Origin of the sequence: Pseudomonas sp. SWRI68 (genome assembly GCF_014269165.1) — a bacterium.
Classification (GTDB): Bacteria; Pseudomonadota; Gammaproteobacteria; order Pseudomonadales; family Pseudomonadaceae; genus Aquipseudomonas; species Aquipseudomonas capeferrum.
Genome location: NZ_JABWRU010000003.1, coordinates 339,401 through 442,501, shown reverse-complemented (window position 1 = coordinate 442,501; position 103,101 = coordinate 339,401). Strand labels below are relative to the sequence as shown.

92 protein-coding genes are annotated in these 103,101 nt (G+C 62.6%); 55 read left to right on the top strand and 37 right to left on the bottom strand.

Annotated features, from left to right (window positions below; translation table 11 throughout):
- Positions 1 to 406: 406 nt before the first annotated feature.
- A complete protein-coding gene (locus HU770_RS08180; protein ID WP_186656884.1) occupies positions 407 to 1,303 on the top strand; it encodes a formate/nitrite transporter family protein in 897 nt (298 codons plus the stop codon).
- Positions 1,304 to 1,306: 3 nt separating this feature from the next.
- Here the strand turns inward: HU770_RS08180 and HU770_RS08175 are convergent, their stop codons facing one another.
- Positions 1,307 to 2,401: an MBL fold metallo-hydrolase gene (locus HU770_RS08175; RefSeq protein WP_186663461.1), complete on the bottom strand. Its 1,095-nt coding sequence runs from the start codon at positions 2,399 to 2,401 to the stop codon at positions 1,307 to 1,309.
- A gap of 130 nt (positions 2,402 to 2,531) precedes the next feature.
- Between HU770_RS08175 and HU770_RS08170 the strand changes: the two genes are divergently transcribed.
- Positions 2,532 to 3,605 carry a diguanylate cyclase gene (locus HU770_RS08170; protein ID WP_186663464.1) on the top strand — a complete coding sequence of 358 codons (1,074 nt, stop codon included), beginning with the start codon at positions 2,532 to 2,534 and terminating at the stop codon, positions 3,603 to 3,605.
- Between the two features lie 56 nt (positions 3,606 to 3,661).
- Positions 3,662 to 6,250 (top strand): EAL domain-containing protein, encoded by a 2,589-nt coding sequence (locus tag HU770_RS08165; RefSeq protein ID WP_186663460.1) that lies wholly within the window; start codon positions 3,662 to 3,664, stop codon positions 6,248 to 6,250.
- Positions 6,251 to 6,294: 44 nt separating this feature from the next.
- Here the strand turns inward: HU770_RS08165 and HU770_RS08160 are convergent, their stop codons facing one another.
- On the bottom strand, positions 6,295 to 6,615 hold the full coding sequence (locus HU770_RS08160) for a DUF2025 family protein (protein WP_033702613.1): 321 nt from the start codon (positions 6,613 to 6,615) through the stop codon (positions 6,295 to 6,297).
- Between the two features lie 183 nt (positions 6,616 to 6,798).
- Here HU770_RS08160 and HU770_RS08155 point away from each other — a divergent pair, with 183 nt between their 5' ends.
- Complete coding sequence (locus tag HU770_RS08155; protein WP_033702614.1) at positions 6,799 to 8,013, top strand: GAF domain-containing sensor histidine kinase; 1,215 nt, start codon at positions 6,799 to 6,801, stop codon at positions 8,011 to 8,013.
- Positions 8,014 to 8,047: 34 nt separating this feature from the next.
- Here HU770_RS08155 and HU770_RS08150 read toward each other — a convergent pair whose 3' ends face one another.
- From HU770_RS08150 to HU770_RS08125, 7 genes are all read right to left on the bottom strand, one after another.
- Positions 8,048 to 8,917, bottom strand: a complete 870-nt coding sequence (locus HU770_RS08150) for an HlyD family secretion protein (RefSeq protein ID WP_186656876.1) — start codon at positions 8,915 to 8,917, stop codon at positions 8,048 to 8,050.
- Between the two features lie 35 nt (positions 8,918 to 8,952).
- Positions 8,953 to 9,159 carry a DUF1656 domain-containing protein gene (locus HU770_RS08145; protein ID WP_047583681.1) on the bottom strand — a complete coding sequence of 69 codons (207 nt, stop codon included), beginning with the start codon at positions 9,157 to 9,159 and terminating at the stop codon, positions 8,953 to 8,955.
- Complete coding sequence (locus HU770_RS08140; RefSeq protein WP_186663459.1) at positions 9,146 to 11,134, bottom strand: FUSC family protein; 1,989 nt, start codon at positions 11,132 to 11,134, stop codon at positions 9,146 to 9,148. Before HU770_RS08140 ends, HU770_RS08145 begins: the two co-directional genes overlap by 14 nt.
- Before the next feature lie 181 nt (positions 11,135 to 11,315).
- Positions 11,316 to 11,432, bottom strand: a complete 117-nt coding sequence (ccoM, locus tag HU770_RS27320) for a cytochrome c oxidase subunit CcoM (RefSeq protein WP_003254862.1) — start codon at positions 11,430 to 11,432, stop codon at positions 11,316 to 11,318.
- A 135-nt stretch (positions 11,433 to 11,567) separates the two neighbouring features.
- Positions 11,568 to 11,729, bottom strand: coding sequence for a hypothetical protein (locus HU770_RS08135; RefSeq protein WP_077068735.1), 162 nt, complete (start codon positions 11,727 to 11,729; stop codon positions 11,568 to 11,570).
- A gap of 67 nt (positions 11,730 to 11,796) precedes the next feature.
- A complete protein-coding gene (locus HU770_RS08130; RefSeq protein ID WP_186663458.1) occupies positions 11,797 to 12,126 on the bottom strand; it encodes an aspartate-semialdehyde dehydrogenase in 330 nt (109 codons plus the stop codon).
- 61 nt (positions 12,127 to 12,187) lie between these two features.
- A complete protein-coding gene (locus HU770_RS08125) occupies positions 12,188 to 12,883 on the bottom strand; it encodes a hypothetical protein (protein ID WP_186663457.1) in 696 nt (231 codons plus the stop codon).
- 151 nt (positions 12,884 to 13,034) lie between these two features.
- Between HU770_RS08125 and rapA the strand changes: the two genes are divergently transcribed.
- Both rapA and HU770_RS08115 read left to right on the top strand, forming a co-directional pair.
- Positions 13,035 to 15,881, top strand: a complete 2,847-nt coding sequence (gene rapA, locus HU770_RS08120) for an RNA polymerase-associated protein RapA (protein ID WP_186656868.1) — start codon at positions 13,035 to 13,037, stop codon at positions 15,879 to 15,881.
- Positions 15,882 to 16,105: 224 nt separating this feature from the next.
- Positions 16,106 to 18,370: an EAL domain-containing protein gene (locus HU770_RS08115; RefSeq protein WP_186663456.1), complete on the top strand. Its 2,265-nt coding sequence runs from the start codon at positions 16,106 to 16,108 to the stop codon at positions 18,368 to 18,370.
- Here the strand turns inward: HU770_RS08115 and HU770_RS08110 are convergent.
- The gene (locus tag HU770_RS08110) at positions 18,270 to 19,157 is read right to left on the bottom strand and encodes an NAD(P)-dependent oxidoreductase (RefSeq protein ID WP_077068736.1); all 888 of its coding nucleotides are present in this window, start codon (positions 19,155 to 19,157) and stop codon (positions 18,270 to 18,272) included. The genes HU770_RS08115 and HU770_RS08110 overlap by 101 nt on opposite strands.
- 169 nt (positions 19,158 to 19,326) lie before the next feature.
- Complete coding sequence (locus HU770_RS08105) at positions 19,327 to 19,632, bottom strand: DUF2288 domain-containing protein (RefSeq protein WP_033702624.1); 306 nt, start codon at positions 19,630 to 19,632, stop codon at positions 19,327 to 19,329.
- Between the two features lie 360 nt (positions 19,633 to 19,992).
- Between HU770_RS08105 and HU770_RS08100 the strand changes: the two genes are divergently transcribed.
- The 8 genes from HU770_RS08100 (at position 19,993) to nhaA (ending at position 28,882) form a co-directional block, all read left to right on the top strand.
- The gene (locus HU770_RS08100; protein WP_012313074.1) at positions 19,993 to 21,108 is read left to right on the top strand and encodes a branched-chain amino acid ABC transporter substrate-binding protein; all 1,116 of its coding nucleotides are present in this window, start codon (positions 19,993 to 19,995) and stop codon (positions 21,106 to 21,108) included.
- 185 nt (positions 21,109 to 21,293) lie between these two features.
- A complete protein-coding gene (livH, locus tag HU770_RS08095) occupies positions 21,294 to 22,217 on the top strand; it encodes a high-affinity branched-chain amino acid ABC transporter permease LivH (protein WP_008097482.1) in 924 nt (307 codons plus the stop codon).
- Positions 22,214 to 23,470: a high-affinity branched-chain amino acid ABC transporter permease LivM gene (locus HU770_RS08090; RefSeq protein ID WP_033702627.1), complete on the top strand. Its 1,257-nt coding sequence runs from the start codon at positions 22,214 to 22,216 to the stop codon at positions 23,468 to 23,470. Before livH ends, HU770_RS08090 begins: the two co-directional genes overlap by 4 nt.
- Entirely contained in the window at positions 23,467 to 24,234 is a 768-nt protein-coding gene (gene livG, locus HU770_RS08085) for a high-affinity branched-chain amino acid ABC transporter ATP-binding protein LivG (protein WP_033702628.1), read from the top strand. Before HU770_RS08090 ends, livG begins: the two co-directional genes overlap by 4 nt.
- Entirely contained in the window at positions 24,235 to 24,936 is a 702-nt protein-coding gene (locus HU770_RS08080; protein ID WP_033702629.1) for an ABC transporter ATP-binding protein, read from the top strand.
- Positions 24,937 to 25,072: 136 nt separating this feature from the next.
- Complete coding sequence (locus tag HU770_RS08075) at positions 25,073 to 25,747, top strand: hypothetical protein (RefSeq protein WP_186663455.1); 675 nt, start codon at positions 25,073 to 25,075, stop codon at positions 25,745 to 25,747.
- A 103-nt stretch (positions 25,748 to 25,850) separates the two neighbouring features.
- On the top strand, positions 25,851 to 27,458 hold the full coding sequence (locus HU770_RS08070; protein WP_033702631.1) for an NAD(P)/FAD-dependent oxidoreductase: 1,608 nt from the start codon (positions 25,851 to 25,853) through the stop codon (positions 27,456 to 27,458).
- A 248-nt stretch (positions 27,459 to 27,706) separates the two neighbouring features.
- Positions 27,707 to 28,882, top strand: a complete 1,176-nt coding sequence (gene nhaA, locus HU770_RS08065; protein WP_186656864.1) for a Na+/H+ antiporter NhaA — start codon at positions 27,707 to 27,709, stop codon at positions 28,880 to 28,882.
- A gap of 80 nt (positions 28,883 to 28,962) precedes the next feature.
- Here the strand turns inward: nhaA and HU770_RS08060 are convergent, their stop codons facing one another.
- Positions 28,963 to 29,427, bottom strand: coding sequence for a glycine zipper 2TM domain-containing protein (locus HU770_RS08060; RefSeq protein WP_033702633.1), 465 nt, complete (start codon positions 29,425 to 29,427; stop codon positions 28,963 to 28,965).
- 150 nt (positions 29,428 to 29,577) lie between these two features.
- Here HU770_RS08060 and HU770_RS08055 point away from each other — a divergent pair, with 150 nt between their 5' ends.
- On the top strand, positions 29,578 to 29,811 hold the full coding sequence (locus HU770_RS08055) for a hypothetical protein (RefSeq protein ID WP_033702634.1): 234 nt from the start codon (positions 29,578 to 29,580) through the stop codon (positions 29,809 to 29,811).
- A gap of 38 nt (positions 29,812 to 29,849) precedes the next feature.
- On the opposite strand, the gene pdxH is transcribed toward HU770_RS08055, so the two are convergent.
- The 5 genes from pdxH to dinG form a co-directional block, all read right to left on the bottom strand.
- Positions 29,850 to 30,497: a pyridoxamine 5'-phosphate oxidase gene (gene pdxH / locus HU770_RS08050; protein ID WP_033702635.1), complete on the bottom strand. Its 648-nt coding sequence runs from the start codon at positions 30,495 to 30,497 to the stop codon at positions 29,850 to 29,852.
- Positions 30,498 to 30,516: 19 nt separating this feature from the next.
- Positions 30,517 to 31,506 (bottom strand): OmpA family protein, encoded by a 990-nt coding sequence (locus tag HU770_RS08045; RefSeq protein ID WP_186663454.1) that lies wholly within the window; start codon positions 31,504 to 31,506, stop codon positions 30,517 to 30,519.
- Positions 31,507 to 31,604: 98 nt separating this feature from the next.
- Positions 31,605 to 32,750: a serine hydrolase domain-containing protein gene (locus HU770_RS08040; RefSeq protein WP_186656859.1), complete on the bottom strand. Its 1,146-nt coding sequence runs from the start codon at positions 32,748 to 32,750 to the stop codon at positions 31,605 to 31,607.
- Positions 32,751 to 32,870: 120 nt separating this feature from the next.
- The gene (locus HU770_RS08035) at positions 32,871 to 35,108 is read right to left on the bottom strand and encodes a beta-galactosidase (RefSeq protein ID WP_186656856.1); all 2,238 of its coding nucleotides are present in this window, start codon (positions 35,106 to 35,108) and stop codon (positions 32,871 to 32,873) included.
- 81 nt (positions 35,109 to 35,189) lie between these two features.
- Positions 35,190 to 37,334, bottom strand: coding sequence for an ATP-dependent DNA helicase DinG (dinG, locus tag HU770_RS08030; protein ID WP_033702639.1), 2,145 nt, complete (start codon positions 37,332 to 37,334; stop codon positions 35,190 to 35,192).
- A gap of 98 nt (positions 37,335 to 37,432) precedes the next feature.
- Between dinG and HU770_RS08025 the strand changes: the two genes are divergently transcribed.
- Positions 37,433 to 37,897 (top strand): CopD family protein, encoded by a 465-nt coding sequence (locus HU770_RS08025; RefSeq protein WP_033702640.1) that lies wholly within the window; start codon positions 37,433 to 37,435, stop codon positions 37,895 to 37,897.
- 36 nt (positions 37,898 to 37,933) lie between these two features.
- Here the strand turns inward: HU770_RS08025 and HU770_RS08020 are convergent, their stop codons facing one another.
- The 3 genes from HU770_RS08020 to HU770_RS08010 all read right to left on the bottom strand — a co-directional run bounded on the left by HU770_RS08020 (position 37,934) and on the right by HU770_RS08010 (position 39,810).
- Positions 37,934 to 38,692 (bottom strand): collagen-like protein, encoded by a 759-nt coding sequence (locus tag HU770_RS08020; protein WP_186656853.1) that lies wholly within the window; start codon positions 38,690 to 38,692, stop codon positions 37,934 to 37,936.
- Positions 38,685 to 38,960, bottom strand: coding sequence for a DUF1145 domain-containing protein (locus tag HU770_RS08015; RefSeq protein WP_033702642.1), 276 nt, complete (start codon positions 38,958 to 38,960; stop codon positions 38,685 to 38,687). The genes HU770_RS08020 and HU770_RS08015 overlap by 8 nt, the downstream gene beginning before the upstream one ends.
- Positions 38,961 to 39,117: 157 nt before the next feature.
- The gene (locus HU770_RS08010) at positions 39,118 to 39,810 is read right to left on the bottom strand and encodes an OmpA family protein (protein WP_033702643.1); all 693 of its coding nucleotides are present in this window, start codon (positions 39,808 to 39,810) and stop codon (positions 39,118 to 39,120) included.
- Positions 39,811 to 39,970: 160 nt separating this feature from the next.
- Here HU770_RS08010 and HU770_RS08005 point away from each other — a divergent pair, with 160 nt between their 5' ends.
- The 11 genes from HU770_RS08005 to pdeM all read left to right on the top strand — a co-directional run bounded on the left by HU770_RS08005 (position 39,971) and on the right by pdeM (position 51,874).
- A complete protein-coding gene (locus HU770_RS08005) occupies positions 39,971 to 40,465 on the top strand; it encodes a DUF6231 family protein (RefSeq protein WP_033702644.1) in 495 nt (164 codons plus the stop codon).
- A 2-nt stretch (positions 40,466 to 40,467) separates the two neighbouring features.
- Positions 40,468 to 40,944, top strand: coding sequence for a YchJ family protein (locus HU770_RS08000; protein ID WP_186656851.1), 477 nt, complete (start codon positions 40,468 to 40,470; stop codon positions 40,942 to 40,944).
- A gap of 2 nt (positions 40,945 to 40,946) precedes the next feature.
- Positions 40,947 to 41,423, top strand: coding sequence for an LEA type 2 family protein (locus tag HU770_RS07995; protein WP_033702988.1), 477 nt, complete (start codon positions 40,947 to 40,949; stop codon positions 41,421 to 41,423).
- A 7-nt stretch (positions 41,424 to 41,430) separates the two neighbouring features.
- Positions 41,431 to 41,634 carry an SEC-C metal-binding domain-containing protein gene (locus HU770_RS07990; protein ID WP_033702646.1) on the top strand — a complete coding sequence of 68 codons (204 nt, stop codon included), beginning with the start codon at positions 41,431 to 41,433 and terminating at the stop codon, positions 41,632 to 41,634.
- Between the two features lie 209 nt (positions 41,635 to 41,843).
- The gene (locus HU770_RS07985; protein WP_186663453.1) at positions 41,844 to 44,285 is read left to right on the top strand and encodes a penicillin acylase family protein; all 2,442 of its coding nucleotides are present in this window, start codon (positions 41,844 to 41,846) and stop codon (positions 44,283 to 44,285) included.
- A gap of 104 nt (positions 44,286 to 44,389) precedes the next feature.
- On the top strand, positions 44,390 to 44,731 hold the full coding sequence (locus tag HU770_RS07980) for a hypothetical protein (RefSeq protein WP_186663452.1): 342 nt from the start codon (positions 44,390 to 44,392) through the stop codon (positions 44,729 to 44,731).
- A gap of 100 nt (positions 44,732 to 44,831) precedes the next feature.
- Entirely contained in the window at positions 44,832 to 45,848 is a 1,017-nt protein-coding gene (locus HU770_RS07975) for a ligase-associated DNA damage response exonuclease (RefSeq protein ID WP_156311283.1), read from the top strand.
- Positions 45,845 to 47,503 carry an ATP-dependent DNA ligase gene (locus tag HU770_RS07970; protein ID WP_186663451.1) on the top strand — a complete coding sequence of 553 codons (1,659 nt, stop codon included), beginning with the start codon at positions 45,845 to 45,847 and terminating at the stop codon, positions 47,501 to 47,503. Before HU770_RS07975 ends, HU770_RS07970 begins: the two co-directional genes overlap by 4 nt.
- An 83-nt stretch (positions 47,504 to 47,586) precedes the next feature.
- A complete protein-coding gene (locus HU770_RS07965) occupies positions 47,587 to 48,702 on the top strand; it encodes a succinylglutamate desuccinylase/aspartoacylase family protein (RefSeq protein WP_186656840.1) in 1,116 nt (371 codons plus the stop codon).
- A 68-nt stretch (positions 48,703 to 48,770) separates the two neighbouring features.
- Positions 48,771 to 51,224, top strand: a complete 2,454-nt coding sequence (locus HU770_RS07960) for a ligase-associated DNA damage response DEXH box helicase (RefSeq protein WP_186663450.1) — start codon at positions 48,771 to 48,773, stop codon at positions 51,222 to 51,224.
- A complete protein-coding gene (gene pdeM / locus HU770_RS07955; protein WP_186663449.1) occupies positions 51,221 to 51,874 on the top strand; it encodes a ligase-associated DNA damage response endonuclease PdeM in 654 nt (217 codons plus the stop codon). Before HU770_RS07960 ends, pdeM begins: the two co-directional genes overlap by 4 nt.
- Positions 51,875 to 51,884: 10 nt before the next feature.
- Here the strand turns inward: pdeM and HU770_RS07950 are convergent, their stop codons facing one another.
- Positions 51,885 to 52,109: a hypothetical protein gene (locus HU770_RS07950; RefSeq protein ID WP_033702655.1), complete on the bottom strand. Its 225-nt coding sequence runs from the start codon at positions 52,107 to 52,109 to the stop codon at positions 51,885 to 51,887.
- A gap of 94 nt (positions 52,110 to 52,203) precedes the next feature.
- Entirely contained in the window at positions 52,204 to 52,770 is a 567-nt protein-coding gene (dcd, locus tag HU770_RS07945; protein WP_012313046.1) for a dCTP deaminase, read from the bottom strand.
- Positions 52,771 to 53,108: 338 nt separating this feature from the next.
- Between dcd and HU770_RS07940 the strand changes: the two genes are divergently transcribed.
- On the top strand, positions 53,109 to 53,318 hold the full coding sequence (locus HU770_RS07940; protein ID WP_012273869.1) for a cold-shock protein: 210 nt from the start codon (positions 53,109 to 53,111) through the stop codon (positions 53,316 to 53,318).
- A gap of 131 nt (positions 53,319 to 53,449) precedes the next feature.
- On the opposite strand, the gene apbC is transcribed toward HU770_RS07940, so the two are convergent.
- Positions 53,450 to 54,544 carry an iron-sulfur cluster carrier protein ApbC gene (apbC, locus tag HU770_RS07935; RefSeq protein WP_186663448.1) on the bottom strand — a complete coding sequence of 365 codons (1,095 nt, stop codon included), beginning with the start codon at positions 54,542 to 54,544 and terminating at the stop codon, positions 53,450 to 53,452.
- 158 nt (positions 54,545 to 54,702) lie between these two features.
- On the opposite strand from apbC, the gene metG reads away from it, so the two are divergent.
- The 7 genes from metG (at position 54,703) to HU770_RS07900 (ending at position 60,389) form a co-directional block, all read left to right on the top strand.
- Entirely contained in the window at positions 54,703 to 56,748 is a 2,046-nt protein-coding gene (metG, locus tag HU770_RS07930; protein WP_186663447.1) for a methionine--tRNA ligase, read from the top strand.
- A gap of 87 nt (positions 56,749 to 56,835) precedes the next feature.
- Positions 56,836 to 57,384, top strand: a complete 549-nt coding sequence (locus HU770_RS07925) for an Rnf-Nqr domain containing protein (protein ID WP_186663446.1) — start codon at positions 56,836 to 56,838, stop codon at positions 57,382 to 57,384.
- Entirely contained in the window at positions 57,381 to 58,349 is a 969-nt protein-coding gene (locus tag HU770_RS07920) for an RnfABCDGE type electron transport complex subunit D (protein ID WP_238347463.1), read from the top strand. The genes HU770_RS07925 and HU770_RS07920 overlap by 4 nt, the downstream gene beginning before the upstream one ends.
- Positions 58,346 to 58,948 (top strand): RnfABCDGE type electron transport complex subunit G, encoded by a 603-nt coding sequence (locus HU770_RS07915; RefSeq protein WP_186663445.1) that lies wholly within the window; start codon positions 58,346 to 58,348, stop codon positions 58,946 to 58,948. Before HU770_RS07920 ends, HU770_RS07915 begins: the two co-directional genes overlap by 4 nt.
- The gene (locus HU770_RS07910; protein ID WP_186663444.1) at positions 58,941 to 59,465 is read left to right on the top strand and encodes an Rnf-Nqr domain containing protein; all 525 of its coding nucleotides are present in this window, start codon (positions 58,941 to 58,943) and stop codon (positions 59,463 to 59,465) included. Before HU770_RS07915 ends, HU770_RS07910 begins: the two co-directional genes overlap by 8 nt.
- A 4-nt stretch (positions 59,466 to 59,469) precedes the next feature.
- Positions 59,470 to 60,108, top strand: a complete 639-nt coding sequence (nth, locus tag HU770_RS07905) for an endonuclease III (protein WP_033702661.1) — start codon at positions 59,470 to 59,472, stop codon at positions 60,106 to 60,108.
- 104 nt (positions 60,109 to 60,212) lie between these two features.
- On the top strand, positions 60,213 to 60,389 hold the full coding sequence (locus HU770_RS07900) for a hypothetical protein (RefSeq protein ID WP_033702662.1): 177 nt from the start codon (positions 60,213 to 60,215) through the stop codon (positions 60,387 to 60,389).
- Positions 60,390 to 60,434: 45 nt separating this feature from the next.
- Here the strand turns inward: HU770_RS07900 and HU770_RS07895 are convergent, their stop codons facing one another.
- Positions 60,435 to 61,061 carry a response regulator transcription factor gene (locus HU770_RS07895; protein ID WP_033702663.1) on the bottom strand — a complete coding sequence of 209 codons (627 nt, stop codon included), beginning with the start codon at positions 61,059 to 61,061 and terminating at the stop codon, positions 60,435 to 60,437.
- Between the two features lie 369 nt (positions 61,062 to 61,430).
- On the opposite strand from HU770_RS07895, the gene HU770_RS07890 reads away from it, so the two are divergent.
- Positions 61,431 to 61,874, top strand: coding sequence for a hypothetical protein (locus tag HU770_RS07890; RefSeq protein WP_186656777.1), 444 nt, complete (start codon positions 61,431 to 61,433; stop codon positions 61,872 to 61,874).
- 69 nt (positions 61,875 to 61,943) lie between these two features.
- On the opposite strand, the gene HU770_RS07885 is transcribed toward HU770_RS07890, so the two are convergent.
- Together HU770_RS07885 and HU770_RS07880 are read right to left on the bottom strand one after the other, a co-directional pair.
- Positions 61,944 to 63,161, bottom strand: a complete 1,218-nt coding sequence (locus HU770_RS07885) for an argininosuccinate synthase (RefSeq protein WP_033702665.1) — start codon at positions 63,159 to 63,161, stop codon at positions 61,944 to 61,946.
- A 169-nt stretch (positions 63,162 to 63,330) separates the two neighbouring features.
- Positions 63,331 to 64,296, bottom strand: a complete 966-nt coding sequence (locus HU770_RS07880) for an OmpA family protein (RefSeq protein ID WP_186663443.1) — start codon at positions 64,294 to 64,296, stop codon at positions 63,331 to 63,333.
- A gap of 130 nt (positions 64,297 to 64,426) precedes the next feature.
- Between HU770_RS07880 and pyrC the strand changes: the two genes are divergently transcribed.
- Both pyrC and rnt read left to right on the top strand, forming a co-directional pair.
- On the top strand, positions 64,427 to 65,473 hold the full coding sequence (gene pyrC / locus HU770_RS07875; protein ID WP_186656773.1) for a dihydroorotase: 1,047 nt from the start codon (positions 64,427 to 64,429) through the stop codon (positions 65,471 to 65,473).
- A complete protein-coding gene (rnt, locus tag HU770_RS07870; RefSeq protein WP_033702668.1) occupies positions 65,470 to 66,144 on the top strand; it encodes a ribonuclease T in 675 nt (224 codons plus the stop codon). The genes pyrC and rnt overlap by 4 nt, the downstream gene beginning before the upstream one ends.
- Before the next feature lie 128 nt (positions 66,145 to 66,272).
- Here the strand turns inward: rnt and HU770_RS07865 are convergent, their stop codons facing one another.
- Positions 66,273 to 66,875: a peroxiredoxin C gene (locus HU770_RS07865; RefSeq protein WP_033702669.1), complete on the bottom strand. Its 603-nt coding sequence runs from the start codon at positions 66,873 to 66,875 to the stop codon at positions 66,273 to 66,275.
- 213 nt (positions 66,876 to 67,088) lie between these two features.
- Between HU770_RS07865 and HU770_RS07860 the strand changes: the two genes are divergently transcribed.
- Complete coding sequence (locus HU770_RS07860; RefSeq protein ID WP_095064234.1) at positions 67,089 to 67,307, top strand: bacterioferritin-associated ferredoxin; 219 nt, start codon at positions 67,089 to 67,091, stop codon at positions 67,305 to 67,307.
- 201 nt (positions 67,308 to 67,508) lie between these two features.
- On the top strand, positions 67,509 to 67,982 hold the full coding sequence (bfr, locus tag HU770_RS07855; protein ID WP_186656768.1) for a bacterioferritin: 474 nt from the start codon (positions 67,509 to 67,511) through the stop codon (positions 67,980 to 67,982).
- 56 nt (positions 67,983 to 68,038) lie between these two features.
- Here bfr and grxD read toward each other — a convergent pair whose 3' ends face one another.
- On the bottom strand, positions 68,039 to 68,374 hold the full coding sequence (gene grxD, locus HU770_RS07850; RefSeq protein ID WP_033702671.1) for a Grx4 family monothiol glutaredoxin: 336 nt from the start codon (positions 68,372 to 68,374) through the stop codon (positions 68,039 to 68,041).
- Between the two features lie 91 nt (positions 68,375 to 68,465).
- The gene (locus tag HU770_RS07845) at positions 68,466 to 70,574 is read right to left on the bottom strand and encodes a molybdopterin oxidoreductase family protein (RefSeq protein ID WP_186663442.1); all 2,109 of its coding nucleotides are present in this window, start codon (positions 70,572 to 70,574) and stop codon (positions 68,466 to 68,468) included.
- Between the two features lie 364 nt (positions 70,575 to 70,938).
- Between HU770_RS07845 and argF the strand changes: the two genes are divergently transcribed.
- Entirely contained in the window at positions 70,939 to 71,859 is a 921-nt protein-coding gene (gene argF, locus HU770_RS07840) for an ornithine carbamoyltransferase (RefSeq protein ID WP_033702673.1), read from the top strand.
- The gene (locus HU770_RS07835) at positions 71,856 to 72,965 is read left to right on the top strand and encodes an ABC transporter ATP-binding protein (RefSeq protein ID WP_033702674.1); all 1,110 of its coding nucleotides are present in this window, start codon (positions 71,856 to 71,858) and stop codon (positions 72,963 to 72,965) included. The genes argF and HU770_RS07835 overlap by 4 nt, the downstream gene beginning before the upstream one ends.
- 41 nt (positions 72,966 to 73,006) lie before the next feature.
- Here HU770_RS07835 and ybaK read toward each other — a convergent pair whose 3' ends face one another.
- A complete protein-coding gene (gene ybaK, locus HU770_RS07830) occupies positions 73,007 to 73,477 on the bottom strand; it encodes a Cys-tRNA(Pro) deacylase (RefSeq protein WP_033702675.1) in 471 nt (156 codons plus the stop codon).
- 302 nt (positions 73,478 to 73,779) lie between these two features.
- On the opposite strand from ybaK, the gene HU770_RS07825 reads away from it, so the two are divergent.
- The 4 genes from HU770_RS07825 to glpD all read left to right on the top strand — a co-directional run bounded on the left by HU770_RS07825 (position 73,780) and on the right by glpD (position 78,924).
- Positions 73,780 to 74,631, top strand: a complete 852-nt coding sequence (locus tag HU770_RS07825) for an MIP/aquaporin family protein (RefSeq protein ID WP_186663441.1) — start codon at positions 73,780 to 73,782, stop codon at positions 74,629 to 74,631.
- 51 nt (positions 74,632 to 74,682) lie between these two features.
- Positions 74,683 to 76,182, top strand: a complete 1,500-nt coding sequence (glpK, locus tag HU770_RS07820) for a glycerol kinase GlpK (RefSeq protein ID WP_186663440.1) — start codon at positions 74,683 to 74,685, stop codon at positions 76,180 to 76,182.
- Between the two features lie 129 nt (positions 76,183 to 76,311).
- Complete coding sequence (gene glpR / locus HU770_RS07815) at positions 76,312 to 77,067, top strand: DNA-binding transcriptional repressor GlpR (protein ID WP_033702678.1); 756 nt, start codon at positions 76,312 to 76,314, stop codon at positions 77,065 to 77,067.
- Positions 77,068 to 77,394: 327 nt separating this feature from the next.
- Positions 77,395 to 78,924 carry a glycerol-3-phosphate dehydrogenase gene (glpD, locus tag HU770_RS07810; protein WP_047583643.1) on the top strand — a complete coding sequence of 510 codons (1,530 nt, stop codon included), beginning with the start codon at positions 77,395 to 77,397 and terminating at the stop codon, positions 78,922 to 78,924.
- Positions 78,925 to 78,959: 35 nt separating this feature from the next.
- On the opposite strand, the gene HU770_RS27350 is transcribed toward glpD, so the two are convergent.
- Complete coding sequence (locus HU770_RS27350; protein ID WP_186663439.1) at positions 78,960 to 83,087, bottom strand: NEL-type E3 ubiquitin ligase domain-containing protein; 4,128 nt, start codon at positions 83,085 to 83,087, stop codon at positions 78,960 to 78,962.
- Between the two features lie 319 nt (positions 83,088 to 83,406).
- Here HU770_RS27350 and HU770_RS07800 point away from each other — a divergent pair, with 319 nt between their 5' ends.
- The 6 genes from HU770_RS07800 (at position 83,407) to HU770_RS07775 (ending at position 89,913) form a co-directional block, all read left to right on the top strand.
- Complete coding sequence (locus tag HU770_RS07800) at positions 83,407 to 84,324, top strand: glutamate/aspartate ABC transporter substrate-binding protein (RefSeq protein WP_033702990.1); 918 nt, start codon at positions 83,407 to 83,409, stop codon at positions 84,322 to 84,324.
- A gap of 142 nt (positions 84,325 to 84,466) precedes the next feature.
- Complete coding sequence (locus HU770_RS07795) at positions 84,467 to 85,213, top strand: amino acid ABC transporter permease (RefSeq protein ID WP_186663438.1); 747 nt, start codon at positions 84,467 to 84,469, stop codon at positions 85,211 to 85,213.
- Positions 85,214 to 85,885, top strand: a complete 672-nt coding sequence (locus HU770_RS07790) for an ABC transporter permease subunit (RefSeq protein WP_033702682.1) — start codon at positions 85,214 to 85,216, stop codon at positions 85,883 to 85,885.
- The gene (locus HU770_RS07785; protein ID WP_047583640.1) at positions 85,882 to 86,616 is read left to right on the top strand and encodes an amino acid ABC transporter ATP-binding protein; all 735 of its coding nucleotides are present in this window, start codon (positions 85,882 to 85,884) and stop codon (positions 86,614 to 86,616) included. Before HU770_RS07790 ends, HU770_RS07785 begins: the two co-directional genes overlap by 4 nt.
- Positions 86,617 to 86,683: 67 nt before the next feature.
- Positions 86,684 to 88,588 (top strand): ATP-binding protein, encoded by a 1,905-nt coding sequence (locus tag HU770_RS07780; RefSeq protein WP_156310215.1) that lies wholly within the window; start codon positions 86,684 to 86,686, stop codon positions 88,586 to 88,588.
- Positions 88,585 to 89,913, top strand: a complete 1,329-nt coding sequence (locus HU770_RS07775) for a sigma-54 dependent transcriptional regulator (protein ID WP_186663437.1) — start codon at positions 88,585 to 88,587, stop codon at positions 89,911 to 89,913. The genes HU770_RS07780 and HU770_RS07775 overlap by 4 nt, the downstream gene beginning before the upstream one ends.
- Before the next feature lie 37 nt (positions 89,914 to 89,950).
- Here the strand turns inward: HU770_RS07775 and HU770_RS07770 are convergent, their stop codons facing one another.
- A complete protein-coding gene (locus HU770_RS07770) occupies positions 89,951 to 90,946 on the bottom strand; it encodes an alpha/beta hydrolase (protein WP_186663436.1) in 996 nt (331 codons plus the stop codon).
- Between the two features lie 207 nt (positions 90,947 to 91,153).
- Here HU770_RS07770 and metR point away from each other — a divergent pair, with 207 nt between their 5' ends.
- Positions 91,154 to 92,071: a transcriptional regulator MetR gene (gene metR, locus HU770_RS07765; RefSeq protein WP_033702687.1), complete on the top strand. Its 918-nt coding sequence runs from the start codon at positions 91,154 to 91,156 to the stop codon at positions 92,069 to 92,071.
- Here the strand turns inward: metR and HU770_RS07760 are convergent.
- The gene (locus HU770_RS07760) at positions 92,055 to 92,468 is read right to left on the bottom strand and encodes an NUDIX domain-containing protein (RefSeq protein ID WP_186656693.1); all 414 of its coding nucleotides are present in this window, start codon (positions 92,466 to 92,468) and stop codon (positions 92,055 to 92,057) included. The genes metR and HU770_RS07760 overlap by 17 nt on opposite strands.
- Positions 92,469 to 92,597: 129 nt before the next feature.
- Here HU770_RS07760 and HU770_RS07755 point away from each other — a divergent pair, with 129 nt between their 5' ends.
- Positions 92,598 to 96,881, top strand: a complete 4,284-nt coding sequence (locus tag HU770_RS07755) for a DEAD/DEAH box helicase (RefSeq protein WP_186663435.1) — start codon at positions 92,598 to 92,600, stop codon at positions 96,879 to 96,881.
- A gap of 126 nt (positions 96,882 to 97,007) precedes the next feature.
- Positions 97,008 to 98,618, top strand: a complete 1,611-nt coding sequence (locus HU770_RS07750) for an FMN-binding glutamate synthase family protein (protein ID WP_033702690.1) — start codon at positions 97,008 to 97,010, stop codon at positions 98,616 to 98,618.
- 13 nt (positions 98,619 to 98,631) lie between these two features.
- Here HU770_RS07750 and HU770_RS07745 read toward each other — a convergent pair whose 3' ends face one another.
- The 4 genes from HU770_RS07745 to HU770_RS07730 form a co-directional block, all read right to left on the bottom strand.
- Positions 98,632 to 100,143, bottom strand: a complete 1,512-nt coding sequence (locus HU770_RS07745) for a glycosyltransferase family 39 protein (RefSeq protein WP_186663434.1) — start codon at positions 100,141 to 100,143, stop codon at positions 98,632 to 98,634.
- Complete coding sequence (locus HU770_RS07740) at positions 100,143 to 101,105, bottom strand: glycosyltransferase family 2 protein (RefSeq protein WP_186656681.1); 963 nt, start codon at positions 101,103 to 101,105, stop codon at positions 100,143 to 100,145. Before HU770_RS07740 ends, HU770_RS07745 begins: the two co-directional genes overlap by 1 nt.
- Positions 101,090 to 101,473, bottom strand: a complete 384-nt coding sequence (locus HU770_RS07735; protein WP_186656888.1) for a GtrA family protein — start codon at positions 101,471 to 101,473, stop codon at positions 101,090 to 101,092. Before HU770_RS07735 ends, HU770_RS07740 begins: the two co-directional genes overlap by 16 nt.
- A gap of 146 nt (positions 101,474 to 101,619) precedes the next feature.
- Positions 101,620 to 103,038 (bottom strand): amino acid permease, encoded by a 1,419-nt coding sequence (locus tag HU770_RS07730; RefSeq protein ID WP_033702692.1) that lies wholly within the window; start codon positions 103,036 to 103,038, stop codon positions 101,620 to 101,622.
- Positions 103,039 to 103,101 lie beyond the last annotated feature (63 nt).

The following is a 103,101-nucleotide window of genomic DNA, read 5'->3' as shown; positions in this document are numbered from 1 at the left end:
TGACTATGTGATTTCTCGCATGGTCACTTGTGATGCTGATAATCTTTGTGACTATCAGTCCATACTCACAAGCACCCACACGAATTGCTTGATTCAATTTGTTAAAGAGCGGTTGGTTAAGAGCTTTTCGTCTCAACCGAGGGGCGCATTCTACGCTTTCCTCATTTGCTGTCAAGCGTTTATTTTGAAGTTTTTTTTACTGCTGCTTTCTTTCGAAAGCGTTTAACTTCAACAACTTACCGCTTACCCCGAAGCGTTCATCGCTGCGAGGAGGCGAATAATACGCGCTTTGAAATCAGAGTCAACACCTTGAGCTGAAAAAACTTTCCAATCGCGGTTTACCCCGCCCGCAACTAATTAAGGCGCAACCGATCTGTAGATAAACACACCACGGAGCGTGGCAATCATGAGCGATGCGCAAAGCGAGAAAACGCCTGGCCTGTCGGCGGATGAAGAGCAGGAAGTAAGCCATAACCAGCCGCCACGGGCAGCGGTGCTGCACGAAATCATTCGCGCCCAAGGCGACCAGGAACTGGAACGCACCCTCGCAGCACTGTGGTGGTCGGCGTTGGCTGCAGGGTTGTCCATGGGGCTTTCGCTCATGGCCATGGGGTTGTTCTATGCCCGCCTGCCGGAAGGCGACAGCGCCCAGGTAATCGCAAGCATCGGCTACAGTGCGGGCTTCCTTGCGGTAATCCTCGCCCGCCAGCAACTGTTCACCGAGAACACGCTGACCGCGGTGCTGCCGGTGATGACCACGCCCACGCTGGCCAACCTCGGCCGCCTGCTGCGCCTATGGAGCGTAGTACTGCTCGGCAACCTGGCGGGTACCTTGCTGGTGGCCTGGGTCATGCTGGAGCTGCCGATCTTCGACAGCAAGACCGACGTGGCCTTCCTCGAGGTCGGCCGCAAGGTAATGAAGAACGACATCAGCCAGATGTTCGCCAAAGGCATCGTCTCGGGCTGGATGATCGCAACCATGGTCTGGATGATTCCGTCGATGGAGCACGCCAAGATCTGGATCATCCTGATGATCACGTACTTCATGGCCTTGGGTGACTTCACCCATATCGTCGTCGGCTCGGTCGAGGTGTCCTACCTGGTCTGGGCCGGTGAAGAGACCTGGCGCAGCTTCTTGATGGAGTTCGCCCTGCCGACCTTGGCCGGCAACATCATTGGTGGCAGCTTCATCTTTGCGCTGATCAGCCATGCGCAGGTACGCAGTGACAGCGGCAAGCCGCCTTCGCGGCTGCTGGACGACCAGGCGCCGCCCTCCCCGCGTCGGCAAGAGGCGGGGAAATGACCCTTAGCGCACCGCCACTGCACGCTCGGCCGTCCGCCTGCGCTCTTGCGCAGGCCTTGGTTGCCACCAATTCTGCCCGGCATGGGGCGAGTCCAGGCTGACCCGCTCGCCCATTTGCGGCGTGCTTAGCCGCACCTGCGCTTGCGCACTCAGCGCCAGAATGCGCTCGAACGGCTCCTGCCAGCCATGGATGGACAAGTCGAACGTGCCGTTGTGAATCGGCAGCAACCAGCGCCCGCGCAGGTCCAGGTGTGCCTGCAGGCTCTGTTCTGGCTGCATGTGCACGTTCGGCCACGCGACGTTATAGGCCCCGGTTTCGATCAGGGTCAGGTCGAAAGGCCCGAAGCGCTCGCCAACTTGCCTGAAGCCATCGAAGTACCCGGTATCACCGCTGAAGAACACCTTCAGCTGTTCATCAATGATCACCCACGACGCCCACAAGGTCTGATTGCTGTCGAACAGACCACGCCCAGAAAAATGCTGCGCCGGGGTCGCGACGAAACGCACGCCGTCGACCTCGGTCTCCTGCCACCAATCCAACTGACGTACCTTGTCAGGCTCAACGCCCCATTCGATCAACCGGTCACCCACGCCAAGCGGGGCCAGGAAAAGCCCGGTACGCGGAGCAAGCCGACGAATCGCCTGCTCGTCCAGGTGGTCGAAGTGATCATGGGACAGAATTACCGCAGCCAACGGCGGCAACTCGTCCAGCCCAAGTGGTGGGGCATGAAAACGTTGCGGCCCTGCCCATTGCACCGGGGAGGCGCGCTTGGCGAATACCGGGTCGGTGATGAAGAAGCGACCCCGCAGCTTGAGCAATATCGTGGAATGGCCCAAGCGCCAGAGGCTGTGATCAGGTGCGTCGAGCACCTGCTGCCGGGTCATGGGCTGCACGGCGATGGGGTTGGCAGGGCGGGTTTCGGGGGGTTTGCGCAAGAACAGGTACTTGAGGCCAATGCGCAGCTTCTTCATCACGCCGTCCTGCGGCAGGCGTGCCTGGTTGTGGAACCGTCCGTCCCAGTGTGGCGCCGGCTCACCGGCAGCGTTAGCGGTGGGGACCATGAGCAGCAGCACTCCGAGCAACAGGAAAGCCTTCATATTACCCCACAGTGATCGCATCAACCGTGAATTGGCTTGTAAGGTCATTTTTCATAGATGAAACACTGTTCAACAATATTCACGCGAGTTATGCGATAAACGGCGCCTTGGCAGAAGAATGATAACCATGATGGACAAACGCAGCGGCAAGGGACTTACTTTCGTCAAGCGCATCTACCTGCCGCGCATCATCGGTATGGGCATCGGTCTGTTCAGTGTAATGGCAGCGGTGGCGCCGCTGTCGCCGCCCATGTGGGCCTGGCTGCTGTTACTGTTCAATGGCCTTTTCTGGCCACATGCCGCCTACCTCTGGGCAATCCGCTCGGCAACGCCTTACCAGGCAGAGCAACGCAACTTGCTGCTGGACTCGCTGATGGGCGGCTTCTGGACTGCCACCATGCAGTTCAACCCACTGCCCAGCGTCACCGTTCTGTCGATGATGACCATGAACAACGTCGCCGCAGGTGGCAAGCGCCTGCTCGTACGCGGTGTACTGGCACAGCTCGCCGGTATGCTCGGGGCCACGCTGGTGTTCGGCCCCGGTCTACAACTCAATGCCACACCACTGCAGGTTTACGCGTGCCTGCCAATGTTGACGCTCTACCCCTTGGCCCTTGGCTGGGTCTGCTACCAACTGGCAATCAAGCTGGCCGAGCACAAACGCCGCCTCAGTGCGCTGAGCCTTACCGACAGCTTGACCGGCTTGCTCAACCACGGGGCCTGGAAAGACCTGTTGCAGGTCAGGTTCCAGACCTGCCAGCAACAACAGCAGCATGCGGTGATCGCCCTCATCGACATCGACCACTTCAAGACCATCAACGACACCTTTGGCCACGTGGTCGGCGATTGCGTACTACGCCAGATGAGCGAAGAGCTCAAACGCAACCTGCGTGATGTCGACCAGGCCGGGCGCTATGGCGGCGACGAATTCTGCGTGATCCTGCCAGACACTCACGAGGCGCAGGCCTGCCAGGCCATGGAGCGCTTGCGCGAGCGGGTGGCGAACTATCGCAATCCGCAGCTGCCGCATTTGCGCATCAGCCTCAGCATTGGCTTGTCCGCGTTTCATGCAGACCTTGAATCGCCCGAGCACTGGCTCGAACAGGCTGACAAGGCGTTATACACCGCCAAGCACGCTGGTCGTGACCAGGTCAATTTCGCGCAAAGCGAGGCCGCCGGGCTCAGGCTGGCCTATCCTGACTGAACCTCCTTCCTGATTGCCCTGCGGGAGGCTGCAGTTCTTGAAGGAGTCGCTCGCGCATGGCCAGGAACGCCGACCTTCCACCCACCCTTGCCACCCCACATTTCCAAGTCCGCCGCTTGATTGCAGGCTTTTGCGCGGTTTTCGCCTTGGCCTGCCTGGTCACGTTGGGCGCTTTGCTCAATATTGCTGCCACCCTCGATCGCCAGGAGCAGCAACGCAGCGCCTTCCATGCCACCCAGGCCCTCGAACAACGGCTGCTCGCCTCACGCCAGTTTCTGTCCAGCTATGCCGTGTGGGATGCGGCCTTCGAGCACCTGGCCGGCAAGGCCGACTGGCAATGGGCCTATGAGGAGAAGAACGTCGGCGAATCGCTGTACAGCGCCAATGGCTATGAAGGTATATTCGTGGTGGACGACCAGCGCACCACCTACGCCCTGTTCAAAGGCAAGCCCAGCGTGGCGCAAGCCAGTACCTATATAGAAGCGCCCCTGCAACCGATCATCAGCCAAGCGCGGGCGGCTGCCAGCGCTCGCGAACAAATTACCCGGTTCGTGCTGTTCAACGGCTGGCCTGCAGTGCTCAGCGCGGCCGCCGTACGCCCCGACAAAGACGTGTCGGCCAGCGAAGTGAGCCAGGCGCCCGTCATGCTGTTCGTCGACCAGTTGACCGAGGACAAGCTCGCACGCCTGGGCACCGGTGCGGGCCTGGCGGGTATGCATATCGAGAAACACGGCACAGGTGAGCATGGCCATCAGCGCATCGAGCTGGGCGATACCGGCTACCACCTGGCCTGGACCAGCCCGCTGCCGGGGCAGCAACTGCTGTGGGCGATGTTGCCTGCGCTGCTCTGCGCCTTGTTGATCCTGGGCCTGGTGATGCTCTACCTGTTCCGCCATGCCCTGCGCAGCTCCCGCGCCATCGACCTCAGCCTCAAGCGCCTGCAACAGAGCAACCAGGCCCTGGAGGCCAGCGAGCAGCGTTTTCGCGCCGTGGCCGAAGCCGCTTCCGACTGGATCTGGGAAACCGACCGGCAACAACGCCTGACCTATCTTTCCCAACGTTTCGTCAGCGTCACCGGCTACCCGGTTGACGACTGGCTAGGCCAGCCGGTCAACCAGCTGCTGGCCTGCGATACCACGCCGCTGTCGCCTTGGCTCGACGCATTGGCCGCCACCGACCCCCAGCAGTTGGCAAACCTGCGCTGCACCTACCGTGACCACAACGGGCAGAACCGCTACTGCCGCATCTCGGCGCGAGCGATCTGGTACGACGGCAAGCCTACCGGCTTTCGCGGTACCGCCAGCGACATCACGGACGAGGTCGACGCCCATGCGCGCATCCAGCACCTCTCGCTGCACGACCCACTGACCGGGCTGGCCAACCGCAACAAACTCGCCCGGCATCTCGAACAGGTACTGCTGCGCGGCAGCGACTCGCCGCCACTCACTTTACTGCTGCTGGACCTGGACAACTTCAAGCCGATCAACGATTCCCTCGGCCACGCCGCCGGTGACGCCGTGCTGCAAGAGGTGGCGACACGCCTGCGCGACACCACCCGCGATGTCGACCTGGTCGCACGCCTGGGGGGTGACGAGTTCATCCTGGTTCTGACTGGCATGGAGAACCGCAGCGAGGTCGATCGCTTCTGCGCACGCCTGATCAGCCTGTTGCAGCAACCTATCGTGTTTGACAACCAGCCTCTGCACATTGGCGCCAGCATCGGCGTCGCGCAAAGCCGCACCCTGGGCTTCGATGCCGGCGAGCTGATCCGCTGCGCCGACATCGCGCTGTACCAGGCCAAGGCAGATGGCAAGAGCACCTGGCGCTATTTCGCCGCCGAAATGAACCAGCAGATCCAGTACCGCCGCCAACTGGAAAACGATTTGCGCCGTGCCCTGCAGAACCAGGAGTTCGAGCTGCACTACCAACCGCGTTATCGCCTGGGCGACCTGCGCATCGTCGCGGTCGAAGCCCTGCTGCGCTGGCAGCACCCGCACGAAGGGCTGCTGGGGCCAGACACCTTCATCCCGCTGGCCGAGCAGAGCGACATCATTGTTGCGCTGGGCCGTTGGGTATTGCGCGAAGCCTGCCGCACGGCCCACGACTGGCCGGCAGACCTGGTGATTTCGGTGAACCTGTCGCCCGCCCAGTTCTTGCGCAGCGATGTGGTGGCCGATGTGCGCGACATCCTGCTGGAAACCGCGCTACCCGCCCAGCGCCTGGAGCTGGAGATCACCGAGAACGTGATGCTCAACGACATCGAAGGCGCACTCAGCACCATGCTGTCACTCAAGGAGCTTGGCGTGCGCCTGAACATGGACGACTTTGGCACCGGTTACTCGTCGCTGGGCTATCTGCGCACCTACCCGTTCGACAGCATAAAGATCGACAAACGCTTCATCGCCGGCCTGAACAACACCAGTGGCAATGATCGCGCTGTGGTCCAGGCGATCATCAACCTGGGCGAAGCCATGGGGCTGACGGTGACCGCCGAGGGGGTGGAGAGTGAACAACAGCTCAGGACGCTGGAGAAGGACCGCTGCCATGAAGTGCAGGGTTACTTCCTGAGCCGACCTTTGACGAAAGAAAGCCTTGAGGCGCTGCTGCGACAGGCCCCCGAAGGCTCGGCACACCATCTGTTGTAGGAACAACCTATTCGCGGTGCACGGATGTTCCTACACAGGGGCCATCAGCGTTTATTGCGTTCGGCCACAATCTCCGGCAAATCGCTGCGCCGCAAGTAGGTACGCAAGGGCTCGCCGATGTTCAGGCGGTCGTCCACATGCTGCTCCAGCAACAGTGCCAGGCGCGACCGGCACAAGGCCATGCGCGGCCCTTGCTCGGGTCGCCAGACGAATTCGTTGCAGGGGGTGATACTGTCGTCGGCCACGTCCATGCCGAACGCGTCCTCGGAAAAACGCACGATATGAACGCCGCGCTTGCCGTGAAAGCCGACGAAACCGTTGAGCTGCTCTGCGGCGTTGCAGATGTCCTGGGAAGTGATGGCCATGACGTAACCTCGCAATGAAAGGAAGTGACGCACGCCGGGCTGCAAACGGTCGCCTCTGCCGGGCGACTCGCAAAGGCCAGCCTAACGCAAGTGGTAGAGCATTCGCCAAGGTTTTTCATCATCCTGCCAAAGGCCCGCTAGAATGGTCCTGAACCCCCTTCGTCGCCAACACTGGGACTGTTAATGACCGACGCCATCCATGCCGACATTGCCACGATCGGCCGCATTAATGCTGTGCCCGCCATCCTCCAGGTGATCTGCGAAACAACGGGCATGCGCTTCGCCGCCGTGGCCCGGGTAACCGATAGCAACTGGACGGCATGTGCCGTGCTCGACACCCTGGGTTTTGGCCTGACCGCGGGCGGTGAACTCGATGTCGCCACCACGCTGTGCCACGAAATCCGCAGCACGCACCAGACCATCGTGATCGACAAGGCCAGCGAAGACGAGCAGTACTGCCGGCACCACACGCCTCAGCTCTATCGCTTCGAAAGCTACATTTCAGTGCCGGTGTTCCGGACCGATGGCCGCTTCTTCGGCACCATCTGCGCCCTCGACCCTTTACCCGCAGCGCTTAAAGGCAGTGCCATCCAGCCGATGATGGAATCCTTCGCCCGGCTGCTGGCCATCCAGATCGAAAGCGAGGAAGGCGCCCAGCGCACCGAACAGGCCCTGCGCAAGGAGCGGGCCATGGCCGAAGTGCGCGAACAGTTCATTGCCGTGCTCGGCCATGACCTGCGCAACCCGCTGTTCGCCATCACCGCCGGTGCCGAGCTGCTCACCCAGCGCCTGCAGGACGACCAGCAGCGCACTATCGCCCAGCACATCCTCACTTGCGGCCGGCGTGCCTCGCAGCTGGTGCGCGATGTGCTGGACTTTGCCCGCGGCCGCCTCGGTGCCGGCATCCCCTTGAACCTGCAGGCTTGCCCTGACCTTGCCGAAGGCCTGCGGCATGTCGCCTCGGAACTGCAACAGGTGCATCCGCAGCGGCGGATTGTGCTGGACATCGGCGACATCGGCGGGCTGTACTGTGATCGCGAACGGGTCACCCAACTGCTCTCGAACCTGATCGCCAATGCCCTGACCCACGGCGACCCGCAAGGGCCGGTAGCGGTCAAGGCGGCCCTCCAGGCCGGTGAGTTCGTGCTGAGCGTGCACAACCACGGCGCCCCCATCGCCGTGCAGACCCTGGCGCAATTGTTCCAACCCTTCTCCCGCCCGCTGTCACAGGTACCGCAGCAAGGCCTTGGGCTCGGGCTGTACATCGCCAACCAGATCGCGCTGGCACATGGTGGGCGCATGGAGGTGCTCTCCAACGAACACAACGGTACCTTGTTCAGCTTCCGTCTGCCGCTGGGTCAACCTGGGGCGCCAGCAGCACCGCCAGCCAGTACATGAAGGCCTGCACCCGCCGTGGCACGTGCCAGGGCGATCACTGTTGACCCCGATCTTCATGCACTTGCACGCTGGCGGTCATGCCAGCACTGAGGTTCACCCCTTGCGGGATCTGGTCGAGGCGGATCCGTACCGGTATCCGCTGCGCCAACCGCACCCAGTTGAAGGTCGGTTCGACTTCCGGCAGCAGCTGGCTGTCGGGGTTGCTGTTGCGGTCGGTAATACCGCGGCTGATGCTCTGCACATGCCCTTGCATCGCCTCGCCCGCCCCCATCAGCCACACCTTCACCCGGTCACCCACACGGATGCGCGGTAGCTTGGTTTCTTCGAAGTAAGCCTGGATATAGAAAGTCGAGTCATCCACCAGGGCCATGACCGACTCACCGGTGTTCACGTAGTTGCCCTGGGCCAAGCGCAGGTTGGTGATGTGCCCGCTGCGCGGCGCGCGCACTTCACTGCGCGCCAGGTTGATTTTGGCCACCTGCAATTGCGCTTGGGCCTCATGCAGTTCGCCACGGGCGATGGCGGCATTGATCTGGGCGTTTTCCCGCAGCTCGGCACTGATCGCCTCCGGCCCCAAGGCAGTACGCCGCGCCGCTTCGCGCTCGCGCAGGCGCAGTTGCTGCGCGCGGGTCTCGGTCACGGCGCTGGCCTGGTCGAATGCTGCCTGAAAGCGCTCGCTGTCGATGCTCATGAGCAGATCACCCGCGTTCACCTGCTGGTTGTCATGCACCTTCAGCTCGCGCACCCAGCCGGACACGTCCGGCGCGATCACCACCACGTCGGCGCGCACACGCGCATCGCGGGTCCAGGGGGTGAGCATGTAGTACTGCCACAGCTGGTAGCCTGCCAACAGGGCCAGGGCCACCACACACAGTGTCACCAAGGTACGTACGACGGTACGCATCGAATCACTCCTTACTTGAACCCTGACAAAAACCCTTATGCAGCGCCCAGCACGCGCACTACCAGGTACAACACGCACACAAACAATGCCGCGTCGAACAGTGCTTCATGCCAGATCCAGCGGCCCAACGGCGTGGCCTGTACCAACAAGCGCAGCAGCCCGGTGCACACCAGCGCCAGCAGTACATAAACCAGAAACGGGCTCAACAGCACGCCGCCCAGCGCCCATTCACGCAACCCCATGCACGTCCTCCTGCCAGCGGCACCACTTGCCCCAGCTCTTCTGCAACTGCAGTACCGCGCCTTCGGCCAGGCGCAGCGGATCGCTCGCAGGCAGCCGGCGCAACGCTTCGATGAATTGCGCGCTGGCGTTGTCCAGTCGCTGCCCGCGCCCAGGCGCAGGCCCTTTGGCCAGCACGGCCTCTACCTGTTGCAGGTACTCGCGTTCGGCCCGGCCCAACGGCGCCTGGGCGACCGCCAGGCACATGCGCAGGTGCACCAGTTCGTCGCCGATGTCCAGGCCATGCAGGCCATCGTCCCAGCGCTTGCGCTCGCTTTCAGGCAACTCGCTGGCATGCCGCGCCAGCTGCATGAGGCGGTCGGCCATACGCCCGCCAAACCAGCTGTCGGCGCCACGCAGGTCGCGCCGGGTCAGGCGCACCAGGTCGTGCTGGGTCGCTGCCCGCAGGCGCCGGCCAAGCCACGCCGGGTGGCGAAACACCAGCAAACGGAACGCCATGACCGCCGCAGACACACCCACCAGCATGGCCAACGCACTGTTGAGCATGCTGGCCACGCCAAATTGCATGGCATTGAGCGGCGACACCAGGACAATGAAGTGCAGGCAATAGGAGGTGGCGGTAGCGCCGGTACGCGGGTGGGCCATGCCCAGCGCGCCCAGAAACAGCGGCACGCCCATGCCCAGGCAGAGCATGGCGAAGCTGCTCCATTGGGGCAGCAGAATTTGCCCGACCAAGAATGCCGCCGGGATCGCCAAAAAGATGCCACGCAAGAAACTGAGGCCGATCTGGGCGCCGTTTTCGCGGCTGGCGAACAGGCTGCAGACCACACAGGTCAATATCAGCCCACCCGGCGCCGATGGCCAGGCTGTTGCCAGCCAGAAACCACTCATCACCAGAAACGCCAACGCGCTGCGTGAACCGAACAACAGGGCCAGCGACCAATCGCGGTGCGCGGCCAGGCCCTGGGGCACATCCTTGGGCGCCCTGCCCGCTTCGACGTCGTCCAGCGCCTGGGTCGCGGCCATGGCGTAATCCAGCAACAGCGCCATGCGTGCCAGGCAGTAATGTTCTGCAGAGCTGATCTGCTCGTCATGGGCGGCATCCCAGATGCGCTGACGCAACAGCAACAGGCTCGGTTGATCGGGGTTGCCCAACTGCGCGCGCAACGCTTCCAACCAGGGCGCCAAGTGCCGAGTTTCCTGCTCATCAAGCTGGCGCCACTGCCGGCGCACCGCGCGGGAGATACGCAGCAGTACCATCAGCTTCTGGCTCAGGCCACGGATGGCGCGGGCGCGCTGGCGCCCGCGGTTGCCTTCGAACCAGGCATGTTCGCGCTGGCTGTCGATGGCAACGATACGCCCCAGGCTTTCCAGCAACCCTTTGCGCGCGTCATCTTCGCCGCCGAGCATGGCGCTGGCTGCCTGCAGGCCATTGTGCCAAGCCTGCCGGGCCTGCCCGCTCAATTGCTGTTCCACGCGCATGGGCCAGATGAGGGCGCTGGTGGCAGTGGCGCAAAAAATCCCCAGGCAGATCTCGGTGCAGCGGGCCACAGCCTGATCGAACACCTGCAACGGGTGGTCGATCGCCGGCAAGGCGATGATCGCTGCGGTGTAGCCGGCCAGCACGAAGGCGTAAGCCCAGGCACTGCGCAGCTGGGTCGAAGCCGCCGTGCACAGGGCCAGCCACAGCGCCAGGGTGATCAAAAACAGGCCTGGGGTCTGGGCGAACAGGCCGATGAACAGCACCGACATGAAGGTGCCGACCAAGGTGCCGGCCAGACGTGCAAGGCCCTTTTGCACCACCATGCCCGACAGCGGCTGGGCCACGATAAAGGCGGTCATCAGTGCCCATGAAGGCTGCTCCAGCCCCCAACGCATCGCCAGCCATAGCGCCAGGCCACCGCCAAGTACGGTCTTGATGGCGAACTTCAGGGCGAGGCTGCTGGGTGCGAACAGGGCCTGGAGAGTGATGGGCACGAGGCGGACCTTGCGGGGATGGTCAGGTAAACGATAGACAATGAAGAGAAGGATAATGCGCAAACGATTAATTAGCTAGCTAATCATCTTTTAAGGACTGTGCTGCGTGGCATTTTCCAGGCAAAAAAAATGGGCGACCGAAGTCGCCCTAAATGCCTTGCGTGCTCGTGAACCCAGAAGGTCAGCGCGGCTTGCGCTTGTTCGAGTCCTTCCAGATGAAAATGCCCAGACCGGCAAAGAACGCGACCATCAACCCGACCGTTACCACACCTGCGATAACCACGTTGTCGAAGAACATGTCGGCCTCCCTCTTCGTTTGCCGTTGTCCGATGGATGCAAGGTAACGAATGTGGGGGCACAGAAAATTGATCGGGGTCAATGGTGCCCGAGACCGGGCACGCGAGGCGGGCGCAGGCTTGACCTGCGTCAAGTTTCAGCGCTTCTTGGGCTTGCCCTTGGGTTTCTTTTTCTTGGCTGCGCTCAAGGGCATGGCCTGCTCGAAGGCCTGGCGCACTTCGTTGAGGCGCTTTTCCTTGAGGTCGTGGACGCGCTTGGCACGTTCGGCATCGAAATCGATGAGGTTGTCTTGGCTCATGGGTGGGCTCGACGATCAACGGAGGCTTGCATGATGAAGCCAGGCGCGGACGCTGACCAGCCCCGCGTCAGACTTCGATGTCGACCAGCAGCCCCTGACGCGGGCGCTCGCCCATCAGCGGTGCCACCGGTACGGTATTGTCGGCGTTGACCTCATCGCCGGGTAGCGCGCTGTAACGCTCGCCGTCGTTTTTTTGTCGACGCTGCTGTTGCCATCGTTGTTCATCACGCAGCAGCAAGGCCTGCTCTTGCGGGTCGCGCTGCTGCTTGAGGTCGATCGCGCTTTCACCGGACGAAGGCTGCGTGGGAACCACCGGCTTGATGTCGGGGGTTGGCTTGACCGGGTCCTGTTGCGAGGTTACCGGTGCTGCACTGAGCGGAATGATCGGCGGCAACATGGAAAGTCTCCTATTACCCCTGTATCGGCGGCTGGTCACCTACCTTGAATACAGACAACGCTTACTCGGTTTCGTCGTCAGGGTCGTCGTCACTCGGCGGGCTGGCCTCACTCCAGGGCCGCTTGTAGACCTGTTGCCAGACCGCGTCCATGTGGTCGCGCAGTACCTGCGGCGCGGCCTTGAGCGAGGCGCTGTCCTCGCGTTCTCCGCCTATCGGGTCTTCGCCGGCGGGCGTGATCAGCGACTCCCCGGTAATGGTGTAGCTGGCCTGCCCTTCGCGCATCTCGATGGCGATATCGTGCGGGTCGATCCCCCCGCCGCAGAAGGCATGGCTAGCTACCGTCAGTTCGGCGACCCCGTCCTTGTTCAGGTCACTGACATCGCTGACATCGGTATAGAAGTCGACATCCAGGTCCAAGCCTGGGCAGGTGGTTTCCTGTTCGACCTGCCAGCGTGCCTTGAACGCATCGCGTTCTGCCGTGCGCCCATACAGCGTGGCCTTGAGCACCACCTTGTCGACTTCCTGCTGGTTTTCGGCGTCGGTGGCCTGGCCATCGGTGCGGCTGAGCACCAACAGGCCTTCACCCTCGCGGTCACGAAAATGCACGCTCTTGATCGGCGTCTGCACGCCCAGCGCCTCAAGCTGCTCGGGCGCAATGGCCGGCAAGGTCTCGAAGTTTTTTTGCTCGCACGCAGCCAGCAGCACGAGGCTGCCCAAGGCCAGGGAAGCGTTCAACCAGCGGTGCTTGGCGGACATGTCGGTGCGCAGCCCTCGTCGGCAAGACGGTGTTGGTCGATGAAACGGCTAGACTGTTGGTCTTTGGCACCCATCGGTGCACTTCAACACTTTGGTCTGACCGGCCGATCCGTTAACATAGCCGGCTTTTCATCGCGGGAGTTCAGGCAGTATGGCGCAGCAGTATCAACCGGGGCAACGCTGGATCAGCGACAGCGAAGCAGAGCTCGGCCTGGGTACCATCCTGGCGCAGGATGGCCGCCTGTTGACCGTGCTCTACCCGGCCACTGGCGACACCCGCCAGTATTCCCTGCGCAATGCGCCGCTGACCCGCGTGCGCTTCTCGCCAGGTGACCTGATCACCCACTTCGACGGCTGGAAGCTGACCGTGCGCGAGGTCGACGATGTCGACGGCCTGCTGGTCTACCATGGCCTGGACGCGCAAAACCAGCCGCGCACCCTGCCAGAAACCCAGCTGTCGAACTTCATTCAGTTCCGCCTGGCCAGCGACCGCCTGTTCGCCGGCCAGATCGACCCGCTGTCGTGGTTCAGCCTGCGTTACAACACCCTGCATCACACCAGCAAACAGATGCAATCGTCGCTCTGGGGCCTGGGTGGCTGCCGTGCGCAACCGATCGCTCACCAGTTGCACATCGCCCGCGAAGTCGCAGACCGCAGCGCGCCACGGGTTCTGCTGGCGGACGAAGTCGGCCTGGGCAAGACCATCGAGGCCGGCTTGGTCATCCATCGCCAGCTGCTGTCCGGGCGTGCCAGCCGCGTACTGATCCTGGTCCCGGAAAACCTCCAGCACCAATGGCTGGTGGAAATGCGCCGGCGCTTTAACCTGCAGGTGGCGCTGTTCGACGCCGAACGCTTCATCGAGAGCGACGCCAGCAACCCGTTCGAAGACGCCCAGCTCGCGTTGGTCGCCCTGGAATGGCTGGTCGACGACGAGAAGGCCCAGGATGCGCTGTTTGCTGCGGGCTGGGACCTGATGGTGGTCGATGAAGCCCATCACCTGGTCTGGCATGAAGACCAGGTCAGCGCGGAGTACGGCTTGGTCGAGCAACTGGCACAGGTCATCCCTGGCGTGTTGCTGCTCACCGCCACCCCCGAACAACTTGGCCAGGACAGCCACTTCGCCCGGCTGCGTCTGCTCGACCCCAACCGCTTCCATGACCTGGCGGCCTTCCGCGCCGAGAGCGAGCACTATCGCCCGGTGGCCGAAGCCGTGCAGGAGCTGCTGGATGAAGGCCGTCTTTCGCCCAAGGCCCACGCCACCATCCATGGCTTCCTCGGCGCCGAAGGCGAGGCCTTGCTGGCGGCGGTCAACGATGGTGATACCCAGGCCAGCGCGCGCCTGATCCGCGAGTTGCTCGACCGCCACGGCACTGGCCGCGTGCTGTTCCGTAACACCCGTGCTGCGGTCCAGGGTTTCCCCGAGCGCCAGCTGCATGCCTACCCGGTGGCAATGCCCGAGCAGTACCGCGACCTGCCGCCTGGCGAAAAGGCCGAGCTCTACCCGGAAGTCGCCTTCCAGGCACACGGCGACACCACTGACGACGAGCGCTGGTGGCGTTTCGACCCTCGGGTCGACTGGCTGATCGATACCCTCAAGATGCTCAAGCGCACCAAGGTGCTGGTCATCTGCGCCCATGCCGAAACCGCCATGGACCTGGAAGACGCTCTGCGCGTGCGCTCCGGCATCCCCGCTTCGGTCTTCCATGAAGGCATGAGCATTCTGGAGCGTGACCGCGCCGCCGCCTATTTCGCGGACGAGGAATTCGGCGCCCAGGTGCTGATCTGTTCCGAGATCGGCAGTGAAGGCCGCAACTTCCAGTTCTCTCATCACCTGGTAATGTTCGACCTGCCGGCCCACCCTGACCTGCTCGAACAGCGTATCGGCCGTCTCGACCGGATCGGCCAGAAGCACACCATCCAGCTGCACGTGCCCTACCTGCAGGACAGCCCGCAACAGCGCCTGTTCCAGTGGTACCACGAAGCGCTCAACGCCTTCCTCAACACCTGCCCGACCGGCAATGCCCTGCAGCATCAGTTCGGCCCGCGCCTGCTGCCGCTTCTTGAAAGCGGTGACAGCAAAGCCTGGGATGCCCTGATGGCCGATGCCCGCAACGAGCGCGAGCGCCTGGAGGCCGAGCTGCACAGCGGCCGCGACCGGCTGCTGGAGCTCAACTCGGGCGGGGCCGGCGAAGGCCAGGCACTGGTGGAGGCGATTCTCGAACAGGACGACCAGTTCGCCCTGCCGATCTACATGGAGACCCTGTTCGACGCGTTCGGCATCGACAGCGAAGACCATTCGGAAAACGCCCTGATCCTCAAGCCAAGTGAGAAGATGCTCGACGCCAGTTTCCCGCTGGGTGACGACGAAGGCGTGACCATCACCTACGACCGTACCCAGGCATTGTCCCGCGAAGACATGCAGTTCCTGACCTGGGAGCACCCGATGGTTCAGGGTGGCATGGACCTGGTGCTGTCCGGCTCGATGGGCAATACCGCTGTCGCGCTGATCAAGAACAAGGCCCTCAAGCCTGGCACCGTGCTGCTCGAACTGCTGTTCGTCAGCGAGGTGGTGGCGCCACGCAGCCTGCAACTTGGTCGCTACCTGCCCCCGGCAGCCCTGCGATGCCTGCTCGACACCAATGGCAACGACCTGGCGTCGCGCGTGGCCTTCGAAACGCTCAACGACCAGCTCGAAAGCGTTCCGCGCGCCAGCGCCAACAAGTTCATCCAGGCCCAGCGGGATGTACTGGCCCAGCGCATCAGTGGCGGTGAGGCCAAGATCATGCCGACCCACGTCGAGCGTGTGGCCGAAGCCCAGCGCCGCCTGGCTGCCGAAGCGGACGAAGAACTGGCCCGCCTGACCGCGCTCAAGGCGGTCAACCCAAGCGTACGCGACAGCGAAATCGACGCTTTGCGCAAGCAGCGTGAAGAAGGCCTGGCGATGCTGGACAAAGCTGCCTTGCGCTTGGAAGCCATTCGCGTGCTGGTGGCTGGCTGACTATACGAGCGACAAGTTGGGCTGCTTGGCAGCCCATCGCAACACAAGGCTGCTCCTGCAACGGGAGCGGCCATATGCCTTGCTGCGATTGGCCTCATAACCAAATCATAGAAATCAAATTGCCATTATTCAGGAAGGGCTAACTACCTCTTCCTATACTGCCTCTGGACAGTCTGCCAAGGGTTGTACCGCAGACGAGTGAAAACTCGACCAAGAGGCACGCAATGGAATGGCTGGGTCTGCAACTGTTCGCCGATCTTCCGGCAACCGGACGAATCGTCATCGATTGTCGCCATGAACCCTTCCTGGTACTGCTCGCCTATACCGTGGCCTGCGCGGGGTGCTTTGCGACCCTGTACATGGCCGAGCGCCAGTCCCATAGCGAACAGGCCACGGCGCAACGCCAATGGCGCATGCTCGGCGCCTGCTGCCTCGCCGGCGGTATCTGGGCCATGCACTTCATCAGCATGCTGGCCTTTCAGGCCCCGCTCGAAGTTCACTACGATGTGTCGCTGACCGTGCTGTCGCTGCTCATTGCCCTGATCGTCGCCTGGGTGGGCATGAACAGCATCAACCGTAGGCACATGCGCCCGTATCATTATCTGAAGCGTGCAGTACTCATCGCAGCCGGTATCATCTTCATGCATTTTGTCGGCATGGCCGCCCTCGAGACCGGCGCTCAACAGTACTACCAGACAGGGCTGCTACTGACCTCCATGGCCATCGCCCTGCTCACCAGCCTCGCAGCGCTGCTGCTGGCGCGGCGCTTTCGCAACGGTAGCGGCACCTTGCACCAGGCCCTGAAGTACGGCGCTAGCCTGCTGATGGCCGGCGGCATCGTCGCGACCCACTTCACGGCCATGTCGGCCATGACCTTGGTCATCCCCGCCGACACTGCGCTGCGTCTGCCGTCAGCCGACAACAGCCTGCAACTGGGGCTGACCATTGCATTCATCACGCTGCTGATCAGTGGTGCCAGCATCAGTGCGGCCTTGGCCGACAAGAAGCTGCAAAGCAAGGAGCACGACCTGCGCCGGGTCAGCATGTTGCTCAACCAACTGGACCAGGCGCGAGCCTCGCTGCAACAGGCCGCGCACTACGACGCCCTGACCAATCTGATCAACCGCCGCGGCTTCAATCAAGTGTTCGCCGAGCGCCTCGCCGAACAGAACGCCGATGACAACCGCCTGGCGGTGATGTTTCTCGACATCGACCATTTCAAACGCATCAATGACAGCCTTGGCCATGCTGCCGGCGACGAACTGCTCAAAGTGATCGCCAACCACATCAAGGCAGCCACCCGCAGCCAGGACCTGGTGGCGCGCTTTGGTGGCGACGAGTTCTGCGTGGTCACCAGCCTCAACAACCGTGATGAAGCACGCCACCTGGCGCAGCGCATCATGCAGCGAATGAAGGACCCCATCGACCTGGGTGGCCGGCGCATGGTCATGACCACCAGTATCGGTATCAGCATTTTCCCCGACAATGGCAACACCGCCGAAGAGTTGCTCAAGCACGCCGACCTTGCCCTGTACCAGTCCAAGGGCAACGGGCGCAACAGCCTGACCTTCTTCAACGACAGCCTTAAAACCCGGGCCACGCTTGCCCTGCAGCTGGAAGAGGAACTGCGCATCGCGCTGCTGGAAGAACGCGGGCTGTGCGTGCATTACCAACCGATCTTCGACCTGCACAATGGCCAGGTGGCCAAGCTCGAAGCCCTGGTGCGCTGGCAGCACCCACAACACGGCCTGCTCGGGCCCGACCGTTTCATCGGCATCGCCGAAGCCAATGGTTTGATCATCGACCTCGACCTGTGGGTGCTGCGCCACGCCTGTGCCGACCTGGCGCAACTGCACCGCCACGGTTATGGCGACCTCAAGGTCACGGTGAACTGCTCGGCAGTCACGCTCAGTCACGATGAACTGGCCAGCGAGGTGGAGAAAGCGTTGTTTCACTCAGCCCTGGCGCCCCGCCACCTGGAGCTGGAAATCACCGAAAACGCATTGATGGGGGACATCCAGCGCACTGTCAGCCTGCTCAAGCGCGTGTGCGCCCAGGGCGTGGCCCTGTCGATCGATGACTTCGGTACCGGTTACTCGTCGCTGGCCTACCTCAAACGCTTGCCGCTGGACATCCTGAAGATCGACAGAACCTTCCTGCAGGATGTGCCAGGCAGCCAGAAAGACCGCGAGATCGTCCAGGCCATCATCGTCATGGCCCACACCCTGCACCTGCAGGTGGTCAGCGAGGGCGTCGAAACCGTCGAACAGCTGGAATTCCTCGAAACCCACGGCTGCGACTACCTGCAGGGCTACTTGCTCAGCCGCCCGGTGCCGCTGGGCGAATTGCGGCCGATCCTGGAGCGGCTGCAACGGCGCAATGGCTTGCTCAGCCCTTACTGCGATACAGCGCTACCAGGGTCGCCGGATCTTTTTGCAGATAGCCCTGGCTACCGTGCAGGCGCATCAATTGCGCGGCGAGGCCACTGAGCGGTGTCGCCGAGCCCTGCTCGCGAGAGAATTTGACTGCGCTGTCGAGGTCTTTGAGTAACGTCCGCACATGCCACTTGATCGGCTCGAAGCGGCTCTCGGCCATTTGCGGGGCAAGGATCTGCAGCGGTTTCGAATCGGCAAAGCCGCCCGCCAAGGCCTCGGCGATCAGTGTCGCGTCCACGCCTGACTGCTCGGCCAATGCCACCACTTCGGCGATCACCAGGGCATTGCAGGCCACGATCATCTGGTTGCAGGCCTTGGTCACCTGGCCGGCGCCAACGGCGCCCATGTGCGTCACTCGCTGGCCAAGGGCCTGCAGTACGGGGAGTGCACGCTGCAGGTCGGCGGCCTCGCCACCGACCATGATGGCCAAGGTGCCGGCCTCGGCGCCCGGCGTGCCACCGGACACCGGGGCATCCAGCCAAGCCATGCCAGACAAGGCCGCGAGCGCAGCGGCCATCTCCCGGGTGGCGGTCGGTTCGAGGCTCGAAAAATCGATCAGTAACTGGCCACTGCGCCCACCCTGCGCGATGCCTTGCTCACCGAACACCACTTCGCGCACCACCGCCGTATCGGCCAGGCACAGCAGCACCATGTCGCTGTCGCGGCACAACTCGGCCGGGGTTGCCGCCAGTCGCGCGCCAGCTGCTACCAGCTCGGCGCATTTGTCGGGGCTGCGGTTCCACACCGTCAGCGGGTAACCGGCAGCCAGCAGGCGCCGACACATGGGCAAGCCCATCAGGCCGATTCCGGCGAAGGCTAGCGAAGGTAGTTGTGAGCTCATGAACGACTCCTGGCACATTTTGTTATTTTCAAGGCGCGCAGCGGCCCCATTACGCATCCCGTAAACTGTTACCGCCACGCCGAATTGTTACTTACCTCCACCCATCTGATCGTCCCCAAGCACCAGATTGAGGCGGCTGCGCATTTTCACGCACCAAAAACGATCGCGTTCACTCAGCGCGCTTCACCTGAATCACGATAAACGGTGAAACCACCACCGCCCAGATCTCTGGATCGCGGTTTTGCAGGTCCAGCGCCTGCTCGGCAGTCACCGGGCCAACAGCGCCATCACTACGCCACTTGGCGAAGATCTCGCCGCGATTCTCGGCCATCGCTTCGGCAACGGCGATCAGGTCCAGGCTGGGGTCGACCCAAATCAGGTCACCCTTTGCCCAGAAGCGCTCCAGCGCTTTCCACTCGATGATTGCCGTCTCGCCAATCAATTTGGCATAGAGGGTGCTTGTTTGATCAGTCATGGGTTGCTACCCGCAAAAATCGGCCAATAAAAAAGGCCGCTATTTTTGCAGAAAAACCCGGTTTCAAATACGTAATTTGGTCGATCGGCCCCGAACTTGTGGGGTTGGGCCGCAGGTACAGGCAAATTGATGGCGCTTTTCTGTATCTTTGTGTCGATCAAGCGACAACCCAGGAACCAGGTACTTTTTGACCGCTTTTCAAGCGCTCGAACAGCGCTCTACACTGTACCGGTACAGTTCCGGGACATGTTCCGGGGGAAGGTGGGCATGCAGTATGGCGTGGCCATACCGCAATTCCCGCCCGGTCTGTAGCCCTGGCCGCCAGGACTATAAGAATTACAACAGAATGAGTGGAGCACTATGATCAAGATTTCCAAGCTGTTCGCCGCAATGGTTCTGGCAGGGGTAGCCAGCCATTCGTTTGCCGCCGATACCATCAAGATCGGGATCGCGGGGCCTAAGACCGGCCCTGTCACCCAGTACGGCGACATGCAGTTCATCGGCGCCAAGCAAGCCATCAAAGACATCAACGCCAAGGGCGGCGTCGATGGCAAGATGCTCGAAGCCAAGGAATACGACGACGCCTGCGACCCTAAACAGGCCGTGGCAGTCGCCAACAAAGTGGTCAACGACGGCGTCAAGTTCGTCATCGGCCACCTGTGCTCCAGCTCTACCCAGCCTGCGTCCGACATCTACGAAGACGAAGGCGTGATCATGATCACCCCGGCCGCCACCAGCCCGGAAATCACCGCCCGTGGCTACAAGCTGATCTTCCGCACCATCGGCCTGGACAGCGCCCAAGGCCCTGCGGCCGGCAACTACATCGCCGACCACGTCAAGCCGAAGGTCGTTGCAGTGCTGCACGACAAGCAGCAGTACGGTGAAGGCATCGCCACCGCCGTCAAGCAGACCCTGGAAGGCAAAGGCACCAAGGTTGCCGTCTTCGAAGGCCTGAACGCCGGTGACAAGGACTTCTCCTCGATCATCCAGAAGCTCAAGCAAAACAACGTCGACTTCGTCTACTACGGCGGCTACCACCCAGAGCTGGGCCTGATCCTGCGCCAGGCTCAGGAAAAAGGCCTGAAAGCCAAGTTCATGGGCCCAGAAGGTGTAGGCAACGACTCGATCTCGCAGATCGCCCAGAACGCCTCCGAAGGCCTGCTGGTCACCCTGCCGAAGTCGTTCGACGCCGACCCTGAGAACAAGGCCATCGTCGATGCCATCAAGGCTGACGGTAAGGACCCGAGCGGTCCGTTCGTGTTCCCGGCCTACTCCGCCGTGGAGTTGATCGCCAAAGGCATCGAGGCCGCCAAGTCCGAAGACACCGACAAGGTGGCAGCCGCCATCCACGCCGGCTCCTTCAAGACCCCTACCGGCACGCTGTCGTACGACGAAAAAGGCGACCTCAAAGACTTCAAGTTCGTGGTCTACGAATGGCACTTCGGCAAGCCGAAGACCGAAGTCTCCCCTCAGTAACTGCGTGACTAAATAGCTGACCGTAAAAGCCCACTGTGCGAGCAGTGGGCTTTGTTTTACGAGGTTCATGGCCGTGATTCCCGCGATCCGGGAGCCGGCCACCTGAAAATCTTAAAACCGTCACTCGCGGTTTCCTGGCCTACCCCCGCCAGCGAAATGCAAATCAGGTTTTTAGGAGCGCTGTAATGCCTGAGATCTACCATTTCTTCCAACAACTGGTTAATGGATTGACCATCGGCAGCACCTATGCCTTGATCGCCATCGGCTACACGATGGTGTACGGCATCATTGGCATGATCAACTTCGCCCACGGCGAGGTGTACATGATCGGTTCCTACGTGGCCTTCATCGCCCTGGCGGGCCTGGCCATGATGGGTATCCATTCGCTGCCGATCCTGATGACCGTCGCCTTCGTCGCGACGATCTTCGTCACCAGTGCCTATGGCTACAGCATCGAACGGGTTGCCTACCGCCCCCTGCGCAACAGCAACCGTCTGATCCCGCTGATTTCCGCCATCGGCATGTCGATTTTCCTGCAGAACACGGTCTTGCTCTCGCAGGACTCCAAGGACAAATCCATCCCCAACCTGATCCCCGGGAGCTTCTCCTTCGGGCCGGGCGGCGCTGAAGAGGTACTGATCAGCTACATGCAGATCCTGGTGTTCGTCGTCACCCTGGTGGCCATGACCCTGCTTACCCTGTTCATCTCCCGTTCCCGTCTGGGCCGCGCCTGCCGCGCCTGCGCCGAGGACATCAAGATGGCCAACCTGCTGGGCATCAACACCAACAACATCATCGCCCTCACCTTCGTCATCGGTGCCGCACTGGCAGCGGTAGCGGCCGTGCTGCTGAGCATGCAGTACGGGGTGATCAACCCCAACGCCGGCTTCCTGGTGGGCCTCAAAGCCTTCACCGCAGCGGTGCTGGGTGGCATCGGCAGCATTCCGGGCGCCATGCTCGGTGGGCTGGTGCTGGGTGTGGCCGAGGCCTTCGGCGCCGATATCTTCGGCGACCAGTACAAGGACGTAGTGGCATTCGGTCTCTTGGTGCTTGTCCTGCTGTTCCGGCCGACCGGCATCCTGGGCCGCCCGGAGGTTGAAAAAGTATGAACAAAAATCTCAAACAGGCGTTCTTCAGCGCCTTGCTGGTATGGGCCGTGGCCTTCCCGGTACTGGGCCTAAAACTGAGCATCGACGGCATCAGCCTGGTGGTGCACAGCCAGGGCTCGTTCACCATCAGCATCATCGCCGTGTGCTCGGTGCTGATGTTCCTGCGCGTGCTGTTCGACAAGCAGTGGAGCTCGGTCATGAGCCGCCGCTCGGATCGCAAGCTGATCTCGCCGGCCGTGAGCAACTACCTGACCCTGCCCAAGACTCAGCGCTGGATCATCATCGGGCTGATCCTGGTCGCGCTGGTGTGGCCGTTCTTCGGCTCGCGCGGTGCGGTCGACATTGCCACGCTGATCCTGATCTACGTGTTGCTGGGCCTGGGCCTGAACATCGTGGTCGGCCTGGCAGGCCTGCTCGACCTGGGTTATGTGGGCTTCTATGCCGTGGGCGCGTACAGCTACGCAATGCTCTCGCACTACCTGGGCTGGAGCTTCTGGGTCTGCCTGCCGATCGCCGGCCTGATGGCCGCCACCTTCGGCTTCCTGCTCGGCTTTCCGGTGCTGCGCCTGCGCGGTGACTACCTGGCGATCGTGACCCTCGGCTTCGGCGAGATCATCCGCCTGTTCCTGCGTAACCTCACCGACTGGACCGGCGGCCCCAACGGCATCAGCAACATCCCCAAGCCCGAGCTCTTCGGCCTGACCTTCGAACGCCGTGCGGCCGAGGGGATGCAGACCTTCCATGAGTTCTTCGGGTTGGCGTACAACTCGATCAACAAGGTCATCTTCCTCTACCTGGTGGCCCTGCTGCTGGCCCTGCTGGCGCTGTTCGTCATCAACCGCCTGCTGCGCATGCCCATCGGCCGTGCCTGGGAAGCCTTGCGTGAAGACGAGATCGCCTGCCGCGCACTGGGCCTGAACCCCACTGTGATCAAGCTCTCGGCATTCACCCTGGGTGCCTGCTTCGCCGGTTTCGCCGGCAGCTTCTTCGCTGCCCGGCAAGGCCTGGTGACACCGGAGTCGTTCACCTTCATCGAGTCGGCGATCATCCTCGCCATCGTCGTGCTCGGTGGCATGGGTTCACAACTGGGCGTGATTCTCGCGGCCATCGTGATGATCCTGCTGCCCGAGCTGATGCGTGAGTTCAGCGAATACCGGATGCTGATGTTCGGTGCGCTGATGGTGTTGATGATGATCTGGCGTCCGCAAGGCCTGCTGCCTATGCAACGTCCACACATGGAGCTGCGTCGATGAGCCGCGAAATTCTGCAAGTCAGCGGCCTGAGCATGCGCTTCGGCGGCTTGTTGGCGGTCAATGGCGTGGCCCTGACCGTCAAGGAAAAACAGGTGGTGGCGCTGATCGGCCCGAACGGCGCAGGCAAGACCACGGTGTTCAACTGCCTCACCGGGTTCTACAAACCCAGCGGTGGCACCATCCTGCTCGATGGCCAGCCGATCCAGGGCCTGGCCGGCCACCAGATCGCCCGCAAGGGCGTGGTGCGGACCTTCCAGAACGTGCGCCTGTTCAAGGAAATGACCGCGCTGGAGAACCTGCTGATCGCCCAGCACCGGCACTTGAACACCAACTTCTTCGCCGGCCTGTTCAAGACCCCGAGCTTCCGCCGCAGCGAGAAGGAGGCCATGGAGCGCGCGCAGTACTGGCTGGAGAAGGTCAACCTGACCGAGTTTGCCAACCGTACCGCCGGCACCCTCGCCTACGGCCAGCAACGCCGCCTGGAAATCGCCCGCTGCATGATGACCCAGCCACGGATCATCATGCTCGACGAACCAGCAGCAGGCCTTAACCCGAAAGAGACCGAAGACCTCAAGGCACTGATCGCCTATCTGCGCGAGTCACACAACGTCACCGTGCTGCTGATCGAGCACGACATGAAGCTGGTGATGAGCATTTCCGACCATATCGTGGTGATCAACCAGGGCACCCCCCTGGCAGATGGCACGCCGGAGCAGATTCGCGACAATCCTGAAGTGATCAAGGCTTACCTGGGGGAAGCGTAAATGCTGAAGTTCGAGAACGTTTCCACCTTCTACGGCAAGATCCAGGCGCTACACAGCGTCAACGTGGAGATCAACCAGGGCGAGATCGTCACCTTGATCGGTGCCAACGGCGCGGGCAAATCAACACTACTGATGACCTTGTGCGGCTCGCCGCAGGCCCATAGCGGCAGCATCAAGTACCTGGGCGAAGAGCTGGTCGGCCAGACCTCTTCGCACATCATGCGCAAGAGTATCGCCGTGGTCCCGGAAGGGCGCCGTGTGTTCGCCCGCCTGACGGTGGAAGAAAACCTCGCCATGGGCGGTTTCTTCACCGACAAGGGCGACTACCAGGAGCAGCTGGACAAAGTCCTGCAGCTGTTCCCGCGCCTGAAGGAGCGTTACATCCAGCGTGGCGGCACCATGTCCGGTGGCGAGCAGCAGATGCTCGCCATTGGCCGGGCGCTGATGAGCAAACCCAAGCTGCTGCTGCTCGACGAGCCATCGCTGGGCCTGGCACCCATCATCATCCAACAGATCTTCGACATCATCGAACAGTTGCGCCGTGACGGCGTGACCGTGTTCCTGGTGGAACAGAACGCCAACCAGGCGCTGAAGATCGCCGACCGTGCCTATGTCCTGGAGAACGGGCGGGTGGTGATGCAAGGAACGGGTGAGTCACTGCTGAGTGACCCCAAGGTGCGTGACGCGTACCTGGGGGGTTGATGAACAAAGGGCCTTCGGGCCCTTTTTTCTGCCTGTTGGGTTCATGTGGCCTGAGTCGGATACCGACAATGCTTGTGATCCCCGTGCACCCTGCGTAACGTGGCCTGCTTTCAGGAACATCGCCGGAGCCCGCCCCATGCGCCTCACCCCTACCCTGCTGCTCACCGCCCTGCTGCCCCTGTTCGCCGGTTGCCAACTGATGGCTGACACCCCAAGCGACCCAAACATCGGCACCACGCGCATGCAGGGCGAACTGAGCGCCGCCGGTGGCCAGTTGCTGTTCAAGCCCTGCAATGAAAGCCGCCGTTTCGTGATCAACGACGTCGCTGGCACCGGGGTCCTGCAGGAAGCCGCCAACCTCGCCAAGGATGCCGGCGACAAGCTGTTCGCCGATGTGCGCGGGCGCCTTACCGGCAGCAAGCAGGCCACCAACGACGGCCAGCTCGAAGTGCGCCGGCTGTACCGCCTGGAGCCCTCGCCCCGCGCCTGCGAAGACCCCAACTTCAAGCAACTGACCCTGCGCGCCAATGGCCACGAACCTGACTGGGACATCAAGGCCAGCGGCAAGGGCATGGTCGTCAGCCGGGTTGGCCAAGCGCCGCTGCCCCTGCCGTTTCTGGAAGAGGAAGTGCCAGGTGGTGGCCTGACCCTGACCAGCGAGGCCAACGGCCAGCACGTGGAGCTTTGGGTCGCACCGCAACGCTGCGTGGACGTCGCCACCGGGGCGGTGCGCCACCTGCGCGCCGAGCTGCGCATCGACGGCAAGACCCTGCAAGGCTGCGGTTACTACGGCGGTGCGCGCGACAACTGATCACCGGGCGCTTTTATCCTGCCAGTCGGGGCGGCGAACAGCTTATACTTGGCGGTTTGTGTAAAGCCGCCGGCCGCCCATGGCCGGGATACTGGACCCTGCCATGCTACGAATCACCGAACTGAAGCTGCCCCTGGACCATCCCGACGAAGCCCTGCGCGAAGCCATCGTCCAGCGCCTGGGCATCAACGATGAGCAATTGCTCAGCTTCAACCTGTTCAAGCGCAGCTACGACGCACGCAAGAAAAACAGCGAACTGCTGTTCATCTACACCATCGACCTCGAAGCCAGCAACGAGGCCGAGCTGCTTCGCAAGTTCGAAGACGATCGCAACATCGGCGTAGCCCCCGACGTCACCTACAAGTACGTGGGCCACGCCCCCGCCGAGCTCGCACAGCGCCCGATCGTGGTCGGCTTTGGCCCTTGCGGCATCTTTGCCGGATTGCTGCTGGCGCAGATGGGCTTCAAGCCGATCATCCTCGAACGCGGCAAGGAAGTACGCCAGCGCACCAAGGACACCTGGGGCCTGTGGCGCAAGAGCGTGCTCAACCCCGAATCCAACGTGCAGTTCGGCGAAGGCGGCGCCGGGACCTTCTCCGACGGCAAACTGTACAGCCAGATCAAGGACCCGCTGCACCACGGCCGCAAGGTGCTGGAAGAGTTCGTCAAGGCCGGCGCGCCGGATGAGATCCTCTACATCAACAAACCGCACATCGGCACCTTCCGCCTGACCGGCATGGTCGAGCAGATGCGCCAGGACATCATCGCCCTGGGCGGTGAGGTGCGTTTCGAGCAGAAAGTCACCGACCTGCTGACAGATAACGGCCAGCTGACCGGCGTGGTGCTGGCAAGCGGCGAGCAGCTGCAGTCACGCCATGTGGTTCTGGCCCTGGGGCACAGTGCCCGCGACACCTTCCGCATGCTGCATGCCAAGGGCGTATTCATGGAGGCCAAGCCGTTCTCGGTCGGTTTCCGTATCGAACACCCGCAAACGCTGATCGACAAGGCCCGTCTGGGCAAGTATGCCGGCCACCCGAAACTGGGCGCTGCCGACTACAAACTGGTGTATCACGCCAAGAACGGCCGTTCGGTCTACAGTTTCTGCATGTGCCCAGGCGGCACCGTGGTCGCCGCCACCAGCGAGCCTGGCCGCGTCGTGACCAACGGCATGAGCCAGTATTCGCGTAACGAACGCAATGCCAACTCCGGCATCGTCGTCGGCATCGACCCCGAGCGCGACTACCCGGGCGGCCCGCTGGCCGGCATCGAGCTGCAGGAACGCCTGGAGGCGCACGCCTATGTCCTGGGTGGCAGCAACTACCAGGCCCCGGCGCAGTTGGTCGGTGACTTCGTAGCCGGCAGGCCGTCCACTGCCCTGGGCAGTGTCGAGCCTTCGTACAAGCCAGGCGTGACCCTGGGTGACCTGGCGCCCAGCTTGCCGGATTTCGCCATCGAGGCGATCCGCGAAGCGTTGCCGGCATTCGATCGGCAGATCAAGGGCTACAACCTGCATGACGCGGTATTGACCGGTATCGAGACGCGTACCTCTTCGCCGCTGCGCATTACCCGTGGCGAGGACTACCAGAGCCTGAACATGAGGGGGTTGTTCCCGGCGGGTGAAGGCGCAGGCTACGCGGGCGGTATCCTGTCGGCAGGCGTCGATGGCATTCGCATTGCCGAGGCGGTAGCGCGGGACATGCTCGGGCTGTAAGGCAGCAAGTTTCATGCGCCCCTGCGCGGGCAAGCCTGCGCAGGGAGCATGACCATCGCCAGAAAAGTCTGCGCGAATAATCAGATTTCCCCTACCTCACCATTCCTCAGCTGCGTCTAGGCTTCCCACAGCCAAGGCGGCAATACCATATAACAAAAACGAATATAGTTTTTGTTCTAAAGCATATCGCCACAAGCTAGGGTGTACGCCCGTTCCGTAATCAACCTCTCATGGAGAGCCCATAGCCCGTGCGTAGCCTCTTCACCCGATTCTTTCAGCTCGAAGCCGCCAGCGGCCTGCTGCTGATCGCTGCGGCCATCCTTGCTCTGGTCATCAACAACTCACCTTTGTCCTACCTGTACAACGGCCTGCTGGACGTCCCGGTCGCCGTCAAGGTTGGCGCACTGGAGATCGCCAAGCCTTTGTTGCTGTGGATCAACGACGGCCTCATGGCGCTGTTCTTCCTGCTCATCGGCCTGGAGGTCAAGCGCGAGGTGGTCGACGGCCAGCTGTCGAAGCCCTCGCAGGTCATCCTGCCCGCTACCGCCGCAGTGGGTGGCATGGTGGTACCGGCACTGGTCTACTGGTTCATCAACCGCGACAACCCTGCAGCCGTCGCCGGCTGGGCCATCCCCACCGCCACCGATATCGCCTTTGCCCTTGGCGTGCTGGCATTGCTGGGCAAGCGTGTCCCGGCGTCGCTCAAGCTGTTCCTGATGACCCTCGCGATCATCGATGACCTGGGTGCAATCATTGTCATTGCCCTGTTCTACTCGGGTACCTTGTCCAGCGTGTCACTTATGCTGGCAGCGGCCTGCCTGGTAGCGCTGATAGCCATGAACCGGCTTGGCGTAATCAAGCTCGGGCCTTACCTGATCGTCGGCCTGGTGCTTTGGGTATGCGTGCTCAAGAGCGGTGTCCACGCCACGTTGGCGGGCGTCGCCCTGGCGCTGTGCATTCCACTGCGCACACGCAATGCGGAAAGCTCGCCGCTGCTGTCGCTGGAACACGCCCTGCACCCTTGGGTGGCCTATGCCATTCTGCCGCTGTTCGCGTTCGCCAACGCCGGTGTCTCGTTGGCCGGCATGACGTTAGAAAGCTTCACCCACCCGGTACCGCTGGGTATCGCTGTCGGCTTGCTGGCGGGCAAGACCGTGGGGGTGTTCGGCCTGACCTGGCTTGCGATCAAGCTTCGCCTGGCGGCGTTGCCTACGGGTGCAAGCTGGGGGCAGTTGCTGGGGGTGGCGATACTCTGCGGCATCGGCTTCACCATGAGCCTGTTCGTAGGTTCCCTGGCCTTCGTGCCAGGCAGCAGTGACTATGCGGGCATGGACCGTATGGGCATTCTCACCGGCTCGTTCATCGCTGCGGTCGTCGGCTATGCCGTTACCGCCATGGCCAGCCGCGCCCCCCGCACGCACTAAAGTAGAAGCGGCATAAAAAAACCCCGACTGGCGTGGCCAGATCGGGGTTTTGCGTTTTTGCGCTACAGCCGGTGCAAGGCTCAGTGCGAGACGCGGCTGGTACCGTCGACGGTCATGATGCGAACACGTTCGCCAACCCGGAAAATCTCGTTTTCCTGAACGGCCTGCACATAGGCACGCATGCTGCCATCGTCTTCACGCACGGTGATTTCCACACCCTGGGTACGGGTGATGCCTTCTTCGGCGGCAGAACCTGCCAGGCCACCGGCAACCGCACCAATCACTGCCGCGACGATGCTGCCACGGCCACCCCCGACTGCACTGCCGGCAACGCCGCCGACAATCGCACCCGCGCCACCGCCGATCGGGGTCTTGGTGCCTTCGATCTTGACCGGGCGCAAGGATTCGATGGTCCCCATGCGTACGGTCTGCACGCGACGGGCCTCATCACGGGAGTAGCTATCGCCGGTCAGGCTCGAGGCACAGCCCCCCAGCAACAGCGACATGGTGGTGAAGGTCGCCACCAGCAAAGCGGATTTACGCATGGGTAAAGTCTCCATAAGTCATCGGTGTTCATTAGACGCTGCACATTGACGGCTGTCACGGCACAGACGTAATAAAATTGTTTTCATTCAGCCTGGGTACAGCCTACCTGGACTGTATCGTGGGCCTTTCAAGTGAGACCAAGGATAGCCATGGATTACTTCATCGTCGTGGTCACGACTGTCGCAGGGCTGTACTTCCATGGGTGGCTGTATGTGCGGATGCGCCGCTGGATGGACCGCGACCTGGCGCTGTCGCTGGCCGGGGAGGATGTGCGCAAGCGTGAGTACATGCTGCGGCGGCTGGAGCAGGCGCGGGTGCAGAAGGTCAGGCGCAAGGCGCTGGCGGAGTGGTTGGCGCGTGAGGCGGCGGCTTATCAGGGGTAGCGTTGCAATCTTGGGGCTGCTGCGCAGCCCCAAGGATTTCAAGGCGCCAACCGCTCCCGCAGCCATTGCCCATCGACCAGACGATAGTTCATCCGGTCATGCAAGCGGCTGGTACGCCCCTGCCAGAACTCGACCCGCTCAGGCAACAGGCGATACCCGCCCCAATGCTCCGGGCAGTGCGGCTGAGTGTCGGAGAACCGTGCTTCGGTCGCCTTCACCAACGCTTCCAACGTTTCACGGCCACTGATGACCTGGCTCTGAGGCGAGGCCCAGGCTCCCAGGCGGCTGCCCAGAGGGCGCACCTGGTAGTAGTCGTCCGACTCCTTGGCCGTGACCTTTTCAACCCGCCCTTCGATGCGCACCTGGCGCTCCAACGCTGGCCAGAAGAACGTCATGGCGGCGAAAGGGTTAGCCTGCAACTGCTGGCCCTTGGCGCTTTCGTAGTTGGTAAAGAAGGTAAAGCCACGCTCATCGAGCCCCTTGAGCAGCAGTACGCGGCAATGGGGGCGACCCTCGCCATCGACCGTGGCTAGGGTCAAGGCGTTGGCTTCGACCGGGGGTTGCTCGGTTTTCACCGCATCGGCGAACCACTGGTGGAACAAAGCGAACGGCTCACCCGGGGCCTGGGCTTCAGCCAGGCCATCACGGGTGTAGTCGCGGCGCATATCGGCCAGGGATTGGGTCATGGCTGCGTTTCCTTGACGATCAGTTGGTCTTCGCAGGGCTGTTGGCGGCTACTTTTTTGTCAACGGTCGCCTTCTTGGCGGCGGGCTTGACCGGTGCGGCCTTCTTCTTGGCAGCAGTCTTGGCAGGTGCCTTGGCCTTGGCGACAGGCTTTTTCGCGGCAGGTTTGGCAGCGGCCTTGGCGGCGGGCTTGCTGGTGGCAGCCTTGGCGGCAGGCGCCTTGGCATCCTGAACAGCAACCATCGAAGCTGGGGTAGGTGCCGGCGTGGCCTGTTGGTACTTGGCCAACAGCGCCACCATGGTGTTCTGCGGCGTCAGCAGCATTTCCACACGGCGGTTCAGGGCACGGCCTTCGGCGCTGTCGTTGGCGGCACGCGGCATGACCGAACCCATCCCCTTGAGGATCAGGCGATCACGCTGCAGGCCACTGAGGCGGAAGATCGCCGACACCGAAGCGGCGCGCTCCAGGCTGAGCTTCTGGTTGACAGCCGCAGCACCGCTGCTGTCGGCATGGCCCAATACCAGCACCGCGGTCTTGGCATCGCCCTCGACGCTCTTGGCTACACGGGTGATCGGCCCCAGGGTCATCGGCAGCAGCATGTTCGGGCGGTCAGGGTTGTACGAACTGTCCACCGGGATGGTCACCGCCAGGACATTGTCACGGCGCTCCAGCTCCAGTTTGCTGTCCTTGATGGCTTCACGCAGCTTGGGCTCGTATTCGTCCAGCCAGGCTTGGGTAGCCTTCTGGTCGATCTTCGGCACGACCGGCCCTTTGGCCTGCTTGTCGTCACCGCCGAATGGCCACCACCAGCGGCTAGCGCTTTCCGACTTGGCATCGGCCTTGGCCACTTTTTCGGTGACGGCTTCCTTCACTTCCTGCTCGGCAACCTGGTCCGAACCAAAAGGCCACCAGCTGGAGCCACTGCCCTTCGCGGCGTCCGGGGAGTGACTGGCGCAGCCGGTAACGGCGGTCAGGCACAGGGCGAGTGCTAAGGTTTTATGTGAAGACATCAGCGATACACCATGAAATAGAAAGAAATTTTGCCTACGCATTCAGGCGTTGGCATTGAGGATAGTCAAAGGGGTTGGCCAATACCCGCATTACCCGATCAAAGGCAACTGGCAAGCACGCGTACCAGTTTCTGCGCTCTTGGGTCCATCAGCACATAGGGGCCCAGGGTATTGACCACAAAGCCAAAGGCCACATCGTGCTCCGGGTCGGCGAAACCTACCGAGCCGCCCGCGCCAGGGTGCCCGAAGGCGCGGGCACCGAGGCCAAAGGTGGCATTGGCCACCTCGGGCTGGTCGAGCATGCAGCCCAGGCCGAAACGGGTCTGGGTCAGCAGCGTGCGGTCCTGGCCGATACTGTGCTCGCGCGTCAGTTCGTCGAGCAGCTCGGATTCAAGCAGGCTGCCATCGAGCAGGCCGGCATAGAACCCGGCCAGGCTACGGGCATTGCCGTGGCCGTTTGCCGCCGGCTGCTGCATGCGCCGCCACTCGGGCTTGTTGGTGCTGGTGAGAATCGCCGGCGGGTTGGTAAAGGCGCGGGTGGACAGCGCCTCAGGCTCGCGCATGGTCACCTGCAGCAAGCGCTGGGCAGCGGCATCGCCGGGGTTGCCCTTGCCGCGCGCAATATGCGCCACGCGATGGAATTCTTCGTCGGCCAGGCCGACATGAAAGTCCAGCCCCAGCGGCCGCGCCGTACGGGCCACGATCGAGTCGCCTGGGCCACGACCATCAGCGCGGCGGATCAGCTCACCGACCAGCCAGCCGTACGTGATGGCGGCATAACCGTGTTCGACCCCAGGCGTCCACCAAGGGGTTTCGGCGGCCAAGGCATCGACCATCGCCTGCCAGTCATACAATGCCTCGGCAGGCAGCAGTTCACGGATGGCCGGCAGGCCCGCACGATGGCTGAGTAACTGGCGCAGGGTGATGGACTGCTTGCCGGCCTGGGCGAATTCGGGCCAGTAACGGGCCACCGGAGCGTCCAGTGCCAGCTTGCCCTCGCCCACCAACTGCAAGGCGGTGACCGCAGTGAAGGTTTTGGTGCAGGAGAACAGGTTGGCGATAGTGTCGCTGTGCCAGGCCTGCTGCCCGTCCTTGTCGGCGGTGCCCGCCCACAGGTCGATCACGGTCTCGCCGCCCACCTGGATGCACAGCGCCGCACCACGCTCCTGGGGATCATCGAACAACTCGGCGAAGGCTTCACGCACCGCCTCGAACTTCAGCTCATAGTGACCCTGGATCTGCACCCGCTGTTCTCCGTACGACCGTCTGAAAATGGCGTGCATTGTTTCAGTAGTTGGCGGTTTTGCAAACTGGCTTAGGCTCGATGGTCGCCAGCAAAGGGGCCGTTTGACGGCCCCGATGGCTCAGGGGAGCGGCTTGGCCAGTTGCGTGCGCAACTGACCAATGGCCTGCTGGTTGCTTTTGCGTACGGCCTCGACGAACCCCGGATACGGCACATCGGTGATCGCCACCAGCCCCAGGTGGCCGTTTTCGCCATCGAGCAACCGCCCACTGGCCGGTTGGTCCAGGTATTGGAACCAGTGCGCGCCGACGATCATCGGCTGCGCCAACGCGGCCTTGAGGAAGTTGCCATAGGCCGGCCCTCGGTCCTCTTCACGCGCCACCTCCAGCGGCCCCGGCCAGAATGGCCCGCGGTCGCGGGAACCGAACTGGAACTCGGACACCAGCACCGGCTTGTCCAGCTCGGCCAGGCGAGCGAAGTCGTAACCGTCCTCGGGTTTGAGGGTATAGAAGTTGAAGCTCAGCACATCGCAGAACTCGGCGCAGGCCTTGACCGCCTCCGGTGTACTGAGCGCAAAACGGCCGCCAAGCAACAGGTGGTTGGGCGCATGCCACTTCAGCGAGTCGGCGATGGTCTTGAAGTAGGTCTCGGCGAACACCTGCTGGAAGTGCTGGTAGTCCCGCTCGATCTCCGGGTGCTCGGGGTTGGGCAAAGGCGCCTCGAACCCTGGGTCTTCCATCAGCTCCCAGGCGGACAGTTCGATCCCCCAGGCCTTGGACAGCCCCTCCTGGTTGCGGTACTTGTCACGCAGCTGCTTGAGGAAGGCGCGCTTGGCGGGCACATCGGTGGTCAGGCGCAAGGTGCCATAGGCCAGCCCGTAGCGCGCCTTGGGGTCATTGCCCGGTGCGGCCCAGGCCAGTTCGTTGTCGGCGAAGTAGCCGATCAGCCAGGGGTCATCGCGGTGGTCCCGGGCAGCGATGGCGACGGCACGTTCTGTAGCCATGGCAAAGCGAGGGTCGAAGGGGTCGGGCATGCTGCCCCACCAGTCCATGCCGGTGCTGATGCTGGCATAGTCACCAACGATTGACAGCGGCAAGGTATAGGGCATGCGCTTGGCCTGGCCCAGGCCAGGGTCGCTCCAGTTACCCAGGGTATTGAAACCCCAGGCTTGCAGGCGGTCGAGCGCGTGCGCCTGCCAGCGCGTGGCATCCAGCACCTGCGGTGGGCAATCGGCTGCCGGTTGGCCCTCGACGCTGGGAAGGCAAGGCTTGCCATAGGTGCGCTGGATATTGGCGGCATAAAAGTCGAACCAGCGCCCCTGCTTGAAGTTACGCCCTTGCGAAGAGGCATTGCCGTCGTCGTTGTTACCCTTGCCATAGAACGCCGCCAGCGGATCGCCCTCGGCCGGCAGCGCCTTGAACATGCCGTCCCGGCCTTCGACGTAGGTGCGCCCGCCATCAGCGGCCACGGCATTGACGCCCAGCGAGTAGAACGGGTTGCCCTCTGGCGTGACCAAGTACCAGCGGCCATCACGCTTCTCGGTACGGAAAAAACCCTTGGCCTCGAACGCCGGCCCGCCCAGCAACCCGCCATAGCTGTCCAGTTGCTGCTTGCCGTGCCCTGCCAACCAGCCCTTGAGTTGCTGCTGCTCACGGCCTTCGGCAGCCCTGAGCTGCTCGTCGCTGGCAATCTTCTCTGGCCATTGGCCGCGTGTGGACTGGCCGTAAGCGTCGATCAATTCATGGTAGGCGGCCTGGTAGGCCTGGTCGTCATCCTGAATACCCACTTTCTCGATCAGCAGGTTCTGCGCCACCTTGGGGTTGGGGATCGTCAGGCTGACAGACGCCACTTGTTTGAGGTCGACCGCACCCGCGCTGCTGGTCAGCAGCAGGCGTTGGCCTGCGTACGCCCATGGCATCGGCGGCCCGGCGCGCATGCCCTGGCTCAACGGCGAGCTGGCCTTGAGCGGTACCATCACCGTCTGGGCGGGGCCTGCAGGCAGGTCGATGCGGCTGGTCAGCGTGCGGCCATCACTGCCCAACACGGTAACGTCCACGGTCAGCGCCCAGTCCATTGCGCTTTGCAGGCGCAAGGTCAGGAACTGCCCGGCTGACCAGTCCCACACACCGCTCTGCGGGCTCAGGCGCAAGGTCGGGCGCTCGGCCGGGTTGAACACCACGCGCCGCAACACCTCACCCCCGGCCGTCTGCTCTGCGTTGTACTGCGGCATGCCGGCGTCCTCGGTCACCACATTGACCACCGAGGCCGGGCGCACGAAGCTGAACAGCGTCTGCTGCCCGGCCAATAATGGCGAGCTGAACAACAGGGCGAATACGACAGGCAGGGTACGGCGGACCATAAGGCTGGGGCTCTCCTTCAGGGCCCTCATGAGCCCAAGACTGAGTGATGGACAACAAGCCGGTGCAGAGTGCTCCGGCCGTCAGGAAATCTCCCGCCGGAACGGCGGTAGCGCATTGAGAATAGCCTTGCCGTAGCGCTGGGTGACCAGACGTCGATCGAGCAAGGTGATGACACCGCGATCCTGCTCGGTACGCAGCAGCCGGCCGCAGGCCTGAATCAGGCGCAAAGAGGCGTCGGGCACGGCAATTTCCATGAACGGGTTGCCACCACGGGCCTCGATCCACTCCGCCAGGGCCGCTTCGACCGGGTCGTCAGGCACCGCGAAGGGAATCTTGGCGATCACCACGTGCTCGCAATAAGCGCCGGGAAGGTCGACCCCCTCGGCAAAGCTGGCCAGGCCGAACAACACGCTGTGCTGGCCATCATCGACCCGCGCCTTGTGCTTGTTCAGGGTTTCCTGCTTGGAGAGGTTGCCCTGGATCAGCACCAGCTTGCGCCAGTCGCGGTCCAGGCCGTCGAACACATCCTGCATCTGCTTGCGCGACGAGAACAGCACCAGCGCGCCACGGGCATCATCGAGCATGTTGGGCAGTTCACGGATGATCGCCGCGGTGTGCGCCGTCGCATCACGCGGATCGGCGCCCAGGTCGGGCACCCGCAGCACGCCGGCATCGCCATGCACGAATGGGCTGGGCACCACGCAGGTAACAGCATCGCGAGGCAGGCCAGAGCGCATGCGGTAACGGTCGAACTTGCCCAGGGCGGTAAGCGTGGCGGAGGTTACCAGCGCACCGTGGGCGACGCTCCACAGGCTGCGACGGAGCATTTCGGCCGCCAGAATGGGGCTGGCGTTGACTTCGATGTCGAACAGCGCACCGCTCTCGGCCAGGGTCAGCCAGCGCGCCATGGGCGGGCTGTCCTCGGGGTCTTCGGCGGTGAATGCCGTCCACAGTTCCCAGTTGCCCTGGGCACGGGTCACCAGGCTGCCGAACAGCGGGTACCATTCCTCGGCCTGATGGCTGGCGATACCGATATTGACTTCACCGTCCATGCCTTCCTTCAACAGGTCGGCCAGGCGGGTGAACAGATCGTTGAGGCGGGCAAAGCCCTTCTTCAACTCGATGCCCACCTCGCGGATCTGCTCCGGCACCACACCGCCTTCGAAGCGATAGCGCGGGCGCTCACGGCCCTCGGTGTCTTCACTGGGGCGGAAGTCCGCGACTTGCTCGCACAGGGTGAACATGAACTGCTGCTGGGTACGGATCTCGCGGGCCAGCTCCGGCACCTGCTCGATCAGTTTGCCCAGGTCCCCCGGCAGCGGGTGCTGGGCCAGCAGCTTGGTCAGGTTCTTGGCGGTCTGCTCCAGCCAGTCGGCGGTGGAGCGCAGGCGCGAGTAATGGGCGAAATGGCCGATGGCCTTGTCCGGCAGGTGGTGGCCTTCGTCGAACACGTACAGGGTGTCGCGGGGGTCGGGCAGTACCGCGCCGCCACCCAGGGCCAGGTCAGCCAGGACCATGTCATGGTTGGTCACGATCACGTCGACCTTGCCCATGCCTTCGCGCGCCTTGTAGAACACGCACTGCTGGAAGTTCGGGCAGTGGCGGCCCGTGCACTGGCTATGGTCGGTGGTCAGGCGTGACCAGTCCTGGTCTTCCAGGGCTTCGGACCAGCTGTCACGGTCGCCATCCCAGCGGTTGCCCGCCAGCTTCTCGATCATGCTGTTGAACAGCTTCTGGCTGCGCTCGTCGACCTCGATATGAAAGCCTTCTTCCTCGAACAACTGGGCGGTGGCCGACTGCGCGTGGCCTTCCTGCAGCAGCACGTCGAGCTTGGACAGGCACAGGTAACGGCCGCGCCCCTTGGCCAAAGCGAAGCTGAAGTTCAGCCCGCTGTTGCGCATCAGGTCGGGCAGGTCCTTGAAGACGATCTGCTCCTGCAGGGCGACGGTGGCGGTGGCGATGACCAGGCGTTTGCCGGCCGCCTTGGCAGCCGGAATCGCGGCCAGCGCATAGGCGACCGTCTTGCCGGTACCGGTACCGGCCTCCACCGCGACCACGGCAGGCTCGCCGGCGCGGCGGCCTTCATCGTCGCAGGCGATGTCGCCGAGTACCTTGGCCACTTCGGCGATCATCAGGCGCTGGCCGTAACGCGGCTTGAGGCTCTTGGCTTCGAGAAAACGCGAGTAGGCGCCTTGGATAGTGGCTTTGAGTTCGTTGCTGATCATGGTCTGCAGGCGCCCGAAGGGCTGGATATATTTTCAGTGTTTCGCATGGGGCGGCTATCATACCCCGCTATTGCCCTTTATGCCGCATGGAGATCCGGATGCTTGCCTTTGCCCTGCCCTACACACTGCATGTCCTGGCCGCCCTGGTTTGGGTCGGCGGCATGTTCTTCGCCTGGCTGGTGCTGCGCCCGGCAACGGTTGCAGCCCTCGACGGGCCTGCTCGCCTGCGGCTGTGGGTGGAAGTTTTCCGACGCTTCTTCGGCTGGGTCTGGGTGGCAGTGGCGATCTTGGCGATAAGTGGTATCGGCATGTTGCACATGCGCTTCACGGGCCTGGAGACCGCGCCCAAGTACGTGCAGGTGATGATCGGTGGCGGTATCGCCATGTTCGCCCTGTTCATGCGCATCCAGGCGTTACTGTTGCCGGAGCTGAAAACGGCCGTGCAAGCAGAGGACTGGCCAGCGGGGGCTGCGGTGCTGGGAAGGATTCGACGCATGGTCGGGATCAACCTGCTGCTGGGCATCGCCGTGGTGGCAGTGGCCAGTTCGCGATTGATGCTGTAGGCGACGCGCCCCCTTGGGCCACGCCGCCCTTTAACGTCAAAGGCGTTGCAGGATCAACTCACCTGAAGCGCCGGCCAAGCCTGGCTGGCCCGGTTGCCCTGGCCGGCCACTGGCGCCGGCATCGGTGCGATACACCAGGCACCCTTTGCTCGCCCCGCCCTTGCCGGCCTTGCCAGCGGCACCGGCCTGGCCTGGCGCACCGCCATCCAGGCGCGCCACGATGCGCTCCTGGGCAAAACCTTGCGGCAGGCTCAGGCGAATTCGCCCACCCGCCGCGCCATCGTGCCCATTGCCTCCGTCATCGCCATTGGCGCCGCGGCTGGCCTGGCCCCAGGTACAGCCGCCAGGCTGGCCGTTGGCGCCGTCGAGCCCGGCATAACCGGGCGCACCCGCGCCACCTCGTGCGTCGATCGACAACAGCCCGGCATCGACCTCCTCCAGCTTCAGGTCCAGGCTTCGACCGGAACGGGCCGCACGCTGGTAGGTGCCCGACGCACCCGGGGCACTGATCTCGCTACCCTCGCCCATTTGGGCGTTGCGCACCTCGATGCGCAACGGGTGGTCAGAAGGGGCAATGGCGATACGCGCATCACGCCCCAATTGCAGATGATCAATGGTCAACTCGGTCAGCGTGGCAGGCAGCAGCAACGTCGCCGAATCGGCCACGCGCAAATGCTCCAAGTGCACGCTGGCCGACTTGTCGGGCAGGCGCAGCATGGAATTGGACGCCACTTCAAGGGTTTCGGCCTGGGCCAGGGGAGCAGCCAACATGGCCAGCAACATCAGATTACGCATTGCGCGGCGCCTCCTGCGCACGAGGAATGGACATGACATGGAAAATACCCGTCAGCAGGATCTGCAGACGGTCGAACCACCGGTGGCTACGGCCACGCAGGCTGGCGTTGAAGAACAGCACCTCGAGCACATGCAGGCTCAGCAGGACAATGCCTGCCGTATTGATCAGAAGATTGAATGGCAGTGGTTGTGGCAGCAGCAGATTGAACAGCACCACACCCCAGAAGACAACCGTCAGGACCTTGCCCAGGCCCAGGATGAATTTCATGCCCCGCCCCCTGCATTTATTGTTCTGTCTAAACGGCCCGTTCGAGCGGGCCGTGCGGCCAACAGTACCTGCACTGGCTGCCTGTGTCATTGGCCACACCCGGCTTGCCGGTTTGAAAGCGCGCCCGCGCCACTGCCCAAGGCGCGGGCGCGGGCCGTCAGCGCTGGATCTTGATCTCCGTGCGACGGTTCATGGCGCGCCCATCGGCGGTGGCATTGTCTGCCACAGGTTGGGTTTCACCCGCACCGACCACCGAGACGAAGCTGCTGCGGGGTACGCCGCTTTCGACCAGGTAATCGGTCACCGAATGAGCACGGCGCTCGGACAGTTTTTGGTTATAGCTGTCTGACCCGACACTGTCGGTATGGCCACTGACACTCAGCCGCGCACTGGGTGCTTCCTGCTTGAGGCGGGTGGAGATGGTATTGAGGCGCTCTTTATCGGCTGCAGTCAGGCGTGCAGAGTCGAACTCGAAGTGCACGTCACGGATGACGATGACTTCTTCCTTCTGCACCACCACTTCCTCGACCACCGCGACCGGCTCCGGTGGGCAGCCATTGGCATCGACCTGCACGCCGCGCGGGGTGCCTGGGCATTTGTCTCGGCTGTCCGGCACGCCGTCACCATCCTCGTCGCCATCGCCATGGGCCCAGCAATAGCCCGCCGCCAGGCCACCGCCCAGCAACGCGCCCCAGCCAGCCCAGCTGGAACTCTCGATGGCGCCCAAGGCGGCGCCGCCTACACCCCCGACGGCAGCACACTTCGGCCAGTCGGTCTTTTGCAAACCTGCACAACCAGTCAACACACTGGTGAGCAGTACCAGGGGTATCGCTGTGCGTACTATGCTCATTTTCGTCGCATCTCCTAGGGGGAATCGGCATAAGGCCGATCTCTGGCAGTAAAGACCGCACATTCCATCCCTGCCAGCAATAAGCCACGACACAGTCACATGACGCTTTGCCCACGCGCTGCGGCCCGCTAGTCTTGGACGACTTGAACGAGGATTGGCAATGACCGACGGTTTCTCCCAGCGCACCCCCCAGCAGGCCCTGGCAGCCCTGCTCGATCGTTTCACCCCCCAACGCCTGTTGCTGGTAGGCACACGCTTCCCCGCGCTGGACGCCTTTGCCCAGGCTCACCCGCAGGTGGTGATCGCAACGACCGCGCCTGGGCCGCTGCCGGTTGACCTGGCAAACCAGCGCTTCGACTTGGCGGTACTGGTGGACTGCCTGGAACACCTGCCCAAACGCACGGGCCTGGAACTGCTCGGTGGCATTCGCAACCTCAATGCCAGCCGGGTTGCCGTGCTGGCCGACCTCTCGGCTTGCGGCTGGCAAGACACCGATTTCTTCGCCCTGGCCTTGTCGGCCAGCGAAAAATTCCGTCGTGAAGGGCAGGTACTGAGCCTGTTCACCTATGATCTACATGACTACAAGCAAGTCCCGGACTGGCTCAATGCACGGTTCTGGGCCAACCCTGAAAATTTTGGAAAGTACTGGTGGTGATGATGAGTGTCTCGGTCTGCCCTTGTGGCAGTGGCAACCTGCTGGACGCCTGCTGCGGGCACTACCATGCCGGAACCCCGGCCCCCGATGCCCAGACGCTGATGCGCTCGCGCTACAGCGCTTACGTGCTGGGCCTGATCGATTACCTGGTGCACACCACCCTGCCGGCCCAGCAGGCGGCACTGGACCGTGCCGCGATGGCCAGCTGGAGCGCACAGAGCACCTGGCTGGGGCTGGAAGTGGAAAACGCCGAGGTGCTGGGTGGCCAGCCTGAGCACGGCTTTGTCACCTTCACCGCTCGCTGGCACGATCAGGAGGGCGATCACCAACACCGCGAGCGTTCGGCGTTCGTCCAGCATGATGGGCGCTGGTACTTCATCGACCCCACGGTCGGGCTCAAGGCCGGGCGCAACGACCCTTGCCCGTGCGCCAGCGGTCAGAAATTCAAGAAATGCTGCGCAAGCTACGTGGCCAGCTGAACATGATCGCCCAGGCCCGCGTACTCGTGCTTGGCGCCTTGCTGGCCCTGCTGGCCGGCTGCGCCAGCTGGGGCGGCGACGACTGGCGCGAACCCGAGGTACATCTGGTCAAGGTCGAGACGGTCAAGGCCAAGTTGCTGCAGCAGGAATTCGTGCTGCACCTGCGTGTCGACAACCCGAACGACAGCCGGCTGTTCATCCGTAGCCTGGCGTATTCGATACGGCTCAACGACCTGCTGCTGGTGCAGGATGAGACCAGTGTCTGGCGCAGCGTTGGCGGCCATGCTCGGCGCACGTTCAAGATCACCGCGCGGACCAACTTGTGGCAGCACCTCAAACCACTGGCCAAGCTGCTCAAAAGCGAACAACCGCTGCACTACACCCTGCAGGGGGAACTGGCCACGGGGCTACTCATCCATCGGGACCTGCACTTGTCGCGCAGTGGTGAGATAATCCCCGGTGATTTCTTACCGGAGTAACCCTGCAATGACCCAGCAACCCCATGTTCATGGCCCTGACTGCAACCACGATCATGATCACCCGCACGATCACGACCATGGCCATGTGCACGGCCCGCACTGCAACCACGGCCATCAGGAGCCGGTGCGTAACGCCCTGAAGGACGTTGGCCGCAACGATCCTTGCCCCTGCGGCAGCGAGAAGAAATTCAAGAAGTGCCACGGCGCTTGATGCGACCGCTGTGCTGATGATATCGAGCGCCTCGTACATGCCTTGAGCATGAGGGCGCTCGATCTCGACAGCACCTCAACACCCAAGCCAAGCACCTCGAAGCCCCCTACCATTCGTAAATAAACCGCCTCAGCACCTTGCACCGCGCCTGCGCGCTCACTACCTTAGCGCCTTCCAAACCCCCGCCACGCCTTGCAGGAGCCCTTGTCATGGCCGCCCCCGCCTTTCCTCCCTTCCGCCTGCGGTTCACGACCGCTGCCACGCTGCTCGGCACGCTCGGACTCGCCGGTTGCCAGATGGGCGGCTATCAGGGCAGCGTGCCACCGACCACCGGCGTGCAACCCCTCAAGGGCCTGGCGCAAAACGTCTCGGTACGGCGCAATGCCATGGGCGCTCCGCTGATCGAGAGCGGCAACTTCCATGACGCCCTGTTCAGCCTGGGGTATGTACATGCCGGCGATCGCATCGAGCAGATGGTCGCCATGCGCCTGCTCGCCCAGGGCCGCCTTGCCGAACTGGCCGGCAGCGAAGCACTGGACATCGACCGCCTGATGCGGGCCGCCAACCTCAAGCAAAGCGCCGCCCAGCAATACGCCGACGCGTCGCCACGGCTCAAGCGCTTCTTCGAGGTCTACGCCCGCGGGGTCAACGCCTACCTGTTCCGCTACCGCGACAAACTGCCCGCCGGCCTGGCCAACAGCGGCCATCGCCCCGAGTACTGGAAGCCGGAAGACTCGGCGCTGATCTTCAGCCTGTACGCCTTCAGCCAGTCGGTGAACCTGCAAGAGGAACTCAGCGCCCTGACCTTGGCGCAGAAGGTCGGCAGCGACAAGCTGGCCTGGCTGCTGCCCGGCGCTCCGGACGAGCCCTTGGCCGACGCCGAAGTGGACAAGCTCAAGGGCCTGAACCTGGCCCGCCAGCTACCCGGTTTGCCGGCTCTGGCGGCGGCCAGCCAGAAACTCGCCGACCTCGACCTGCTAGGCAGCCCCGGCTCGGCCAACCTGGCCTTGGCAGCCCAGCGCAGCCGCAGCGGCAAGAGCCTGCTGGCCAGCGACAGCCAAGCGGCCTGGGCCTTGAGCCCGGTGCAGATCCACACCAGCAAGTACCAGGTCGCCGGCCTGTCACTGCCAGGCCTGCCGATCGTGCTGGCCGGCTTCAACGGCAAAGTCGCCTGGAGCAGCAGTGCCGTGATGGCCGACAACCAGGACCTGTACCTGGAACAACTGCGCCGCCAAGGCAACCAGCTTAGCTACCTGGCCGACGGCAAGTGGCAGCCGGCCCGGGCGCGCAGCGAAACCTTCTTCGTGCGCGGCCAACGCCCTCTGCGCGAGGTGATGTACGACACACGCCACGGCACCCTGCTCGCCCAGCCGGGTAACGCAAGCCTGGGCCTGGCCCTGGCCCTGCCGCAATTGAAGGGCGACCGTAGCCTCGACGCGCTGTTTGACCTGACGCGTGCCAAAACGGTCGAACGCGCCTTCGACAGCACCCGTGAAGTCGCTGCAGCGGCGCTCAATTTCGTCTTCGCCGAGCCTAATCACATCGGCTGGCAGGTCAGTGGGCGCTACCCCAACCGCCGCGAAGGCCAGGGCCTGCTACCCTCGCCCGGTTGGGACGGGCGCTACGACTGGGACGGTTACGCAGACCCGATGCTGCACCCTTACGACCAGGACCCGCCCGCCGGCTGGATCGGCCACGCCAACCAGCGCAGCCTGCCGCGCGGCTACGGCATGCAGTTGTCCAACACCTGGTACTACCCCGAACGCGCCGAGCGCCTGGCCCAGTTGGCCGCTAACGGCCGCCACGACAGCCGCAGCCTGATGGCCCTGCAGAACGACCAAGTCACCCTGCTGGCCGACAAGCTCAAGCAGATGTTCGACGCCCCGGGCATGGCCCAGCCGCTCAAGCAGGCGATCGACGCACTGTCGCCCGCTGAGCGCGACAAAGCCCGCGACGCCCTGGCCAGGCTCAAGGCGTTCGATGGCCGCCTGAGCCCGGTGTCGGCGGATGCCGCACTGTACGAATTGTTCCTCCAGGCGTTCGCCCGCGAAACCTTCCTCGACGACCTCGGGCCGGTGTCCAGCCCTGCCTGGCAGGCGTTCGTCAGCAATGCCCGTTTGTCCTACTCGGCCCAGGCCGACCACCTGCTGGGCCGCGAGGACAGCCCGTTCTGGGATGACCGCAGCACACCGCAGAAGGAAGACAAGCCGGCAATTCTCGCCCGCAGCCTGGCCGCTGCGGTGGATGCAGGCACTGCGCAACTCGGCGCCGACCGCCGCGCCTGGCAATGGGGCAAACTGCACCAGTACCGCTGGCCAGCACCGGCCTATCACGGCCTGGGGGACACTGTCAGCCGCTCACCGCTGGCTGCCGGTGGCGATTTCAGTACCCTGGCACTGACACCCTACGCCTGGGGCAATGACTTCGACACGCACCTGCCGGCCTCGGCACGCATGGTCGTCGACTTCGGCCAGGCCGAACCCTTGCAGGTACTGACTAGCAGCGGCCAGTCCGGCAACCCGGCCAGCCAGCACTACGGCGATGGGCTGGACGCCTGGTTCAAGGGCCGTTTCATGAGCCTGCCGCTGCAACCGCAGAACTTTGCGCGGGCCTATGGCAACCCGCGGCTGACCCTGGTACCTGGCCGCTAGAGGCCAGTTTCCCTCTGATCAACAGCGCGTCGGGCTCTTAGCATCCTCGGCACCGCACTGGGTAGTTCCTATCGAGTGCGGCCATTTCCAATGAGGATGCCACCATGACTACTGAAACACTGAACATAGAAATTTCCTGGCCAGAAACGCTTGACGTCCCGGCTGGCGCTACCGTGAACGCCCAAATCTGGGTCGGCACCGAGGCAGCCAGCTACCGGTTGATCTGCGATGAAGATGTCGCTGCCCCGGCCACCACTTCGCCAGCCACCATCGCGTTCACCTACAATACCGAAGACCTGCTGCCCGAAGACGCCGAAACTGTGTGGGACCACTTCCACACCTCCCCCTACCTCATGCACGATGGCAAGCGCCTCAACATTGCGCGCGCTGCAAAAATCAGCGTTTCCGAAGCTCAGTTGTCCGGTTGGAAGATAGCGATTTCCTGATGCCCCCAGGCAGCCCTGCTCCAGGGCTGCCCGTTCAATTTCGAACTTCCCGATACCTGCCACGCTCTGACTTAGCAAGCCCTTTGCCAGCCGCCGTGCCATGGACCTCGTAATCGCCCGCCCCGAAGGCCTGTACTGCCCGCCCGGTGATTTCTACATCGACCCCTGGCGGCCGGTGGACCGTGCCATCATCACCCATGGCCACGGTGATCACGCGCGTACCGGTAATCGCCACTACCTCACTGCCGCCTCTGGCGAAGGTATCTTGCGCAGTCGCCTGGGCCAGTCTATCGACCTGCAGACCCTGGCCTACGGCGAGCGCATCCGCCACCACGGGGTTACCCTGAGCCTGCACCCGGCGGGTCACGTACTGGGTTCGGCGCAAGTGCGCCTGGAACACCAGGGCCAAGTCTGGGTCGCTTCGGGCGACTACAAAGTCGAACCCGACGGCACCTGCGCAGCCTTCGAGCCTGTGGCGTGCCACACCTTCATCACCGAGTCGACCTTCGGCCTGCCGATCTATCGCTGGCCCAGCCAGGCCGAGGTCTTTGCCGGCATCAATGCCTGGTGGCGGGCCAACCGCGATCAGGGCAAAGCCAGCGTGCTGTTCTGCTACGCCTTCGGCAAGGCGCAGCGCATCCTTCATGGGCTGGACGCGAGTATCGGGCCAATTCTGGTGCACGGTGCGGTCGAGCCGCTGAACCGGGTGTACCGAGAGGCAGGCGTGTACTTGCCAGAAACCCGCTATGCCGGCGATATCCCACGCAACGACCCGTTGCTGCGCCAGGCCTTGGTCCTGGCCCCACCGTCAGCTGGCGGCAGCAGCTGGATGCGCCGCTTCGGCGACTACAGCGATGCCTTCGCCAGCGGCTGGATGCTGTTGCGCGGTACACGCCGCCGACGTGGCGTCGACCGCGGCTTCGTGCTGTCGGACCATGCTGACTGGCCAGGGCTGCTGTGGGCCATCGGCCAGACCGGTGCACAGCGGGTGATGGTCACCCATGGTTCAGTCAACGTGCTGGTGCGCTATCTCAACGAGCAGGGCCTGGATGCCCGTGCCTTCGCCACCGAATACGGCGATGAAGACGAGTCGACACCCGCCGGTGCCGAGGCATGAAGGCCTTTGCCGCGCTGTACCTGCGCCTGGACGCGACCACCTCCAGCAACGCCAAGCTCGAAGCGTTGCGCGATTACTTTGCCCAGGCCCCTGCCGACGATGCGGCCTGGGCCGTTTACTTCCTCGCCGGTGGCCGCCCCCGGCAACTGGTGCCCACCCGTGTGCTGCGTGAACTGGCCACTGCCCTGGCAGCACTGCCCGACTGGCTGTTCGAAGAAAGTTACCAAGCCGTGGGCGACCTTGCCGAGACCATTTCGTTGCTGCTGCCTCAGAACAGCCAGGGCAGCGACGATGGCTTGGCCTACTGGGTCGAGGCTCACCTGCTGCCCCTTCGCGGGTTGCCGGCCGAAGAGGTCCGCCAGCGCCTGCCACCGCTCTGGGCACAGCTCGACCGGCCCAGCCTGATGCTGTGCCTGAAGCTGATCACCGGCAGCTTTCGCGTTGGTGTGTCCAAGCTGCTGGTCACCCGCGCCCTGGCTCAGCTGGCAGGCCTCGACGCCAAGCGCGTGGCCCAACGCCTGGTCGGCTACACCGACATCGGCCACCGCCCCAGCGCCGCCGATTACCACCGTTTGGTGGCCGCCGAGTCGGCCGATGAGCACAGCCAGCGCGGCGGCCAGCCGTATCCATTCTTCCTGGCGCATGCGTTGCAAGCGCCAACCGAGCATTTCGATGCGCTGCTCGGGCCGCCGAGCGATTGGCAGGTCGAATGGAAGTGGGACGGCATCCGCGCCCAGGTGGTCAAGCGTGACGGCCAGCTGTGGGTCTGGTCACGCGGCGAAGAACTGGTCACCGATCGCTTCCCCGAGCTGCACAGCTTGGCGCAAACCTTGCCGGATGGCGTTGTGCTCGATGGCGAGATTCTGGTCTGGAAGCCTGGCGCCACCCGCGGTGCGCTGGCCGTGCAGCCCTTCGCCCTGCTGCAACAGCGCCTGGGCCGCAAGACCTTGGGCAAGAAGCTGTTGGCCGATGCCCCCGTGGTGCTGCAGGCCTACGACCTGCTGGAATGGCAGGGCGAGGATTGGCGCAACCGCGCGCAGCACGCGCGTCGGCGGCAACTGGAGCGCCTGGTGGCAGAATACCCACTGGCGCCGGTGCTGCTCTCGCCGTTACTCGAAGGGCTGAGCTGGGCCGACCTCGCCGAGCAGCGTGAGCAGTCGCGCAGCCTGGGCGTGGAAGGCCTGATGCTCAAGCAGCGTGAGGCCCTGTATGGCGTAGGCCGCACCAAGGACATGGGCACCTGGTGGAAATGGAAGATCGACCCGTTCAGCGTCGATGCCGTATTGATTTACGCCCAACGCGGCCATGGCCGCCGCGCCAGCCTCTACAGCGACTACACGTTTGCCGTGTGGAACGCGCCCCCGGGCAGCCCTGAGCGGGCTTTGGTTCCCTTCGCCAAGGCCTATTCCGGGCTGAGCGATGAAGAGATGCGCAAGGTCGACGCGATCATCCGCAAGACCACCGTTGACACGTTCGGCCCGGTGCGCAGTGTGACCCCGACGCTGGTCTTCGAACTGGGCTTCGAGGGCATTGCCCTGTCCAGCCGCCACAAAAGCGGCATCGCCGTGCGCTTTCCGCGCATGCTGCGCTGGCGCCTTGACAAACCGGTGGAAGAAGCCGACGACCTGGCCACCCTGCAGGCATTGCTGATCTGAAGAGGCACAGAGTGGCAAACTATGCTTCTATCTTTGTGCCGACCCGTGTCGCAGACCGTTTTCGCCACGTAGCCAGGACCCCCATGCACCATTCGACCCACGACCTGCTTGCCCCCGTACCGGGCATCTCACGCCAACTGCACAGCTTCCACTTTGGCCCACGCGGTGGCGGCAAGGTGTACATCCAGGCCTCGCTGCATGCCGACGAACTGCCCGGCATGCTGGTGGCGTGGCACCTCAAGCGGCGGCTGGCCGAGTTGGAGCAGCAGGGCCGCCTGCAACGGGAAATCATCCTGGTACCGGTGGCTAACCCGGTAGGCCTGGAACAGGTACTGCTGGACGCACCGCTGGGGCGCTTCGAACTGCAAAGCGGCGAGAACTTCAATCGCAATTTCGTCGACCTGTCAGACAGCATCGGTGATCAAATCGAACAGCACCTGACTCAGGACCCGGCCCACAACATTGCCCTGATCCGTGAATACCTGCGCCGCGGGCTGGACGCATACCCCGCCCGCACGCCCCTCCAGGCCCAGCGCCTGATCCTGCAGCGCCTGGCCTGTGACGCCGACCTGATACTGGACCTGCACTGCGACTTCGAGGCCGTCGAGCACCTGTACACCACCCCCGAAGCCTGGCCTCAGATCGAGCCACTGGCCCGTTACCTGGGGGCCCAGGCCAGCTTGCTGGCCACCGACTCCGGCGGGCAATCGTTCGATGAATGTTTCAGCCTGGTCTGGTGGCAGTTGCAGCAACGCTTCGGCAAGCGTTTCCCGATCCCCCTGGGCTGCTGTGCGGTGACCGTCGAGTTGCGTGGGCAGGCGGATGTGAGCCACGAACTGGCCAGCAAGGACTGCCAGGCGATACTCGACTTCCTGACCCATGCCGGTGTCATCGAAGGGGCCCACGCGCCCCTTCCACCGCTGCCCCGCCCGGCCACGCCGTTAGCCGCCGTGGAACCGATATCTGCGCCGCTGGGCGGCTTGCTGGTGTACCACGCCCGCCCAGGCCAGCACCTGCAAGCCGACCAGTTGATCGCCGAAGTCATCGACCCGCTCAACGACCGGGTAACCGCCGTGCGCAACAGCCAACCCGGCCTGCTGTACGCCCGCAGCGTGCGGCGCATGGCGACGGCGGGCATGGTCATCGCCCATGTGGCCGGCGAGCAGGTGTGCCGCAGCGGCTACCTACTGGGTAACTGATCCGGTAAAACCAATCGGCCGGGCAAGCGGTCAGTAGAAGCACAACCTTCGAAGGATCGCCTGCCCCCATGCCCGCCTCCACCGACCTCGCCAATGCCTGGTTCGCCCAGCGCGGCTGGAAGCCGTTCGCCTTCCAGCGGCGTGTCTGGGCAGCCGTCGAGCGCGGTGAATCCGGGCTGTTGCACGCCAGTACCGGCGCCGGTAAAACCTACGCGGTCTGGCTGGCAGCGCTTCGCGCGTTCGCCGCCGGCATCTCTGGCCGCCAGCCGGCCCCCTTGCAGGTGCTTTGGGTCACGCCCATGCGCGCCTTGGCCGCCGATACCGCGCGCGCCTTGCAAGCACCGCTCGATGAACTGGGGCTGAACTGGAGCGTTGCAGTCCGCAGTGGCGATACCCGCAGCGCAGAGCGTGCGCGGCAGGCAAGACGCCTGCCCAGCGTATTGATCACCACACCCGAAAGCCTGACCTTGCTGCTGACCCGGGCGCAGGCCCGCGAGGACTTCGCTGGCCTGCGCCTGGTGGTGGTGGACGAGTGGCATGAGCTGCTCGGCAACAAGCGTGGCGTGCAATTGCAGCTGGCCTTGGCGCGCCTGCGCCACTGGCACCCGCAGTTGCTGACCTGGGGGCTTTCGGCGACCCTCGGCAACCTGCAACACGCGCTTGAAGTGCTGTTGCCTCACGAAGGGTTGCTGGTGCAAGGCCGACAGGACAAACACCTGCAAGTCGACACCCTGCTGCCGCCAGAGATCGAGCGTTTCCCCTGGGCAGGGCACATGGGCCTGAAGATGCTCGACCAGGTCAGCACGCAAATCGACAATAGCGCCAGCAGCCTGGTCTTCACCAATACCCGCGCCCAGGCCGAACTCTGGTACCAGGCATTGCTCGATGCACGCCCAGACTGGGCCGGCCTGATCGCCCTGCACCATGCCTCACTGGCCCGCGATACCCGCGACTGGGTCGAACGCAACCTGAAGCAAGGCACGCTGAAAGCGGTCATCTGCACCTCCAGCCTGGACCTGGGCGTGGACTTCTTGCCTGTGGAGCGGGTGTTGCAGATCGGCTCGGCCAAAGGTATCGCCCGCCTGATGCAGCGTGCCGGGCGCTCCGGGCATGCACCCGGGCGCCCCTCGCGGGTGACCCTGGTGCCCACCCACAGCCTGGAGCTGGTGGAGGCGGCGGCGGCCCGAAAGGCGCTGCTTGCCGGGCAGATCGAGGCCAGAAGTTCGCCACGCCTGTGCATGGATGTGCTGGTGCAACACCTGGTCAGCATGGCCCTGGGCAGCGGCTTTCGGCCCGATCAGTTGCTTGACGAAGTGCGCAGCACCTGGGCCTTTCGCACGTTGCGCGACAGCCAGTGGCAGTGGGCGCTGGACTTCGTCTGCCACGGCGGCAACTCGCTCAGCGCCTACCCGGACTACCAGCGTGTCGAGGCCCAGGCCGACGGCGTCTGGCGGGTTGCCAGCGAGCGCCTGGCACGCCGGCACCGCATGGGCATCGGCACCATCGTCAGCGACGCCAGCCTGCAGCTCAAGTACTGGAGCAAGGGCGGTGGCGGCAAGTCGCTGGGCAGTGTCGAAGAGGCCTTCATCGCCCGCCTGCGTCCGGGTGACAGCCTGGTCTTCGCCGGCCGGGTGCTGGAGTTGGTGCGGGTCGAAAACATGACCGCCTACGTACGTCGCAGCACCTCGCGCAAAGCCGCCGTGGCACGCTGGAATGGCGGGCGCATGCCACTGTCCAGCGAACTGGCCGATGCCCTGGTTGAACAGCTCGATGCCGCCGCCCACCAACATTACGACGGCCCGGAAATGCGAGCCGTACGCCCCCTGCTGGAGCTGCAGGCGCGCTGGTCGGCCCTGCCAACCACCGGCACGCTGCTGGCAGAAACCCTGAAATCACGCCAGGGCTCGCACCTGTTTCTCTATCCGTTCGCCGGGCGCATGGCCAACCTGGGGCTGGCCAACCTGATTGCCTGGCGGGTCAGCCGGGTACAGCCACTGTCTGTGTCCATCGCCGTCAGTGACTATGGCTTTGAACTGCTCAGCCCGAGCGCCGTGGACTGGGCGGCGCACTTGCCCACTGCGCTATCGCCCGAGCAGCTGCTGGAGGACGTATTGGCCAGCCTCAACGCGGGCGAGATGGCGCTGCGGCGCTTTCGCGAGATCGCCCAGATCGCCGGGCTGGTGTTTGGCGGCTACCCGGCAGCGCAAAAGAGCACCCGGCAGATCCAGGCGTCGAGCGGGCTTTTCTACGAGGTGTTTCGCAAGCACGATGCCGACAATCTGCTGCTGGGCCAGGCCCGGGACGAAGTGCTGCGCGAAGAACTGGAGATCGATCGGCTGCAGCGCGAGTTGCTGAAGATGGGCCAACTGCGGCTGGACCTGCGTGAGTTGCGCCGCCCCGGCCCATTGGCCTTCGCCTTGCTGGTGGAAGGCATGCGCGAAACCTTGAGCACTGAAAAGCTGGCTGACCGCATTGCGCGAATGGTGGCAGACCTGGAGAACGCAGCGAGTGGCACGCGATGAATGATTACCTGGCCATCGAACACTGCGAAGAAACGCTTTGGCTGTTGCCGGACAAAGCCCTGTACTGGCCTGCCCGCCGCGTCCTGCTGGTAGCCGATGTGCATATCGGCAAGGCCGCCAGCTATCGCGCCCTTCATCAACCCGTGCCGCGCGGTACTACCGAAGCCACCTTGGCACGCCTGAATACCCTGCTGGCCAACCATGACTGCCAATTACTGGTCGTGCTCGGCGATTTCCTGCATGCCCGCACCGGCCGCGCACCTGCGACGCTGGCCAGGCTGCAGGCGTGGCGCCAACGGCATGCCGAGCTACGGATCGTGCTGGTGCGTGGCAACCATGATCGCCACGCGGGCGACCCGCCGGCTGAACTGGGTATCGACGTGGTGGAAGAGCCGTGGGTGTTGGCACCTTTTGCCTTGCAGCACGAGCCTCTCGCCCACCCCCAGTACCCGGTGCTGGCGGGGCATGTTCACCCTGTGTTCGTCTTGCAGGGGCGAGCCAGGCAGCGACTGCGCCTGCCTTGCTTTCTGATCGATGACAAAGTCAGCCTGCTACCCGCCTTCGGTGAGTTCACCGGTGGCTGGCGCGTCCACCCCGATAGCACCAGCCGAGTGTTTCTGACCGGCGCTGAACGGGTATGGGCGCTATAGCAGCAGCGGCTTAGGCGACCGGCGCGGGAGGCGGCTCATCGGGCAAGGTCGGTTCACCTGGCTCCATGGGCGTTTCACCGGGTTGCGATGGTTGCGGGGTATCGGGACCTGGCTGGTGAGGCACGCCCCCCGCCTGCATCGGCAGCGGATGCGCCAGCAATGACCACGGCAACAACCCGACCTGATTGGGCTGCAAGCCAGCCAGCTTGGCACTGATTGCGGGATGGAGTTTCATTGGCGGCTCCTGACGGGCGCCGATACGCGTCATGCACATCGGCAGTTACCCGTTGGAGTACCAAACACACGGGGAATTCCCCGCGCTCGTCGGCTCAGGTGCGTGGCAAGGTGACGCCGCGCTGGCCCTGGTACTTGCCGCCGCGGTCCTTGTACGACACTTCGCACTCTTCGTCGGATTCGAGGAAGAGCATCTGCGCCACACCTTCGTTGGCATAAATTTTTGCCGGCAGGGTGGTGGTGTTGGAGAACTCAAGGGTCACGTGGCCTTCCCATTCCGGTTCGAGCGGGGTGACGTTGACGATGATGCCGCAGCGCGCGTAAGTGCTTTTGCCCAGGCAGATGGTCAGCACGTTGCGTGGAATGCGGAAGTACTCCACAGTGCGGGCCAGGGCGAAGGAGTTTGGCGGGATGATGCAGACGTCGCTCTTGACGTCGACGAAGCTGCCGGCGTCGAAGTTTTTCGGGTCGACGGTGGCCGAATTGATGTTGGTGAACACCTTGAATTCGTCGGCGCAGCGCACGTCGTAGCCGTAGCTGGAGACGCCGAAGGAGATGACCCGGCTGTCGTGCTCGCCGCGCACCTGGCGCTCGACGAACGGTTCGATCATGCCGTGTTCCTGCGCCATGCGGCGAATCCACTTGTCCGATTTGATGCTCATGGCGGGGTGTCCTGAAGAGTTGCTAGGTGAAAATCGTGAGGCGCATCTTACCGGTCCCGGCGCTCGCTTCAAAGTTCCATCCTGCATTCTGGCTATAATCCCCGCCGGGCGGGGCCTACAGCCGCCGCCGATCTGAATTTCAGTAAAGCGGCTTCTGGCCATTGGCAGGCTGCAGAAAGTGGGGTAAGGTGACGCCACTGTGCTGCACGTGACACCGAGAATCTCTAGTTTGATGCACGATCTGATCGGCCCATCTCTGAATTTTCTGCTCTCTTTGCACTCAGTCCCGGGCAGGGTTTTTCCTGACCGTAATCAACTTTGTCCAAGGAGACAGAAACATGTCCAATCGCCAAAACGGTACCGTTAAGTGGTTCAACGATGAGAAAGGCTACGGCTTCATCACCCCTCAGTCGGGTGACGACCTCTTCGTACACTTCAAAGCCATCCAAGCTGACGGCTTCAAGACCCTGAAAGAAGGCCAGGCTGTTACCTTCGTCGCTACCCGCGGCCAGAAAGGTATGCAGGCTGAAGAAGTTCAGATCGCCTAAGTCGATCTAAGCTTACAAGCTTTCAAAAAACCCGCCTCTGGCGGGTTTTTTTATGCCTCCTGCAATGGCATGCCCTGTAGAAGCGGCCTTGCCGGGCCGCTCCTGCAGAGACCGCTGCAGCGGCGAGGATATCAATCCTCGCTGATGGTAATGCTCGGCATCGCCGGTGCCGCCGCTTCCTGCAAGACGATGCGCGCGCCCACCTGGCGGGCCAACTCCTGATAGACCATGGCGATCTGGCTTTCCGGCTCGGCAATCGCCGTCGGCTTGCCGCTGTCGGCCTGCTCACGGATCAGCATCGACAGCGGCAGCGAGGCCAGCAGGTCGACGCCGTATTGGGCCGCCAGCTTTTCACCGCCACCTTCGCCGAACAGGTGCTCGGCATGGCCACAGTTCGAACAGATGTGCACGGCCATGTTCTCCACCACACCCAGCACCGGGATGTTGACCTTGCGGAACATTTCCACGCCCTTCTTGGCGTCCAGCAGGGCCAGGTCTTGCGGGGTGGTGACGATCACCGAGCCGGCCACCGGTACTTTCTGCGCCAGGGTCAGCTGAATGTCACCGGTGCCCGGCGGCATGTCGATCACCAGGTAGTCGAGGTCATCCCAGGCGGTCTGGGTCACCAGTTGCAGCAGCGCACCGGACACCATCGGGCCACGCCATACCATCGGCGTGTTGTCGTCGGTGAGAAACGCCATGGACATGACTTCCACACCATGCGCCTTGATCGGCACAAACCACTTCTGCTCGCGAATCTGTGGCCGGGTGCCTTCTGCGATGCCAAACATCACGCCCTGGCTTGGGCCATAGATATCCGCGTCGAGAATACCTACCCGGGCGCCTTCACGGGCCAGGGCCAGGGCCAGGTTGGCAGCAGTGGTCGACTTGCCGACGCCACCCTTGCCCGAGGCCACGGCGATGATGTTCTTGACGTTGGCCATGACCGGCACCTGGGCCTGGGCCTTGTGCGCGGCGACCGCGCAGTCGATCGACACCTGGGCACTGGTGACGCCGTCAAGGTTGCCGATTGCTGTCTGCAGTACCTGGGCCCAGCCGTTCTTGAACAACCCTGCGGCATACCCCAGTTGCAACTGCACACTGACCTGACCGCCCTGGATATCGACGGCGCGCACACAACCGGCGCTGACCGGATCCTGGTTCAGATAGGGGTCGGTGTACTGGCGAAGCACGCCTTCGACGGCGGCACGGGTGACGGCACTCATGGAGACTCCCATTGGCAAACTGAATGTAAAACAGGCGCCTATCCTAACCCGTCAATCGTCAGCAGGTGCGACTGTGGGGTGAAATATCTTCGCCAGCCCTTTATAGTGGCCGATCACCCTCATTTTTACCCCGTAGCCAGATAAGTAGCCGAGCCACCATGTCCGAGCCACGTCAGATTCTCGTCACCAGCGCCTTGCCCTATGCCAATGGATCAATCCATCTTGGCCATATGCTCGAGTACATCCAGACAGACATGTGGGTCCGCTTCCAGAAGCTACGCGGCAACCAGTGCATCTACGTCTGCGCCGACGACGCCCACGGCTCGGCCATCATGCTGCGCGCCGAAAAGGAAGGCATCACGCCCGAACAGCTGATCGCCAACGTCCAGGCCGAGCACAGCGGCGACTTCGCCGATTTCCTGGTGGACTTCGACAACTTCCACTCGACCCACAGCGAAGAGAACCGCGAGCTGTCCAGCCTGATCTACACGCGCCTGCGTGAGGCCGGGCACATTGCCACCCGTTCGGTGACCCAGTATTTCGACCCTGAAAAGGGCATGTTCCTGGCCGACCGCTTCATCAAGGGCACCTGCCCCAAGTGCGCGGCCGAAGACCAGTACGGCGACAACTGCGAAAAGTGCGGCGCCACCTACGCCCCCACCGAGCTGAAGAACCCCAAGTCGGCCATCTCCGGTGCCACCCCGGTGCTGCGTGATTCCCAGCACTTCTTCTTCAAGCTGCCCGACTTCCAGGCGATGCTGCAGCAGTGGACCCGCAGCGGCACCTTGCAGGAGGCCGTCGCCAACAAGCTCGCCGAATGGCTGGACTCGGGCCTGCAGGAGTGGGACATCTCCCGCGATGCGCCGTACTTCGGCTTCGAGATCCCGGGCGAGCCGGGCAAATACTTCTACGTCTGGCTGGATGCGCCAATCGGCTACATGGCCAGCTTCAAGAACCTCTGCGCGCGCCGCCCGGAGCTGGACTTCGATGCGTTCTGGAAAGAAGACTCCACTGCCGAGCTGTACCACTTCATCGGCAAGGACATCGTCAACTTCCACGCATTGTTCTGGCCAGCCATGCTCGAAGGCGCGGGTTTCCGCAAGCCAACCGCAGTCAATGTGCACGGCTACCTGACCGTCAACGGCGCCAAGATGTCCAAGTCGCGCGGCACCTTCATCAAGGCGCGCACCTACCTGGACCACCTGCAACCGGAATACCTGCGCTACTACTACGCGGCCAAACTGGGCCGTGGCGTGGATGACCTGGACCTAAACCTGGAAGACTTCGTGCAGAAGGTCAACTCCGACCTGGTCGGCAAGGTGGTCAATATCGCCAGCCGTTGCGCAGGCTTCATTCACAAAGGCAACGAAGGTGTGATGGTGGCCGGCGATGCCGCACCTGAGCTGACCGAGGCCTTCCTGGCCGCCGCACCGTCCATTGCCGAGGCCTACGAGAGCCGCGACTTCGCCCGTGCGATGCGCGAAATCATGGCCCTGGCCGACCGCGCCAACGCCTGGATCGCCGACAAGGCCCCTTGGTCGCTGGCCAAGCAGGAAGGCAAGCAGGACGAGGTGCAAGCGATCTGCGCTCAGGGCGTAAACCTGTTCCGCCAGTTGGTGATCTTCCTCAAACCGGTACTGCCGTTACTGGCTGCCGACGCCGAGGCCTTCCTCAATGTCGCGCCGCTGACCTGGAACGACCACCAGTCGCGCCTGGAAAACCACCGTCTGAACGCCTTCAAGGCACTGATGAGCCGCATCGAACCGGCCAAGGTCGAAGCCATGGTCGCCGCGAGCAAGGAAGACCTGCTGGCTGCTGCCGGCCAGGCCCAGGCCCCGGCCGGCAATGGCGAGCTGACCAAGGAGCCGCTGTCGGCGGAAATCGAGTTCGACACCTTTGCCGCCGTCGACTTGCGCGTGGCCCTGATCGTCAAGGCCGAGGCCGTCGCAGGTGCCGACAAGTTGCTGCAACTGACACTGGACATCGGTGACGAACGCCGCAACGTGTTCTCCGGTATCAAGTCGGCCTACCCCGACCCCTCCAAGCTGGAAGGCCGCCTGACCATGATGGTAGCCAACCTCAAGCCTCGCAAGATGCGCTTTGGCGTGTCCGAAGGCATGGTCATGGCTGCCGGCCCTGGCGGTGAAGAGATCTACCTGCTCAGCCCCGACAGCGGCGCCAAACCAGGCCAGCGCATCAAGTAAGCCCCCTGCCCCGGCCTCAGTGCCGGGGCAGTTCCATCCCCCGCTGAATGCCGGACAATCGCTGTGATTCCCGGCTATCGTCAGTTCATGAGTGACTACATTCTGGTTCTGGTCAGCGCCACGCTGGTCAATCATCTGTGCTTGGCGCAACAGCCGACTTCCCGGCTGCGCTTGCATGTGCTCGGGCTGGCGTGCGCCTTGGCCATCGTGCTGGGGCTGATTGGCGCCCACCTGCTGAGGTGGCTGGTGCTCGACCCTTGGCAACTCCACGAACTGAGCCTGTTCCTGTTGCTGCCCTGGCTGGCGCTTCTGGCCTTCGGCATCCCCTGGGCACTGGCAAGGCTGCGCCCTGCTTGGCCGGTGGCTGACCTGCCCACACTGCTGCTGTGCAACGCCAGCGTGCTGGGCCTGGCGCTGCAAGGGGCAGGTGACGGCAATGCCTGGTCGGCAACACTGACCAAAGGCCTGCTGGCAGGCGCAGGTTTGTGGCTTGCTCTGGTTCTTTTCGCCGACTTGCGCCAGCGCAGCGCCCAGGCCGACATCCCAATCGCCCTGCGCGGCCTGCCCATAGAGCTGCTTGGCGCCGGAGTGATGGCCATGGCGTTTTCCGGCTTCAACGGACTCTTTGCGCAATGAAGCCCGACCCCCGCCTGCGCACGAGCATGGCCCTGGTGCTACTGGCCTGCCTCCCCGGTTTGCTGACACTACTGTGGCAGCAGGGCTGGGGGCTGCTGTGCAACCTGCTGCTATGCGCCAGTGCAGCGCTGCTCTGTGAAGCACTGCTATTGAAGCTGCGTGGCGAGCCCGTCAGCCTGGCACTGACCGACGGCAGTGCACTGGTGACCGCCGTGCTACTGACGGCGGCGTTGCCCACCCTGGCCCCTTGGTGGCTGCCCATGATCGCCGCTGGCACGGCTATCGGCATCGGTAAACAGGCCTTTGGCGGGGCCGGCCGCAACCTGTTCAACCCGGCCATGCTGGGCTATGCCTTCGTGTTGCTGAGCTTTCCCTCACAGATGAACCATTGGCCAGGTCAGCCAGCTGGCTTGTACGAGACCCTGCAGCAGGTATTTGGCGGCGCCGAGCACATCGATGCCTGGGCCCAGCCGACCCTACTCGATGGCCTGCGCCATAACCGCAGCCTGACCGTTGATGAATTGTTCGCCACCCACCCGGGCTTCGGCAATATCGGCGGGCGCGGCGCGGAATGGGCCAACCTGGCGTTTTTGCTGGGTGGGCTGTTTCTCTTGCAGCGCAAGGTGTTCAGCTGGCATGCGCCAGCAGGTTTGCTGGCGGGGTTGTCGCTGTTCAGCCTGCTGGCCTGGAACGGCTCAGGCTCGGACTCCAATGGCTCCCCCTTGCTGCACCTGTTTTCTGGCTCGACCATGCTCGCCGCTTTTTTCATCGCCACCGAGCCTGTCTCCGGCCCCAGGAGCGATTGGGCCAAGCTGGTGTTCGGCTTTGCTGTGGGCCTGTTGATCTACCTGATCCGCACCTGGGGCAGTTACCCCGACGGCACGGCGTTCGCCATTCTGCTGATGAACCTTGCGGTCCCCAGCCTTGAACGGCTTGCCTTGCGCCGCCAGCAGGCTGCCCGGTGAGCCCCCATGTGCGCACGGCAGGGTTGCTGCTGGTGACTGCGGTACTGGCATTGTCGACCACGCTGATCTGGCGCGAGTGGACCCTCCCCGCCGTCAGCCAAGCCGAAAAGCAGCTGCAGAGCCGTCAGAGGCTCGCCGTCCTGCCGGAGGGCAGTTACGACAACCTGCCGTTGGATACCCCACTGCCACGGCCTGCCTCGCATCGCCCGCACAGTCGCATCGTGGCGGCCTACCGGGCTACGCTGGCGGGTAAGCCTGCGGCCATCGTCCTGGTGACCCAGGCCCAAGGCTATGCCGGGCCAGTGGTGCTAAGCATCGCCATCGCCCCTGATGGGCGACTGATCGGTAGCCAGGTGGTCGAACAGCACGAAAGCCCCGGGCTCGGTGGTCGCCTTGCCGACCCGCAAGTGAACTGGCTGAAGCAATTTGCCAATCGCCGCCTGAGTGATCACTGGGCATTGAAGCGTGACCAGGGCGATTTCGACCAACTCGCAGGCGCAACAGTGACCTCGCGGGCAGTTATCGAGGCATTGCAAGATGCCCTGGTCTATTTCGATGAACATCGCCACGATCTCCTTGGGGACCCTGCCAATGAATAAGGGCTACCTGCTGGCCGCCAGCCTTGCCCCCCTTCTAGGGGCCACGCAAACGTTGCCCTTGGCCACGGCCATAGGTGCGTGCGCGGTGATGATGATCGGCCTGCATCAAGTAGTGCTGGTGCCGTTGCGCAACCGCCTGAAGGGCGCCGCACACATGCTCGCAAGCCTGCTGTTATTGGCGGCCCTGGCCAGTTGCCTGCAATTGGCCCTGCGGGCCTGGCTGCTGCCGGTAGCACTGCTGCTGGGCCCGTACCCTGCGCTACTGTGCCTGCCGTGCCTGATAGCAGACTATCTGCTGCCACAAGAAGGGCGTTGGCGCTCACTGTTGTTGAATCTGGCTGGCCTGCTGGCCGCCTGCCTGCTGCTCGGCGCCTGCCGCCAATGGCTAGCCGAAGGGCTGGGCCTGCACCTTGCCAGCCTCGCCCCTGGCGCGCTGCTACTGCTCGGACTGCTGTTGGCCTTGTACAATCACCTGCGTCCGGGCACCGCCCACCCACGTCGTCAAGGAAAGCGCTGATTCCATGAATGCCGCAAAACGCCTGGAGATCTTTCGCAGGCTGCACGAAGACAACCCCGACCCGAAAACGGAACTGGCCTATACCACACCGTTCGAACTGCTCGTCGCCGTCACGCTTTCAGCGCAATCCACTGACGTAGGCGTGAACAAGGCCACCGCTCGCCTGTTCCCCGTGGCCAATACGCCAGAAGCGATCTACGCCCTGGGCGTCGAAGGGCTGAGCGCATACATCAAGACCATCGGGCTCTATAACAGCAAAGCCAAGAACGTGATCGAGGCCTGCCGACTGCTGATCGAGCGCCATGACAGCCAGGTGCCAGAAACCCGGGAAGCCCTTGAAGCGCTGCCTGGCGTTGGGCGCAAGACTGCCAACGTGGTGCTCAACACGGCGTTCCGGCAGCCGACCATGGCGGTGGACACGCACATTTTCAGGGTCAGTAATCGCACCGGCATTGCACCCGGCAAAACGGTGCTTGAGGTCGAGAAGAAGCTGGTCAAGTTCGTCCCCAAGGACTACCTGCTCGATGCCCACCACTGGCTCATCCTGCATGGGCGCTACGTATGCCAGGCACGCAAGCCCAGGTGCGGGAGCTGTCGGATCGAAGACCTCTGCGAATACAAGCAGAAGACGTCTGACGATTGAGCCGATAGCGAAAAACCACCCGGCACGATTGAAAAAATCTTTTTTACCAGCGTCAGCTTTCTGGTTATAAGGACCGCCAATGGCCCCTTGGCTTGGAGCGACTCATGAGTGCCGATAAAGACGACCTGTCAATCGAAGATGATTTTGTTGCCGTGGATGATGAAGCGGAGCCCCAGGTAGAAACTGCAAAGACCAACCTGAGCAAACGCCGCACGATCGACAACCTGCTGGAAGAGCGGCGCCTGCAGAAACAACTGGCCGATTTCGACTACGATCTGTAGCTTTTTTTGCAAAGCCTCCCTCAGGGAGGCTTTGCATGCTGGCGGTCAGTTAAGCCCGTGGCGCTGAGCCAGTTCGATCAGGTCTACCAACGACCTGGCGTTCAGCTTGAGCAGCAAGCGTGACTTGTAAGTGCTGACGGTCTTGTTGCTGAGGAACATGCTGTCGGCAATTTCCTTGTTGGATCGCCCGCGCGACAGCTGCTGTAAAACGGTCATTTCCCGGGCCGAGAGGCGGTTGACCATATCCGTCTCGCTGCCACCACTGCCCCTGCCCCGTGACGCATGCAAGGCCTGGTTGGGGAAGTAGCTGTAGCCTGACAGCACGGCCTTGATGGCGCTTAGCAGCTCGGTCAACTCCTGTTGTTTGCACACATACCCCGCCGCCCCCGCCTGCATGCAGCGCATCGAGAAGTTACCAGGCACCTGCGAGGTCAGCACCAACACTTTGCTGCCTGGGCTGAAGGCTGCCATGCGGGCGATGACTTCAAGGCCATCGAGTTTTGGAATACCGATATCGAGCACCACGATATCCGGTAGGTGTTCACGCGTCAGTTGCAAGGCGGCCACGCCGTTATCGGTTTCCGCAACGACGTCGTACCCGTGCCGCTCCATCAGCATGCGCACGGCCAGACGTATAACCGGATGATCATCCACGATAAGGACTTTATTCATGCGATATCCATTCATTATTGATTTTTGCTGTGGCATGCCACGATAACCGACAGAACGCTTCAGGGTGCAACGATTTGCCAGTGAAACTCATGAATAGAGAAAACTTACAACACTTGCAGAAATTTCCTACAAAAGCATGTCCAGAGCCAACCGTGAAACTTAATGATCCGCAATTAAAACCTACCATCGCTCCAATCAACATGACCAGCTGAAAACAAACCTTCGCGTGCAGATTATTCCACTTCACAGGCGCTGAAAAAACCAGGCTTAACAGGTATTCAAAGACAATTCTCAACCGGGAAACAATCCAATCTTTAGTTGAGCGCCCGCGTAAGGTAATGATGAACAAAACCGCAGGAGACAGCCCTCATGCCCGAAGCACAACCTGTCGCCCCGCTGACGATCATTGCCATCTTCGCGGGGATTATCGAAGCATCCGCCCTTGCGACACTGCCGTTCCTCAGCGAATCCAGCCAGAGCCTCTATACATGGTTCCTGGTGGGCTTTCCGTTTTTCCTTACAGCGCTGTTCTTTTTGACGTTAAACTTCAATTACAAGTCGTTTTATAATCCTGTATCAAGCAAAACAACCAGCGACAGCCCCACCGCGACGGTCACGGAAGTATCCGAGCCTATTACCGTTATCTTCTCCGGCCCAGATGCCCAGCCCATGATGGAACAGCAAGTCCGCCTTGCCCTCGCGCAATCGCCTGAACCCGCGCACCGCTGGCGCTTCTGTAATCTCGAGAAAAACCAATGCGCAAGGCTGTCGGTCTGCACCCTCGAGCAAGATGCCGCCAATCTCAGGGGATGACGACCCGCTGGATGTCGACACAAAAAAAACCCCGGCCTGAGCCGGGGTTCGTGCGATGCGTGCCAGTACTCAGAGCAACGAACGGCCCTTGTTGGCGGCAATGCGCATACGCAGCGCATTGAGCTTGATGAAGCCGGCAGCGTCCGCCTGGTTGTAGGCGCCGCCATCTTCCTCGAAGGTCGCAATGTTGGCATCGAACAGCGAGTCGTCCGACTTGCGGCCAACCACGGTGACATTGCCTTTGTACAGCTTCAGGCGTACCACGCCATTCACGTTGACCTGCGACGCGTCGATCATCTGCTGCAGCATCACACGCTCCGGGCTCCACCAGTAACCGGTGTAGATCAGGCTGGCATACTTCGGCATCAGCTCATCTTTCAGGTGAGCGACTTCACGGTCCAGGGTGATCGACTCGATCGCACGGTGGGCGCGCAGCATGATGGTGCCGCCAGGGGTTTCGTAGCAGCCACGAGACTTCATGCCGACGTAACGGTTCTCGACGATGTCCAGACGGCCGATGCCGTTGGCACCACCGATACGGTTCAGGTCGGCCAGAACGGTGGCCGGGGACTTCTCGACACCATCGATGGCGACGATGTCACCGTTGAGGTAAGTCAGCTCGATATAAGTAGCCTGGTCCGGGGCGTTCTCCGGAGAGACGCTCCAGCGCCACATGTCTTCCTCGTGCTCGGTCCAGGTATCTTCCAGGACACCGCCTTCGTAGGAGATGTGCAGCAGGTTGGCGTCCATCGAGTACGGCGACTTCTTCTTGCCGTGACGCTCGATCGGGATGCCATGCTTCTCGGCGTAGTCCATCAGCTTCTCGCGGGACAGCAGGTCCCACTCACGCCAAGGGGCGATGACCTTGACGCCCGGCTTGAGCGCATAGGCACCCAGCTCGAAACGAACCTGGTCATTGCCTTTACCGGTTGCACCATGGGAAATGGCGTCAGCACCGGTTTCGTTGGCGATTTCGATCAGGCGCTTGGCGATCAGCGGACGGGCGATGGAGGTACCCAGCAGGTACTCGCCTTCGTAGACGGTGTTGGCGCGGAACATCGGGAACACGAAGTCACGCACGAATTCTTCGCGCAGGTCGTCGATGTAGATCTCTTTCACACCCATTGCCTGTGCCTTGGCACGGGCCGGCTCGACCTCTTCGCCCTGACCCAGGTCAGCGGTGAAGGTCACCACTTCGCAGTTGTAGGTATCCTGCAGCCACTTGAGAATCACCGAAGTATCAAGGCCGCCGGAATACGCCAGTACGACCTTATTTACGTCCGCCATGCCATCACTCCACGGGGTTGTACGGAAAGGGGTCGATTCTAACGGCGTTATGGAAAAATTTACAGTGGGGCGACAGCTTCTGACGACAAAGCGACAGTAATTGTCGATGGCGCGACGTCTGTCGGGCGCTATGGGACGGCTGTGAGGGGGCGCGCCGCCCATCTCACTTTCAGGGCACTTTCGCACCCGGTGCGGGGGACGCCGGCGCGGCAATAGGCGGACTGGCAGCAGCAGGCAGCTGTACAGGTTTTTCCACCTGCTTCTCGACGGCTGTCTCAGCGACTGCAACCCGATCCAGTTCGATATTCACCCGTCGATTGCGCGCCCGGTTGGCAGCACTGTTGTTCTTCGCCAGCGGATACCGCTCGCCGTGGAAGCGCACGGTGATCTGCGCCTCCGGCACGCCATGGGCTTTGAAATAGTCCGCCACCGTCATCGCCCTGCGCCGGGACAAATCACGGTTGGTCAGGCGGTTGCCGCTGTTGTCGGAATGGCCGTTGAGCTCAATGTGATTAACCGTCGGGTCGGCCTTGATATAGTCAAGAACCACATCCAGCCGTGCCTTGGCCGAATCGTCAAGTTCGATGCCACCGCCAGGGAAACCCACCTGAGTCTGGCGAACCTGGTCATAGTTCATCGCCAGCAACTTGCTGGCACACACCTGGTAGTCGCCATAGGCCTTGGCGAAACTGACCGGCAACACCCGCACTTCCATGGCCCGGCCCGCTTCGCCGGTGTAGTTGCGTACCACCGTGCTGCGCCCATCGAGCAGACCATTGATCAGGCGGCTGGCCTGACCCTGGGACGAGCTGAACAGCACGCCCGTGCGCGCCATGCGCACGCTGCCCAGGTTGATGTCACCGCGCCCAGGCTGCCAGGGCGCCGCCGCTGCCAGCAATGTGGCTGGCCCGGCCCCCAGCACATTGCTGTGCGAGCGCAGTTGGAACACCGGCTGCTCACCTGCCCGGCGCACGAATTCGCCACTGCCGAAACCGTCGATCGGCTGGATCAGACGGCACTCGAACTGGTCGCCCTCGACTTGCCAGGCAATGTTCTCCATGCGCGTCTGGAAAGTCAGTGCACCGGCCGGCAGGCTGGCGAACAGGGTGAACATGGCTAGGTAACGCTGGCGCACGGGCGGCTCCACAAATTCTGACGGCTTACCTGCAGGGTATCGGACGCTGCCCGAAAAACTTGATAGCCGTGCTCGGGCCAGGGTTTTCCGGTAGCATTGGGCCTTGAGTTCGACCCGCCTGGAATCCCCAATGTCCGATCGCCTGACCCTCCTGCGTCCCGACGACTGGCACATCCATCTGCGCGATGGTGCCGTCCTGCCCCATACCGTTGGTGATGTGGCGCGTACCTTCGCCCGTGCCATCATCATGCCCAACCTCGTACCGCCGGTGCGCAATGCCGTCGAAGCCGGTGCCTACCGTGAGCGCATCCTCAGTGCGCGTCCGGCCGGCAGCCGCTTCGAACCGCTGATGGTGCTTTACCTCACCGACCGCACCAGCCCCGAGGACATCCGCGCGGCCAAGGCCAGCGGTATCGTGTATGCCGCCAAGCTGTACCCGGCCGGCGCCACGACAAACTCCGATTCAGGCGTGACCAGCATCGACAACATCTTCCCCGCCATCGAAGCGCTGGCCGAAGTCGGCATGCCACTGTTGGTGCACGGTGAAGTGACGCGTAGCGAGATCGATGTCTTCGATCGCGAAAAGCGCTTCATCGACGAACACATGCGTCGCGTGGTCGAACGCTTCCCGACGCTCAAGGTGGTGTTCGAGCACATCACCACCAGCGATGCCGCGCAGTTCGTCAGCGAAGCGCCGGCCAACGTCGGCGCGACCATTACCGCCCAGCACCTGTTGTACAACCGCAACCACATGCTGGTGGGCGGCATCCGCCCGCACTTCTACTGCCTGCCGATCCTCAAGCGCAACACCCACCAGGTGGCGCTGCTGGACGCGGCCACCAGTGGCAACCCGAAATTCTTCCTCGGCACTGACTCGGCCCCTCACGCCCGTCACGCCAAGGAAGCCGCCTGCGGTTGCGCCGGTTGCTACACCGCTTATGCGGCCATCGAGATGTACGCCGAAGCGTTCGAGCAGCGCAATGCGCTGGACAAGCTGGAAGGCTTTGCCAGCCTGCACGGCCCGGCCTTCTATGGCCTGCCGGCGAACACCGACACCATCACCCTGGTCCGTGAAGAGTGGACCGCACCAGAAAGCCTGCCGTTCGGCGAGCAGACGGTGATACCGCTGCGCGCTGGCGAGAAGCTGCGCTGGCGCCTGCTGGAGGAAAACGCGTGAGCGAAGACCTCTACGAAGACGATCAGGACAGCCAGGCCGGCGGTGGCTCGCGCCACCCGATGGCAGAGCGCTTCCGTGGCTACTTGCCAGTGGTGGTGGATGTCGAGACCGGCGGCTTCAATAGTGCCACCGACGCCCTGCTGGAAATCGCCGCCGTCACCATCGGCATGGACGAGAAAGGCTTCCTGTTCCCCGAACACACCTACTTCCACCGGGTTGAGCCGTTCGAAGGGGCCAATATCGAGGCGGCCGCGCTGGAGTTCACCGGCATCAAGCTGGACCACCCGCTGCGCATGGCAGTGAGTGAAGAAAGCGCGTTGACCGATATCTTCCGAGGCGTGCGCAAGGCGCTCAAGGCCAACGGCTGCAAGCGGGCCATCCTGGTCGGCCACAACAGCAGCTTCGACTTGGGCTTCCTTAACGCCGCGGTCAACCGCAACGACCTCAAGCGCAACCCCTTCCACCCGTTTTCCAGCTTCGATACCGCCACCCTCGCCGGCCTGGCGTATGGCCAGACCGTGCTGGCGCGGGCCTGTCAGAGCGCCGACATCGACTTTGATGGGCGTGAAGCGCATTCGGCGCGTTACGACACCGAGAAGACGGCCGAGCTGTTCTGCGGCATCGTCAACCGCTGGAAAGAAATGGGCGGCTGGCGCGATTTCAACGACTAAGCAGCCACAAGCTTCAAGCAGCAAGAAAGGGCAGACAGCACACGCTCGGTTTTTCTTGAAGCTTGCAGCTAGAAACTTGAAGCAAAAAAAACCGGCCACGAAGGCCGGTTTTTTTATGCGCGCGGCAATTACAGCTTGCCAGCGTTCTCGCTCAGGTAAGCAGCAACGCCTTCTGGCGAAGCGTTCATGCCTTTGTCGCCTTTTTTCCAGTTGGCAGGGCAGACTTCGCCGTGCTCTTCGTGGAACTGCAGGGCATCGACCAGACGCAGCAGCTCGTCCATGTTACGGCCCAGTGGCAGGTCGTTGACGATCTGCGAACGGACCACACCGTTGGTGTCGATCAGGAAGGCGCCACGGAAGGCCACGCCGCCTTCGGACTCAACGTCGTAGGCCTTGCAGATTTCATGGGTGATGTCGGCAGCCAAGGTGTACTTGACCTGGCCGATACCGCCGTTGTTGACCGGGGTGTTACGCCAGGCGTTGTGGGTGAAGTGCGAGTCGATCGAAACGCCGATCACTTCCACGTTGCGGGCCTGGAAGTCAGGGATGCGGTTGTCCAGGGCAATCAGCTCGGACGGGCAGACGAAGGTGAAGTCCAGCGGGTAGAAGAACACCAGGCCGTACTTGCCCTTGATGGCCGAGGCCAGGTTGAAGCTGTCGACGATTTCGCCGTTGCCCAGCACAGCTGGAACGGTGAAATCGGGGGCTTGTTTACCAACGAGTACGCTCATTGTTATCTCCTGATGAGGGTGAAAAACCGTTTGCCGGGCCAGACGGGCTTGCCCGACATCCAACAAAGGCCGACCATCATACACGGCTTCTCATGACAGACCGAATCCAACCACCGGTCGCTCAAGCACCGCCCTCACAGAAAGTCTTTTGACAAGCATTCTCATTACGATTAAGCTCCAATCCATCGACTCAACCAGCGATGGTCCGACTTTATGTATGTGTGTCTTTGTGTCGGCGTGACCGACGGACAGATCCGCGATGCGATCTTTGAAGGATGCTGCAGCTACAAGGAAGTTCGAGCCGCGACCAATGTCGCCAGCCAATGTGGCAAATGCGCCTGCCTTGCCAAGCAAGTGGTCCGCGAGACCCTGACCGAGCTTCAGGTCAGCCAGGCCGCCCTGCCCTATCCGGTAGAATTTACCGCTGCCTGAAACCACTCATTTTGAAGAACCGGACCTTGTGTCCGGTTTTTTTATGCCCGAAATTCAATAACTTAGCACTCCAACGCGCTTCACAAACATTCTTATTCCTATTCATTTTCACTTATTATTCAATAACTTAGGTTTGACAGCCCTAAGTATCGGGCTCAAACTTCCCTGTATTGGCACACTTCTACAGGGCAGGAACCCGTCATGAAAGGCGACGTAAGCGTCATCCAGCATCTCAACAAGATCCTCGGAAACGAGCTGGTCGCGATCAACCAGTACTTCCTGCACGCACGCATGTACGAAGATTGGGGCCTGAACAAACTCGGCAAGCACGAGTACAAGGAATCCATCGATGAGATGAAGCACGCTGACAAACTGATCAAGCGTATTCTCTTCCTCGAAGGCATCCCCAACGTGCAGGACCTGGGCAAGCTGCTGATCGGCGAGCACACCAAAGAAATGCTCGAGTGCGACCTGAAGATCGAGCAGAAAGGCCTGATCGACCTGAAAGCCGCCATCGCTCACTGCGAAACCGTCGGCGACTTCGGCTCGCGTGACATGCTCGAAGACATCCTCGAGTCCGAGGAAGAGCACATCGACTGGCTGGAAACCCAGCTGAGCCTGATCGACAAGATCAGCATCGAGAACTACCTGCAATCGCAGATGGGCGAAGAGTAAAATCCCGCCCATAAAAAAACCCGCCATGAGCGGGTTTTTTTATGTCTGCGCGAAGATCAGGCTTCAGCAGCCTTTGCCTTGGCAGCAGCGTCCTTGATCAGGGCCTGCAGCTCACCCTTCTCGAACATTTCGAGCATGATGTCGCTACCGCCGACCAGCTCGCCCGCTACCCACAGCTGCGGGAAGGTTGGCCAGTTGGCGTACTTGGGCAGGTTGGCGCGGATTTCCGGGTTCTGCAGGATGTCAACGTAGGCGAACTTCTCGCCACAACCCATCACAGCTTGCGATGCCTTGGCCGAGAACCCGCACTGCGGGGCATTCGGCGAGCCTTTCATGTAAAGCAGAATGGTGTTGTTGGCAATCTGCTCTTTGATCGTTTCGATGATATCCATGGAACACCTCGTCTGAACTTTCCGACTCGATGGTCGGCACGGTGACGCATTGTATCGGAAAGCCGAGCGCTGTGCGCGGCCTTGCCATTGCTCAGGCGGCCTCCACGTGCACAGGCACGCCATTGAGGGCGGCATTGCCCGACACCTGATCGCGCAAGCGCTCATCGGTCAGGTCGTTGGCACTGACCCCGGGCTGCCCGTGGGCTATCCGCAATTGCACGCCCTGGCGCCCATGGCCATAGCCGTGCGGCAGGCTGACCACGCCTGGCATCATGTCCGTGCACGCCTGCACCTCGACTTCGAGGGTGCCGGTACGTGAGCGTATGCGCACGCGCTGGCCATCGTGCAACTGCCGCTGCTGCAAATCATCAGGGTGCATCAACAGCTGATGACGCGGCTTGCCTTTGACCAGCCGGTGGAAGTTGTGCATCCACGAGTTGTTGCTGCGCACGTGGCGGCGGCCGATCAGCAAGAGCGCGCCAGCAGCCATTGGCGCCTGCCGCGCAAGCCTGGCCAAGTCATCCAGCAACACCTGCGGTGCCGCCTCGATGGCCTGGCTGGCAGTGTTCAGGCGGGCCTGCAGATTGGCGCCTAGCGGGCCCAGGTCGAGCCCGTGGGGGTGCCGATCGAGTGCTTCCAGCGAGAGCTTCCAGGCCGAGCCGTCGCCGTAGCGCCCTTTGCGCAAGGCCCAATCGATCATCTGCGCCGGCGCCAGGGTTGGCTTGAGTTCAAGGGCGGCCCGTTCGGCCAAGGCCTTGGCCAGGCCGACAAAGATCTCCCAGTCATGCAGCGCGCCTTCGGGCTTGGCCAGGATCGCGCGGTTGAAACGGGTCACATTGCGCACCGCCAGCAGGTTGAAGGTGCTGTCGTAGTGATCGTTCTCCAGTGCCGACGTGGACGGCAGGATCAGGTCGGCATGGCGCGTGCTTTCATTGATGTACAGGTCGATGCTGAGCATGAACTCGAGCCCCGCCAGCGCCCCGTCCAGTTGCCGACCGTTGGGCGTGGACAGCACAGGGTTGCCCGCCACCGTCACCAAGGCCCGCACCTGCCCGTCACCGGGCGTGAGGATTTCTTCGGCCAAGGCGGCGACCGGCAGCTCGCCAGCGTACTCCGGCAGCCCCGAAACCCGGCTTTGCCAGGCATTGAAGTGCCCGCCCGAGGTACTCGCCACCAGGTCCACCGCAGGCTCGGTACACAAGGCGCCACCAACCCGATCCAGGTTGCCGGTTACCAGGTTGATCAATTGCACCAGCCAATGGCACAGGGTGCCGAAGGCCTGGGTCGAGACGCCCATGCGGCCATAGCAGACCGCCTTGTCGGCTGCCGCAAAATCACGCGCCAGCTGACGGATATCGGCGGCAGCGATGCCGCACAACGGGCTCATGGCGTCGGCGGTGAACAGGGCGAGTGCACTGCGCACCTGATCCAGGCCATTGATCGGCAAGTGTGATCCACGGGTCAGGCCTTCGTCGAACAAGGTATTGAGCAGGCCACTGAGCAATGCAGCATCGCCGCCGGGAAGAATGAACAGGTGCCGGTCGGCCATGGCCGCTGTTTCGCTGCGCCGTGGGTCCACCACCACCAACTGCCCGCCCCGCATACGCAGCGCCTTCAGGCGCTTTTCCACATCAGGCACGGTCATGATGCTGCCATTGGACGCCAGCGGGTTGCCGCCCAGAATCAGCATGAAGTCGGTGTGGTCGATGTCCGGTATCGGCAACAACAGACCGTGGCCGTACATCAGGTGGCTGGTCAGGTGCTGGGGCAACTGGTCCACCGAGGTGGCTGAAAACCGATTGCGGGTCTTCAACAAACCGAGGAAATAGTTGCTGTGGGTCATCAGCCCATAGTTGTGCACGCTCGGGTTGCCTTGATACACCGCCACCGCGTTGCGACCATGCGCCTGCTGGATGCTCCAGAGCTTGTCGGCCGCCAGGGCGAAAGCCTCGTCCCAGCTGATCGCCTGCCAGCGCTCGCCAATCCGACGGTGGGGCTGACGCAGGCGGTCGGGATCGTTCTGGATATCTTGCAGGGCCACTGCCTTGGGGCAGATGTGGCCGCGGCTGAACGGGTCGTCCGGGTCGCCTTTGATCGAGGTGATCAGCGCCTGCCCGTCGTCCTCATGGCTGACTTCGATGTTCAGCCCGCAGATCGCTTCGCACAGGTGACAGGCACGGTGATGCAGGGTCTTGGTCATGGCCGCCTCTGCCTGATGATGGGTCTGAGGGCGACTATGCGCCCAGCCGAACGCCCTCGCCAGCGCGCTTCGTGCCATGAATTGCCCGACATCAGGCAAACGATTCGCGACACGCATTTGCCAAATCGCGGGCAAGCCGTGTACAACCTCTGTAGCAAATAAAAAACAGCGCACGCTCAATGGGTAACGACACCCTTTGCAACAGAGCCGCTGTTCCCCCTCTTGGTTTCAGGCGACATTTAATTATAGTATTGCGCCTTTCCCTATTTCGTCCGCCCCGTGCGGCTTACGCCGCAGGTCACTCCCGTTGTCAAAAAAAACCATACGGTCGACCTGCATACCGTTGCAGATAAGGTAGTCAATCATGAGCGCTAGGCACTTTCTCTCCCTGCTGGACTTCACCACCGACGAATTGCTCGGGGTGATCCGCCGCGGCATCGAGCTGAAGGACTTGCGCAAGCGAAGCGTGCTGTTCGAGCCCCTCAAAAGCCGTGTGCTGGGGATGATCTTCGAAAAGTCATCGACCCGTACCCGCGTGTCGTTCGAGGCCGGTATGATCCAGCTGGGCGGCCAGGCCATCTTCCTGTCGCCACGCGATACCCAGCTGGGCCGTGGCGAACCGATCGGTGACAGCGCTATCGTCCTGTCGAGCATGCTCGACGTGGTGATGATCCGTACCCACGCCCACAGCACCCTCACCGAGTTCGCGGCGAAGTCGAGCGTGCCGGTGATCAATGCCCTGTCCGACGAGTCGCACCCGTGCCAGCTGCTGGCCGACATGCAGACGTTCCTCGAACACCGCGGCTCGATCCAGGGCAAGACCGTGGCGTGGATCGGTGATGGCTTCAACATGTGCAACTCCTATATCGAAGCCGCCCGTCAGTTCGATTTCCAGCTGCGCATCGCCTGCCCGGAAGGTTACGAGCCGGATCCACGCTTCATGGCATTAGGCGGTGATCGCGTGCAAATCATCCGCGACCCCAAGGAAGCCGTGCGTGGCGCGCACCTGGTGACCACCGATGTCTGGACTTCCATGGGCCAGGAGGAGGAAACTGCACGGCGCCTGGCGCACTTCGCGCCTTACCAGGTCACCCGCGAACTGCTCGACCTGGCGGCACCCGACGCCCTGTTCATGCACTGCCTGCCGGCCCACCGTGGCGAGGAAATCAGCCATGACCTGCTCGACGACCCTCGTTCGGTCGCCTGGGACCAGGCTGAAAACCGCCTGCATGCACAGAAGGCCCTTCTCGAATTCCTTGTAGAACCGGCTTACCACCACGCATGAGTCAACCCCTACTGCTCAACCTGCGCAACCTCGCCTGCGGCTATGGCGACCAGCGCATCGTCCAGAACCTCAACCTGCACCTGAACGCAGGCGACATTGGTTGCCTGCTGGGTTCATCCGGTTGCGGCAAGACCACCACCCTGCGCGCCATCGCCGGTTTCGAACCTATCCATGAAGGCGAGATCCAGCTGGCGGGCGAGGTCATCTCCCGGCCAGGCTTCACCCTGGCTCCAGAAAAGCGCCGCATCGGCATGGTGTTCCAGGACTACGCCCTGTTCCCGCACCTGACCGTGGCCCAGAACATCGCCTTCGGCATTGCCAAGCACCCGCGCCAGGCGCAGGTCGTCGAAGAGATGCTCGAGCTGGTCAAGCTCGGTGGGCTGGGCGGCCGCTATCCGCATGAGCTGTCCGGTGGGCAACAGCAGCGGGTCGCGCTGGCCCGCGCGCTGGCCCCGGAGCCTCAGTTGCTGCTGCTCGACGAGCCGTTCTCCAACCTCGACGTGGAACTGCGCCGGCGCTTGAGCCATGAAGTGCGCGACATCCTCAAGAGCCGTGGCACCAGCGCCATTCTGGTGACCCACGACCAGGAAGAGGCGTTTGCCGTCAGCGATCACGTGGGCGTGTTCAAGGAAGGTCGCCTGGAGCAGTGGGACACCCCTTACAACCTCTACCACGAGCCGCAGACGCCGTTCGTGGCCAGCTTCATCGGCCAGGGCTATTTCATCCGTGGCCAGATGAGCAGCCATGAGGCGGTCAATACCGAACTCGGTGAGCTGCGCGGCAACCGTGCGTACATCATGGCGCCGGGGAGTTCGGTGGATGTGCTGCTGCGCCCTGACGACATCGTGCATGCGCCAGACAGCCCGCTGCGGGCGAGCATCGTAGGCAAGAGCTTCCTGGGGGCGTCGACGCTGTATCGCCTGCAACTGGTTACCGGTAGCCAGCTGGAGGCGATCTTCCCCAGCCATGTCGATCATCAGGTCGGTGAGGAAGTCGGGATTGCCGTGGCCGCCGATCACCTGGTGCTGTTCCCGGTGCCGGGCAGTGTCGCGGCGCAGTTGCCGCGGCAGGAGAACGGCGTTCGTCGGTACAGTTCGGCGACCTGATTCACGATTGCCGGGGCTGCTGCGCGGCGGCCCCAGCCATTTCAGCCCCGGCCGATACCGGCAAACGTGCCCTGAGTATGTTCAGCCAGCACCGCAGCCGCCAACTCCACCTCCAGCCCGCGCCGCCCGGCGCTGACATGGATAGTTGCAAAGTGTTGCGCCGACTCGTCGATAAAAGTGCGCAGGCGCTTCTTCTGGCCCAACGGGCTGATACCGCCCACCAAGTATCCCGTGGCGCGCTGAGCCGCCGCCGGGTCGGCCATCTCGCACTTCTTCACACCGGCCGCATGGGCCAGTGCCTTGAGGTCCAGGGTGCCCACCACCGGTACCACGGCCACCAGCAATTCGCCTTTCTCACTGCTCGCCAACAAGGTCTTGAACACCTGCTGCGGCTCTAGCCCGAGCTTTTCCGCTGCCTCCAACCCATACGACGCCGACTTCGGATCGTGCTCATAACTGTGCACGCGATGTTCAGCGCGGGCTTTTTTCAACACGTCTAGGGCGGGGGTCATGCGCAGCTCCGGTCGAGTACAAGTCGGCGGCTACTTTAGGACATATCCCACATCACAGCCAATACACAGCTTACGCGCCTCTCTAGCGTGCGGTTTCGCGCGCCCTAACAACGTCCAGATCGTGACTGACCGTTCACTTTCGACCTTTGACATAAGCGTTTCTTGTCTATATTTTTTCGTTTCTGAATAAATGGTGCACTTTTAAGGTGCATTTCCAACTTCTGCCTGGGGTCAATGGGGATCGACACCGGGCTTTGCTGTCGAGCGCCACGCGCCTCACAACAAAAAAAACGAGGTCATACATGACGACTGCTCTACGCGAACCCACTCTGTCCAGCCAGTGCCTGGCCGAGTTTCTCGGCACTGCGCTGCTGATCTTCTTCGGCACCGGCTGCGTGGCCGCGCTCAAAGTCGCGGGTGCCAGCTTCGGCCTGTGGGAAATCAGCATCATCTGGGGCGTCGGCGTCAGCATGGCTATCTACTTCACTGCGGGCGTTTCAGGTGCGCACCTGAACCCGGCCGTGAGCATCGCCCTCACCCTGTTCGCCGGTTTCGACAAGCGCAAGCTGCCGTTCTACATGCTCGCCCAGGTCTGTGGCGCCTTCTGCGGCGCAGCGCTGGTCTACACCTTGTACAGCAATCTGTTCTTCGATTTCGAACAAGCCCATGCCATGTTGCGAGGCAGTACCGAAAGCCTCGAACTGGCCTCGGTGTTCTCTACCTACCCGCACCCCTCACTTTCGACCGGCCAGGCATTCCTGGTGGAAGTCGTCATCACGGCCATCCTCATGGCCGTGATCATGGCCCTGACCGACGACAACAATGGCCTGCCACGTGGCGCCGTCGCGCCGCTGCTGATCGGCCTGCTGATTGCCGTGATCGGCAGCGCCATGGGGCCGCTGACCGGCTTCGCGATGAACCCAGCCCGCGATTTCGGACCAAAACTGATGACATTCCTGGCCGGTTGGGGCGAAATCGCCTTCACTGGCGGACGAGATATTCCCTATTTCCTGGTTCCGGTGTTCGCACCGATCCTCGGCGCATGCCTGGGCGCTGCCGCGTATCGCGGCATGATCGCCCGCAACCTGCCGGTGGCGCCCACCGCGAACCCTGAGACAAACGACAATCGCCAGGGCGATACTCAAGTCAACTGATGCGGCCTCACGCCCAAGCCCTGACTTCCTCATTTTGCAAGGCCAACGACCATGACAGACACCCTGGATAAGCACTACATCATCGCCCTGGACCAGGGCACCACCAGCTCGCGAGCGATCATTTTCGACCGCGACGCCAATGTGGTCGGCACCTCCCAGCGCGAATTCGTCCAGCACTACCCGCAGGCTGGCTGGGTCGAACACGACCCGATGGAGATCTTCGCCACCCAGAGCGCCACCATGGTCGAAGCCCTGGCTCAGGCCGGCATCAGCCACGCCCAGGTCGCTGCACTCGGCATCACCAACCAGCGCGAAACCACGGTGGTGTGGGACAAGGAAACCGGCCGCCCGGTTTACAACGCCATTGTCTGGCAGTGCCGCCGCAGTACCGAAATCTGCGCGCAGCTCAAGCGTGATGGCCACGAAGACTACATCCGCGAGACCACGGGCCTGGTCACCGACCCCTACTTCTCCGGCACCAAACTGAAGTGGATCCTCGACAATGTCGAAGGTGCCCGTGAACGCGCCGAACGCGGCGAACTGCTGTTCGGCACCATCGATACCTGGCTGATCTGGAAGTTCTCGGGCGGCAAGGTGCATGTCACCGACTACACCAACGCCTCGCGTACGCTGATGTTCAACATCCACAGCCTGGAATGGGACGACAAGCTGCTGGAAATTCTTGGCATTCCACGCCAGATGCTGCCCCAGGTACGCCCCTCTTCCGAAGTCTACGGCCACACCAAGAGCGGCATCGCCATCGCCGGTATCGCCGGCGACCAGCAGTCCGCGCTGTTCGGCCAGATGTGCGTTGAGCCCGGTCAGGCCAAGAACACCTACGGCACCGGCTGCTTCCTGCTGATGAACACCGGCGACAAGGCCGTCACGTCGTCCCACGGCTTGCTCACCACCATCGCCTGCGGCCCCCGCGGCGAAGTGGCCTACGCACTGGAAGGCGCCGTGTTCAACGGTGGCTCCACCGTGCAGTGGCTGCGCGACGAACTGAAGATCGTCAACGATGCCCTCGACACCGAGTACTTCGCCAGCAAGGTGAAGGACAGCAACGGTGTGTACCTGGTGCCCGCCTTCACCGGCCTGGGCGCCCCCTACTGGGACCCCTATGCCCGTGGTGCCCTGTTCGGCCTGACGCGTGGGGTGAAGGTCGACCATATCATCCGTGCTGCATTGGAATCGATCGCCTACCAGACCCGTGACGTGCTTGACGCCATGCAACAGGATTGCGGCCAACGCCTGTCCGAACTGCGCGTCGACGGCGGCGCGGTAGCCAACAACTTCCTTATGCAGTTCCAGGCCGACATCCTCGGCACCTGTGTGGAGCGCCCGAAAATGCGTGAAACCACAGCCCTTGGCGCCGCCTACCTGGCGGGCCTTGCCTGTGGCTTCTGGAGCAGCCTGGACGAGTTGCGCGACAAGGCGATCATCGAGCGCGAGTTCAGCCCACAACTGGATGAGGCGCAAAAAGAGAAGCTGTACGCCGGGTGGAAGAAGGCGGTCGATCGTACCCGCGACTGGGAAGACCACGCGGTTTGAATCGGCGTTGAAGCGTGCGGCGTCATCGCGGGCTTGCCTGCGATGACGCCAACACCAACGTCCGCTGGCCGTCATCCCCTTCCTACGGCATCATTGCAGAATTTGTCCGGCTGCCCAAAAGGACCGCCCATGAATCTGCCCCCCCGCCAACAACAAATCCTTGAGCTGGTACGCGAACGCGGCTACGTCAGCATCGAAGAAATGGCACAGCTGTTCGTCGTCACCCCGCAAACCATCCGGCGCGACATCAACCAGCTCGCCGAGCTCAACCTGCTGCGCCGCTACCACGGTGGCGCCGCCTACGATTCGAGCATCGAAAACACCGCCTACGCCATGCGTGCCGACCAGATGCGCGATGAAAAGCAGCGTATCGCCGATGCCGTTGCCCAGCAGATTCCCGACCATGCTTCGCTGTTCATCAACATCGGTACCACCACCGAATCGATTGCCCGTGCGTTGCTGAACCATAGCCACCTGAAGGTGATTACCAACAACCTGCACGTGGCCTCGATTCTGGCTGCCAAGGACGATTTCGAAGTGTTGGTGGCCGGTGGCACGGTGCGGCGTGATGGTGGGGTGGTGGGCCAGGCCAGTGTCGATTTCATCAGCCAGTTCAAGGTCGACTTCGCCCTGGTCGGGATCAGCGGCATCGATGAAGATGGCAGCCTGCTCGACTTCGACTACCAGGAAGTTCGGGTTTCCCAGGCAATCATTGCCAATGCCCGGCAGGTTATTCTGGCTGCCGACTCCAGCAAGTTCGGGCGCAATGCCATGGTTCGCCTGGGGTCGATCAACCTGGTCGATTGCCTGGTGACCGACCAGACGCCCACGGCGGCCCTGAATCAGTTGCTCAATCAGTACAAGATTCGCCTTGAGGTGGTTTGAGCCCTGAGACTTCGAAGGCCTCGCTGGGAATAGAGTGAGGGCTGAAAGTCGCCTGCCTTGAGTGTTGCAGGGGCGTCAAAATCGAGCGCCGCGCGGGCGGCGCTCGATCTCACAGGCGCCAAAGATGTTGTGACAAGCACTTGCAACCCCACACCCTTCCAGAACACCCCGCAAACCCCGCAATTTTCGATTTTGTTCATTTTCTTCTCATTCAATCAGTTTTTTCTATAACCCACGACTGGATACTGCCTTTCCATTGCGCTAGTATTTTCGGAAACGAACATCAATGTTCATATTCGATGTGAACAGCCCCAGGAGGCCTTGCCCGTGTCCCAGCCCGTTTCGTCCCAGCCCCCCCTCGCCGACTGCTATGACCTCGCCGTGATCGGCGGTGGCATCAATGGCGTGGGCATCGCTGCCGACGCCGCCGGGCGTGGCCTCAAGGTCTTCCTCTGCGAAAAGGACGACCTGGCCCAGCACACCTCCTCCGCCAGCAGCAAGCTGATCCATGGCGGCCTTCGTTACCTGGAGCACTACGAGTTCCGGCTGGTCCGCGAAGCACTGGCCGAGCGTGAAGTGCTGCTGGCCAAGGCGCCGCATATCGTCAAGCCCATGCGCTTCGTGTTGCCACACCGCCCGCACTTGCGCCCGGCCTGGATGATCCGTGCCGGCCTGTTCCTCTACGATCACCTGGGCAAGCGCAAGCGCCTGGGCGCCTCGCGCAGCCTGCGCTTCGGCCCGGGCTACCCGCTCAAGCCGGCGATCACCCGTGGCTTCGAATACGCCGACTGCGCCGTTGACGACGCACGCCTGGTGGTGCTCAACGCCATGGCCGCACGCGAAAACGGTGCACACATCCATACCCGTACCCGTTGCCTGCGCGCCGAACGCGTCGACGGCCTGTGGCACGTGGAGTTGCAGCAAGCCGATGGCAGCGTGCACAGCATTCGCGCCCGGGCATTGGTCAACGCCGCCGGCCCTTGGGTCGCCAGCTTCATCAAGGATGACCTCAAGCTCGATGCGCCGTACGGCATTCGCCTGATCCAGGGCAGCCACCTGATCGTGCCGCGCCTGTACGAAGGGGATCACGCCTACATCCTGCAGAACGAAGACCAACGTATCGTCTTCTGCATCCCCTATCTGGACCGTTTCACCTTGATCGGCACCACCGACCGCGAGTACAGCGGCGACCCGGCCAAGGTGGCGATCACCGAGCAGGAAACCGACTACCTGCTGAAGGTGGTCAACGCGCACTTCAATCATCAACTGAGCCGCAGCGATATCCTGCACACCTACTCCGGCGTGCGCCCGCTGTGCAACGACGAATCGGATAACCCGTCCGCCGTCACCCGTGATTACACCCTCGCGCTTTCCGCCGCTCAAGGCGAGGCGCCTTTGCTGTCGGTGTTTGGCGGCAAACTGACCACGTACCGCAAGCTGGCCGAGTCGGCCATGGCAGAACTCAAGCCGTTTTTCAGCCAGATGAGCCAGAGCTGGACAGCCCACTCTGCCCTGCCCGGTGGTGAAGGCATGAGCACGCCTCAGGCCCTGGTCGACGACCTGCTCACGCAGCACCAATGGCTCGCGCCGGATATCGCCAAGCGCTGGGCAGTGACCTACGGCAGCCGCACCTGGCAGTTGCTGGAAGGTGTGAACGGCCCGGACGATCTGGGCCAGGCGATTGGTGGTGGCCTGTTCACCCGGGAAGTCGATTACCTGCGCGAAACCGAATGGGCTGTCAGCACTCAGGATATCCTCTGGCGCAGAACCAAACTGGGCCTGTTCACCAGCGACAGCGAACAGCGCGCACTGGCTGATTACCTGGCTCAGGGCGACGCACGCAGCAACGCCGCCTGAACCCTGCGCGGCGACCGCCTGACGGTCGCCCGCACTCAGAACTCCCGACCGTACGCCTCCTTTGCCAACTCCAGGTAAAGGGCACGCTCTTCGCCATTGAGCGTTTCCATCAATGCCGCAGCGCGCTCAAGGTACTGCTGCTCGCCCGAGTCGCCAGCCTGAAGCTCATAAGCCTCCAGCTGTTCATGAAACGGTGCGGCCAAGGCTTCGAAGCGCTCAGGGTAGCGATTGCGCACATAGCCTTGCCAGAACTCTCGTTGCGCCAGTGCCTGGCTCAGCACGTCGGTATTTTCACCGGCCAGCACGCTAGTACCCGCACGCATGATCCGCGTACGGGTCACACCGCTGTGCTCAAGGTAATTCATGTGCCGCGGTTGGGCCGGTAGATCGAGCCTGTCAGCCAGGTGAACCCGGTAGGCAAGGTAAACTTCGATGTCATCCACCGCGGCAAAAGGGTCCTGGCGCATTTCCTGGATATGCCGAGCGGCAATACTGTCCAGTTCGTCCAGGCGATAAAGCGAGCGCCCGAGCCTCAGCAAGGTCGCCTCGGCCCGCGCGCCCCCCTCACCGGCCGCGTGCAAGGCAATATGGGTTCTGACTTCCAGTTGGCTGAGGATCAGTAACAGCCGGTCCTCACAGGTCCTGCGTCCTTGCGTCTGCCAGAACACCGCTTCACGCACGTCAGTGTTGTCCGCGCAAAGCTCGAGTATCCGCGACACCCTGGCGCGGTAGTAGCGCGGGTGATCGAGGAAGTCATCAGAACTTGCGAAATCTGCCAGAAAACGAAACAGATCTACCGACTGTGTCTCCTGAGACAAACTCGTCCAGATCTGCGTGCGCTGGGTGCGTACGGCTTCGTCGGTACCCTCCATCCATCGATCCAGCAGCGTACTGTCGGCGATGGCGTGTTGATAAGAGCTACGCCGGTGGAGGGTCGCAACCGTGTGACTGTGGGCAATCAGCTCCTCGCCCGCTTCGTCCAGAGGGTTGTCATGCAGTGCCAACCGTTGCAGTCGATCGCTCAAGCTGCGCAACTGCCCGTTCAACTGACGAATCTGATTCTCGCGAACATCCACCAACCCCCTCCAAGGCATCTGGTCGTCATCTGGCAATTCTTGCAGCCCGGTTCCGCGCAGCGACACTTCGCGCAAGTTACGCAACCCTGAAAGGTCTGGCGCCTGGCCCAAGGGGTTATAGTTCAGATCAAGTTGCTGGAGCATCGCAAGGCTTGCCAGCCTTTGACTGCCCGCCCCATCGACGGTAATCCAGTTACCCGACAGTCGCAGCGTACGCAGCTCGGTTAAACGTTCCAGGCCAAGTGGCAAGGTGCTCAACTGATTGTCCCGCAGGTCCAGTTCGCGCAGGTGGGTGAACCTGCCCAGGAAATCCTCATCGACCTGCTCAAGGCTCATGTTGCGTAACGTCAAGCGTCGCACATGGCCAAACTCGATGCCTGCCGGCAAGGCCGGCAAGCTGCCCACCTGTTCGCCATCGATATGCAGGACAAAGTCATCACCGGCAAGGCCGGTCGTCTTGCGCCGCCAGGCACGACGAATCTGGTTGGCCACGCGTCGCCGCCTGAGCCCATCCATGAAGCTCACCCGCTGCCGCTGCCAGGCGTCAAGTGCACCGCGCAGGCTTTCCAGCCGCTGCTGAAGGCTGCTGAGGTGGTCCCAAAGGCCGACCCTGCGTTGCATCAGGTCGAGCAGGTAAGCGTCCAATTGAGCATCGGTCAGGGTAGGGAAAATTTCATGTAAGCCGCGCCGGATCGCCTGACGGCTGCTCTCGCCGCCGCCACTCAGTGCATAGCCAATTCGGCCGTCTGCTATGCGCTGCGGCGGTCGATAGCGTTCAGCGATAGGCGGCAAGCCCATCATTTTTGCGGTTTTTTCGCGATCGACGCTGGCTTGTCGGGAGAGCCTTTGGCCGAGTTCAGGCGCCATCAACTCGGGGCCGCCAAGCGCCACTTTCTGATCGTCCTCCAGGGTGTGCAGCAAACACGGCAACAAGCCCGTAGCTGACCCTGCTGGGGTGGCATCACTCAAGTAATAACCCTGCTCGGTCTGGATGATGCGTCTGACTTGCGACGCGTCGTTAGCGCCCTTCGACGCCAGCAAGCGACCGCCCGCTTCCCCAAGGCGCAGTTCAATGCGCACCGACGGCGGCCAAGGCGCCAGTTCATTGATCAGCTCCAAGGCCAAGCGCTGGGTATCGAAATTGATCTCACCTTCATGCTCGAACCCCATCAGTGCGCGGTCCAGCCGACTTTCCCGCAAGAACCAGCGTGCACGCTCGGCCATTGCCAATGGCACACGACCACTGGCCAGCAGCGCCTTGATTTGCTCACCGTTTGCCAGCTCGAGAATTTCTTCGGCGCAACGCACGGACAAGCCCGGAAATACCCTCATCAGTATTGCGCCGGCAGCAGAGGGTACAGCCTGGCGAATAGCCAGCTCGCGCTCGAAAGCGGCGCCCCGCAGGTGCGGCTCAAGGACATGGCACTCGTGGCGTGCATGGGCATCAAGCAGCCGTGCTGGGGCTGGCGCCTCTTGCAGGTGCAGATGGCGCAACTGGTTGTGTTCGAGTCCGGTTACCCGAAGCAGCGTTTCGGCAGTCTGGTCAGAGGCTTGCGCGAAGTCCCCGCCAAATCTGCGCATCAGCGGGCCGCCGCCATCGAGGTGATGGGCCGAGAGCGGCCGGTCCGCCAACCTGCAGCGGCCCTCGCCTTCGTGCAGGGGCGTGAGCGCATCGACAAACGGCACCCGTTCCAGCACCCGGCCCACACCCACTACCCCAACGCCCACCGCGGCACCGACAGCAAGGTTCTCTGCCACGCCAAACAGGTGATCCAGTGCCCCTTGGCGGTCCCCTATCCGCCAATCGGCATAGCTTTTGTAGACTTCGCTGACCACGTCCACCGCAGCCACGGCAAACATCACCTCCCCCAATACCGGAATGAACAGCGCAGCCAGGTTGAGCACATCGAGCCCCGCACTCTTGAGCGCTTCCAGCCGCTGATGGCGCTCGATGGCGGTTTCGTCGGCGGTGGGCACTGCCAGGATTCTTGCATCATCAAGCATCTTGTCGACCTGCAAGCCACGCAGATAGGCGAACAAGGGCGTATCGATGGCGAAATTGCGCCCATCCAGAACAGCTGGCGCTTGCATGCTACTGGCTTCGATCAGGCGCTCCAGGGTGGCCGTGAAGCTGGGCCGGTCACGTTCACTGATGAAGCGTCTGAAAAAGGATCGGTAATGAGGCGCACGCAACCGTTTGGCCAATGACTGATACAAGGTCTCCCAGGAGGCGTGCCTGGTCACCGGCCGATACGGATCCCGCGGTATCCAACTGATGATCCCCACCAGCGGCCCTTCAGCACGCTCGCGTAGCTCCAGGGTGACAAGCCCATGGATACGCTTGCCCAGCAGATATAACTGGCGGGGCGTTACAACACCCGGGGTCGCCGGCACGATGGGGTTGCTTGCGAACACCGGCAACAAGCGCAAGTAGTCGACTTCGGCCAGCTCGGACTTGATCCTTGCAATACGCACTGCAACGTCCAGCTGGGCACGCAGGTTTTCTTCGAACATGCGCTCTACAGCGACACGGGCAAAACCCTCGGGTGCCGGGGGCCTGCTTTTGGGAAAAAGTTGCGAGCGGAGCATTTTCTGATACTGGCCGCCAATGTCCAGCTCCCTGCAACAGCGGGCAAACGCTTCGAACTTCAGCGAAAGCTTCTCCCCACGGCCGTCCTGCAGGTAGGCACGTCGATGGAGTGACGGCAAGGTCTCGTCCTCGTGAAAATTATGCAACGCAGCCGTCAGCAACGGTTGCACGCTGTGGAGTGTCCTCCACGGTGTATGCAGGCGTGGTGCTGCGCTGGGCAGGGGCACATCGTCCTCGATGTAGACCTGCATGCTTCGCACATCGACATCGTCCAGGCCCTTGGCGCGCAATGCCTTTTCGAGCAGGGGCGTGGCAAAAGCCTCCAGGCTGGGAATGCCTGCCAACCTGTTTTTGACATTTTCCGCAGCGGCCTGCTGTTGGCGCAGCGCCCTGTGCAAGGTCAGAAGAAGATCGACATTGGCAGTTCTCAGCCAATCGGCAAGCTGGTGGGCAATGAAGGCATCGACGGAATCGGAGGGGATCGGAATGACGGACACGGCATGCGCTCCTGATGATGAGGCAGCCAGCTCAACATTTGCGTTTCATGCCGATGTGTTACTTAAAGCTGATGCCCCCGTTCGGATTGCCGAACGAAAAAAACCCACGCATTCGGCGTTCCGACTATGGGTTATTCCAGAAAAACCTTGAGATAGGGCTGATGCCCAGGCTTTTCGGGGGGTTATGATCATTCACAGAGTTTGGCACGAGTCATGCTCTACACTTGGAAGCCGAATGCACCGCTTCATGCTGTATTCGTTGAACGAAAGAGTCCGCCAACGGCTCCATAAAAAAAACAAACACGTCGAGGAAAATTTGATGCGTATCGTTCGTCAATTGCTGGGCGCCGCCATCGCGGCTGCAGTCATCGCTTCGCCTGTCATGGCCGAGGAGCTGACCGGCACCCTGAAGAAGATCAAGGACTCGGGCACCATCACACTGGGGCACCGTGACTCATCCATTCCATTTTCCTACCTGGCAGGCAGCACCACGCCCGTCGGCTACTCCCACGACATCCAGCTCGCTGTGGTCGAAGCGCTGAAGAAGCAGCTGGGCACCGACATCAAGGTCAAGTACAACCTCGTCACCTCCCAGACCCGTATTCCTCTGGTGCAGAACGGCACCGTCGACCTGGAATGCGGCTCCACCACCAACAACGTCGAGCGCCAGCAGCAGGTCGGTTTCTCGGTCGGCATCTTTGAAGTCGGTACCCGTCTGCTGACCAAGGTCAAGGACGGTCAGCCATCCTATAAAGACTTCCCGGACCTGGCCGGCAAGAACGTGGTGACCACCGCCGGTACCACCTCCGAGCGCATCCTCAAGGCGATGAACGCCGACAAGCAGATGAAGATGAACGTGATTTCCGCCAAGGACCACGGTGAAGCCTTCAACATGCTCGAAAGCGGCCGCGCCGTGGCCTTCATGATGGACGACGCCCTGCTGGCCGGTGAAATGGCCAAGGCGCGTAAACCTGCGGATTGGGTCATCACCGGTACTCCACAGTCGTACGAAATCTACGGCTGCATGGTGCGCAAGGAAGACGCTGCGTTCAAGAAAGCGGTCGACGACGCCATCGTGGGCTACTTCAAATCGGGTGAAGTCAACAAGAGCTACGACAAGTGGTTCATGCAACCGATCCCGCCAAAAGGCCTGAACCTGCAGTTCCAGATGAGCGACGAACTGAAGAAACTGATCGCCGAGCCGACCGACAAGGCCGCGGACGAGAAGAAGTCCTGATCCTCAGATAGTGGCCTGGTGCGCAAGCGCACGAATCTATTCTGCAGGCCACTCATTAGTGTCTAACCTTTCATCCGAGGGCGCCGAGCGCCCCCGGATGCTCGAAGGTGCCCGTGAAACAACCGTCTGAGGGGAAATCCCGATGAATTACAACTGGGACTGGGGCGTGTTCTTCAAGTCCACCGGCGTGGGCAGCGAAACCTATCTGGACTGGTACATCACCGGCCTGGGCTGGACCATCGCCATCGCCATCACCGCCTGGATCATCGCACTGCTGCTGGGGTCGGTACTCGGCGTCATGCGTACCGTGCCTAACCGCCTTATATCGGGCATCGCCACCGCCTACGTGGAGCTGTTCCGTAACGTACCGCTGCTGGTGCAATTGTTCATCTGGTACTTCCTGGTACCAGACCTGCTGCCCGAGGGCCTGCAGGAATGGTTCAAGCAGGACCTCAACCCGACCACCTCGGCGCTGATCAGCGTGGTTGTCTGCCTGGGCCTGTTCACCGCCGCGCGAGTCTGCGAACAGGTGCGGACCGGTATCCAGGCGCTGCCCCGCGGCCAAGAGGCCGCTGCCCGTGCCATGGGCTTCAGCCTGACGCAGATCTACACCAACGTGCTGCTGCCGCAAGCGTACCGGATCATCATTCCGCCGCTCACCTCCGAGTTTCTCAACGTGTTCAAGAACTCCTCGGTGGCCTCGCTGATCGGCCTGATGGAGCTGCTGGCACAGACCAAACAGACGGCAGAATTTTCCGCCAACCTGTTCGAGGCATTCACCCTGGCCACGCTGATCTACTTCACCCTGAACATGGGCCTGATGCTACTCATGCGCCTGGTCGAGAAGAAAGTTGCCGTGCCTGGCCTGATTTCCGTGGGGGGCAAGTAAATGGACATGGATTTCAGCGAAATCATCCCGGCCCTGCCTGCCCTGTGGGGCGGCATGGTCATGACCCTGCAATTGATGGTCATGGGCGTGGTCGGCGGCATCGCGCTCGGCACCCTGTTGGCATTGATGCGCCTGTCGTCGAGCAAGCTGCTGTCGCGTGTGGCGGGTGCCTACGTCAACTACTTCCGCTCGATCCCGCTGCTGCTGGTGATCACCTGGTTCTACCTGGCGGTGCCGTTCGTGCTGCGCTGGATCACCGGCGAAGATACCCCCGTCGGTGCGTTCACCTCCTGCGTCGTCGCGTTCATGATGTTCGAGGCGGCGTACTTCTGCGAAATCGTCCGCGCCGGCGTGCAGTCGATTTCCAAAGGGCAGATGGGTGCCGCTCAAGCACTGGGCATGAATTACGCCCAGACCATGCGCCTGATCATCCTGCCCCAGGCCTTCCGCAAGATGACCCCGCTGCTGCTGCAGCAGAGCATCATCCTGTTCCAGGACACCTCGCTGGTGTATACCGTGGGCCTGGTCGACTTCCTCAACTCGGCACGCTCCAACGGCGACATCATCGGGCGCTCCCATGAGTTCCTGATCTTCGCCGGGGTTGTCTACTTCATCATCAGCTTCTCCGCTTCGTGGCTGGTCAAGCGCCTGCAAAAAAGGATCACCGTATGATTTCCATCAAGAACGTCAACAAGTGGTACGGCGACTTCCAGGTACTGACCGACTGCAGCACCGACGTCAAGAAAGGTGAAGTGGTGGTAGTGTGCGGCCCGTCGGGCTCGGGCAAGTCCACCCTGATCAAGTGCGTCAACGCCCTCGAACCGTTCCAGAAAGGCGACGTGGTGGTCGATGGCACCTCGATTGCCGACCCGAAGACCAACCTGCCCAAGCTGCGTTCGCGGGTCGGCATGGTGTTCCAGCACTTCGAGCTGTTCCCGCACCTGACCATCACCGAGAACCTGACCATCGCCCAGCGCAAGGTACTTGGCCGCAGCGAGGCGGAAGCCACCAAGAAGGGCCTGGCCCTGCTCGAACGCGTCGGCCTCAGCGCCCATGCCAAGAAGCACCCCGGCCAGCTCTCCGGCGGCCAGCAGCAGCGTGTGGCGATCGCCCGCGCCCTGGCGATGGACCCGATCGTCATGCTGTTCGACGAACCGACCTCGGCACTGGACCCGGAAATGGTCAGCGAGGTGCTGGATGTGATGGTGCAACTGGCCCACGAAGGCATGACCATGATGTGCGTGACCCACGAGATGGGCTTTGCCCGCAAGGTCGCCAATCGGGTCATCTTCATGGACAAGGGCAGCATCATCGAAGACTGCACCAAAGAGGAGTTCTTCGGTGACCAGAGCGCCCGCGACCAACGCACCCAGCACTTCCTGAGCAAGATCCTGCAACACTAAGTCGGCCTCCAGCTCCGCTGCTCGCCCCCTCCGGGCAGCGGATGCTGGTCGTGACAAGGCCACTGTGATGAAATGCGACCCTTCGCTACTGCTCCCTGCCAAGCCTGCCGTGAATTCCCGCCTGATCCGCCAATTGCTGTTGCCGCCTTTGATCATCCTGCTGATGGTCGGCTTGGGGCTGGCCGGTTACCTGGTCAGCGAGAGCAACGGCATCCGCACCTTGAGCGAAAACGGTGAACGTCAGCTGGAGCTGCACGCGCGTACGGTCGAAAGCGAGATCAGCAAGTACACCTACCTGCCCAGCTTGCTGGAGCTTGAAGACAGCGTCTCGCACCTGCTCACCGACCCTGACGGCGGCTCCCGCCAGGCCGTCAACGAATACCTCGAAGGTTTGAATCGGCGCAGCCGCAGCCGGGCGATCTTCGTCCTCGACACCAATGGCCGGGTGCAGGCCACCAGCAACTGGCGCGATGCCGATTCGTTCCTCGGTGAAGACCTGTCGTTCCGAGCCTATTTCCAGACGGCCGTGCGCGGCGAACCCGGGCGCTTCTACGGCATCGGCAGCACCACCGGCGAGGCTGGCTACTACCTGGCCCACGGGCTGGAAGAACACGGCAAGATCATTGGCGTGGCGGTGATCAAGGTGCGCCTGGACACCCTTGAGGAGCGTTGGCAACGGGCCCGCCTGGAGGCTTTCGTCAGTGACGAAAACGGCATCATCATCCTCTCCAGCGACCCGGCCCGGCGCCTGAAATCGGTGCGCCCGCTGACCCCGCAAATCAAGGAGCGCCTGGCGCGCAGCCTGCAGTATTACTGGTGGCCGTTGAACGAGCTGCAACCATTGGCGCGGGAAACCCTGGCCGATGGCGTCGAGAAGCTGACCTTCCCGGCCAACAGCGAAACGGTTCAGGGCAAAGCCCATGAAGTGGCCTACCTGGCACAAACCCGGCGCCTGGTGGATACCCCGTGGCACTTCACCCTGCTGACCCCGCTGCAGGACTTGCGCCGTGAATCCATGGTGCAGGGCATCCTGGTTGGGGTGGCATTCGCCCTGCTGGCGATTCTGGGTATCGCCTGGAATGAGCGGCGCAAGGTCATCGCCACCCGCCTGGCCGCCCGCGAGGCACTGCAGGAAGCCAACAGCCAGCTCGAACGGCGTATCACCGAGCGCACCGCCGACCTGCGCGCCAGCAATGAACGGCTCAAGGGGCAGATCCGCGAGCGCCGGCATGCCGAGCAAACCCTGCGCCACGCCCAGGACGAGCTGGTCCAGGCAGGCAAGCTGGCCGCCATCGGGCAGATGTCCACCAGCATCGCCCACGAACTCAACCAGCCCTTGGCCGCGTTGCGCACCTTGTCGGGCAACACCGTGCGCTTCCTCGAACGCGGCGCACTGGAAACGGCCAGCACCAACCTGCGCACCATGAACGACCTGATCGATCGCATGGGCCGTATCACCGCCAGCCTGCGTTCGTTCGCCCGTCGTGGCGACGACAGTGGCCAGGCGTCGCTGGCCAAGGCAGTGGACGCCTCATTGCAGGTGCTGGCCAACCGTATCAGTGGCTGCCACTTGCAGTTGCACCATCAGTTCGAAGACCAGCAACTGGCCATTGACCAGACCCGCCTGGAGCAGATCCTGGTCAACCTGATCGGCAATGCCCTCGACGCCATGGCCACCCAGCCCTTGCCAGAGCTGTGGCTGGAAGGCGAGCTGCAGGGCGACAAATATCGCCTGCGCGTGCGCGACAATGGCCATGGCATCGACGCCGAGGCGCGCAAGCACCTGTTCGAACCCTTCTTCACCACCAAACCCGGCGAACATGGCCTGGGCCTGGGCCTGACCTTGTCGGCGAGCCTTGCCGCCGCCGCCAAGGGCAGCCTGAACGTCGAGCACCCCGCCAGTGGCGGCACGGCCTTTGTCCTGGCCCTGCCTCTGGTATCCCCCCCTAGCGAACCGGCGGAGCACCCATGAACCAAGCGCCTCTTACCGTCCTGATCGTCGAAGACGACCCGCATGTGCTGCTCGGCTGCCAGCAGGCGCTGGCGCTGGAAGACATCGCCTGTGAAGGGGTCGGCAGCGCCGAACAGGCCCTGGAACGCATCAGCGACGACTTCGCCGGCATCGTCGTCAGCGATATCCGCTTGCCGGGCATCGACGGCCTCGAACTGCTCAACCGCCTCAAAGCCCGCGACCGCAGCCTGCCCGTGGTGCTGATCACCGGCCATGGCGACATCGACATGGCGGTCGGCGCCATGCGCAATGGCGCCTATGACTTCATGGAGAAACCCTTCTCGCCTGAGCGCCTGGTCGATGTGGTGCGCCGCGCCCTCGAACATCGCGGCCTTTCCCGCGAAGTGGTGGCCCTGCGCCGCCAATTGGCCGAACAGAGCAGCCTGGAGGGTCGCATCATTGGCCGCTCGGCCGCCATGGAGCAGCTGCGCGAGTTGATCGCAAATGTGGCCGACACCTCGGCCAACGTGCTGATCGAAGGCGAGACCGGCACCGGCAAGGAACTGGTCGCCCGCTGCCTGCACGACTTCAGCCGCCGCCAGGGCCAGCCCTTCGTGGCCCTGAACTGCGGGGGCCTGCCCGAGAACCTGTTCGAAAGCGAGATCTTCGGCCACGAAGCCAACGCCTTCACCGGTGCGGGCAAACGCCGAATCGGCAAGATCGAACACGCCAACGGCGGCACGCTGTTCCTCGACGAAGTCGAAAGCATGCCGATCAACCTGCAGATCAAACTGCTGCGGGTGTTGCAGGAGCGCACCCTGGAACGGCTGGGCTCGAACCAGAGCATTGCGGTGGATTGCCGGGTGATTGCCGCGACCAAGGCCGACCTCGATGCCATGGGCCAGAACGGGCAGTTTCGCAGCGACCTGTACTACCGGCTGAACGTGGTGACGCTGGAACTACCGCCACTGCGCGAACGCCGCGAAGACATCCTGCAACTGTTCGAACACTTCCTGCAGCAATCGGCCCTGCGCTTCGATCGCGAAACGCCGACCTTGGACAGCCAGACCCTGTCGCGGCTGATGGCCCATGACTGGCCCGGCAACGTGCGCGAACTGCGCAACGTGGCCGAGCGTTATGCCTTGGGCCTGCCGGCGTTCAAGAAAGGCCCGAGTGGTGGCGCCAGCCAGGGCCTGGGCTTTTCCGAGGCCGTGGAGGCCTTCGAGCGCAACCTGCTCAGCGATGCCCTGCAGCGCACCGGCGGCAACCTCAGCCAGGCCAGCCAGGAACTGGGCATGGCCAAGACCACGCTGTTCGACAAAGTGAAAAAGTACGGGCTGAGCTGAAAGATCGGCATCGCCCTCTTCGCGGACAAAACCGCTCTCAAAGGCCTGCGATATGCGTCGCGTCCTGCCGGTGTGACTGCAGGTGAGGCAGCACCGCCCCCAGCAACGGCGCCTTGAACGGCTCCTGGAAGCGGTGCGCCAAACCCGGTATCAAGCGCAACTGGCTGCCTTGGATATGCGCTGCCAGGTGCACCCCATGCATCACCGGCAACAAGGGGTCGGCCGTGCCGTGCACCACAAGGGTCGGCACGCGCAACTGGTTGAGCAGCGCTACCCGGCTCGGTTCGGCAAGGATCGCCATGATCTGGCGCTTGGCGCCCTCAGGGTTGAACGCCCGGTCATAGGCCACGGCCGCCTGCTGCATCAGCGCCGCACGGTCATCGTGCACCTCGGGGCTGCCCAGTGCTGCCAGCAAATCAGCCTGCTGTTCGATGGCCACCTCGCGGTTCGGCGCACTGCGCCGGGCCAGCAACTGCACCAGGGCCGGATCTGGCGCGGGCAACCCTGCGGCCCCCGAGCTGGACATCACCAGCGTCAAGCTGCGCACCCGCTCCGGCGCCATCGCCGCCAGGTGCTGCGCGATCATCCCCCCCATGCTGACACCCAGCACATGGAATTGGTCTATGCCCAGTGAGTCCATCAGGCGCAGCCCATCCCCGGCCATGTCGGTCAGCGTATACGGCGCGGCGACTGGCAAACCCAGCTTGTAGCGCAGCAGCTCGACAGTCAGATTGGCCGAAGGGGGCAGTGGGTTCCAGCGTGACAGGCCAACATCGCGGTTGTCATAGCGAATGACCCGAAAACCCTGGCGGCACAAAGCTTCGACCACGTCGTCCGGCCAGTGGATCAGTTGCCCGCCCAGGCCCATGACCAGCAGCAGTGCCGGGTCTCGAGGCGCACCCACGCTCTGGTAGACCAGGCTCAGGTTGCCCAGCTCCGCCCGCTGAGCCGCCACGTGAACGTCGCAGCGCTGCTCGGCGAAGCTAGCCGGCACGCTGACAAGAAAGAACAAAAACAGCAGAAAAGCCCGCATGAAAGAAACACCAGAATGCAGATCCCCAGTAGAACGCGAGTCTGATGAAAATCATTCAAGCGCGCTGCCACAGTTCAATGACAATTTCGTGAACCTCGCCAGGCGGTCAGTGTGGCAACACACGTAAACCCTGATGACAGCCAGGCCAACTTGAGCCAGACTCAACGACTACCCCGTTTCCTCCCGTATTCCCAATGGAAAGTCGTTGTGCTTGAAATTCGCCACCTGAAAACCCTTCATGCCCTGCGCGAGTCCGACAGCCTGGTGGAGGCCGCCGAGCGCCTGCACCTGACGCAGTCAGCCCTGTCGCACCAGTTCAAGGAGCTCGAAGAGCGCCTTGGCCTGCCGCTGTTCGTGCGCAAGACCAAGCCGATCCGCTTTACCAGCGCCGGGCTGCGCCTGCTGCAACTGGCCGATGCCACCTTGCCGCTGCTGCGCGGCGCCGAACGTGACATCGCCCGCCTGGCCGGCGGCACCGCCGGGCGCCTGCACATGGCCATCGAATGCCATAGCTGCTTCCAATGGCTGATGCCGACCATCGACCAGTTCCGCGATGCCTGGCCGGAAGTGGAGCTGGACCTGGCCTCAGGGTTCGCCTTCGCCCCGCTGCCAGCCCTGGCCCGGGGTGACCTGGACCTGGTGGTCACCTCCGACCCGCTGGACCTGGCCGGTATCACCTATGTACCACTGTTCACCTACGAAGCCATGATTGCCGTCGCCAACCAGCATCCGCTGGCCAGCAAGCCTTACATCGTGCCGCAGGACCTGCTCGACCAGACCTTGATTACCTACCCGGTGGAACGCGACCGCCTGGATATCTTTACCCGCTTCCTGGAGCCGGCCGACATCGAACCGGCCGCCGTGCGCACCTCCGAGCTGACCGTGATGATGATGCAACTGGTCGCCAGCGGCCGCGGGGTGTGCGGCATGCCGCACTGGGCGCTGCACGAGTACAGCTCGCGCGGTTATGTGAAGGGCAAGCGCCTGGGCGAAAAGGGCCTGTTCGCCACGCTTTATGCGGCCGTGCGCACCGACATGCTCGACGCACCGTACATGCGCGACTTCCTGTTGACCGCCAAGGACACCTCGTTCGCCACCCTCGACGGGGTCAGCGCGGTACGCTGACCGCTTTGCGGTAGAGCGGCAGGATCAAGTCGCGGGTCAATGGCGCCAGCTCAAGAGTGGGCGCCTGGTCGGCGGCCAGCCAGACCACTTCTTCGATTTCCGCCGCTGGCACCACGGCCTCGGCGCTGTCGACCCGAAACAGCTCGGCCTGTACCTCATGACCTGGCTCGTTGGCCGCCGGGGCGCTGAAGCGGCCCAGGGGGATGGCCTGTGCAGGGTCGATGCGCAGGCCCAATTCCTCGTGCAGTTCGCGCACCAGTGCGGCCACCGCTGTCTCCCCTGCATCGATCTTGCCCCCAGGCTGCATGAAGGCCCGGGTGCCGCGTTTGCGGACCAGCAGGGTGCGGCCCTGGGGGTCGATCAGCAGGGCGGCGGCAATGCGGATGGTCTTGGTCATGGGATGGGCTCACAGGCAAAGCCAGAGAGCATCCCATGGGGCTCATGGCCAGACAAGCACAGGTAGCCTCCCCCATGCACAGACGAACGGCCCCTTGCCAACCCGCCGCCGACCCTCCATAACCAACACATGAACCTGCCCGCCCAACAGCACCCGGTGCTCGCACTGTTCCACCCCGCCGTCGGCACCTGGTTCCGTCGCCATTTCGCCACGGTCACCGACGCCCAGGCCCGTGCCTGGCCATTGATTCACGCCGGTCAGTCGATGCTGCTGGCCGCGCCGACCGGTTCGGGCAAGACCTTGAGCGCCTTCCTCGCGGTGCTCGATGAGCTGTTCCGCCAAGGCCTTGAACACGGCGGCGAACTGCCCGCACAGACGCAGGTGGTCTACGTCTCGCCGCTCAAGGCCCTGTCCAACGATATTCGCCTGAACCTGCAGGCCCCGCTCGAAGGCATCAGCCAGGCGCTCGAAGACCAGGGCCTTGAAGCGCCCCGTATCACCACCGCCGTGCGCACTGGCGACACACCGCAGAAAGAACGTGCAGCCATGCGCAAGCTCGCCCCGCACATCCTGGTGACCACGCCGGAGTCACTCTATGTGCTGATGGGCTCGGCCTCGGGCCGTGCCGGCCTTGCCAATGTGCACACGGTGATCGTCGATGAGATTCACGCCCTGGCCGGCAACAAACGCGGCGCCCATCTGGCGCTGACCCTTGAGCGCCTGCAAGCCCTCGCCGAACGGCCCTTGCGGCGCATCGGCCTGTCCGCCACCCAGCGGCCGGTGGAGCGCGTGGCGCAGTTTCTGGTGGGTCATCAGCGCCCCTGTGCGATCGTCGACATCGGCCACGCACGCACGCGCGACCTGGCCCTGGAAGTACCACCCGTGCCCCTGGGTGCGGTGATGGCCACCGACGTGTGGAACCTGGTCTACGACCGCCTGGCAACCCTGGCCCGCGAACACCGCACGACGTTGGTATTCGTCAACACCCGGCGCCTGGCCGAACGCCTGACCCGCCACCTCAGCGACCGCCTGGGCAAAGAAGCCGTGGCCGCGCACCACGGTAGCCTGGCCAAGGAGCTGCGCCTGAACGCCGAACAGCGCCTGAAGCAGGGCCAGTTGCAGGTGCTGGTGGCCACGGCTTCGCTGGAGCTGGGCATCGATATCGGCGATGTCGACCTGGTCTGCCAGATCGCCTCGCCAGGTTCGATCGCGGCCTTTTTGCAACGTGTCGGCCGCTCGGGCCACCAGGTCGAGGGCATTCCCAAAGGCCGGCTGTTCCCGACCTCGCGGGACGACCTGATCGAATGCACGGCCCTGCTCGACTGTGTGCGCCGAGGCGAGCTCGACCAGCTGCACATCGCCAAGGCCCCCCTGGATGTACTGGCCCAGCAAATCGTCGCCGAAGCCAGCAACCAGCCGTGGCAGGAGCAGGCGCTGTTCGACTGCCTGCGCCAGGCAACGCCCTACGCCGAACTCGACGTGCAGCATTACCAGGCGCTGCTGAGCATGCTTGCCGAGGGCTACAACGGCCGCCAAGGCATCCGTAGCGCCTACCTGCACCGCGACGCGGTGAGCGGCACCTTGCGCGGCCGTCGCGGCAGCCAGCTGACGGCCTTGACCAGTGGCGGCACCATCCCCGAGACCGCCGACTACGCCGTGCTGCTCGAACCCCAGGCGCTGAGCATCGGCAGCGTCAACGAAGACTTCGCGGTAGAAAGCATTGCCGGCGATATTTTCCAGTTGGGCAATGCCTCGTACCGGATCCTGCGGGTCGAACCTGGCCGCGTGCGGGTCGAGGACGCCCATGGCCTGCCGCCGACCATTCCGTTCTGGCTGGGTGAAGCACCAGGGCGCAGCGATGAGCTGTCAGCGGCGGTCGCCCGCTTGCAGGCACGCATCGACGAGCGGCTGGGGTTGCCGGGTGCAGATAGCGCGGCGGTGGTGCAATGGCTGCGGCGCAGCTTCGAACTGGGCGAAGACAGCGCCAGCCAGTTGCTCGATTACCTGGGGCGCACGCGGGAAGTACTGGGCGCCCTGCCCTCGCAACAGACGCTGATCATGGAGCGCTTCTTCGACGAGTCCGGCGGCACCCAACTGATCATCCACTCGCCCTATGGCAGCCGTATCAACCGCGCCTGGGGCCTGGCCCTGCGCAAGCGCTTCTGCCGCACGTTCAATTTCGAGCTGCAAGCGGCGGCCAGCGAAGATGCCATCGTGCTGTCGTTGTCCACCAGCCACAGTTTCGCCCTGGACGAGGTGTGGCGCTACCTGACCAGCCGCAATGCCGAACAGGTCCTCATCCAGGCCCTGCTCGACGCGCCGCTGTTCGGTGTGCGCTGGCGCTGGAACGCTGCCGTGGCCATGGCCTTGCCGCGCTTCGTTGGTGGGCGCAAGGTGGCCCCGCAGATCCAGCGGATGAAAAGCGAAGACCTGATTGCGTCGGTGTTCCCCGACCAGATCGCCTGCCTGGAAAACATCGTCGGCGAACGGCAGATCCCCGATCATCCGCTGGTCGAGCAGACCCTCGACGACTGCCTGCACGAGGCCATGGACAGCGAAGGCTGGCTGGCCCTGCTGCGGCGTATGGAGAGCGGCGAGGTGCGAATGATCAGCCGCGACCTGCCGGCACCGTCACCGCTGGCCTCGGCTATCCTCAACGCCAGGCCCTACGCGTTTCTGGACGATGCACCGCTGGAAGAACGCCGAACCCAGGCGGTACTCAACCGACGCTGGAGCGACGTGCGCAGTGGCGATGATCTGGGCGCGCTGGATGCCGATGCCATCCGCGCCGTGGAAGACGAGGCCTGGCCGCAACCGGTCAATGCCGATGAGATGCACGAAGCGTTGATGAGCCTGGGCGCCATCACCCAGCATGAAGCCCAGGCCAACGCCAGTTGGGCCCTGCTGCTTCGGCAACTGGCCAAGGCAGGCCGAGCCTTGCACCTGCCCGATCAACAGCTCTGGCTGGCCCGTGAGCGCCTGAACCTGCTGCAGGCGCTGTATCCAGGTGCAGCCACAGAGCCGGCCTTGAACCTGCTGCCCGGCTTTGATCAGGCCATCGACCCCGACACTGCGCTGAGCGAGCTGCTGCGCGCCCGCCTGGGAGGTTACGGGCCGCAGACCTTGGCGCAGATCGCCAGCCCCCTGGGCAAACCCCTGCCGGACATCGAGCAGGCTCTGGCTCGCCTGGAAAGCGAAGGCTATGTGCTGCGCGGCCATTTCAGCCCAGGTGCACACGACCTGCAGTGGTGCGAGCGCCACTTGCTGGCGCGCATCCACCGCTACACGGTCAAACGCCTGCGCCGGGAGATAGAACCGGTCAGCCTGCAGGACTTCATGCGCTTTCTGTTCGATTGGCAGCACCTGGCCGCAGACGAACGCCTGCGCGGGCCGCAGGCGGTGGCCGAGGTACTGGGCCAACTGCAGGGGTTTCCGAGTGCTGCGGGTGCCTGGGAAGCCGAACTGTTGCCTGCGCGGATCAAGGACTACAGCCCGCACTGGCTCGACGACGCGTGCCGCAGCGGGCAGTTCGCCTGGAGCCGCCTGGCAGCGACGCAGTCGAGCAGCACGTTGGCTAGCACCCCGCTGGTGTTGTTGCCCCGGGACCAGCTCAATACCTGGCGCAGCCTCGCGCCAGCCCCTTCCCCCGAGGCGCTAGGCCCGCGCGCGCAACGTGTGCATGAAGCGCTGAAAACGGAAGGTGCGCTGTTCTTCGATGAACTGGCCAAAGAGGCGCACCTGTTGCCCAGTGAGCTGGAAACGGCACTGCAGGAACTGGTGGGCTCAGGCCTGGCCGGCGCCGACAGCTTCACCGGCCTGCGCAGCCTGATCACACCAGCGGCCAAACGCGCGCCACGCCACAGCCGCCGCGGCCATGCGCCGTTTTCGAACAGCATGGCCCACGCCGGGCGCTGGGCGTTGTTGCGGCGCGGTACCGCCAACCTGAACGAAGACCAGCGCCTGGAACACATTGCCCGCACCCTGCTGCGTCGCTACGGGGTGATCTGCTGGCGCCTGCTGGAACGCGAGAGCGATGTGCTGCCCCCGTGGCGAGCGTTGCTGCGCTGTTATCACCGGCTGGAAGCCCGCGGCGAAATTCGTGGCGGGCGGTTTATCGCCGGGTTGGCCGGCGAGCAGTTCGCCTTGCCGGAGGCGGTAGGCCTGTTGCGGCAAGTGCGACGGCGTGAACCGGAGGGCGCCCTGGTGATGGTCAGTGCCAGCGACCCGCTGAACCTGGTGGGCTCGCTACTGCCGGGGGCCAAGGTACCGGCAGTGAGCGGCAATCGCTTGCTGTACCGCGATGGGGTACCCGTAGCGATGCGGGTTGCCGGGCGATACCAATTTCTCATCGACGCGTCGTTGGAAGAACAGCAAGCCTGGCGCCACCGCCTGTTACTCAAGCAGCACGACTGAGCAACCAGCCCGTTGTGCGAATGATTTTCGATACCCCGATTTTCATTTTCACTACCGCCCAACCGGGCTATGGTCGGGGTTTGCCCCAGGCCCCTGAGCCTGACCGCGCCATCGCAAGGACCCCGTATGAGCCTGTCACTTCTCAGCCGCTACGCCTTCTTCGCCGCCTGTGTACTGTTCACCCTGGCGAGCCTGCCGTTCACCCACCACGAGTGGTTGTGGCCCTTCACCCTGACCACTGCCGTACTCAGCCTGATCGGCGTGTTCGACCTGCTGCAAAAGCGCCACGCAGTACGCCGCAACTACCCGATCCTCGGCAACATCCGCTACCTGGTCGAGGGCATTCGCCCGGAAATCCGCCAGTACCTGCTCGAAGCCGACAGCGACGCCCTGCCCTTCTCCCGCGCTCAGCGCTCGCTGGTGTATGCCCGGGCCAAGAACGAAGCCTCGGACAAACCCTTCGGCACCCTGATCGACGTCTACCAGTCCGGCTTCGAATTCATCGGCCACTCCATGCGCCCGGCACCGCTGACCGACCCTGCGGGTTTTCGCATCGTCGTCGGCGGGCCGCAGTGCAGCCAGCCGTATTCGGCATCGATCTTCAACATTTCGGCGATGAGTTTCGGTTCACTCAGCGCCAACGCCATCCGCGCCCTGAACGAAGGCGCCAAGCTGGGCAACTTCGCCCATGACACCGGCGAAGGCAGCATCAGCCCCTACCACCGCGAACACGGTGGCGACCTGGTGTGGGAGCTGGGCAGCGGCTACTTTGGCTGCCGTACCGCAGACGGGCGGTTCGACCCGGAACGCTTCGCCGCCCAGGCACGTACCCCCCAGGTACGGATGATCGAAATCAAGATGAGCCAAGGCGCCAAGCCCGGCCACGGCGGCATCCTGCCCAAGCACAAGGTGACCCAGGAAATTGCCGAAACCCGCGGCATCCTCATGGGCGAGGACTGCATTTCGCCGTCGCGCCACAGCGCCTTCTCGACGCCGATTGAAATGATGCAGTTCATTGCCCAGTTGCGCGAGCTGTCCGGCGGCAAGCCGGTGGGCTTCAAGTTCTGCCTGGGCCACCCATGGGAGTTCATGGGCATCGCCAAGGCCATGCTGGAAACTGGCATCCTCCCCGATTTCATCGTCGTCGACGGCAAGGAAGGGGGCACTGGCGCGGCGCCAGTGGAGTTCACCGACCATATCGGCGTGCCGCTGCGCGAAGGCTTGCTGTTCGTGCATAACACCTTGGTCGGCCTGAACCTGCGCGACAAGATCAAGCTCGGTGCCAGTGGCAAGATCGTCAGTGCTTTCGACATCGCCAGCGTATTGGCCATCGGCGCCGACTGGGCCAACGCAGCGCGTGGCTTCATGTTCGCGATTGGTTGCATCCAGTCGCAGAGCTGCCATACCAACAAGTGCCCGACCGGTGTGGCCACTCAGGACCCGTTGCGCCAGCGCGCACTGGTGGTGCCGGACAAGGCCCAGCGGGTACTGAACTTCCACCACAACACCCTGCGCGCCCTGGCCGAAATGCTCGCTGCGGCCGGCCTGGAACACCCGGCACAGCTGGAAGCCAAGCACTTGGTGCGACGGGTATCGGCCACTGAGATCAAGCTGTTCTCGCAGATGCATGTGTTCCTCAAACCGGGGGAGTTGCTGACCGGTGAGGTGGATGGGCAGTTCTATTCGCGGATGTGGCAGATGGCGCGGGCCGACAGTTTCGAGCCACAAGCGGCCTGAGGCGGCTCACGGTTCAGCGATTGGCTTGTTCTGGCACTGCAAACAACAATGCCTTGAACGAGCCCTCGACGATTTCATCAACTTTCACCCACCCGTCGAGGGGCATACGCGGCGTGTAAGCAGACGAAGGTTCAGTCACCAGCCAGAGACGTTTGAAGTGGTTCGCCAGTCTTTGTGGCGTTGTTACGTAAAGCTCATCCGAGCGTTGATAAAACAACGTCAAGGTACCGTAGGTGGTCGCCGCCTTACCGGTCGCATCAGGTTCAATCTGGGTATAGAGAAATGCCGGGCGTCCCGTGGCATTGTAGTACTCGATCGAGAGGTAGTGCCTTTTGCGATCGCCTAACAAAGCATCCCCTGAGCGCCAGTACTTATTAACATGTGCCATCACCGTACCCAGATCACCCCCCGGCTTGGCCTGGTAATTGTAGGCATAGGCCAGCCCTGCAAGTTCGATGAACAGACAGCCAGCAACCGATGCCAGTAACGTTCGCCTCGGCCACGTATCAGCGGCGACCGCTACCAGCAACGGCAGCCCCATGAGGGAGAAAAGCAGATAACGGTTGATGAATAACGGCATGGCATAGGAGACCAGCCAGACGACAAGGATGGGAACAAAGCAATAACTCAATAGCAATACATTCGGCTGCCCACGCGTCGAGACATGGCGCAATACCCGTAGCGAAGCAAACACGAGAAAAATGGACAGCAACACAGACAAGACGTCTGCATAGGCAGCCTCCTCACATTGGGTAAACGCATTCCAGAACGATCGCGGCATGCTCAAGAGGGAAGCCGGATAGTGAACAATCCAGGCCACCAACTCACGGTGATGCAGTTGACGATACAAGATGGGCAGCCAAGGCAGATAGGCCAAGACGATTCCCACATGCCCCACCCACCAGGCACGAGCCAACACAAGTCGCTTGCCATGTGAATCCCTAGTCACTGACAGGTAGACCCAATTGGCCAATGCGCACAAGGCTGCAAAGTAGTGGGTGTACAACGCGGCGACCATGAGTAGGCTGTAGGCAACCAGGTAGAGGTTTTTTTGCCTGGATACCCACTGCCAAAGCATGTAGATCGCCGACAGCAGCAGCAGACTCAGCAACGCGTACATTCGGGCTTCCTGGCTAAAACGTATGGCCATGGGAAAGAATGCCAACAAGAGGCCAGCAATCATTGCGGCACGCCAAGACGCCAGGTGCCTTGTCAGCAACATACCCATGCCTACCGAAGCGACGCCCGCGCAAACGCTCAAACTACGCACCGCCAGCGCATCGCTGCCAAACCACTGCATCCAGTAATGCAGAATCAAGTAATACAGGGGCGGATGGACGTCCCGGGCGGTATGAAACAGTATCTGCTCAGGCGACAGGCGGCTGAGTAAGACACTGAATGCCTCATCCAGCCAGATAGTGCGCGTCGTCACCTGATGAAAGCGCAAGGCAGCACTCATCAGCAAAATTGCCACGACCACGCAAGCTTTTGCACGGGTCTCTTGCCAGCGTAGCGAAACGGCCATTATCTCTCCTTGATCAACACCCGCCCTGATTGCGCCGGGTCACACCCGACCTTGCCCCTGACGACATAACGAGGGCGATGCTTGGATTCCATGTAGATACGGCCAATGTATTCACCCAAGACTCCGATCCCGATCAACTGCACGCCACCGAGAAACAAGATGGCCGTCATCAGCGAGGGATAGCCTGGGACAGGGTTGCCAAAGATCAGCTTGTCAGCGACCAGCACCGCTGCGTAAACCAACGCTGTGAAGGCGATAGTCCCGCCCACATAGGTCCACAGCCGCAACGGTACAGTGCTGAACGAGGTGATGCCGTCCAATGCCAGATTCCATAACTTCCAGGCGTTGAAACGGCTACCGCCCTGAGCCCGTGCAGCGCGCTCATATTCAACCACCGTGGTGCTGAACCCCGCCCAGGACAGCATGCCTTTCATGAACAGCTGTTGTTCAGGCATCGACTTGATCACGTCCACGACTTTGCGGTCGAGCAGCCGGAAGTCACCGACGTTCTCTTCAATGTGTATCTGCGATATCCGCTTGAGCAAAAAGTAGAAGCCTCCGGCCGTTAATCGCTTCAAGTAGCTGTCACTGGAACGGTCCCGGCGCTTGGCAAGCACCACTTCAAAACCGGCTCGCCACTGCTCGATCAACAGGGGTATGACCTCTACCGGATCCTGCAGGTCGACATCGATAGGGATAACTGCATCGCCACGGGCCATTTCCAGCCCGGCGAGGAGTGCCGCTTCCTTGCCAAAGTTACGTGAGAGGTCGACCAGCATGACATCCGGGTCACCCGCAATCAGCTGACGAACCTGCTGTTCACTGCCGTCCTGGCTGCCATCATTGACGAAGATCACCTCGACCCTTGCCGGTTCCCCGTGCAGCGCACGGCGCACCGCGTCATAGAATGGGCGGATTGCCAGTTCTTCATCGAATATCGGGACGATCAGCGAAATAACCATTTGCGCTGCTCCGTGAAGATCCACCGCGACAACAGGAAACCCAGCAGCAGACTCATGGCTGAGTACAACGTGACAGTGACAACCGGCCGCCACTGCTGATTGTCAGCGATAGCCCCCAGCGCCAGGCTGAGGCTGCCCATACCGGCCACGAACACCAGATACCGCAAGAGCGAAATACGCACCTTGAAGGTATATCGGGAGTTGGCCAGAAAAGAGAACGACAACGCTGTGAAGAAGGCAGTGAGGTTACTGATCGCCTGGTCAGTACCGGCAAACAGTTGCATGGCAGTGAACACTGCCACGTGGATGGCGGTATTGAAGATACCGACGATCACGTACTTGAAAAACGCGGGTGCTCTGCATCGCATGGTCACAGATGCCCTTCCTTGCCTGGCCTGAACGCCACGTTAGGCAATAAATCTAGGGCGTTCTACTGACAAAAATGCCAGTTGACGAGCAATGACCCAGAAGGGCTGTAGCTGAAAGGGCCGCCCGAAGGCGGCCCCCGGCCTCGTCAGGACGCTGGGCTGACGATGCCCTGCGGCTGTTTCGGCGCCAGGCGGAAGGTGTAGTACAAAGCGGTCAGCAACACCAGGAACGCCGGGCCGATATACAGCGCCACGCGGGTGTCTTCGAAGTACGCCATCAGCCCTACCACCAGCACCAGGAAGGCCAGTGCCAGGTAGGAGCTCAGTGGCCACAGCCACATGCGGTATTTCAGCGCCTTGCGCTCGGCAGTGGTGAGCCCGGCGCGGAACTTCAGCTGCGCCAGCAGGATCATCACCCAAGTCCAGATCGCGCCGAAGGTGGCGATCGACGTCACCCAGACAAAGACCTTTTCCGGCACCAGGTAGTTGGCCAGCACGCCCAGCAGCAGCGCGCCGATCGACAGCAGCAGCGCATTGCGCGGCACGCCGTTTTTCGAGGTGCGGGCAAAGGTGGCCGGGGCCTGGCCATTCTGCGCCAGGCTGTAGAGCATGCGACCGGTGCTGAAGATACCGCCGTTGCACGACGACAGTGCTGCAGTGATGACCACGAAGTTGATGATGCCGGCAGCGGTCTTGATACCAAGGCGTTCGAAGGTCATGACGAACGGGCTGCCCTGGCTGCCGATCTCGTTCCACGGGTAGATCGACAGGATCACGAACAACGCCCCTACGTAGAACAGCAGGATGCGCCAGAACACCGAACCGATGGCCTGCGGAATGGTTTTTTGCGGGTTGCGTGCCTCGCCGGCGGTCAGGCCGATCATTTCCACGCCCAGGTAGGCGAACATCACCATCTGCAGCGACATCAGCACGCCGGTCACGCCGTTGGGCATGAAACCGCCATTGCTCCACAGGTTGGAGATACCCATGGCCACGCCGTCGTTGCCCAGGCCGAAGGCAATGATGCCGATACCGCCCAGGACCATGGCAATGATGGTGACGATCTTGATCAGGGCGAACCAGAACTCGAACTCACCGAACGCCTTGACCGCCACCAGGTTGACCGCGCCCATGCTGCCCAGCGCCGCCAAGGCCCAGATCCAGCGGGGGACGTCGGGGAACCAGATGCCCATGTAGATGGCCACGGCGGTGATTTCCGCCACGCAGGTCACCAGCCACAGGAACCAATAGTTCCAGCCGGTGAGAAAGCCCGCCAACGGGCCGAGGTAATCCTGGGCATAGCGGCTGAACGAGCCGGCAACGGGGTTGTGCACGGCCATCTCGCCGAGGGCACGCATGATCACCAGGATGGCCAGGCCACCAATGATGTAGGACAGCATGATGGCTGGGCCGGCCATTTCGATGGCTTTGGCCGAACCGAGGAAAAGACCGACACCGATACAGGCGCCCAGCGCCATCAGACGGATGTGCCGTTCGCCAAGTTCACGCTTCAGAGGGCCGCCCTGGGCGGTCTCGGCGTGGGCAGGGTGGTTGCCGACGGGCATAGCAATACAACCTCATTTTGTTATTGGATTTGACCTTCGTGCAGCACCGGCCGCGCCGATAGG

Excerpts from the sequence above, each read along its gene's own strand:
- HU770_RS08180 (WP_186656884.1), top strand. The coding sequence starts at position 407 with ATGAGCGATGCGCAAAGCGAGAAAACGCCTGGCCTGTCGGCGGATGAA.
- HU770_RS08175 (WP_186663461.1), bottom strand. The coding sequence starts at position 2,401 with ATGAAGGCTTTCCTGTTGCTCGGAGTGCTGCTGCTCATGGTCCCCACC.
- HU770_RS08170 (WP_186663464.1), top strand. The coding sequence starts at position 2,532 with ATGGACAAACGCAGCGGCAAGGGACTTACTTTCGTCAAGCGCATCTAC.
- HU770_RS08165 (WP_186663460.1), top strand. The coding sequence starts at position 3,662 with ATGGCCAGGAACGCCGACCTTCCACCCACCCTTGCCACCCCACATTTC.
- HU770_RS08160 (WP_033702613.1), bottom strand. The coding sequence starts at position 6,615 with ATGGCCATCACTTCCCAGGACATCTGCAACGCCGCAGAGCAGCTCAAC.
- HU770_RS08155 (WP_033702614.1), top strand. The coding sequence starts at position 6,799 with ATGACCGACGCCATCCATGCCGACATTGCCACGATCGGCCGCATTAAT.
- HU770_RS08150 (WP_186656876.1), bottom strand. The coding sequence starts at position 8,917 with ATGCGTACCGTCGTACGTACCTTGGTGACACTGTGTGTGGTGGCCCTG.
- HU770_RS08145 (WP_047583681.1), bottom strand. The coding sequence starts at position 9,159 with ATGGGGTTGCGTGAATGGGCGCTGGGCGGCGTGCTGTTGAGCCCGTTT.
- ccoM (WP_003254862.1), bottom strand. The coding sequence starts at position 11,432 with ATGTTCTTCGACAACGTGGTTATCGCAGGTGTGGTAACGGTCGGGTTG.
- HU770_RS08135 (WP_077068735.1), bottom strand. The coding sequence starts at position 11,729 with ATGAGCCAAGACAACCTCATCGATTTCGATGCCGAACGTGCCAAGCGC.
- HU770_RS08130 (WP_186663458.1), bottom strand. The coding sequence starts at position 12,126 with ATGTTGCCGCCGATCATTCCGCTCAGTGCAGCACCGGTAACCTCGCAA.
- HU770_RS08125 (WP_186663457.1), bottom strand. The coding sequence starts at position 12,883 with ATGTCCGCCAAGCACCGCTGGTTGAACGCTTCCCTGGCCTTGGGCAGC.
- rapA (WP_186656868.1), top strand. The coding sequence starts at position 13,035 with ATGGCGCAGCAGTATCAACCGGGGCAACGCTGGATCAGCGACAGCGAA.
- HU770_RS08115 (WP_186663456.1), top strand. The coding sequence starts at position 16,106 with ATGGAATGGCTGGGTCTGCAACTGTTCGCCGATCTTCCGGCAACCGGA.
- HU770_RS08110 (WP_077068736.1), bottom strand. The coding sequence starts at position 19,157 with ATGAGCTCACAACTACCTTCGCTAGCCTTCGCCGGAATCGGCCTGATG.
- HU770_RS08105 (WP_033702624.1), bottom strand. The coding sequence starts at position 19,632 with ATGACTGATCAAACAAGCACCCTCTATGCCAAATTGATTGGCGAGACG.
- HU770_RS08100 (WP_012313074.1), top strand. The coding sequence starts at position 19,993 with ATGATCAAGATTTCCAAGCTGTTCGCCGCAATGGTTCTGGCAGGGGTA.
- livH (WP_008097482.1), top strand. The coding sequence starts at position 21,294 with ATGCCTGAGATCTACCATTTCTTCCAACAACTGGTTAATGGATTGACC.
- HU770_RS08090 (WP_033702627.1), top strand. The coding sequence starts at position 22,214 with ATGAACAAAAATCTCAAACAGGCGTTCTTCAGCGCCTTGCTGGTATGG.
- livG (WP_033702628.1), top strand. The coding sequence starts at position 23,467 with ATGAGCCGCGAAATTCTGCAAGTCAGCGGCCTGAGCATGCGCTTCGGC.
- HU770_RS08080 (WP_033702629.1), top strand. The coding sequence starts at position 24,235 with ATGCTGAAGTTCGAGAACGTTTCCACCTTCTACGGCAAGATCCAGGCG.
- HU770_RS08075 (WP_186663455.1), top strand. The coding sequence starts at position 25,073 with ATGCGCCTCACCCCTACCCTGCTGCTCACCGCCCTGCTGCCCCTGTTC.
- HU770_RS08070 (WP_033702631.1), top strand. The coding sequence starts at position 25,851 with ATGCTACGAATCACCGAACTGAAGCTGCCCCTGGACCATCCCGACGAA.
- HU770_RS08060 (WP_033702633.1), bottom strand. The coding sequence starts at position 29,427 with ATGCGTAAATCCGCTTTGCTGGTGGCGACCTTCACCACCATGTCGCTG.
- HU770_RS08055 (WP_033702634.1), top strand. The coding sequence starts at position 29,578 with ATGGATTACTTCATCGTCGTGGTCACGACTGTCGCAGGGCTGTACTTC.
- pdxH (WP_033702635.1), bottom strand. The coding sequence starts at position 30,497 with ATGACCCAATCCCTGGCCGATATGCGCCGCGACTACACCCGTGATGGC.
- HU770_RS08045 (WP_186663454.1), bottom strand. The coding sequence starts at position 31,506 with ATGTCTTCACATAAAACCTTAGCACTCGCCCTGTGCCTGACCGCCGTT.
- HU770_RS08035 (WP_186656856.1), bottom strand. The coding sequence starts at position 35,108 with ATGGTCCGCCGTACCCTGCCTGTCGTATTCGCCCTGTTGTTCAGCTCG.
- dinG (WP_033702639.1), bottom strand. The coding sequence starts at position 37,334 with ATGATCAGCAACGAACTCAAAGCCACTATCCAAGGCGCCTACTCGCGT.
- HU770_RS08025 (WP_033702640.1), top strand. The coding sequence starts at position 37,433 with ATGCTTGCCTTTGCCCTGCCCTACACACTGCATGTCCTGGCCGCCCTG.
- HU770_RS08020 (WP_186656853.1), bottom strand. The coding sequence starts at position 38,692 with ATGCGTAATCTGATGTTGCTGGCCATGTTGGCTGCTCCCCTGGCCCAG.
- HU770_RS08015 (WP_033702642.1), bottom strand. The coding sequence starts at position 38,960 with ATGAAATTCATCCTGGGCCTGGGCAAGGTCCTGACGGTTGTCTTCTGG.
- HU770_RS08010 (WP_033702643.1), bottom strand. The coding sequence starts at position 39,810 with ATGAGCATAGTACGCACAGCGATACCCCTGGTACTGCTCACCAGTGTG.
- HU770_RS08005 (WP_033702644.1), top strand. The coding sequence starts at position 39,971 with ATGACCGACGGTTTCTCCCAGCGCACCCCCCAGCAGGCCCTGGCAGCC.
- HU770_RS08000 (WP_186656851.1), top strand. The coding sequence starts at position 40,468 with ATGAGTGTCTCGGTCTGCCCTTGTGGCAGTGGCAACCTGCTGGACGCC.
- HU770_RS07995 (WP_033702988.1), top strand. The coding sequence starts at position 40,947 with ATGATCGCCCAGGCCCGCGTACTCGTGCTTGGCGCCTTGCTGGCCCTG.
- HU770_RS07990 (WP_033702646.1), top strand. The coding sequence starts at position 41,431 with ATGACCCAGCAACCCCATGTTCATGGCCCTGACTGCAACCACGATCAT.
- HU770_RS07985 (WP_186663453.1), top strand. The coding sequence starts at position 41,844 with ATGGCCGCCCCCGCCTTTCCTCCCTTCCGCCTGCGGTTCACGACCGCT.
- HU770_RS07980 (WP_186663452.1), top strand. The coding sequence starts at position 44,390 with ATGACTACTGAAACACTGAACATAGAAATTTCCTGGCCAGAAACGCTT.
- HU770_RS07975 (WP_156311283.1), top strand. The coding sequence starts at position 44,832 with ATGGACCTCGTAATCGCCCGCCCCGAAGGCCTGTACTGCCCGCCCGGT.
- HU770_RS07970 (WP_186663451.1), top strand. The coding sequence starts at position 45,845 with ATGAAGGCCTTTGCCGCGCTGTACCTGCGCCTGGACGCGACCACCTCC.
- HU770_RS07965 (WP_186656840.1), top strand. The coding sequence starts at position 47,587 with ATGCACCATTCGACCCACGACCTGCTTGCCCCCGTACCGGGCATCTCA.
- HU770_RS07960 (WP_186663450.1), top strand. The coding sequence starts at position 48,771 with ATGCCCGCCTCCACCGACCTCGCCAATGCCTGGTTCGCCCAGCGCGGC.
- pdeM (WP_186663449.1), top strand. The coding sequence starts at position 51,221 with ATGAATGATTACCTGGCCATCGAACACTGCGAAGAAACGCTTTGGCTG.
- HU770_RS07950 (WP_033702655.1), bottom strand. The coding sequence starts at position 52,109 with ATGAAACTCCATCCCGCAATCAGTGCCAAGCTGGCTGGCTTGCAGCCC.
- dcd (WP_012313046.1), bottom strand. The coding sequence starts at position 52,770 with ATGAGCATCAAATCGGACAAGTGGATTCGCCGCATGGCGCAGGAACAC.
- HU770_RS07940 (WP_012273869.1), top strand. The coding sequence starts at position 53,109 with ATGTCCAATCGCCAAAACGGTACCGTTAAGTGGTTCAACGATGAGAAA.
- apbC (WP_186663448.1), bottom strand. The coding sequence starts at position 54,544 with ATGAGTGCCGTCACCCGTGCCGCCGTCGAAGGCGTGCTTCGCCAGTAC.
- metG (WP_186663447.1), top strand. The coding sequence starts at position 54,703 with ATGTCCGAGCCACGTCAGATTCTCGTCACCAGCGCCTTGCCCTATGCC.
- HU770_RS07925 (WP_186663446.1), top strand. The coding sequence starts at position 56,836 with ATGAGTGACTACATTCTGGTTCTGGTCAGCGCCACGCTGGTCAATCAT.
- HU770_RS07920 (WP_238347463.1), top strand. The coding sequence starts at position 57,381 with ATGAAGCCCGACCCCCGCCTGCGCACGAGCATGGCCCTGGTGCTACTG.
- HU770_RS07910 (WP_186663444.1), top strand. The coding sequence starts at position 58,941 with ATGAATAAGGGCTACCTGCTGGCCGCCAGCCTTGCCCCCCTTCTAGGG.
- nth (WP_033702661.1), top strand. The coding sequence starts at position 59,470 with ATGAATGCCGCAAAACGCCTGGAGATCTTTCGCAGGCTGCACGAAGAC.
- HU770_RS07900 (WP_033702662.1), top strand. The coding sequence starts at position 60,213 with ATGAGTGCCGATAAAGACGACCTGTCAATCGAAGATGATTTTGTTGCC.
- HU770_RS07895 (WP_033702663.1), bottom strand. The coding sequence starts at position 61,061 with ATGAATAAAGTCCTTATCGTGGATGATCATCCGGTTATACGTCTGGCC.
- HU770_RS07890 (WP_186656777.1), top strand. The coding sequence starts at position 61,431 with ATGCCCGAAGCACAACCTGTCGCCCCGCTGACGATCATTGCCATCTTC.
- HU770_RS07885 (WP_033702665.1), bottom strand. The coding sequence starts at position 63,161 with ATGGCGGACGTAAATAAGGTCGTACTGGCGTATTCCGGCGGCCTTGAT.
- pyrC (WP_186656773.1), top strand. The coding sequence starts at position 64,427 with ATGTCCGATCGCCTGACCCTCCTGCGTCCCGACGACTGGCACATCCAT.
- HU770_RS07865 (WP_033702669.1), bottom strand. The coding sequence starts at position 66,875 with ATGAGCGTACTCGTTGGTAAACAAGCCCCCGATTTCACCGTTCCAGCT.
- HU770_RS07860 (WP_095064234.1), top strand. The coding sequence starts at position 67,089 with ATGTATGTGTGTCTTTGTGTCGGCGTGACCGACGGACAGATCCGCGAT.
- bfr (WP_186656768.1), top strand. The coding sequence starts at position 67,509 with ATGAAAGGCGACGTAAGCGTCATCCAGCATCTCAACAAGATCCTCGGA.
- grxD (WP_033702671.1), bottom strand. The coding sequence starts at position 68,374 with ATGGATATCATCGAAACGATCAAAGAGCAGATTGCCAACAACACCATT.
- HU770_RS07845 (WP_186663442.1), bottom strand. The coding sequence starts at position 70,574 with ATGACCAAGACCCTGCATCACCGTGCCTGTCACCTGTGCGAAGCGATC.
- argF (WP_033702673.1), top strand. The coding sequence starts at position 70,939 with ATGAGCGCTAGGCACTTTCTCTCCCTGCTGGACTTCACCACCGACGAA.
- HU770_RS07835 (WP_033702674.1), top strand. The coding sequence starts at position 71,856 with ATGAGTCAACCCCTACTGCTCAACCTGCGCAACCTCGCCTGCGGCTAT.
- ybaK (WP_033702675.1), bottom strand. The coding sequence starts at position 73,477 with ATGACCCCCGCCCTAGACGTGTTGAAAAAAGCCCGCGCTGAACATCGC.
- HU770_RS07825 (WP_186663441.1), top strand. The coding sequence starts at position 73,780 with ATGACGACTGCTCTACGCGAACCCACTCTGTCCAGCCAGTGCCTGGCC.
- glpK (WP_186663440.1), top strand. The coding sequence starts at position 74,683 with ATGACAGACACCCTGGATAAGCACTACATCATCGCCCTGGACCAGGGC.
- glpR (WP_033702678.1), top strand. The coding sequence starts at position 76,312 with ATGAATCTGCCCCCCCGCCAACAACAAATCCTTGAGCTGGTACGCGAA.
- HU770_RS07800 (WP_033702990.1), top strand. The coding sequence starts at position 83,407 with ATGCGTATCGTTCGTCAATTGCTGGGCGCCGCCATCGCGGCTGCAGTC.
- HU770_RS07795 (WP_186663438.1), top strand. The coding sequence starts at position 84,467 with ATGAATTACAACTGGGACTGGGGCGTGTTCTTCAAGTCCACCGGCGTG.
- HU770_RS07790 (WP_033702682.1), top strand. The coding sequence starts at position 85,214 with ATGGACATGGATTTCAGCGAAATCATCCCGGCCCTGCCTGCCCTGTGG.
- HU770_RS07785 (WP_047583640.1), top strand. The coding sequence starts at position 85,882 with ATGATTTCCATCAAGAACGTCAACAAGTGGTACGGCGACTTCCAGGTA.
- HU770_RS07780 (WP_156310215.1), top strand. The coding sequence starts at position 86,684 with ATGAAATGCGACCCTTCGCTACTGCTCCCTGCCAAGCCTGCCGTGAAT.
- HU770_RS07775 (WP_186663437.1), top strand. The coding sequence starts at position 88,585 with ATGAACCAAGCGCCTCTTACCGTCCTGATCGTCGAAGACGACCCGCAT.
- HU770_RS07770 (WP_186663436.1), bottom strand. The coding sequence starts at position 90,946 with ATGCGGGCTTTTCTGCTGTTTTTGTTCTTTCTTGTCAGCGTGCCGGCT.
- HU770_RS07760 (WP_186656693.1), bottom strand. The coding sequence starts at position 92,468 with ATGACCAAGACCATCCGCATTGCCGCCGCCCTGCTGATCGACCCCCAG.
- HU770_RS07755 (WP_186663435.1), top strand. The coding sequence starts at position 92,598 with ATGAACCTGCCCGCCCAACAGCACCCGGTGCTCGCACTGTTCCACCCC.
- HU770_RS07750 (WP_033702690.1), top strand. The coding sequence starts at position 97,008 with ATGAGCCTGTCACTTCTCAGCCGCTACGCCTTCTTCGCCGCCTGTGTA.
- HU770_RS07745 (WP_186663434.1), bottom strand. The coding sequence starts at position 100,143 with ATGGCCGTTTCGCTACGCTGGCAAGAGACCCGTGCAAAAGCTTGCGTG.
- HU770_RS07740 (WP_186656681.1), bottom strand. The coding sequence starts at position 101,105 with ATGGTTATTTCGCTGATCGTCCCGATATTCGATGAAGAACTGGCAATC.
- HU770_RS07735 (WP_186656888.1), bottom strand. The coding sequence starts at position 101,473 with ATGCGATGCAGAGCACCCGCGTTTTTCAAGTACGTGATCGTCGGTATC.
- HU770_RS07730 (WP_033702692.1), bottom strand. The coding sequence starts at position 103,038 with ATGCCCGTCGGCAACCACCCTGCCCACGCCGAGACCGCCCAGGGCGGC.